This window comes from Butyrivibrio sp. Su6, assembly GCF_900108105.1.
GTDB lineage: Bacteria > Bacillota > Clostridia > Lachnospirales > Lachnospiraceae > Butyrivibrio.
The window spans coordinates 57,672-173,014 of sequence record NZ_FNUR01000008.1; the positions used below are offsets into that span (position 1 = coordinate 57,672).

The following is a 115,343-nucleotide window of genomic DNA, read 5'->3' on the forward strand; positions in this document are numbered from 1 at the left end:
ATATAGCAGAAATGATTACAATTATTTCCGCTATTGCGATTATGGTGATTTACTATCGTGAATTTAAGAAGAGATGAGGATAATATGAGTTCAGAGAAATTCATACTGATAGATGGAAGCTCAATGCTGGTTACCAACTACTATGGTAATCTTCCAAAAGCGCTCCTGTTTGAAAAAGACCCTGAGAAAAAAGAAAAGCTCTTTTCTCAGATAATGCACAATGATGCAGGGCAGTACACCAATGCCATGTACGGTATGATGCGTACTATCCTGAAAATCATTGATGAGCAGAAGCCCACCCATATGATGTTTGCCTTTGATATGACAAGGGATACCTTCAGAAGGGAAAAATACGCTGATTATAAGGGTAACCGCGGCGAGACTCCTGAGCCATTAAAAGAGCAGTTTGAAAACATGGAAAAGCTCCTTGAGGATATGGGCTTTCAGGTTATGTATGATATGAAGTATGAGGCCGATGATATTGTTGGAAGCGTTGTTTCGAAGTTTGAAAAAGAAATCCCGTCATATATTATCACCAAGGATCACGACTATCTTCAGCTTGTAAGTGACTACACAAGAGTATGGCTCATTCAGACTAAGCAGGAGACAGCTGATGAACTGCAGGCTAAATACAGCGCAGAGTATGGCTGGAATAGCAAGATGGTGAAGATTCCGGATAAAGCTTTTGAAGTTACACCACCACTGTGTCTTTCTGAGTACGGTGTGAAGCCTTGTCAGATACCTGACCTTAAGGGAATACAGGGCGATAGCAGTGATAACATCCCAGGAGTTAAGGGGGTTAGCAGCGCTGCTATGCCGCTTCTTGCAGAATATGGCACCGTTGAGGGAATATATGAGGCAATTGATTCCTGCGAGGGTGATGCCAAAAAGCAAAAAGAACTGGGGGCATACTGGAAAGAGGGTCTTGGAATATCTAGAAGCCCTATGAAGGCTCTTATTGAGTACAGGGATCTTGCATTTTTGTCAAAAGACCTTGCAATGATCAGAAGAGATTATGACTTCCAGAAGCAGTTAGACGATTTTAAGATAAACATCAACGTGGATAAAGCCAAGGAACAGTTCGAAAAATACGGCTTTAAATCACTTATGGAAAAACTCAATGCGTAATTTTTACCACACAATACTGATAAATATTCACAGAATAATATATTATGTCGCGAAAGCCCGCATTTGGCTTCTTAATGTAGATGGACATACAGATGAAGAGAGATATGCCCTAGCTAATGAGATGATCACCAAGATGAACAGGTCATCAGGATATGAGACTTTAAGCTTTGGGCAGGAGAATCTACCGGAAGATGGGGGATACATGCTTTATCCCAATCATCAGGGGAAATACGATGTGCTCGGAATCTTTACAAGCCACAAAAAGCCCTGTTCCTTCGTAATGGATGAGAAGAGATCGCACCTTATTCTTGTAGCTGAGTTCTTGGGACTTGTTAAGGGAAAAAGACTTATCCTAAACGACCCCAGACAAACTCTTACAGTTTTCAAAGAGATGGCTGAGGAGCTAAAAAAGGGCAGAAAGTTTATTCTTTTCCCTGAAGGCGGCTACAAAGAGAATAACAGAAATATTGTTGAGGACTTTAAGGCGGGAAGCTTTAAGGTTGCTCAAATGGCAAAGGTTCCCATTGTTCCTGTTGCGCTTGTAGACTCTTATAAGGTCTACAATTCAGATGAGCACATTGGACCAACCAGAACGTTCGTTTATTACCTTGATCCTATTCACTATGATGAATACAAAGATATGAAGACAAAAGATATTGCTGCTATGGTCAGACAGAGGATAGTCGATGCCATCAATCAGCATTTTAGGAACACTACATGCAAGTCATAACAGCGCGAACAACGAAGCTGCCGTTTTCCTGAATGAAACTGGCAACTCCACAATATTTTTCAGCTACAGACCTTATCTGAGCAGTTCCAATTCCACTTGGAACTGCTCTTGTGCTTATAGGCAATCCATCCTCGTCAAAACGCGCATTTACAATGCTGGGATTTTTGCATAAGAGCTTTAACTTTCGACCATCATAAGTGAGCTCGAACTGAATATTTCTTTTGGACGGATCAGGAATTCTCTCCTGAGCTTCTATGGCATTTTCCAGGACATTGGCGACAAGACTTGTAAGGTCAGTAGATTCTACAGGAATCCTTGCCGGGACATTGGCCTTGGCGCGGAGCTTAAAGCCAAGCTTCTGGCATCTTGCGCCGTAAATAGTCAGGAACTCATTGACAATCTGATTGTCACAATAAGATACTACTGTGACGTCGTCGAGCTTAGAATCAAAGTCTTTTAGATAGGCCACTGCATCTTCTATTTTGCCATCATTTATAAGTCCCATCAGGACTCTGTGGTGGTGTCTTATATCGTGCTTGTATTTTCTTATAGTTGTTTCGTTACTTTCATATATGGAGAGCTGTTCCTGAAGCCTTTTGCTGCGGGCGTTCTGATAATAAGCAATCTCTTTGTCAGAAGATTTTTTGTGCATCTGAAACATGGTGAGCTCATATTCCATTACCGCGGCAGCAGCCATTACAACGACGTATATGATCGGAAACCAGTCGATCATGTTTTTTCCATAGGGTTGAAGATAGCCTATGAGAGATGTCTTGAACAGAAGAATACTCAGAAAATGCCCGCTCAAAGCGCTGATAGTTCCAAAAAATACGCCTGCAAGATAGTCTGTGATAAAGGGCATAATAAGGATAAAGAGCCAGAAGGCATCCATTCCAATGGTCCAGTCAGTTTCCATGATAAGATGTATAAAAAGAATTATTGAGAGCATATACGAACCAACGATGGTTATGATGATATGCCGCTGAGTTTTATAAAGAACAATACCAAGAGCAAGAAAAAGTACCGCTATGCTGATATTGGTAACAAGTCCATGTTTGTATTTGGACATATATGCAGGGATGGAGGCAATGAGACTATATAAGATAAAACCGGCAAGCAGTATAATTGTTGTCCTGGTTTTCTCTTTTCTCTGAATAGGATCAGATTCGAACTCGATCACTTCTTTTAGATTATACCTAGGTTTTAAACGTGGAATAATGAACATGATGCCGCTGCCCCTCCCAACAGGTAAAAGATGATAAACACCTAGTATTATTGTATAATATTAGGAGCAGAATTTTAAGAAGAAATTGTTCGGGGGAAGCGTGATGAATAAGTTATTTGCTGTTTTTGCAGCTATTGTTTTTATAGCGGGGGTGGTTTTTTTTACGATAGCAGAACTTAATAGGGACAACGAAGAAGAACCTGAAACATATAAATGGATGAAGATTTTTTCGATAATAATAATCATTCTTGGCGTAGTTCTCGCAATTGCATGCAGAAATAATTGGTAGTATAATCTTGTTTAATACAGAGACAAGCAAAATCATGCATAAATGAATTGATGAGCTTGCTCAAATCAATTCATTTATGCATGATTTTATTTGGCGAGTATCGCCAAATGAGGAATTGTTTACAATTCCGAGTCTTGTCTACAAACTAATATTTCATTTTCTGAAAAGGGGAGGAAAAGAAAAAATGGCAGCTAGTAAAGTAAACACAAAGATTGAACTTCAGTTTGGCGACAAGGCAGTAACAGAGGATCAGCTCGTTTCTGCTGCTAAGAAGGCATATGGTAAGAAGGACATTAAGTCTCTTGATATCTATGTTAAGCCTGAAGAGGGAAGAGCTTATTACGTAGTAAACGGCGACGTAAACGGAAGCTTTGAACTTTAATTTTGTTCACTTGAATTTGTAAACCAGGAACAGGTGGAAGAAGTATATTCTCCCACCTGTTTTTCTCTGTATAATGATAGTGTTCATAGATATATAAAACCACAAGTAATGCGAGGATTATTTAGTATGAAGATTATAGTAGATAAACTAAAAGAAAATAAGAAAGTTATACTGTATAGCTTTTTTCTGACTCTTCTTTTCTTTGGTATAAATTACAAAATAGAGTATGCTACAGATACCTATTATAATTTCATGCAAAAGGGCGCATGGAAAGCATGCCTTGAAAATGGCCGCCCATTTCTTGCATTATGCTTTTATGTGCTTGAATCACTCCCCATATCAGTTGCAATGATATACCATATAATGCAGATACTCGGAATAGTATTTCTTACTGTTACGACAGTTATTCTTACACTTGCTTATAAGAAATATATAGAGAAAGAAGTATTAAGCGTAGTTTTAGCATTTCTCACTATAGCTAATCCACTTATTATTGAATATTTCCTTTTTGAGGAAAAAGGGATATTCATGATGGCTATTTTCTTAAATGTTGTTGCGGCCCTCATTACTGAAAATATGTGGAAAGTGGGCACCACAAACAATTATAAAAGATTAGCGTTTTCCACAATTTTATCTGTGTTATGTATGCTTATAGCGGTGTTTAGCTATCAGACAAGTGTGCAGGTGTATGTCATTGTTTGCTTACCATTTATAGTAATTAGCAGCAAAAATGTAATTGATTTTATCAAAAAGAATATTTATGTCGCTGTGCTTTACGGTGTATCCATGGCAAGCGCTCTCGGAGTGGCTAAATATATCATTCACACTGACAGGGCAAATGTAAGCATGGATTTATTGGAAGGTTTTAGAAGGGCAGCAGGCATCTTACGTACAGTAACATTTGACAGGTTCTTCAATCTTTCATCAGGAATATTTGCATTTTGGTGCGTGCTTATATTGGCAGTGATTGTTATTGCTGTTATAAGAACAAAAGAAAACAAGGCAATTGCTTTGCTTTCATTTATTTATATTATCCTGGGATGTGTATTTACAAGTTTTGTCATTTTTGCCTTGAACAGTTCAGCACTTTCTTCACCAAGAACTGTATATACCTATGGAATGATCTTTGGAATTGTTCTTTTTTACGCTGTATATCTTGGAAAAGACATTTTTGTTTCTTGTCTGTCTCTTGTAGTGGCGGTGATAATTCTGATATATGAATATTTGAATTTTGGCTCAGTTTTTATAGACAGGTATCAGTGTAATGCGGTTGACAGATATTATGCTCAGATCATCAGAGAACAGATCAGACAATATGAAGATGAGACCGGAAATGAAATAGATACTATCTGTTTTTATATTGATGCTGATAGAATGTGGTGGGATGAAGGTTACAGCGATACAGAGCTGATGACCAGAGCCCAGGCCTGCGGATGGAGTGCGCTAAATTCTATTAATCTTTATCTTGGAAGAAACTACACTGAAGGGGAGCAAGATCCTGAAATAGCAGAATATTTCTCTGAACAGAACTGGGGAATGTACTCAGAAGACCAGTTGATATTTAAGGGCAATGAGCTGCATTTATGTGTGTACTAATTTGAAGGGAAGAGTGAAGTGGGAAAAGTATTAGAGTTACTAAGAAAAATGTATGAATGGGTTGTCACCTTGCTTGTGCTTGTGATACTCGTATTTTTGATTTATTTATCAAGCAGAACAACTGCAGTACTTACGCAATCAGAGCATCTTTTGTTTATAAAGGAGACATTCATATTTTTCTTTGCTGTTATTTTAGCTTCAATTTTACTTGTATTCATAAGCGTAAAAAATCAGAAGATCAGTAGAATTATTGCAAAAATAAATTCAGATGATGTCCTATATAGAAAGCTTAGAAAATGGTTAACAATAGGACTTTTTGGAGTATGCCTTTTTTGGGTACTTAATACACAGATGATTGCTAGAGCAGACCAGATTGAAATTCAGGAAGCATCTTTTAGGATACATCTTGGAGATTTTGGGGAACTGCTTCCGGATGGATATATAGGTGCTCATTCCAATCAGATGGGACTTATGCTTTTAAGCTATTGGTTTTCTTTCTTGTTTGGAAGCCAGAATTATCTCGTTTTTCAGATTATCAACTGTATAGCTGTTTCAGTAATTTACCTACAGCTCGCAGGTTTTGGAACAGTGCTTAAAATGAATAATTTTGGAAAACTGCTAGTGCAGGTCAGCGGTTTTTTCTTTTTCCCTATTATATTTTTTACTTCTTTTGTATATGGTAATCTGATTGGTTTGGCGCTGTCACTTTGCGCTATAAATCTTGAATATGCTTTCTTTGAAAAAAAGAATGTGAAATACGGAATATTGTCGGCATTTCTCATCGCTCTTGCAGCCATGGTTAAGCCTAATTTCTCAATTTTTATGATAGGAATGCTTATTTATGGCGCTATAACTATAGCTTTAAATAAATCATACAAGGCAGCCTATTATTTAGTCTTGATACTGTTATTCTTTTGCATTCAGTCATTTGGAACAAGGTTTCTTTTTGAAAAAATGTCAGGGATAGAAATGGGGGATGGAATTAGTCCATATGCCTTTGCCGCAATGGGATTGCAGGAGGGAGGACTAGGTCCCGGTTGGTATGATGGCTATAATGACCTGTCATATGAAATGGTAAAATATAACACTCATGAACAGCGTCAGATGGCCATTTGGAATATTAAGGACAGACTCAGGTTTTTTGCAGATAATAAAGATGAAGCAATCTCATTTTTTACTAGAAAAACAGCTGCTCAATGGGTTGAACCCACATATGAGTCGCTATTTATTCTAAATGAGAAAAGCGATTATGCAGTTAAATACAGCGAATGGGTATGGTTTATCACTACAGTCTATGGTGGAGCGGTATTAACAAGGCTTGGAAAGGTTTTTCAGATCATAGTATTGGCAGGTGCTTTGCTATATCTTATATTAGTTCGCAGGACAGATGAGTATTATAAAAAGCTGACATTGTTTATGTTACTAATTGGTGGATTTGTTTTTCATTTTGTATGGGAAGCAAATGGCCAGTATACAATTTTGTTTTTTATATTGCTAATACCGTATGCGGTATGTGGATATAAATATTTGAGAGCAATAATGCAACAATCAGCAGTCGTTAATATAAAAGAAAATGTAAATATTCCGATGGTAATTGTAGTAGCATTGCTGATCATCTTGTTTTCTGTATTTTATAGTGTGAGAAGTGAATTTCTAACTGCCGATAGTGTTCCTTATTATGATTACGTTGCCCAGAGTAAAAATGAGGTGGTTATTCCTGATGGTAAATACAACATATGCGTTGATTCTGGAAAGAAGCTTACGGCAGTGCCGGATTCTACAAAAGAGTATGCTTTCGATGATGACGATAGATGTATGTATCTTGAACTTGGGAATGAGGGAATCACTGTGCAGATAAAAAATTACCATGGTAGAGTCAGATTTTATATTCCAGAAAAGAACCTTTATCTTCAGCATGATGGTGAGAAAATCAAGGCGGCAGACTATAAGGATACGGTTAAACAACTCTTTATAATAAAAGAAAGCTCTGAACCAGGAAAGTACTATATCATTCCTTGCCAGAAGGGAATTGATACATTTGATGAGAGAAAAAATGTTACTCCAGAACGATGCTTGGGATATGATACTGATGGTAACGTAATAATGATGGATGATGGTGAAAGTCCAGTTAAATGGGAGTTTATAAAATAATATGTATAATCAAAAACCAGACACATCAAAAGTGCCTGGTTTTTCTTTTTATTTTCTATATGCATTAACAACCTTTTTTACAGCTTTTATAACATCATCAACGTCTTCATCTGTCATCATTGGATAAAGTGGAATACTCATGATTCCCTTGTATATATCCTCAGCGACAGGGCAAAGACCCTTCTTGTAGCCTCTCTTCTCATAGAATGGGAAGTAGTAAACAGGAACATAGTGTACCTGAGGCTGAACGTTTTCTGCAGCAAGTGCATCAAAGAACTGTCTTCTGGTGCAGGTGAGTTTATCGAGCTTTAGCTGAATGATATACAAATGTCTTGTTGTGTCGGATTCAGGAATCTCTTTCTGAATAAACAGCTCCGAGATATCCTTAAATGCCTCGTTATATTTATTTACAATCTCTTTTCTGCGTGCAGAGAACTTATCGAGCTTATTAAGCTGGCTGATAAGAAGAGCTGCCTGGAAATCAGTCATTCTATAGTTGAATCCAAGCTCCTGCATCTCGTATACCCAAGGACCTTCTGGTTCCTCGACCATTTCAGCAGGATTTCTAACGATTCCGTGCTGTGAAGCAAGGTGGAGTTTTCTGTAGAGCTCTGGATCATTAGTTGTGATTGCTCCGCCTTCACCTGCTGTAACTGTTTTTACAGGGTGGAAACTGAAACATGTCATGTCTCCAATAGAGCCTTCAGGTCTTCCCTTGTATTTTGTGCCAATAGCATGAGCTGCATCAATAATAAGAGTGAGACCATGTTTATCGCAGATTTCCCTGATCCTATCGTGTTCAACAGCCTGACCTGTGAAATCAACGGCTACAACAGCCTTTGTTTTTTCAGTGATATGAGCCTCAATGCTAGCAGGATCAATGTTGTAAGTCTCGGGATTAACGTCAGCAAAAACAGGTGTAGCACCTACATATACTGCGCAATTTGCTGATGCAGCAAAGGTAAGAGGAGTTGTAATAACCTCATCACCTTCTCCAAGACCTGCTGCAATACACGCACAGTGAAGAGCTGCAGTTCCGTTACAAACAGATACAGCGTATTTTGCACCGGTTACTTCGCAGATTTTTTGCTCAAGAGCTGTAACAGTGGGGCCACATGTAAGGTAATCACCTGTGAGGACCTTTGAGACAGCCTCAACGTCTTTTTCATCAACCCACTGACGCCCATAATATATTTTTTCTTTTCTAACTGGCGTTCCGCCATCTATAGCAAGTTTTTCCACAATTAATTCCCTTCTTTCATATGGTATTAGATTATGTTACTACTTTTGGATGTTTCTATCAAATGCATATACATTGCCACTATTGTTGGCATCAAATAAAAGATAGCCCAGGAGTAGCGTGGCTGATCAACAATCATTGGTGCAAGGAAAATGAATAAAAATGAAAGCCATAATGGAAGGAGTGACAGCCTATACCAACTAAGTCCCTTCCTTTTTAGGAAAAGAGATATGGTAAACATCAAAAATACATAAACGCATAGGTTGTTTAACAGTGCAATTACAGGAAATGTATTGAGCATCCTGTAGAAACTGCATACTGTGATGGCAAAACCTACCATTGAGGTAGGAATATGGAGATTCAAATACTCTTTTAATTCATCTGTTGCTACGGCAAGACCAGTGTTGACATCCTGATTGTAGACGACGTTGTCGAAGTCTGGCATAAAAATGTAGTAGCTCTGATTCCATGTGGCTTCAATGTAGCACAGTGGGCGTTTAAAGAACATTAAAAACCATACTTTTAAGTATCTAAGTATCTGTGAAGTGTTCTCAGCATGGAATTCCTCTTTTACACTATCGGAACACTCGGGGTGGTAATCTGTGTAAAGCCATTCATAGTCAAGTATGTCACCAATAGCTTCGTACTCTTCTTGTGTTAATTCATCGCCATAGTAGTGATAGTATCTGGCGGTTTGCTGAAATGGCAAAGAAAAAGCATCCTTTTGCTTGATTTCTATGGCGCTATAGGAGCTTATAATTGTCTTTTCTATAACTGATGATATAAGAATTGGGGCGATAAGCATTATTAAAAGTGCAAGTGTGAGTCTTGCGTTGGTGTGTTTTTTTATCAGGTTAATTATGAGAATGATCATCCAAACCATAACTGTGACTAAATAAATGTGAAGACCGTTTTTTCTGTAGGAAGACATGAGAAATGCTCCTATAGTCCATAAAAGAATAAGCTTCCCGTCATGTTTGAATGAAAATAGAAATTTCTTTTCTACGACAATTCTAACAAATATAAGTCCCCAAAGTACAAAGCCCACCATATGTGGGTAGTCCTTGATTGCCCAGGCAGCATTTCCTGTAAAGTAAGGTGTAGCAGTATAAAGAAATACCACAATGAGCCTAAACCACTTTGGTGTGTTCCAATTCTTCATAAAAAGAAGAGAGTAGGAAAGAACTGCAGCCATTGAAAGAGCTTGCACAAAACAATATATGAAAAGACCTGAATTGGCACTTCCAAGCACCTTAAGACCAAAGTTTACAAATGCTCCGACAGTCACAGTATGGATAACAGGCTGGTTGGTGCGCATAGGCATAAAACCAAAAAACTGATTGAGCTGGTCATAATTGTCTTCACTTAGAGCTCCTGGATACCTTAATATCAAATGTGGAAGCCACATAAGTGATATGAATATCCACATAAAAAGGAAAGGATGAGAATGATAGAAAGAAAAGCTAATGGAAGGGGATTTGATCTTGTCTTTGTTTTCAAATATTGAGAACGTGATTCTTACAAATGACAAATATAGGTAGTATACCCCCACTAAAATAATAAGCGCTTTTATTATGTTGAACTTAGGTGACCAAATGCTTGAAAGGGAGTCATTATATTCAAAGGCTTTTCCACCGGTGTACATGATGGAAAAGAATAAAGCAAGGAGTTTTTCACCCTTGACACTAGCGAAAGATATTGTTGAAAAAAATGTCCTTCCACCCAGAATGATGCTGTAAGCAAAGAATAAAGTGAGTGTAATGATGAATATTATGAAAGCATTTCCGGCAAAGACTCCTTGAAATTGCTCCAAAAACTCGAAGATAAAGTTTATTAACCTGGATGAAATGTGAGACTCATAGGGCGAAGGAGTTTTAAACTTTATAAAAAAAGAAGTGGCAGTTAAAAATGATGCGATTAGCCATTTAATGTTTTTTTTGAATTCCACGTATTTTTCTCCCTGTGTAAATGAATAATGATTTCTAGACGAGTATATCATAATACCCAAAATAGTTTAAATATAACTATCTGCAATATGGTATACTTCTATAGATATAGTTTGTGTAAATATGGAAAAATGATTAAGATGAGCAATAAAAAGATAATAACTATTCTAGTTGCAGTTTCGATGGTTGCTTTAGCTGCTTTTTTTCTGATTTATAAGGGAGTGACATTTTCCTATAAAGCATGTGTTGCAGATGAGGACGAGCTAGAAGAGATTACTTCTTCCAGGACACCAAGCGACTATATAATGTGTGATGTCTATTTTAACGGAGAGAAGCTTTTTTACGATAAAGTAAATAATGTGTATTACTATTCACTTGTGGAAGGAGATTTTAAGGCCTTTAATCCTGAGGTCATTGTATTGTCTGATTACTCAGATGAGCGAATTGTCTTTAGTGATAATATCACCAGCGAAGGTATTGCTGCGAATAAGACAATTTCCATGATAGTTTATAGTGATAATAGCTACTTTGAGGCGGGACTCAAGTGTACAACGCTTCCAATTATGTCCATTGATACTGTGGAGGAAATATCCCAATCCCCTGAAGTGTCTGTGGGCATGAGTATGACACTTTTTGATAACAGAGTAGGTATCACCAAGAGAGTACAGACTTCTGATGGTATGACTCATGTGAGAGGCGCAACAACGCTTGCTAATCCCAAAAAGAATCTAAGGATTTCTTTGACTACAGGTACAGGGGAAAACGCAAAAAAGAATAAGTTATCACTTCTCGGACTGAGGAAGGATGATGATTATATTCTTAACTCGATGTGTGTTGATCCGGAAGATGTGAGGGATGTTTTTTGTACAAATCTGTGGAAAAAAACTACTTCTACAGATAATTCGTATGATCTGGATTTAGGCGTTGAGTACAAATATGTAGAAGTTATATTAAATGGTGAGTATCATGGTCTCTATGCACTAGGATATCCTATTCAGGGAGGCCAGCTTGGTATCGGCAACAATGACGAGAACGCAGTGATGTTCAGGCAAAGAGTCCCTTACCATGAGGGAACGATTTTACTTGAACCAGATGGGGCACTTTCACAGTTCAGGATAGAGAGCAAACATGATAGCAGTTTTAATTCATGTCTTAGGAATTATCTAATTGAACTAGATGAGTCTCATGATGACCCTATGGCGCTTGCAAGACTTATAGACATGGATAATGCCATAGATTTTTATCTTTATGTGACTATGATCCAGGGATGGGACAATATCTATAAAAATCATAATGTGGTCCTTGAGAAAAATTGGGATTCTTATAAGATGATATATATTCCATGGGACATGGACCTTACTTGGGGACTTGGACCTGGTTATACGTTGTATGAAATAGGGGCAAATGCCTATTATCCATATGACTTTGAAGCTTTGTATATGTTGCTTCAGACGGATACCGATAACACCACGACGCTTATAGGCCAGAAATATCGCGGGTTAAGAAAAAATGAATGGTCAGATAAAAAGATAATTGACCTTCTTGATGCATATGAGGAGCTGATTTTTGATTCTGGGGCATATTTAAGAGATACTCAGAAATGGCCTGAAAATGTATCGGTTGATCCGGTAGAAAAGCTTGTGAATTTCAAGAGCTATGTACTTGAGAGACTGCAAGCTATGGACGAGTTTGTTGAGAATATTGATGATTATCTGGTAGATCCTGAGTATAGTTATGAAAATATATCTTTTGGCAGCGATGTAGTTGTAGACTGCGCAGGGCAGCTTTTTCCTGAAGAGACTGACGAACTGATTCTTATGCAAATATGTAATCAGGAACTTTGGAGTGATGAGTACTATTATGACGTTATGGAGAGATTAGGGATTCCAGACAGTTATATTGATAAAGAAATTACATTTAAAAAAAATATTGAAAAGAAATTTGTTGAATTTACAAAGGAAGATTATGAAGAAGCGAGTATTCAGTTGATAGCGGGCGCAGATCTTGTCGTAAGTAATAACGGAATAGATATTTCCTCATATTCAGGTTTTTTCAATGAACAAAACTCTATTGAGACAGAACTTGGTGAACTGGCTTATTACTTGGGCGAAGATGGATTGTGCGGACTTTACCTTAATGGCAATGAGATATTGACTGAGAATGTCTATGAGAGAGATTTTGATATAAGGCTTATTCATATAGATTGGGAGACACAGGAAGTTACAGATATTGAAGAGTATAATATAGAAGGATGAAATTATGATCAGCAATCTGTATAAAATTGTTATGAAAATCCTTGGAATAGAATATGGCAAGGGCCTTCTTCTAAAGGGAATTCCTGCAATTTTTAACAAAAATGGCGCATCTATTAAGATTGGCGATAATGTGACCATAAAGAGTAGTTTTCTATCCAATCTTGTGGGGCTATATAGCAGAAGTATAATCGTTACAAGAGCTCCCGGAGCAGAGATTGTTATAGGGAATAATGTAGGAATTTCAGGTGCTACAATATATGCTAGAAAAGGCATATATATCGGTGATAATACTTGCATTGGTGGAAACTGTAAGATACTTGATAATGATTTTCATCCGCTTGAAGCAGAGGCAAGGAACAAACTTCTTGCTGATCCTAAAGGCGGAGATTCAGATATTGTGCCAGCAAAAGAAATATATATTGGAAAGGACTGCTTTGTTGGATGCAACACACTTATACTTAAAGGAACAGTACTGGGAGATAGATGTGTTGTAGGTGCAGGGGCGGTTGTAGCTGGAAGGTTTGAAGCAGGAAGCGTAATAGCAGGAAACCCTGCAAGAGTTATAAGAAAGATTGATAAAAAATATGATATTCACGACACTATTTGACAGTTATTATCTTGATAAAGGACTGGCTCTGTACAGGTCTTTGGAAAGAGTGACTGATGATTTTAAATTATACATTTATGCTTTTGATGAGAAGGCACATGAAGTACTGAAGGATATGAAACTTGAGCATGCTGTGATTTTATGCAAGGAAGATTTGGAAGCAGAGTATCCGATTTTGGAAAAACTAAAAAAGGAGCGTTCTAAAGCAGAGTACAGCTGGACTTGCACGCCTGTTAGCATAGAGTATGTTTTGAATAGTTTTGGGGAGGATAATTGTACCTATATTGATGCGGACCTCTTCTTTTTCTCAGATCCTGTAGTTCTTTTAGAGGAGATAAAGGCAGCAGGTGCAGGCATTGTAGTTACGCCCCACAGATTTACGAATAGTTTAAAGGATAAGAGGCTTCTTAAAAGAAGCGGGAAATATTGTGTGGAGTTCAACTACTTTGATAACTCTCCTGAATCAAGGAAGGCCCTTTCATGGTGGAAAGAAAAGTGTTTTGAATGGTGTTATCACATATACGAAAAGGACAGAATGGGAGATCAGAAATATCTGGAAAGATTCCCTGAATTATTTGAAGGGGTCCATGAACTTAAACATCCAGGAGGTGGTGTTGCTCCTTGGAATCTGGCACAGTATGAGGCGACTACAAATAGTGATGGTAAGGAAATCATGCTAGTGGAAAAGAAAAACGGAAAAATATTTCCAATTGTCTTTTACCACTTTCAATCAATGCGCTATATAAGCAAAGATTGGATCATTATAAGATCCGAGACACATTCCAAGAAAACGAAGGATGCTATATATAGGCCTTATTTGATAGAACTTGAATCTATCAGAAAAGAGCTCAAAAGAAAATATGATATTTCATTTTACGTGGCTCAGTCCTATGCAAGTAATCCGGTAATCAAATTTGTGCAGAAATACGTTCTTAGATTTAAGATGAAGAGCTTTTCAGATTTGTATGATTTGAGAAAACTACGCTGATTTAATTAAGTAAAATACGAAAGTTGTGGTAGAACATTGTCAAATGCTAATTATGTTCCTGTTGTGGCCTTTGCATATAATAGGGCGGACAAAATAATAAAGTGCCTTGAGTCTATTGAAAGAAATGAAGAGGCAAAAGAAACAGACCTGATAGTATACTGTGATGGAGCCAAAAGTGAGAAAGGTCTTGTTAAGGTAGAAAAGACGAGAGAAGCCCTTCGTGCTTATAAGGATAGAGCTGGATTTGCTTCTGTTAAAATAGTGGAAGCACCTAAAAACAAGGGCCTTGCGAAGTCTATCATAGAAGGCGTAACAGAAGTAGTTGAACAGTATGGAAGCGTCATTGTGGTGGAAGATGACCTTATTGTTTCTGCGAAATTTTTAGAGTACATGAATGGAGCCTTGGATTTTTATGAGGAAAATTCCAATGTGGGTGCTATAAGTGGATATACATACCCTTTAGATGGTCTTAAGAATTATAAAAAAGATGTCTATCTTATGCATAAAGGAGACTGTTGGGGATGGGCCACCTGGAAAGAAGCATGGGACAAGGCATCATGGGCAGATGTTGATTATGATGCGTATTTTAAAGATGGAGATCTTAGACGAAAGTTTGAAAATACGGAGAATGGCTGGGATCTTTTGATGGTATTGCAGTATCAAGGGAAAATAAGTTCCTGGGCAGTAAGGTGGGTACTTAGTCTTTTAAAAAGAAATTTATGGACAGTATATCCAAAAGAAAGCTATGTAACTAATGCCGGGTTTGACGGAAGTGGAACTCATTCAAATAAATCTGAGGAAGACCATTATTTTACCAAGCTTGTAACTGATGACAAAAAGTGCAGTTTTGAGTTGTTTGAACCGGATAGGTGCTTGGAAAAAGAAGCTGCCAGATTTCCAAGAAAAGGTTTTTGGATGGGAGCAAAATACTATTTAAAAAGGATATATGTGACACTCTTTGATCTTAAAAGAGTTATTTTAAACGGATAACATTCATTGGGAGTGATTTTTCTTGTTATGAAAAAGTTTAATTATAAGTATACTGCAACATTTAGTCTTCTGACAGCCACTATTTTTGAAGTGTTGGTGCTTGTTTATTTTAATATATTTAGAGTAAAAACTGCTGTAGATCAGGATTATGCACAGCTTTTATATCACGCAATGCAGATGGCTGATAACAATAAGCTTCTTTTGACTAATTGGTTTTATTCGACCACTGCAGAACTTGACTGTCCGATGCTTTTGGCGGTTTTATTTTACAAGGCATTTGGGGATATTTATTTTGCTTTTGCACTTTCTAATCTTATCAATATTGCTCTGTGGATATTGACCATTTATGTCCTTATGGAAAATGCCGGTGCTAGCTTAAATAGTAAGCTTGTTGCGATGTGCCTTGTATTTGCAACATATGATTTTAGTATCCTTGCCTATACCAACATGATGTTTATAAGAGGAAGTCAGTACACTATGAAGGTTCTTATCCCTATAATGTTTACAACTGTGCTCACCTTTCCAAGCGATAAACAAAAGTCTGGTATAAGTATCTTTTTAAATGTTATGTTCTATATTCTTGCCTTTATTACAGCATTTTCCAGCGGAATTTATGTTTTTTTGTGTGGCATCTCCCCCATAATAATTTGCATTTTCTTTTTTTATATTTTTAATAAATGCAATAACAAAAGGTTCTATCTGTGCCATGTGGCAGCAGTTACAGGCGTAACATTATTGGGGCTTTTTTTACAAAGCGCTGCCAATCTTACAGATAAATCAGATGGATTTATGGTGAGGAACGATATAGCAATTGTTGAAGCTTTTACCAATTCAATTAGTGATGTGTTCTGGGCTCTTAGAATATTCCCTGACTATCCTGTATCAGTTAATTCATATGAGGCTATAGGAGTAGTTCTTAGATGGATGGTTATTGCGCTTGTATGTTTTGGATTTATTAGTGTGAAAAAAGCGTTTGCCATTGGGCACTTTGGAAAAGAAAACATTGAGGTGAATAATAGGGAATTTGCTACTACTGCACTGATTTCGGTATTTGTCTTTACAGTACTTCTTTTGACGCTGATTCCATCGAGAATAAGGTATCAGCTTATAGGAATAATTCCTCTTATGCTGGTGGCTTCTATGAATATCGAAAACTGGGCAAAGGGGCTGTTGGAGAATTACAGAGCTGTTTTTTACTCAGCGTGTGGAGTGCTACTCATTGCTAACAGTATTTTTAGCTTGAATGTTGATGCGAGGCTATGGCTTAACGGTGAAAAATCTCTTTACCAGGTGAACTATGGCGTTAATGGAGAGATAAAGAGAATTCTTGATGAAAACGATGCAGATGTGGCGTATGTATATGAAAATAATCAATTAAGAGCAGGGCTTACTTTAACTGATCCGGATCGTCACTATAAGACTGTGGTTTCTAGTGGCGAGGTATGGATTGGATGGGATAACTACGTGGACATTGACAGAAGGGGGAATCCGGATTTTGGTAAGAGGAATGCTATTATTTATGATCCTGAAAAGGGTGACAGACCTGAGTATTTTCAGCATTATAGTCTGATTGGGAATGTTGAGCAGTATGAGATTTATTTTTCGGAAGAGAATGGATTTGAATAGTATATGTGAATATCGCACATTCAGATGTAGACCATGCTAAAATGAGCGCAAAATCAATGTATGAACTGTCCTCCGGATGACTTAACACACCCAAATGATTTGGGACATAGTATTTACTTGGAAACTATTACTAAAGTGATAGATGAGCAGGTACAAAATGAAAGAAAGACTTATGATGTTAAGACTTATCAATATGACAATTCAATTTGCTTTAGTAGAGCTGATTTTAGGCGCAACGGTCTGAAAAAATTTGAGATAACATTAAAAGAGCCTGTCACAGCAGGCATTGGTATCGACCGAAGTTATATGCCTGGTGAAAATGGGATAATAATCTATGTTGACGGAAATCTTGTTTATGATGAGTCTTTTGAATGGAATTATGGTTTTGGACAGGAGCATGTTGATAAGGTAGTTGAGGAACCTGTCTATATAGAAAAGAAGATTGTCGTAGAGTTTTCGTCAATAGAACTTGCTAAATATTTTAATGGAATTATGCTCAATTATTGATTGAGGCAGGAAAAGGATAATATGGTGATTATAGTTACCGGAACAATTTCTCCTAGTAAAGATGTAATGAATCTTGTGCTTACAGATTATAAGGATAGGTTTGAACAATATATACTATGTCTAAGGAAGATGATCGAAGCAAAGCCAGCTGCCAAGATAGTTTTTTGCGATAACAGTGGCTTTGGAACTGATGATTTTGCAGAGATTCTGAGACTCGCCAAAGAAAGAAATGTTGAAATGGAGGTCTTGTCATTTGAAGGTGACAGTGCAGCTGTTTTGAAGCATGGTAAAGGCTATGGTGAAGGTGAAATAATGAAATATGTTCTTGAGAATAGTAAATTGGCCGAGAATGACGATTATCTCATTAAAATTACAGGAAGGCTTATAGTGGATAATATAGCCGATATAGTAAAAAAGGTTGATAGAAGAAGAATCTATTTCAATATCCCGAACATACACCGCAAAGATATTTATGATACCAGATTATATGCCATGCCAATTAGTGTTTTTAAGGGATATTTCATTGAAGAGTATTGCAAAGTTGATGATGATAGAGGCTATATTCTTGAATGTGTTTATAGGGATGCTGTTTTAAGCAATAAATTAACATCTCACAATTTTCCATGCTATCCAAGAATTGTCGGACAAAGCGGAAGTGGTGGGGGAAGGTATGAATATACCGAATGGAAAAGCAGAATTAGGGATGCACTTAGCATACTTAATTTTTATGGAAGGGTTTGTAAAAAGTGAATATACAGAAACTATATGAGGCAACATTGAGGCACAAAAATGCAATGATTTCTTCATTACATTACAAAGTGAATAAAGGCATAGTGAACATATTTTATCCAATACTGGGAAATTGTGGGAATGGTATTGATAACGATAGTAATGTAATTATTTCTCTAACTAGCTATCCTGCGAGAATTGATACAGTTCATTTAACAATCACAACACTTCTTAATCAGACATTAAAGCCAAAAAAAGTAATATTATGGCTCGCTGAGGATCAGTTTCCTAACAAAGAAGGTGGTTTGCCAAAAAAGTTGTTGGAACTTAAAAAACATGGGCTTACTATTAAATTTTGCGATGATTTGCGTCCTCACAAAAAGTATTACTATACGATGAAAGAAAACCCTGATTCATATGTTATAACTGTTGATGATGATATTTTCTATCCGGAGAATCTTGTAGAAGCATTGATGGCTACATCAGAGCAATACCCGGATACTGTTGTTTGTACATGGGGACATGAGTTTGTTCCCGATGAAAATGGCGATGTATTTTCTGCTGATAAGTGGGAGCACTCTGAGGATGGAAGATATCCATCATATTATCTTATTCCTACAGGAGTTGGAGGAGTGCTTTATCCACCTCATTGTATTTCTGATGAAGTATTTAACAAAGAGGCTATTATAAAGCTTTGCTTAAATGCTGATGATTTATGGCTTAAGTCTATGGGGCTTTTGAATAACAAAAAAGCTGTTAGAATTAACAAACCTGCAAAGGTTTACTTTTCAATACTTAAGACTCAGAAAACAGGTTTATTCTATTTAAATGCCTTGGAAGATAAAAATTCAGTGGCTTGGAGAAATATTGTGGAAGCATACCCTTTTGTGAGAGAAGGGCTAGTCTGTAAAGATTGCAAATTATAGAGGGAATAATATGGCTAAAAAAGCATTTAAAGTGAAAAATAATCTGTATATATGCAGTTTTGCTATTCCAATTATATGTTTACTACTCACAGGTGTGGTTTGTGGTGTGGGCGTAGGTGATAAAAGTGTCCTTACATGGGATGCTTCGGGACAGTATATTAATTTCTTTTTATATCTGCATAGTATCCTTAATGGTAATTCAAATGAGGTTTTCTGGTCTTTATCAATTACTCCTGGTGCAAATAATATATTGTTAATGGCCTACTATTTGCTAAGCCCATTAAACTTGATTGTTGTATTTTTTGATAAGTATTCATTACCATACGCATTTATGATTATCCAGCTAGTAAAAATAGGTTTGGCCGGACTATTTATGTATATATATCAGATACATACTTATGATGTTGAATCAAACAAGGAAAAAAGAGTATTTTTTCTTATAACTTCAACATGTTATGCACTGTGTGGATTTTCTGTGGTTTATATGTCCGATATTATGTGGCTGGATGCCTTTTTTGCGTTCCCTTTATTAGCAGATGGAATAAGAAAAATAGTCAATAATAGGGGGGCTAATCAGTACTTTTGGCTTCTTTTATATAGTATCTTGTCCAATTTTTATATTGGTTATATGGTTGCTATTTTTAGCTTTTTGCTCTTTATATTTTTTTTCATCAGAAAGGCTTGTGAAGGAGATACTCATATAAAAAAAGTAGAATATTATAGAATAGCCAAAGACTATATATGTTATTCGGTTTTGTCTGTTGGTGCTTCTATGGTATTGTTATTGCCGTTGGTATATCAAATGAGTAGAAGCGCACATGGAGGGGCATATGATCGTTATCATCAATTAACAATAGAGTGCTTGATTTTATTGATTATTCCATGCATTTTTTTGGCGCTTTTTTATATTGATAAAACCATAGATAAAAAGATTAAAACAGCCTGGAATGGAATCGTAAAAATAGTATCTGTAACAGCTATTATCCCATTAGTGTGGAAGATTATACAAAAATTAGCTTACATGGGTTGGCTGGATAAAAGATTGTTAAGCTGGCCTCTTCAATTATTTATTGGAGTATCAGATTATGAAAAAATATTCACATATGAAGTGGCTAACCTATATATGGGTATTCTTCCGGCGGTGTTACTCATTTTTTATGCGATGGATAAAAGAGTTGACAAAAAGAGAAAGTATATTGATTTGACTTTTTTGATAGTATTATTGTGTATTCTTACTTTTTATGATTTGAATTTAGCGATTCATGGGTTAAAGTTTCCCGGTGGTTCACCACATAGATGGGTATTCGTTATTACTTTTTTTGTAATAAGCATAATTTCTGAGTATTATGTAGATTATGGATTTATGCACCTAAAAAAAGAATTGAATTTCACGACATTGGTTGTATGGTGCGCGGTATTTTTGGTGGCAATTAAGATTTATCATGAATATACAATGAATTTTTTACATAAGAATTATATTATTATTTCTTTTATATTTGTGGCTTTATATTTGCTGATTCTTCATTTTAGAGAGGTAAAAAAATGGATTATTTCGTCCGCAGTAGTAGTTTTGATCATTGAAATTTCGCTTAATATGTATGGAATGTTAAGATGTTACTCTTATTTACCTTATAGTGAGTACAAGAATGCAATTGCTGAATTAGAGGAGATTGCTGCAATTATTGATGATCCTGATTGGTTTAGAACAGAGATAAATATTCCGTTAGATAAATATAACTATGCAGTTCCATTCAATACTGTAACGCACTATAGTTCAGCTAACACTGAAGACAACATGGTTTTTATGGCTAAGATGGGATTTGCAGAAGAAAATGACACTTATTTCTTGAATTGCAATTTGCTAGCGAAATCAGAAATAGATAGTTTTTTAGGAATAAGATACATAATAACAGATGACAAACTTAATAAGAAGGGTTACTCACTTTTATACAAAGCGTCGGACAAAGAGTTTTATATATACAAGAATGATAGGTCAATACCCATGGTGTTTCCTGCAAATTCAGATATCGGAGAATCGGATTATTTAATGGGAGTAGACGAAAATGTTATTGAAGATTTAGTTAGTGATCATGTTAATGATAAAAATATAATTAGTAAAAAACCTTTTTCTCATTATAATTCATCAGTTAATAGTGATGAAAAGAATAACTCATTATACTTTCTGATTCCATATGATAAAGGATGGAGAGTCTTTGTTGATGGGGAAAAAGTCTCTATAGAAAAAGCATTTGGCTATTATATGAAAACAGAAAGTATTGAACCAGGAGTTCATGATGTGGAATTTAGGTATGTTCCGCCATACCTTGTAGAAGGAGCAGTCTTATCATGTGCCTTTTTGATAATCTTTTTGATACTTAATAGGTACAATAGGAGAAGATGTCAGTAGTTTTCCAATATAAACTCCGAATACAGGTAATAGTATATTTCTTCCGATGTATCTGGATACGAAAGTGGCTTCAATGATTGTGTATACACCTAGTGATAGTATTAATAGTACTGTCCATAAGTCTTTTTGTTTCCAGCAACACCATAAGAAAACTATTATTAGCAGAGTAATTATGCTACCAGGGATAATGCCGTACCAATAAAAAATACGAACCCATCCCATGTCGAAGTATTCTGTACTGGCACTATTTGAGAATAAACTCCAAGTTTCAAGTGATCCGCTATGCCTGTCGTTGCTGTAATACAGATAATAGATTCTATTGGTGAGGAGATTATCGAGTCTTTTTATCCAGTAGTCACGATCTCCTTCTTTCAAAAAAACTGTAAGATAGCTGTTTTTTGCTGCAAATATTGAACAGGCAACACTAAATATAGGGACAATTAGGCAGCTGATAACATATGGTAAATAATTATTTTTGATATTTGGGAATATATGTAAATAAACAGCAGCTAATATTGTGACTAAACCGATGACCATAGCTGTTCTAGTGGAGGTCAATAAGTATAATCCGATTATACTAAAAAAAACAGCACCAAAATGCCATATTTTGACCTCTTTTCCGTACAACCATATCCATAGAAGAAGAATAACGTAGGCGCTACTAAATAAAGAATTAGGATGGCCAAATCCTAGTACATATCTAAGCTCTTCTGTATTTCCTCTTCCAAAATCTGAAATGATATATATATCACCAAGTACGTTAGTTAGCGAAAGGAGAATTATAGTTGTGTAGCCAATTATACAAACGTAAAATATGTATTTCATAGTTTTTTCTATGTTTACATCCCTAGATGCCATAATAAATGTGGCATATCTAAGTAATTCATTTTTACCTGTCAATTTGTAGCAAACTGCTGTAAATACCCAAGTTAAACATAATATAATCCATTCTTTTTTGCTATGTTTCATTAGTATAACTGCAAGTAAAGTGATGGCAAAGGTGAGCCGAAACACATAACTTTCATATGGAAAACTAATCTCACTTTTTTCTATTAACATTAGAAATAACTCAATGCTAAGTGATAAATAGAAAAGATAGTTTACTAGAATATTAAGTTTAGTATGGGTTCTAGCAATTGCCATTTTAATATGCTCCTTAAATGCGCATTTTAAGTGTTGCTTCTAATATTAACACATTATGTTCTATATGGTAAAATAAATGGTCTGATGACGGCGAGAGAATATACATTGGGGCATATACAATGAAAGGAAAATTTATGAATATTATTGATAAAAAGATTCATAATATTTTAGACAAATATCTGTTTCAGATAGTGGTGGGATTTTGTATTTTAGCGTCTGCACTAATTAGGATTCATTTTTTAAGAAATTATTTAAGTATTGACGCAATATATTGTTTAGAGCCATGGATGCAGTTTTATGAGGACAATGGTATTATAGGTGGACTTAGAGAAGGAATTGGGAATTATTACATTCCATATAACGTTATTTTGGCCTTTTTAAGTAAATTTCCGAGCATTAGAATGATTATTTTAGGCTTGATTTCTTGTATATTTGACTATGGGATCGCTACCGTAGTTTATTTGATTTTAAAGCAGTTAAAAGGTGATGATTATAAGAATAAAGCCATTCTAGTATCTTTAGCGGTCCTTTATCTGCCAATCGTTTTAATGAACGGTTCTTTGTGGAAACAATGTGATTCTATATATTCTTTTTGGATACTGTTAGCTTTGTACTTTTATATAAGAGATAGCAAGAGACTTCCTTTTATTATGCTTGGAGTTGCGTTCATATGGAAAGCGCAGGTTATATATGTAATCCCGTTCTTTTTGCTTATGTATATAGTAAAAAAGAATTATAGCATACTAGAGTTTCTTTGGCTACCACTGATATATATAATTGCAGGTCTTCCTGCAATTATGGCAGGAAGATCCGTGTTAGATGTCTATTCAATATATTTGAAGCAAACGTCTGATATCACAGAGATGAGCTCAGGATTTCCCAATATTTATAAGTTGGGAAATATTAATGGTATGTTGTATTTGTTTGGTATTGTGGCAATATTGTTAACCATGGTTGTATTTGCATTTTCTACTATTGTTACCCAAAAGTATAGATATAATATTTCAGAGGAACTTTATTTGTATATGGCGGCATGGTCCATACAAACTTGCTGTATATTTTTACCTTTTGTCCATGATCGTTATGATTATTTAGCAATAATACTGATGTTCGTTTATGCAATAGCTTTTAATCATCGACTTTTTGCATCTTTAGGTACTATGATTGTGATTTCTGCGTTGTTGTACTGTAAATTCCTGTTTGGATTTGAGGAGATTCCGATGGTTTACTATGCACTCGCATATTGCATATGCTATTTAATTAACACAATTGAGTTGTTTCGCAGGGTGATAAATTGTGAAAAGACTATATAACATATTAGTGATAGTACTTGAGATAATAATATGCATGATTCTTACATCCTTTGTAGTTAAAGGAATAAGAGCGTGGCTTTATTTTATTGATGATGGTGACGGAAAGCTTGTTGTTACTACACCAAGCATAAAGTGGCTTTTTATTGGAGCGTGTGTTTTTACTCTCTATTGTTTGACTGCATTTATGGTTGCTAAAAAATTTGTTCCAAAGCCTGCACATGTTTTTTGGATTATGCTCATTTTAAGTACTTCTTTTACGGTAGCGGTTCAAGGTAATCCCAGAGCGGATGCTAATGCGTGCTTCAAAGTTGCATCTGAGTTTTGTGATGGAATATTTGATCATTTAGATGCAGGGGGATATTTAGATATATATAGAAATCAAGAGGGCCTTATACTGTTTGATTATATCCTTACTAAATTGTTTGGAAATTACAATTATTTGGCTTTTCAGTTATTTAATTCTATTTTGATTTCTCTTGCGAGTAAATATGCCTATCAATTGATATTAGAAATTAACCAAGAATCAAGAGAAGGAGTTGTTCTGTTTGTGTTCTTGATTTTTGGATATGCGCCAATATGGATGTATCCATGTTACTTGTATGGCAATTTACCAGGTATTGCTTTTGCAATTATGGGAATGACATTTCAATTTTGTTATTTCAGAGACAGAAAAGCTAAGTTTGTAGTGCTGTCATGCATTTGTATTGCTTTAGGAATTGTATTTAAAGGAATAGCTCTAATACCATTAATTGCCATGGTACTGATATATATGTATTCAGCAATAGCTGAAAAGAAACATTTGATTTGTGCATTTTTGACAATTCTTGTTGTAATTATGAGTACGAAGGCGGTTGATTATTCTATAAATAAGATTTCAGGCAATCGTCTTAGGGAAGATGGTGGGACCAGCTCATATGCTTGGATTGTGATGGGACTGGATGTCGATGAGTATAAGATAGGTGGATGGTTTACGCACTATAATCCTACGGTGTATTTTGAAAATGATTACAATAAGGAGAAGACAACGGAAGCGAGTAAAGAGACTTTAAAAGAAATTTCATCGGATATAATTAACAATCCTATCAAGTATATTAAAGGTATTTCAAATAAGAACTATTCAATGTGGCTTGAGCCAACATTTGCTATTCTTCAAAAGATTGGAGTAGATCATGAGTTCTCTATATCGAGGCATGCAAGGTGGGTGGATAGCATTATAAGTGATGCTGGTACATTGCATCGTATTCTTATATTCTGGCTAAGAATATTGCAATTATGTATTTATATAGGGGCGATTTTTTTCTTAGTATTTGATAAGGGGGGGCATAAACCGTTTTATTATTTGGGAATAGTTGCTTTTCTTGGAGGATGGATTTTTTATTCATTTTGGGAAGCTAGAACAGAATATGTTTTTATGTTTTTTGTTCTACTGATTCCATATGCGGCAAAAGGTGTAAGGTACTTTGTTAACTGGTTAATGACAGTAATAAAGCTTCCAAAGTCTATGAATAAAAAGAATATGATTCCGATACCCTTTATTTTGTGTTCAGCGCTATTAACTAACAGTTTTTTTTCATTAGCGTATGATGATGAAGCGTATGCTAAGGTGTTGGAGGAAAGAAAATATTTTACTGAAGGAACATATGATTTTTTTTCAGCGGTGGACGATGAATTTGGGTTTGACAACATATATTTGGAATCTGAATTGGTATACGATTATTCATATTGTATTACTTTGACTGTAAGTGAGCAGCGCGGTCATCCTAACATTTTTGTGCCGGAGAATGTGAGTTCAGAGGAAATAGATAAAGTATATTTGCTGGATAATAGCACCATTGGTATAGAAAAATGGGAAAATGCTAATGACGAGAATAGATATCATTGGCGAATAACAACAGTTGATGATGGATATATCATAAGATGGTGGGATGATCAAAATAAAGTATGGACTTTAAATCCGGAGAATGGGGAAATATATCTTTCTGATTATGATAAGGATAATATGAATCAGAGATGGAGGATTGAGTGATATGGATAGTTTGAAGGTTATTCTTAAAATGCTTACGGTACTTATTCTTGCTGTCGTATTCGCTGGATTAGTAATGACAATTCTTTATACAGTTCCCACTGAACGCATGGTGCGGCACGTACTTCAATCGAAGGATATGTATTTAGAAAACAAAATTCCAAATTGGTCTAATAAGCAGGTTTATTCTACAATTGATAATTATTCTGACGCGATTATGCTAAATACAGCTATTTGTTGAGAATATTCATCACCATTAAAGAATGCCATGCTAAATGCACGTATGGAATTTGAAAATATGGAAAAAACAGAGAGCTTGATTGAGTTTATTCAAGGAAATCGTGAAGGATATTACGTTGAGTATGGAAGATTGTGGCATAGGTATTTAGTGTATATGATACTGGCACTATTTATTATGAGTGTTGGTGAGTTGAAAGTGGTATGTATGTTTTTTCAATTCATGCTTTATGGATATTTGCTATATGAATTAGGAAAACTAAGTAATCAGAATGTTAAAGCGGATAAATGTTATAAAGATAATATTATGAGAATAGTTCCAATATCTTTTGTTGGATTATATCCGTTCTTTTGGTTTTTTGCTGTTAGAAATCATTCAATAGTTCATATTTGGATTAGTTATCGGGAATTAGCAATAACGGCATTTGCAGTTTTTGCTTCCATTTATCTAGTCTTTTCCCAAAATAATGCTGAAACTAGAAAATTTGAAGGACGTACAAAAGAATGAAAGCGTATAAAGCAGTCGTAAGAATATCTGAGTTATTTGTGCTAATGATAATTACCTCTTTCATATATAAAGGATGTAGGGCTTGGTTGGTTGTTACAGATGGTCCTATGTTTGTTACTAGTCCAATATACAAGTATTTAGCAGTAGGTATTGTTATTCTGGCTTTAGCTTTATCTATATTATGGTTAATTGTTGGAAAAATTAAATTTACCGGTAATGGAGTATTTTTTCTGTCGTTTTCCGTTTGTTTAGCATTTATACTTGCTATGCAGAGTATACCAAATTCAGATGCTCGAGCTTGCTTTAAAGTAGCAGCAGAATTATATGATCGTATATATACAGCGTTAGAACCAGGTGGTTATATTGATATATATAAAAACAATATAGGATTAATTATATTCGAATACTTATTAATGAAGGTATTTGGAGTATATAACTACCTTGTATTACAGGTAATAAATGCAGTGTTTTTTTCGATGGCGTTTAAACTTACATTTGAGTATTTTGAAGAAAAATGCTGCAAAATCCCCAATTTTTCCAACTTGTTTGTGATTGTTATTATGCTTTATGCCCCACTATGGATGACTGTATGTTATGCATATGGGAATATGATCGGAATGTCTTTGGCTATAATAGCTATGGTACTCCAACTGAAATATCTACATAACGATAATATAAAGTATTTTGTACTATCTTGTATATCAATAGCATTTGGGTGCTTTTTTAAAGGAATAATGCTCATAGTGCTTGTAGCAATGATAATCATATATGTAATTTCAGCCTTTAGGAATAAGCGTGTATTTTATGTGTGTGCAATATGCATGGTTGCGTTAACTTTAATATGTTCTAGAAGCGCAGAATATGTTATGAATAGTATTTCGCATGGCGCATTGAGAGAGAATAGCGGTACAAGCTCGTGGGCTTGGCTTGTTATGGGCCTTCATATAGACGAACAAGGAATTGGAGGGTGGTTTGATGATTATAACCCTCAAGTTTATAAAGATAATAACTTCGATGCAACGGCTACAAAAGAAGAAAGTTTAGCTGACTTAAAAGTCATTCTTAAAGATATGAGAGATAATCCTCTCAAGTATGCTAAAGGAATATCAAATAAGAATTATTCGATGTGGCTAGAACCTACATTTGCTATTTTTCAAAAGCTAACGACAGATAATAGTTTTTCTATTGAAAGGCATGCTAGATATTTGGAAAGTTTTAGCAACGATTCTGGATTTGTTCATAGAGCTCTGCTTTTGTGGGCAAGGCTGTTGCAAATTGCTATATATTTTGGGGTGATCTTATGGATCATGTTAAAAGGAGATGTACAAAAACCATATTGTTACATTGGCCTAATTGCATTTTTGGGGGGATGGATTTTTTATTCTTTTTGGGAAGCCAAATCAGAATATGTTTTGCCTTTTTTTACAATGTTGATTCCATACTCAGTGATGGGCCATTGCACTTTTTTTGATAAAGTATATAAAACGGCTGTAAACATTAAAGGAAAAACATGCGAATTTGGGATAAGTCGCTTTCAGGTGATTGGATCAATACTAGTGTGTATAAGCATGATTTGTTCCAAATTCTTATTTAACATTCCATATACTGACGATGGGTATAATGATTTAATTAAGGAACGTGTATATATAGCGCCGGGAACGTATGATTGCTATTCAAAAGCTGATAATAATAAATTGTTTAGCAATATATATATTGAAACAAGCTTGATTTATGACTATTGGTATATGTATACATTTGTGGACAACAGAAAAAGAACGCATGAAACACTGTTTTTTGCAGACGAAATAGATTCGGATAAATATGATAAAGTAGCTATATATAATGATCATATTGGTATCACAGATTGGAAGATGCTAGGCGATGAAGATTTATACCATTGGAGAATAACTAAGGAAAATGGGGGCTATGTAATCAGATGGTGGTATGATCAGAATAAAGTTTGGACTTATGATAAATCTTTTGGAAAAGTGATACTCACTGATTATGATGCTGGTAACTTGTTCCAAGTATGGGATATAAGGTAATTTATGAAGAAATTTTATGATTATATATTTAGTAAAAAAACTATATTATTAATTACTTTTATTGTTGTTTCTGTCATGAATTTGATATTTGCTTTCAATCATGAGTATTGGCGTGACGAAACACAAGCTTGGTTAATTGCACGTGATTGCTCGCTTTCAGCAGACTCATTGTTTACAGTAACTTCATATGAAGGACATCCTGTTTTATGGTTTCTGATATTGATGCCGTTCGCAAAACTGGGAGTATCTGTAGAAATATTGAAATATCTTACATGGTTTTTTGTTACAGTATCACTATATTTATTCATGTTCAAGACCGATATCCCAGCTTTATTAAGGGTACTTATAGCCCTTACGCCGGCATATGTGTATTTCTATGTGGTACCAGCAAGAAGCTATAGCCTGGCAAGTTTGCTGATAATTTGTATTTCAGTTGTATATGAGAAGCGAAGCAACAAGCCTATTTTATATGGTTTGTTGTTGTCTGGGTTGCTTCAAACCTTGACTATTATGGGGGGATTTGTGACGGCACTTGGATTCTCATGGTTTATAGAAACTATAATTTTTCTTATACAGAAAAAAGATAAAAAAATGCTTGTGAAAAATATTGTTGGCCTATTCATATTGCTTGCAAGTGCATTATTTTTACTTTGGGAATTTAGATATACACCAATTTCAGGTGATAGTCATTCAAAAAAAGAAACCATTATGATGTTATGGGAACAATATCTTTTTGGCTATAAAATTATTTTTGGCAACATTTTTAATAAAATAGCTATTATAACTACGAGTGTAGTTGTTATGTTATTTATGCTTAATAAAAAGTCAAGAATTCCGGTTATTATAACATGCTGCGGTGTTATGTGGCAGGTATACATTTATGCTTTTGTGTATTCTAATGCGAACCATAGAGTTATAACTTGGATATATATGATGTTATTCTGTGTGATAGTTAGTTATATTTATAAGGAAAGCATATATTCCATGAAAAATCTAAGTTTGGTTGTTATCATGTGTGTTATAATTGCTTTTTCATGGAAGTATGAATGGCGAGATTTGATTAAGCAGGATATAAATCCTGATTATTGCTTTTCTTATAGTAAAGAAGTGGCCCAAAAGATTACTGGATTACCAGAGGATTCAATCATTCTATCTTTATCAGCGGATAAAGATTCATCTGTTGTGGCACAGGTAGATAAGAATCATGTGGTGTATGATGTTTTTACCGGGAGGGTAGCTACATTTGCTGATAGAAATCCGGAATGTATAAGAAAGATGACAATAAAGGAACTTTATGATAGGGTAAGTCATAGTTATTCTGGAACAGGTAATATATACGCTATAGTTTCGGCTGACGGATGTGATGTTGAAAACTTCTCTGACTATATTAAAGAAGGGCATGATGAATTAGAGATTATATATGAAAGTAGTCACAAGGGTATTTTTGAAGATTTTTATTTAGTATCATTCAATTTGATAAATAACGGATGATAACAGGAGACTTTTCGATGATTAATAAGAAAATGTTAGTACAAGTAATGGTTATTACATACATCTTAGGAATGTTAGCGTACGGTTACGTGTTCATGAATTTTGTGCCTGCGCACGACGGAATAATGACTGTTTGTACCGATCAATACTGGCAAATGGGACTTGGAAGATGTTTGATGAAATACTATGTTCAGATTAGGGGCGTAGTAGAGGCACCTTGGCTTATTGGTATGCTAACAATGTTTTATGTAGCATTATCAAGTTATATGGTCATAGATCTGCTCGATGTAGGGGATGAACTGTGGAAGATTTTTATTATAACATCGTTGTTTGCTTTGAATCTGACACTTACAAATTCTGCTTTGACATATATATATCTTTTAGACATATACGCGATGGCGCTATTATGTGCTACGGCAGCAGTATATGTTCTAGTAAAATTTGATGGAATAGTAAGCGTTTTAGCTGCCGCGGCTTTGGTTTCAATCTCAATGGGCTTATATCAAAGCTACCTTGCAGTGGCAGTAGGATTGCTCATGATTGTAGGAATAAAAAAATTGGTTGATAATGCTGAAACCAAAGCAATAATTAATTATGTGATTAAGTTAGTTATAGTATTGGTATTGGGAAGTATAGGATATATTATTATGTTGCGAGTGCTCTCACATATAAATAATATTCCTATTGATATGGGCAATGTATCTGGTATTTCTAATATTAATATATCAAATTTATTTCAATTGATCATTGGTACTTATGGGCGAGTATATAAATTCTTTTTTGCAGAGTTTATATATTCCAATAACTCATTTAGATACATAAATATACTAATAATGGTTTGTGGGATTATTGCATATGGCTATATTATTGTGCATGTTCGCGAAGTATGGAGAAAACTTGTCATTGCCGCTGCCATTATTTTGTTTCCAATAGGAACTAATTTTTTATATATATTGACTGCGGGGGGACATTTGCACTATCTCATGATGTTTTCATATCAGCTTCAGTATGTGTTGCTACTTTATCCATTCTTGTGTGGATTTATTAAGAGCAAGATAAAGATACAAAAGTATGCTGTGACTATGGCAATAATTTTGCTATCTGTTCTGGTTATAAGATTTGCCAACGATATCTTTTATTATCAAAAAATGGTGGGTGAAGGAACAAAAGCTTCTATGACTAGTATTCTCTATGATTTGGAGAGAAATTCTGATTTTGATCCTAGTGAGTCTACGATAGTTGTAGTTGGAGAACCCAGGGTTGGACTAGCACAGAATTACATGATGCGTGCGGCTTATCAACAATATGATGGTATTGATATGGGAACAACTGTGACATATAAAGAAGTATTTGAGTGGTATTTTATTTATGTTTTCGGGAGAAATTATATATTTGACTATTCTGATGAAACAGTTGAAGAGTATAGCAAGATGAAAGAAGTTGAGAATATGCCGTTTTATCCTGAAGCCGGTTATATGAAGGAAGTTAATGGAAATATAGTTATAAAATTTGAAGATTGGGAATGAAAATGATTTCTCTGAAGTATAGTAAAATACAAAAATGTGCATATTTTATCTTACTGTGTTTCTTTTTATTGGTTATTATAAGCCAAATTGTATATTTGTTTATTAACCCAAATCCAAAAGAATTAAGGGAAATGTCTTTGGTCAAATATGCCCTTGATTTCTCAAAGGGGATTAATCCATATTCGTTGGATGTTTTGAATGATAAATTGCCACATAATATGGGATGCTATGGATTTATTGTGCCGCTAATTTGCAGCCCATTTGTTGCATTAGCTAGGGATCAGTATGCTTTATTGATATGCGAATTGCTTACTGCAATAATGATAATTATCAGTTCGTGTATAACATATAGAATATTAAAGATGTATGAGATTTTAAGTTTTTGGTCTTTGATTGGAGCTATTTTTGTATTTCTTTTACAGCTTTTATGTGGAGGACTAAGCGAGGTATATATTACTGCTTTTCCAGGGCAATGGGGAGTGTCGGCATCTCTTATTCTTATGTATTTAATAGTAAGAGATGATACTAAAGGGATAGTCCGCCCAGTAATTTACTCACTTGGTGTTGTTTTGCTTTTTTACATAAAACAGTATTTTGTATTTGTTAGCATTCCTATTTTTTTCTATATTCTATTGAGAAATAAAAAAGAAGCTATTAGATTTGGTATTATTGGGCTCATTTTAGGTATCGGTTCTGTTCTTGTTGTAAAGTTCTGTTTTCCGTTATATTTTCCACTTTCAATTGCAAGAGCAAGTATAGATTCAGTTATGAAGCCATATTCTTATGCAGTCGATCAGATATTGTTTTTAATAACATATAAGCGTTTATTACCAGTAGTTTTGGGAATGCTGCTAGCTTTTGCGATGGGATTGTATAAGTTTATAAACAATGCTAAAAGTACTATGAAAAGACAGTATATAAACGTGCCATATGAACTGTTGTGTATTGTATTTTTGCTTCTTCCAACAATGTATTTAGCAAGGAATGCCGGGCAAACTAATGAGTATATTCTTCAGTTATGGATGCCATATATTTGTATTTATGGAGTGAGATGTATACATTATTTAAATAAATCTATTGGTAACGGTAAGATAAGTCTTGTAATCTTAACTGTTCTTTTTTCAAGTAGCTTAATTTGTTCGACTTCATCATTATTTTTATGTTTTAAAAACCCTATGTCTCAGGATGAGTTTAGAACTGTTGAGAATTGGAATAGAGCATATGAGATATTGGAGACTTATTCTGCTAGTTCAAATATACTTGTATCTCCACATTTATCATATTATGTTGTATGCAAAGGATTATACACAGATGATTATGGACAAGGTGAGTATATGACTGCAGAGGCAATAGAAGAGTTGAATGCTAACAAGCTGTATTCAAAGTTATTCCCAGAGTTAGAGAAATTGCTAAATATATCTGTATTGTATAATGAACAAGTAAATAGTTGTGTTGGTAATGGATTCTATGATGTTGTTGCGGTAAAAGAAGGAAGCGGTCCTCACACTACAGACAATATGAATTTAGGAAAAATGTATGATGAGGTTGAGGTAATTGATTTAAAAACAGGAGATCAAGTTTATAAAACCCATTTTTACGTAAGGAAAAATCTATATGAAAAATGATATTACTAAGTTTTTGAATATTATTAGAGAAGTATTTGAGATATTAGACAAAGAAGACAGAAAAAAGTCATATGTGGTGTTGGCAGATATATTGCTGTGTGCTGTTTTGGAAACTATTGGGGTAAGCTTAATCGTTCCGTTTATGACGTTGATTTCATCACCTGAAAGCATTACTGAAAAGAAAGTGATAAACTCTGTAGTTTGTGCATTGAATATAAGCAGTACTCAATTGGTTTTGATTTTTGGATTATTTTTGTGCGCTTTTTATTTGGCTAAGAACTTTTTTTTAATGTATTCATCATATTTGCAAAATAAGTTTAGATATGGACTACACAAGAAATTATCAGTTAGGATGTTGGGCGCATACATGCAACGTCCTTATGAGTTCTTTGTTGAGACAAATAGTTCAGAAATAGTTAGGGGAGTTGGGTCAGATATAGGGTGTGTGAAAGATGCCTTAGGTACACTTTTTGATCTGGTTACGCAAGTGTTAACACTTATTTTGATAGCTATTTTTTTGGCATATACTGATTTAACAATGGCTGCATGTCTTTTGTTTATTTCTCTATTATGTATGTTTTTCCTTGTATATGTGCTCAGAATAAAAATAAGTAATCTTGGAAAAGAACAGCGCGAAGCTGAAACTAAGATAACTAAGTATTTCTTTGAAATGCTTGAAGGGATAAAAGAAATACTTGCTATGAGAAAAGAAAAGAGTTTTATGGCTGTTTATGAGAAAGAATGTGAGGAAAAGGGAAGAGTTGAAGCAAAGTATATGACATATCTTTCTTTTCCCAATAGAGTCATAGAGACTATTTTTATGGTCGGGATAATAGTGATAATTGCAATACGTATACTGCAGGGCGTAGAAGTTTCTAGTTTTGTTCCCCAATTAGCTGCTTTTGCAGTCGGTGGAATAAAAATGTTACCAGCTATGTCTGTGATTTCTAAATCAGTAACAGCAGTTGTATATTTGAAACCTGGAGTAGACGCAGTTTATAGCAATATGGCACTGCTCGATGCGAGCAGTAACATACTTGATCTGAACGAAACTGTATCTAATGAAAAATTTGAGACTTTGGAAATAGATGACATTCATTGGAAATTTAACGGGGCAGATCATGAGACTATAAAAGGCTTGTCATTAAAAATTAACAAAGGAGAATCAGTTGCAATTATTGGTACATCAGGAGCAGGTAAAACAACACTGATAGATATTATTTTAGGATTGTTTACTCCTCAAATTGGAGCTGTAAAAGTTAATGGGAAAGATATATCAAGAGATAAGCATTCTTGGTGTCACATGTTTACATATGTGCAGCAGAATATATTTATCATGGATGATAGTTTGAAAAAAAATATTGCTTTTGGAATTAGTGAAAGTGATATCGACGAGGCGAAAGTATATGATGCCATAAAGCAGGCACAGTTATATGATTTTGTTTCTCAGCTCGATGATGGAATTAATACTATAGTAGGTGAACGAGGTGTGAAGTTTTCTGGCGGACAAAGGCAGAGAGTTGCTATAGCAAGAGCACTTTATTTTGATTCAGATGTAATTATATTTGATGAAGCAACAGCTGCGCTTGATGTTGAGACCGAAAAAGCTCTTATATCGTCAATAGAAGCGTTGCATGGAGAAAAGACTATGATTATAGTTGCGCATAGATTATCCACTGTAGCAAATTGTGACAAAATATACGAGATCAAAGATGGCAGGACTGTAGAAAGAACAAAGGAATCTTTGTTTAAAAGAGATTGATTTTTTTTAGATTTACACTGTGTTATGCGAGGAATCATAAATGAAGGTGATGTTTACTGATGCTTTTGTGGCAGAAGAGCAAACAAAACGAATTCTAAAAGAATTATTTGGAAATTTTGAAATATCAGAGAATCCAGACTTTTTATTTTGCGGAGTGGCATATGAAGCTAATCGATTGAAATACAACTGTGCAAGGATAATGTTAACTGGAGAAAATTATATTCCTGATTTTAATTGTGTCGACTATGCAATAGGATTTCATTATCTTACGTTTGAGGATAGATATTTGAGAGCTCCGTTGTATTTGTTTTATGAAAACGATTACGCGCTTGCATTAGAAAAACATAAGAATTATAAATCAATAAAAAAAGAAGGCTTTTGTAATTTTATATATTCCAATGGGAGAGATGCGATGAAAGAAAGAGATGATTTTTTCTATTCCCTTTCAAAGTATAAAAAGGTGGATTCTGGTGGAAAACATCTCAACAACATTGGTAAAGCAGTTGATGATAAATTAGAATTCCAAAGGAAATACAAATTTTCCATTGCATTTGAAAATGCATCAGTTAATGGCTATACAACTGAAAAGATATTGCAAGCTTTTTCTGCTGGAACTATTCCTATTTACTATGGTGATCCGTTGATATCAAAAGAGTTTAATTCGAAAGCATTTATAAATTGCCATGACTTTGATACATTTGATGACGTCATAGATAGGGTTAGAGAGATAGATAATAATGATAATCTGTTCGAGGAATACTTAAGCCAACCGGTATTCAATGACATTGAACGTGCTAAAGAGCCCTTAAAGATGTACAAAGATTTTATTTATAAAATTTGTAGTCAAGATCCTCAATCTGCAATTCGTAGATGTAATGATTGTTGGGGAGAAAAAATACAAAATGAAATGAGAGATTTTTATAAATTTACTAAAGTAAATGAAGAAAACTCTTTGAAAAGTAAGGCTTTGAGAGTGTTGATAAGATGAATAGAGGGGAAGTAAAAGATAAAATAATAATCAAATTTGGTGGTGGATTAGGGAATCAACTATTTGATTACATATTTTATGAATGGGTAAAAAAGGAATTCATTGATAAAGAGGTACTTGCAGATTTATCTTATTTCAACCTTGAAATACCTCATGATTCATTGGGAATTTGGCAGGTGTTTCCTAATATCAATTTAAAAAAAGCGACTTTTGCGGAATTGTATTCCGTTACTGGTGAAGTTCCTATTTTTTATGGTGGACCATTAAAACATAAAATTAATTCTGCTCGATGTTTATTTAATGATAAATTTTTTAGAAGAAAAGATGACATTATATATAAAAATGATAATGATTGGGTATCACCAGAAGAAGCTAAGCAAGCTATAATTAGTGGAAAAAAATTTTTTGACAGCTATTGGCAGGATTCAGCTTATTTTCAAAAAGTTTTTGATTATGTAGCTGAAAGATTACAATTTCAAGTTTCTGGTGAAATATCACATGAAAAAGAAATGAAAAAGTCTAACGCGGTTTCTGTTCATATTAGGCGTGGAGACTATGTCGGAACTATTTTTGATAAAGAGGTTAATGAGGATTATTATAAACGCGCAGTAGAGTATATTAACAATAAAGTTGATGATCCACATTTTTTTATATTTTCAGACGATTTGGAGTATGTTACTGAAACCTATGATTGGATAGAAAATAAGACAATAGTAAGTGGTCATGACGGAAAAAAATCATATATTGATATGTATTTAATGAGCTTGACACCAAATAGTATTATTGCTAATTCTACTTTTTCACTATGGGCAGCATATTTAAACAAAAATGCTAATCCACTGATTGTTTATCCTGCAGTGGAGTACATGCAACATAAGAAAATGAATGATTGGATTGGATTATGATAGGAATATTATATGAATAAAGCATACGATGTAGCCGTTGTATTATTTATTTTTAAAAGGCTAGAAACAGTACAATTGATAATGGAGCAAATTAAGAAAGTTAAGCCTAAAGTGTTGTATGTTTTTTCTGATGGCCCTCGTTTAGAGATAGAGGATGAGGCCGCTAGAGTTAACAGAGTTAGAAAATATGTAGCGGGGGCAATTGATTGGGAATGTGAAAGGAAACTTTATTTTTGGGAAATTAATAAAGGATGTGATAAAAACATAAGAGAAGGCCTAGACCTAGTGTTTTCTGAACAAAAAATGGCTATTGTTTTTGAAGATGATGCCGTTCCTTGTCAGGATTTTTTTCCTTATTGTGAAGAATTACTTTTTAAGTATAAAGATTGCGATAGTGTTCAATATATAGCTGGTTTTAATGCTATTGGGAAGAATGAAATAATAAAAGAAGACTATACATTTGGGAAAACTGTTCCTATGTCTGGAGCTTTTGCTACTTGGGCTAACAGATGGAATGAGTGTGATTTTGACTTAAAAGATTGGCCCCAAAACAGAGATAGTAATAGATTTGATGATGTTTTTTTCTTTAGAGAAATGAAAAAGCGGTATATAAAGGGCTTTAATGATATCTATTATGGGAAGGTAACTGCATGGGATTCAAAATTTGAACATGATATGTTTAATAAAGATAGAATGGTAGTTGTTCCAAAGAATAATTTGGCTACTAGCTATGGTTTTGCGGATGGTGCTTTTCATCCTCAAGAAAAGAAGGAGGCGGAGAGGCTTTTAAAGATTATGACAGTAACAGATGAATCACTAGAATTCCCGTTGAATGGACCTGAATTTGTAGTTAGAAATGTGAAATATGACAGAGAACGCCAAAAGAAAATGCTAGAAGTGAGAGGTAACTACTTTCAGCGTAGATTTAGAGATGTTTATTTATTTGTAAAAGGAATAGCTTATAGATATTTACCTAAAAATCTTTGGGATAGAATAAAGTGTATGGTGAAATCGAAGTAAGGGACAAAAATGGATATTAATAAAATAGAATGGCTTTTTTACGAGAAAAGATATAAATTCAGGGATTATTATTTAAATAGAGTAATCAGTCGTCATATTACTATGCCGCTTTTGGGCAAAGAACCTCACATATTTTATTATGGGGGCAAGATATTGCATAGTGCTGATTGGGCGAATAACAGAATTATTGATTTTATAAATGGTGATAAGCCTTTTATGGCGTCTAGGTTTGGAAATACTGAATTAAATAATTTGAATGCATATATGCAAAAAGTAATATTGGGAGAATCAGAAGATAATTATACTTTTGCTACTGAATGGTGGGAGAATTTGTACAATTTATCAGGTTTTTTTCCGAAGGATATATCTTTACAGAAAAGGTTTGCTGAATTGATTTATAGTAGTTCGGCAGAAACAGACTTGCTTGGTGTTTGGAATCGACCGATGGAAGACTATTATTTAAAAACTAATATGAACAATGCGCAGATAACTGCATTACGCTGGATGGAACCGTGGTACGGAAGTGTACCATGGACTTCAGCGTTGAAAGGAAAGAAAGTATTAGTTATTCACCCATTTGAGGAATCAATAAAAAAGCAATATGAGAATAGGAAAAAAATCTTTAAGGATGAGAGATTGTTACCAGACTTTAACTTATATACACTTAAGGCTGTTCAGACGTTAGGTAATGTAAGTGATAAGCGTTTTGAAACTTGGTTTGATGCATTGGATTATATGTATCAAGAGGCTATGAAAAGAGATTTTGATGTGGCAATTATTGGATGCGGTGCATATGGAATGCCTTTGGCAGCTATGATAAAAAAAGCTGGGAGAAAGGCAATTCATATGGGCGGAGTTACGCAATGCTTATTCGGTATTAAAGGAAAAAGATGGATAAATAGTCCGATTGATAAAAAGATACCAATAAATGAAAATTGGATATTTCCAAGTGAAAATGAAACGCCAGAAGGCGCTAGGAACGTGGAAGATGCTTGTTATTGGAAATAAGCAACTAAAAGTTTAGATTTTGATAGAGGGGCATTGATAACTACAATGGAGATGATAATAAATAAAAAAATTGATTCTATACAAGCTTTGAGGGCGTTGGCTTTTTTGGGAGTGTTTTTTGTTCATTCGGGGCTTAAAAATGTGTATGGGGCAGGCGAATGGGGAGTTTCTGTTTTTTTAATTATGTCAGGCTTTTTGTGTGTAAATAGATATTATCCGAAAATGAACGGAATGCAAGTTGATTTTAAAAGCAATCTTGTATTTGCCATTAAAAGGATTAGTGGTATTTATTGGCTACATTTTGCTCTTACATTTGGATTTTTGCCATTTTATTTTTTAGGAACAAATACAGAGCATTTCTTATCAGTTTTGTTTAAGTATGTGATTAATTTTTTATTGCTTCAAGCGTGGTTTGTAATTCCTTATATGTCAATCAATAGAGTGTCATGGTATTTAAGTGCAATTCTTTTTTGCTATTTTCTTTTTCCATGGATGTTAAAAATTATTGATAAGTTTAGCAAGAAAAAAGTAATATGTGCTATTGTTTTCTTGTACTTGTTTGAATTACTATCGGCAATCGTTGCAGCGTTTTTAGATTGTGCGGATGTTTCATTTTATAATTGCTATGCTGGATGGGTAATCTATTATCATCCTGTTTTTAGATCAATAGATTTCATGATAGGATGCCTTGTTGGAAAGCTATATATTAGTGAGTCGGACGATGTAAGAAAAAAATGGAAAAAGATGAATAATTATACTTCACTGTGTATAATTGGTCTAATATTAGTGCTTCATGGAATATACAATCATTTTAATACAATTCAGATACAGACATTTGGTTCAGTACTAATAATTAAAATCATAAGTGTAGCAGGTTTTTCAATTACTTCGTGCATGCTAGTTTATTTGTTTGCTAAAAATGATACAAAGATTGTTTATATAATGACTAACAAGTTTTTGATTTTTGTAGGTGATATGTCAAAATACATGTATTTGATCCATTTTTTTGTCTTTGAGTACATTGGAAGGGTATTATGGAGGGTAGGAGGAGAAAACTTTTACAAAAAATATGGTGTAATAGCTAAGCTAACTATTGGCCTTATCATTACGATTGTTTTATCAATGATTTGGCAGAAGTTTGCTAGAATTATTAAAAATCGTAGATATGAGAAACAAAGTCTCAGCTGATATCTGTAGCTTTTATGGAAGTTGCAGGTGATATGATATGAAAAAAATATACTATGATAAATAAAAAGCATTTGAACATTGCATACGTGAGTTTTGAAATTGAGAAACTGAAAAAGTTTGTAAAAATGCCATTTGACTTGAAAATAGAAATGGTTAAGGGAAAGATAAAAGAATGTTAGGTAATGAAATTAATATTGTCCATATAAGTGAAAGCATTAAGAAAAGTTCTGTGCCATATAGGCAAATGATTGCTTTCGAAAAAAAAGGTATGTACTCTGAAATATTGACGCAGAATACAAGAGTTAACGATAAACGTATTCATGTAGCCAAGAAATCATTCCTGTCCAGGTTGCTTAGAAAAATTGACTCAGCATTGATAAAAATACAAGAACATAAATATCCCGATAGAATGCAGAATACTCCTTTTTCATATTTCCATGTGGGACTTAATATTGCTAAAGAAAAGATAGTTAAAAAAGCGGATATCATAGTGATTCATTGGATTGGAGCTTCTTTTTTATCTCCACGTGGTTTTAGGAAAATTTTGGAGTTAGGTAAACCAGTTGTTTTGGTTTGCCATGATAATGGAAATTTTACAGGTGGATGTCATGTCCGCATGGGATGTGAGAATTATCAAGATAGCTGTGGAAAGTGTCCTTTTCTAAAATCAGAAAAAGACAAAGATTTATCTTACAAATTATTAAGGGCAAAGAAAAAGGCTTATTATCGCAATAATATGGTGGTGGTATCTCCTAGCAAGTGGATGGATGAAAATGTAGCTAAAAGTGCAGTTTTAAAAGGAAAAGAGCATTTTATAATTCCTAATCCAATTGATACCGAAGTGTTTAAGCCATTAGATAAAAAAGCAGTACGTGAGAAATATGGGATAAATAATGAGCATTTGATTATAGTATTTGGGGGCGTGGATGTTTCATCTTCACCATCTAAAGGATATAAGGAACTATTTGAATGCTTGGATTATTTTTCTAAAAAGTACTCATATGTAAAAAAGATAGATGCATATATATTTGGAAGTGCTGGTGATCCGAAGCAATATAATGAAAAAATTAGTTTGAACTATCTAGGATATCTTGATGAGAATGAAATGGTAGAAGTATATAACCTTGCGGATATTTATGTTGTATCCTCATTAGAAGATAGCTTCAATAATACGGTTGCAGAGGCATTAGCTACAGAAACACCGGTCGTTTCATTTGCAGTTGGTGGAATACTCGACATAATTGATCATAAAGAGAATGGGTATTTAGCAAAGGCTTTTGACCCAGAAGATTTGGCCGATGGTATCTATTGGATATTGAATAATAATGTGAATAATAAGCTGGGGATTAATGGGCGTAAAAAAATAATTGATAATTTTACTTATGATAAGGTTGCTGAAAAGTATAAAGAATTATTCACTATGTTAGAGAGAAATTAGTAATTAAATAGAAATAGAATATAAGAATGAATAATAAGACTACTAAAACTATAGTTTTTTCAGAAATTATTTATCTGCTCTACTTTACTGTTATGTTTGGAGCAAGGGCAGCAGGATTATGCGAGGGAATGTTGCTATATAACATCACCCTCGTTATTGGTATACTCTTGTTTACAATAAAAGTAGCGATGACAGAGCATACAATATTTGAGTATATAGTTATGGCCTTATTGTTGGGAATGAGTGCATTGGTCTATAAGAACACCGGAGAAAAAGGGCTTCTTTTATATATGACCATGGTGTTGGGAATGAAAGGCGTGTCTCTACAAAGAATTGAAAAAGTGGGATTGACAATCCTAGGAGTGTGTTTTCCAGTGCTTGCGTTCTTGTCAGTGACAGGGATTATTTCTGACATCGCATATCCAGCAGATGGAAGATTACTTCCGGGACAGATGCTTAGGCGCTCTTTGGGCTACCCCTATTTCAACACTATGTTTACAACTTATGTGGTTTTGGTTGTTCTGATCATGCTTGTTTGTGGATACCAGGAGAAAAAGCAGCTGATTTTATCCAGCATTTTCTTTTTTATTGTCGGAGTTTATCTTTATATTTATTCTTGTTCCAATACAGGAATGATTGTGCTTACCGTATTTTTGGTGATGAATATTGTTATGCAGAGTATGGAAATAAGTGTCATCAAACGAAGCAGAGTTAGAAATAGCAAAGATAGCCATAGAGGACAAAGCAGTCTTGTTAGGATTTTGCTAATGTCAGTATATCCGCTGGGTATGGTGATTTCAATTCTTTGCCCGCTGCTCATAGGTGGTGAGAACTTTGAAATTCTTGATAAGCTCTTACATAATAGATTTAATTATGCCAATTATTACCTGACTCACGAACCTGTGACTCTTTTCGGAACAAGGTTTGCTCAGGCGCCCAATGACAATTATCTCATTGACAGCTCTTTTCTATATTCGTTTTTGCAGATTGGAGTAGTGCCTTGTATTGTATTAACAACTTTAATGATGGCAACGATCTGGAAGCTTATAAAAGAGAACAGAAGAATTGAGCTTGCTGTTGTTGTTAGCTTCTGTGTCCTGGGGCTCTCGGATCCGTTTTTCTACAATTTGTCTTATAAGAACATTATGATGCTGTTTGCCGGGGAAACGCTTTGGGTATGGTTGGCAGAAATTGAAGATACATTGATTAAGGGAACAGAACCTAGCAAATTTTCGTTAAATAAACAAGTAGTAAAAGCTTTAAGCACGAAGATTTTTTTATTAAAATCAGGTAGGAAAGAATATTATTACACAAATTGCCATATGTACAAATCATGGGCTGCAATTGGCGAATTTTTGAAATCAATATTTGCCATCAAAGGGATAAGAAAACTTGTTATTATGATTGGGGTTTCGATAATCATTTTTGCTTTTGCTTATTATTCAGGGTGCGCTAATGTTGAAGGTATAGTTGATACCATACCGGAGTGGGAGTTTTTCCGCAGTGCAATGAGCCGCGGACTGTGGAGCGGAATAACTGTTATGCTGATAGTGAATTCTAGGCAGAATGTGTTATAATGGCACGTAAAATGACAAGCATGGAAAGGAACACCACGTAAGGAGACATTACATGGCAAGTCCATTGTTTACAGTGATCACTGTCTGTTATAACAGTGAAAAGACAATAGAAAGAACTCTGCAGAGTGTGCTCAATCAGACTGAGCAGGATTATGAGTACCTCATAATTGACGGAGCGTCTACGGATGGCACTCTTGATGTAGTGAGGCGTTATGAACCTAAATTTCGGGGTAGGCTTCATATATTTTCTGAAAAAGATAATGGAATATATGATGCCATGAATAAGGGAATAGCCAAGGCTTCAGGAGAACTGATAGGCCTTGTTAATAGCGATGACTACTATGAGTTTGATGCGCTGGAAAATATGAAAAAGGCCTATCTGGGTTTGATTTCCAGTAATGAAGCACATGATCATGTCATTCTCTACGGCATGCAGAGACGTCTTAGAAACAGTGAGGAAATAGAGATAGAATTTGTGAACCATAGAATCCTTGGGGAAGGAATGATATGTCATCCTACATGCTTTGTGAGCAGAGCGGTTTACAATGATTTCGGCGTTTATGATACGAGCTATAAGAGTGCAGCGGATCTGGATTTTCTTTTAAGAATTAAGAATACGACAGATACTCAGTTTGCTCCTGTATATCACATTATATCCAACTTTGAGCTTGGCGGAATGTCAGCATCAGGACGCGGAGCAAGAGAGGCTGCCAGAGTAAGATGCAAGTACGGAGTGTACTCAAAGGTCAGGATGAACTACGTGATTTTTCAAAGCAGAATCATTGATTTTGTGCATTGGGTGAAGAGGTTATGAATAAAAGCTTTACGAACAGAATATTGGGGACAGATGTAGCCGTCACGAATCTGGAAGATGCAGTTGAACTCGTAGTTTATCAGGTTGACGGGCTGGAAAAAGATAAAGAGAAGTCGCAGCGTTATATCAAACTGGTTTCAGTTAAGGATTTACTCGATGCTCAAGCTGACCGGGCAAAGCGTCAGGAATTAGATAATGCAGAAATGTTGATTCCTGTAAGTGAGCCGATTGCCTGGATTCAGAGGCTTCGCGGTTTTAAGACTGCAGAAGCTGTCAGGGGAAAAAAATTAAATGATTCACTAAAAAGTGTTTTGGACAATAGATTTAATGAGATTAAGTGGTGCTATGACAGCGACTTTTTAAATGAGGATTGTGAGCGCACATTAATAATTGTATATCCTGAGAAAACAACAACCACGGCGGTATTTAAGTTTTTGATCAACTCAATTCCTGATGCTTTCAAATGGCAGAGAAAAAGGCCTGGTGATAAAAAAGACCTGCTTATTTATGCCCACTATTATTACCCGGATGTGGCATCCACAGGTCAGATACTGACAGAACTTGCAGAAGGACTAAACGATACCTTTCACACTACAGTTATCTGCACAGTGCCAAGCTACACTGGAAAGATAGATAAAGAATATAAAAAGCACAAGTACTATTACGAGAATATAAATGGCGTAGACGTCCTTAGAATCAGGGTTCCTGAATTTAGAAAGAACTTCTCACCAAGCAGAATCATCAATATTGTATCTTATTTCATAAGTGCGATTTTTGCTACAGCCCGTGTGGGACATCAGGATTATGTTTATACAATCTCACAGCCTCCGGTACTTGGAGGTCTTCTTGGTGTGTTTGGCAAGATAATAAAGAGAGCAAAATTTATATATAATATTCAGGATTTCAACCCGGAACAGGTTATGGCAGTTTCTTTTACTAGCAATAAATTTGTGCTGGGAACCATGATGTGGCTTGATAAGTTAAGTTGCAGATTTGCAGATAAGGTCATTGTGGTTGGTCGTGATATGGTGGAAACCTTGAAAAAGAGATTTCCTGAGAATACGCCTGATTATGTACATATAAATAACTGGATTAATGAAAAAGAGATCGTGCCACTTCAGGATGACAATGCAAAGGTCGTGGCTTTTAAAAAAAAATATGGTATTAATGACAAGTTTGTCATAATGTATTCAGGAAACATAGGCCTTTACTATGATCTGTTAGAAATTGAGAAAATTATAAAAGAGTTTGACAAGCCGGATTACAGCGATGTTGTTTTTGCTTTTGTTGGTCAGGGAACTGTTCTTGAGGAGATGAAAGCATATCAGGAAAAAGAGAAACTAAAGAACATTGTCTTTATTCCATATCAAAACAAAGAAGATCTTGTTTATAGTTTGAATGCCGGAGATGTACACTTTGTCGTTAATGCTAAAGGAATCAAGGGTGTGTCTGTTCCTAGTAAGCTATACGGAGTTATGGCGGCAGGAAAACCTGTCCTTGGAATATTAGAAGAAGGATCTGAGGCACGGCTTATCGTTGAAGAGGCACAGTGTGGCGTAGTTGCTGATCCTGGAGATTATGATGCGATAAGAAAAGTCATCAGATATTTCATTGATAACCGAGTACAAGAAGCTGCTGATCAAAAGACTAGTGCGAATGACAATCTTTATGAAATGGGTATGCTAGGACGCAGATTTCTAGATGAGCACCTGACAAGGGATGTTTCCATACAGAAATATGCAGATGAAATCCTGAAAATCAGATAGGAGCAAGCGCTGAAATAAAATAAGTGGCTGCTAGAACGAATTCCAATAAATAACAATATATACAATAAGGCAGAAAGGAATACGCTTTGTCAATTTTCTTATTCATAAAACAATTTGTTGATATGCTATACGAGTGGCAGTGGCTGGATATAGCTATGGTTCTGTTGGCACTTTGTATGCTTGGCTATCAGTACCTTTTGGTTAGGCCTGACTTGAAAAAAGAGTTTAGGACAGCGGATGCGGTAGTAGCGGCGCTAGCAGTTCTTTCTACGGTTAGCTTTTTAAGGGATATCAGCGCATATCAGGCATATATTAAGGTTATGTCAGCATTCCTATTGTACTTCATGGGAAGGCTCTACTACGACAGAGTCCTTGAGTGTGACGATGCACTGTCGTTATCCTCATATCTGATCGTTTATATCAACTTTATCCACAGAATTGTGACCTTTGGAAGTCGCTTTTTTCAGGTAAAAAATGCAGAGGGAGATTTTTACTTCTACGACACAGATATGGCTTACGCTATAGTTTTGGCATTTATTTTTATAGCCATGTTTGCAAGGAATTCTATTTTTAAGTATGTAACACTTTTTCTGGTTTGCCCATACATGGTGATATGCTCAGATGCAGGCATACAGACGATTCTTCTTGCAGTTATCGCTGTAGTTCTTTTAATGTATGTGCTGGAAGTAGCACTTAAGAAAAAGAAACTTGCCATGGCAGGGCTTGGATTGTTGATACTTGGGTTGATGATGGCAGTTGCGCTTATCTATATTCCTCTTTTGACGGATGATACTAGCGGGACATGGGCAATATTTGGTGGTAATACTGTTTTGGATGTTGCAAATATGGAGTCCAGATATGCACAGTGGCAACAGGTCTATGCAATAAGAAAGCCGGAGACTATCCTTGAAATTATGTTCGGAATAAGCTTCAACACGCACCTTCCACTAATGAGTTTTTATCTGAAACTTCTCTATACCGTGGGAGTTGCAGGGGCGTTGCTTGTGCTGGTGCTTATGCTTCAGGTCTTCAAAGCAGCCTATAAGGGGGAGGACAGAAAGAGTTTTTATATAACTGTAATGTTGGCAATCTTGATGTTGGGGAGTGGCGTTACATTCAACACTATGGAAAGCTTGCAGATGAGTTGGTTTATGATGCTTTTCGCCGGTATGGTCATTTCAGCGGAAGGGCGCGAGTAATTTCTTAGATATAATGCTTTCGAAGAATATGTGATTATGTTATGGTTAATATTGTTAATAGAAATGCAGTTAACAATTGCAAAATAGGTAAAGAGTAAACAGAACAGCTTTGGGAAAGGAGATTTTTATGGCAGAAAACAAATGGAGATGCAGAGCAGAGGATTTGAAGGGAACTGAGACAGAGAAGAACTTGCAGGCAGCTTTTGCAGGTGAGTCAGAGGCAAGAAACAAGTATACATTCTTTGCATCAAAGGCTAAAAAAGAGGGCTATGTTCAGATCTCAAATATCTTTGCAGAGACAGCAGCTAATGAAAAAGAGCATGCTGAAATCTGGTATAAGATTCTTACAGGCATCGGAAGCACAATAGATTGCCTTAAGGAAGCAGCTGAAGGCGAGTCATATGAGTGGAAGGAAATGTATCCTTCTTTTGCCAAGAAAGCAAGAGAAGAGGGATTTGATGAAATTGCTGAGCTGTTTGAAGGTGTTGCTGCAATAGAGAAAGAGCACGAAGAGCGCTACAAGAAACTTCTCAAAAATGTTGAAGATAAGTTAGTGTTCTCAAGAGATGGCGATTGCGTATGGCAGTGCAGCAACTGTGGACATATTGTAATTGGAAAGGAAGCTCCGGAAGTTTGCCCTGTTTGTAACCATCCAAGGGATTACTTCCAGCTTAAAGCAGAGAATTATTAAATATTAAAAAATCAAAGGCAGCTCATGGATCTGTGAGCTGCCTTTAAAATTATAGATTAGCGAATTATCTTCTCAAAATCATCCTTGCCATGCTTACAGATGGGACATATAAAATCATCGGGCATGTCTTCGCCAACGTATTCATAGCCGCAGATAAGGCATTTCCAAATGGTTTCGCCCTTTGGAGTTGTACCGACTTTTTCAGGTTTTGGCTTAATATCACTTTGATAGAATTCATATGTGCAGGATGGAACGTCTGACAGCACTGTCATAAAAGTTGGTTCACAGATGAAAAGTGTGTGTGAACCAAGATCTACCTCTTTTTCAACCTTCAGCGAGAAATATGCGTTGGTTCCTGTCAAGATGTAAGGAATACCATTATCCGCAGTTTCATATGATGAAGTTGGGAAAGAGTCGTCAAATTTATCCACATCTTTTCCTGACTGGAAACCAAAGTGCTTGAATAAATCAAAAGAAGCATCTTTGCTAATGACAGAGATGTTGCAAAGCCCAGTGTCTTTTATCATGTCGTGGGTGTAATTTGCCTTGTTTACTGCAATTGAAATTCTGTTAGGATCTGATGCAATCTGAACAGCAGTATTAATGATGCATCCATTTTTCTTTTCACCTCTTACTGCGGTGCAGACGAAAAGACCATAAGATAGTTTGTACATTGCTTTGTTGTTGAATTCTGCCATAGTGGGGACTCCTTTCTCGTTAGTGGTAGAAATGGTGTTGGTTTTCAATATTGGTGCTTGGATTTTATTGGCTGATTTTTGAAGTTCTTTTCTCTTATTCCTATACTCTATAATTGGCAGATCAGCTGCAACCAGCATTTCCTTCATGGGAATATCACTTTTCTTGGGAAGTTGTGTTTCAACAATTCTTTTATCCTGCCTTTCGACCACTTTATTGGCGCGACTTCCAAGCCAGGCAATAGCCTTGTCGATAGGTTTTAATCCGGTTATTTTATTGTAAAAGCGAAGCGCTATGATCGAATGCTCTTCATCAACCGGGATAAAGAAAGCCAAAATCAGTATTTTATCCGTGACATGGTTGAGCCACATATTAGGATATTTAAAGGTTAGATTCGTGCTCTTGATCAGGCTGTCTGCGGATGATTTGGGTAATTGCCCGCTGTCAACTTCGTTATTGGCACTGGTTTGCAGGGTATTGTCATCAAGCCATACCACCTTCGGACCGTTGCACAAAGTTTTATTGCCACGACCAATTGTGGTACGGTGAACAAAGGCAAGATGGGATACGTCCAGCTGGTTTTCAATAACTCTGGAGTACTGTACGTTCCATGTATCTTCGATATGATCATAAGAATAGTTTGTATCAGTGATAACATCGAAGTAGTCAGGATCATGAGTTGGCATACCGTTGCCGTACCAGGCAAATACTATTCCACCAATCTCTTTTACCATATAATGCTTGAGGTCGAACCGGGAGAAATCTTGAGCTGAGGTCCTGCCTTCTGACGGTATATGCACGCATTTGCCATTGGAATCATACTCAATTCCGTGAAAGGGGCATTTGATATTTCCGTCTTGGACGCAGCCTTTTTCAAGAGATGCACCTCGATGAGCGCAAAGGCTACTTACAAGGCTGAGTTCGCCGTTTTCATTCCTAAAAAAGACGAGGTTTTCACCAAAACGCCTAGCTCCGATATCATTGCCTTTTTTAACAGAGTTAGAAGATAGAACAGCATACCACTGATTTTTGATCATAAATAAAACCTCCGGATTTGTAGAAAAAACGGCGGGCTACAATACAATTATACTATAAACGATATGCCGTTAACCACCGGCGATTATAAATTCTTTTAAATAATATAGAAGAAAGCTATATACATATATGATAGAATGTATTTATGAACGAAATAGTGAGAAAGTAGATGCGCTGGTAATGATCTTAGTTGATATGTTGTATAACAATCGCATTTACTGAAGGTTGGAGCATGAAAGGAGAAACTGATTATGAAGTATGTATGTAATACTTGTGGCTATGTTTACGACGAGGCAGCAGGTGATCCTGATAACGGAATAGCACCTGGAACGAAGTGGGATGATCTTCCGGCTGATTTTGTTTGTCCATTGTGCGGAGTTGGAAAGGAAGACTTTTCAGTCGAGGCATAAGAAAAAGAAATATAGCTGCAAAAGACAGCCGATAGCAAATAATTGATAAGTAAGCGAAGGCAGGTACATCCAATAGGTGTGTCTGCCTTATCTTCAAGTGCGCCTAGCGGCGCACGTTTCTAACGGGTTAAAGTCCCGAATCCGCCCGGTAGTGGGAAGGATATAGCCGAAAGCAAGGGTGTCCGTTTTGAGGCGGAATCTGAAGGAAGCTGGATGTGAGGAACATACTAACTCATGGGCAAAACTCTGGTCTGACGTACAGAAATCTCATACGAGGTTATGCATGAGGGTAAGGCTGCTTGACAAGTCGAAGCCCAATAACTACACGGAATCATGCGTGATAAATGAGGCGGATGGATGGAGAGGAAGAAACGTGTGGTACCTAGGGAGGTCTGCGTGAAACGCTCCGAAAGGAGTAACCACCGTACAAGGAAACGAGGCGGTGCTGAACACGCAGAAGTCAGCAGAGGTCATAGTAGGGATAATGACATGGAAACATGGACATGCTAACCGAAGGACCGAATCAGTAGGAGTCTTAAGTACGACCGAGAAAGGAGGAATGACCGTTAATGGCAGAAAACATTGATAATAATGGCTGTTCGCAAAGAGATAGTGCGGAACATGAAGGGTATGCGAAAGCGCTTAGGTCATTCAATCGGATATGGAAAGAAAGAGACAGTGCACAGCCGAAGCTCTTGGAATCAATACTGTATAAGGATAACTTTAACAGAGCGTATAAGAGAGTTAAGGCTAACAAGGGAGCGCCAGGTATTGATGGTATGACCATTGAAGAGGCACTTCCGTACCTTAAGGAACATCAGCAGGAGTTAACTGACCGCATATACAGCGGTAAGTACACCCCATCGCCAGTCAGGCGAGTTGAGATTCCAAAACCAGATGGTGGTGTGCGCAAGCTTGGCATACCCACCGTGATAGACCGAACACTCCAACAGGCAATAACTCAACAGTTAGTGCCAATCTATGAACCATTGTTTGCGGACGGAAGCTACGGCTATCGCCCAAACAGAAGCGCAAAGGACGCTATACAGAAGGTAAAAGAATACGCAGAACAAGGTTACACTTTTGCAGTAGTCTTGGATTTATCAAAGTATTTCGACACCTTGAACCATGAAATCCTTATCAATCTCCTCAGAAGGAATGTGAAGGATGAACGGGTAGTTCAACTAATAAAGCGTTATCTGAAAAGTGGGGTAATGGAAAATGGTGTGGTCATTGATACAGAAGAAGGTTCACCGCAAGGTGGGAATTTATCTCCACTTCTTGCGAATATCTACCTCAATGAGTTCGACCAAGAGTTTCTGAAAAGAGGTGTGCCCTGTATAAGATATGCAGATGACATCGTTCTTCTAGCGAAAAGCAAAAGAGCATCAGAGAGACTCTTGGAAAGCAGTACAAAATATCTCGAAGAGAAACTGAAGTTAACAGTAAATCGAGAGAAAAGTCGTACGGTCAGCGTGTTTGCAATCCGAAATTTTAAATTCCTTGGCTTTGCATTGGGAAGGAACGGATGTGGCGTTTTCGTCAGGGTTCATCCAAAGTCATTGAAGAAGTTCAAGTCAAAGCTGAGAGATTTATCTTCCCGTAAGTCTGTGCAGTCCATCAAGCCTAGTCTTGGGAAAATCAAGGTATATGCGAGAGGATGGCTTAACTACTACGGTATAGCAAGCATGAAGAACAACATAGACGATATCAATGGGTGGCTCTATCACAGAATACGTATGTGCATATGGAAACAATGGAAGAAACCTAAAACAAAGGTACGAAACTTGATTAAGATGGGTGTACCTGAGGATTTGGCATGGCAGGCTGGTAATAGTCGAAGAGGCCATTGGTTCACAACGCGCACAGTTGCAGTAAGTCTGGCAATGACAAAAGAAAGACTGATAAACAGTGGCTTTTATGATTTAGCCACAGCCTATCAGTCTGTGCACGTCAACTATTGAAAGCGCCGTATACCGAACGGTACGTACGGTGCTGGTGTGCCATGCAAGGCACACAGAAGATGAAGGTAGGTCCTTCGACAGGAATTGAGCAGGCAAATCTGTCAAATCACTCTAGTGCTGCTGTAGTCAAGCCTATGGTAGTAAGCGATTAGAGAAAAGGCTACAAGTAGTAGTCAGATAGGATACATGAAGATGAACGAAAGTGAATCACTGATGAAGTGTCGAAAGCGTAAATTTTCTGCAAAATCTGCTTCTCACCACTAAGCAGAGATAAAGGATAATGGATACCTGTAAAGCTGATTATCTGTGGGACGGCATTAAGGTGACATGAGCATGTATCAGGCTTCTGTGTGAAACATGGGAACCTGCAGAATAATGAAAATCGAAAAGGTTCAAATCACAGAAAGATGAGACTGAAAGTAGAGAAGTATTCTGCAGGGGCGGAGTCATCCGTAGTAGTTTTGAAGTTTCTGTAATGGAAATGGAGCAAAGGGATGACATCATTTAGCTTGAATCGGATAACAACTAGGAAACTAGGAGGATTTGATGAACGAGAGCAAACAATATGATATACCCAAAAGGGCTGTAATTGAAGCGTATAAAAGAGTTAAAGCAAACAAAGGAAGTGCCGGAATAGATGGCGTTGATTTCGAGCTATTTGAAAAGAGACTGAATAATAATCTCTATAAAATATGGAATCGAATGAGTTCTGGAAGCTATTTCCCGTTGCCAGTAAAGGCTGTTGAAATACCAAAGAAAACTGGAGGTGTCAGACGCCTTGGGATACCAACTATAACAGACAGGGTGGCACAGATGGTAGCACGAATGTATGTCGAGCGAGCGGTAGAACCAATGTTTTGTGATGACTCATATGGCTACAGACCAAACAAGTCGGCGCTAGATGCGATAGAGATGACTAGGAAAAGATGTTGGAAGTATGACTATGTAATCGAATTAGATGTAAAAGGTCTTTTTGACAACATTGACCACGAGTTATTGATGAGAGTGGTACGCCGACACGTGGATGAACCTTGGATATGTATGTATGTGGAAAGATGGCTTAAAACTCCTTTTGTGTTACAAAATGGAGAAGTGGTTGAGCGAAAAGCAGGGACACCCCAAGGCGGAGTCATTAGTCCTGTGTTAGCTAACATGTTCTTGCACTATGTATTTGACATGTGGATGAGCAGATATTTTCCAGATGCACCATTTGAGAGATATGCAGATGATGGTGTAGTTCACTGCAAAACAAAGGAGGAGGCTCTTTATATAAAAGAGAGTCTGGGCAAAAGATTCGCGGAATGCAAACTTGAATTACATCCCACTAAAACTAGGATTGTGTACTGCAAAGATAAGGATAGGACGAGAAATGAAGACTTAACAGAGTTCGATTTTCTTGGCTACACTTTCAAAGCGGTACATATCATGTGTAAAGATGGAAAAATGCGGTATAACTTTATTGCATCAGTCAGTAAGGCGTCTGCTAAGACATTCAGAGACAAGGTCAAAGCATTAGAAATCCATAAGAGAACGGGCTGTAAAATCAACATGATTGCGGAACTTCTTAACCCCATGCTAAGAGGCTGGACTAATTACTTTGGGAAGTTTAATCCCTCAGCTATGAAATATACGTTACAATGCGTAGAGCGTAGATTGGTTAAATGGGCAATGTGCAAATATAAGAATTTCCGTGGGCATAGACGTAGAGCTGAAAAATGGCTCTCGTCTGTGAGAAAACGAGAGCCTAGGTTATTTGCTCATTGGAGCTATATGTATTCGTATTGTTAAATGATAAGAGCCGTATGAAGGGAGATCTTCACGTACGGTTCCGTGAGAAGTTTGGGGTGAAACTCCCCTTACTTACTCGACTGAGAGGACGGCGGTTAGTCACCGCCTCCTACTCGATTAGTGACAGAGGGAGTTATATGCACAGATTATACGAAACTGATGATATTTCAGTGTTTTGGAATTCGGATAAATGCAGGCATGCCAGGAAATGCGTGACAGGTTGCCCTGAAGTTTTTGATTTTAAAAGAAAGCCTTGGATTGATCTAAGTCAGGATGAGACACAAAGAATATGGAAGACTGTAAAACAGTGTCCTTCTGGAGCTTTGGATATTATATATAATCATGAAGTGATGGTAAAACTGGATAATGACAATAATAGGAGCATTGCTGTGGATAAAGATGGGCAGATCATCGGTGAATGTGATTTCCAAGAAAGCGCCGACATAATCACCATCTATCACACAGAAGTGAAGCCTGAATACGGTGGGAATGGAATAGCAAAGAGGCTGGTATATAAGGTTTTTGAAGAAGCGGACCGGGAGTGCAAAAAGATAGTACCTACTTGCTCATATGCGGCAAAATTGCTTAGCAATTAAAGCATTATAATTACTGCTCCTCTTCAAAATCAAATTCTTTGAATAGGAACTTCCTGCAGAACAGAAGAACAGCGATAGCCAGGACTCTGATAAGAACATATAAAGCTTCTTCATGTCCTGCCACAAGGCCTCTCGCAATGGCAAAAATAAGCACTTCAATTATTGTATTCATTGAATGCTTTACGAGCATTCTCTCAAACTCAATTACAATGATCACGCTGAATGCAGATTCTAGAAGCTTCTCAATGTACTCCAAAGCATCAATATCTGCAGCATTATTTGTAAAAGAAAATGCATCCAGAACAAGATGGAAACCACCATAAATTACACCTATAAGCAGTATGGCTGCTACAAGCTTCTCAAGGTAGTTAGGCAACTTCATTATTAACTTGTGGAAAAAGGTATCTTTTTTGTTCATGTGGATACTCCTGTTAATCGGAAATTTGTAATAATTTTACTATATTTTGAATTGGATTGTTAGTGATAAATCGCAGAGCAATTATGTAAGTAAGGAAAAAACTTGATGCTTTTGTTGGATAATCAAACTTTTGGAGGGTTTGCCAAGCGTTTTGAGGGTCTGACTTTGAGGGTCAGGCCCTTTTAGTAGTGCGCCTAGCGGCGCACGTTTCTAACGGGTTTAAGTCCCGAATCCGCCCGGTAGTGGGAAGGATATAGCTGAAAGCAAGGGCGTCCGCCGCGAGACGGAATCTGAAGGAAGCTGGATGCGGGGAACATACTAACCCACGGGCAAATCTCCGGTCTGACGTACAGAAATCTCATACGAGGTTATGCATGAGGGTAAGGATGCTATACAAGTCGAAGCCCGATAACTACACGGAATCATGCATGATAAATGAGGCAGATGGATGGAGAGGAAGAAACGTGTGGTACCTAGGGAGGTCTGCGCGAAACGCTCTGAAAGGAGCAACCACCGTCCAAGGAAACGAGGCGGTGCTGAACACGCAGAAGTCAGCAGAGGTCATAGTAGGGATATGGACATGGAAACATGGACATGCTAACTGAAGGACCGAAATCAGTAGGAGTCTTAAGTATGACCGAGAAAGGAGGAATGACCGTTAATGGCAGAAAACATTGATAATGGCTGTTCGCAAAGAGATAGTGCGGAACACAAAGGGTATGCGAAAGCGCTTAGGTCATTCAATCGGATATGGAAAGAAAGAGACAGTGCACAGCCGAAGCTCTTGGAAGCGATACTGTATAAGGACAACTTTAACAGAGCGTATAAAAGAGTTAAGGCAAACAAGGGAGCGCCAGGTATTGACGGTATGACCATTGAAGAGGCACTTCCGTACCTTAAGGAACATCAGCAGGAGTTAACTGACCGCATATACCGCGGCAAGTATACCCCATCGCCAGTCAGGCGAGTTGAGATTCCAAAAACAGATGGTGGTGTGCGCAAGCTTGGCATATCTACCGTGATAGACCGAAAGAAGGCAACTGCATGTAGCCTGAGAAATAAGCTTGCAGAGATGACATGCTCACTGGCATATTTTCACCTATATGCTTCTGTCCGTGAAAAACTTAGCGACTTGTTATATAAAGGTGAAGTCGCTTAAAATTGAATTGACACCCTATTGAATAGGGAGTATATTAAAGGTAACAGGAGGAACTATGACAAGAACATTTGTACAGACACCGGAGTTTTCCCGCAACTGGGACAACTTAGGATTTGATGATGACGACTTACGGCTGCTTGAAATTGATATCATGGAGCATCCCGATAAATATCCAGTAATGAAAGGCACAGGTGGTCTTCACAAGGCTAGGATTGCCTTGGGTGATAACAATAAAGGGAAAAGTGGTGGAGCCAGAGTTTGCTTTGTTGATTTTGTGTTTGCAGAGACAGTGTATCTTATCACTGTTTATCCTAAGAAAGCAAAGGATAATCTTTCAAAGGAAGAGCGCAACGAAATCAAGAAAGTCATTGAAATACTTAAGAAGAGCCTTGGAGGTGAATAATATGAGTAATAACGTATATGAAAGCATTATGACAGGTCTTAATGAAGCATTGGAAGATGCCAAGAGTGCTAAGAAGGTACTTAAAAGGCATAAGGTAACAGTTGAGCCTGTTAAAGTGTATGAAGCAGATGAGGTAAAGAAAATTAGAAATTCAACTGGAATGTCGCAGAAGATATTTGCAAGTTATATGGGCGTTTCAGACAAGACAGTTGAAGCATGGGAAGCAGGAACAAATCATCCATCAGGAACTGCAAGCAGACTTCTCAGCATGATTGAGAAGGATAAGGAACTAATTATTAAGTTTCCTTTTGTGACAAATGCAATGGCAAAATAAATAGCATAACAAAACTTTCTACTAAGAACATTTTTGCAAAGGAAGTGTTGCTACGAAGAGAATATTTCGTATAGGCAGAAAAAGTAAAATGGTGTGTTATAATTAAAATTGTTATACAGATATGTAGTAATCAGAATGGTGAAGGTGTGGGTAATGTCTAAACTTATTTTGTTGCTAGGTAATGGATTCACAATTGACCTGATTTCTAAATTAGGGAAAAGTGAAGTAATTAATACTAAAAATCTTTTTTGCAAAGGAGATTTAGTAGAGTGGCCTGATGGGCAAGGCAAGAAGGGTTTTTTGTCATATAAAAATTGTAGAAACTTATGGAATTTAGGTGCACGTCCACATATGAATGAGAGGGACGCGCAAGAGATGATTGAGGATATTATTTCGTGCGCTAATACTTTGACGAGAACAATGTTAGATTTGTCAGAATCTGAAAATATTTATAGATCTGCGTATTATGAGCTAATAGCTTATTTGAAACATCTATTTATTATGTATAATGACCTGGTGCTTGATAGTGAACTGATGAGTGAAAAAATAAATGAATGGGGATGGTATAGGTTAATTAATGGAGCAAATAATTCTGATTTAATTGATGAGATTAATATCATAACGTATAATTATGATATTTTTTTAGAGAGAGTGTTAAAATTACACAATATTGGATTTAATATAGTTGGTCTAACAGATAACGATGAAAAAATCAAAATATTTAAGCCTCATGGTTCAATAAGCTTTTGTCATCAAAATAGTGGTGAAAAGTCATCATATAGTATAAGAAAAGATCCCGATATGTATGAAGCAAAGTTAACAAATTTTATAGTGAGGTATGACAAATTGGATGAAAATTATTATATTGATGCTATGATTCCACCATCAGGAGATTCATCTCGGATGACATTTCAGTGGGCAAAGGAAATAAGGGACGAGATAGAAACAATGGTTAATCATATGACTTCAGAAGATAAGATGGTTATTTCCGGATTATCATATTGGCATGTTGATCGCAGAGAAATTGATGACATATTAGTTAATACACCTAAAAATGTTGAAATTTCTATGGTTAACCCAAATCCACCAAAATCGTTAGAGGCTGTGATTTCATCTATTTTTGATAATTATGTTCTCTTTTCGGATTCAAGTAGTATAGGGGGGCTTTATGAATAATATTGTAATTTTAAAACGAAATTCTACAAGTATTACTATATCAGAATTTTATGAACGATATAAAATGGAAAAATATAATTTTGATCCTGCATATCAAAGACGAGGCGATGTTTGGAATGAAGATAAGCAAGGATTTTTGATCGACACGATATTAAAGAATTACCCGATGCCTCCGATCTTTTTGCATCAAAAAATAGATGAGGTGACTGGGACCACAAAATATGATGTCATTGATGGAAAACAGAGGTTGACTGCTATTATTAAATTTATTGAGGGTGATTTGGAATTACCTCAAGATTTTGATGAGGGGGCATATGGTGATTCAAGGTTAAATGGATTAAAAATTGATGACTTAGAAGGAAAACTGCTTGATTACAAAAAACAGTTATGGAGATATTCGATTTCTGTTGAATACATTGATACAGATAAAAATGATGTAGTAGATGCTATTTTTGATAGATTAAATAGGAATGGAGAACAGTTAGAAGAACAAGAATTAAGAAAAGCAAAATATCATGATACGTTGATAATGAGTTTGGTTGAAAGAGTAACCGATATGATAAATTGGGATGATATTGGTAAAATGAAAGTAAGCCGTATGCAAGATCAAGAGTATGCGTCTGAACTTTTGTTCTATTTGTTGAATGATGATGCATCGGATGGTAATGCGAAGGAAACACTTGATAATGAATACAAAAAATGGAATGAGAAGTTAACTGATGGGCAGATAGATAGTATAGAAATGCGGTTCAAAAAAATACTAGAATACATTGAAGAATTAGATATTAATTTTGATCAATACAAATTAAAAGGCGTTAGTCATTTCTATGCTATTTTTGCATTCAGCAAGGTTATGATTGAAAAGAACATTAATCCTTCAGCTATAAGAGGAAAACTTGATGAGTTTTATTTGAAAATGCGAGATAAATCGTATGATTACCCAGGAGTTCAGAAATATCTGGATAGCATGCAATCTAATACACGATCAAAGAGTCAGCGGTTAAAAAGAATAAATGCGCTAATTGAATCGTGTGATGTTTAAATATTGGGAACAAAGTAATAGTATGTTATAAGCATTTAGCGGAATATAATCGAAAATTATAACGAGAAAAGTTTTGATAATTAAAGTTCTTTAGGGTATAGCTTTATGGTTGAACTAAAAATAATGTCAATGGTGTAAAAGATGACTTGGCAAGGATGATTACAGGTGATAAGGTTAGATGTGAAACTAAAGAATATGCGGCAACATCAATGAATCTTAAGACCAGAGATGAGATACTTTCTGCCATGGTAGTTTATGGTTTTTTAAGCTATGCAGATGGTTTTGTAATGATTCCCAATCAGAAACTATTGGGACAGTTTGCGGATATGCTTGAAAAAGAGGAATCATTGGGATATGTTCATAGATTAGCTTTAGAGTCTGAAAAGGTGCTTGAGGCTACTTTAAACGGAGAAGAGGATACGATAGCCCGGATTCTTGAGCAGTTTCATGATACAGAGGCACCAATCCTTATGTACAATAATGAGTCCGATTTATCTGCAATTGTCAATTTGGCATATTTGTCTGCGAGAGATCGGTATGATGTTCAGCGTGAGAATAAAAGTGGAAAAGGATTTGTTGACTTCATTTTTTACCCAAGGAGAAAAGAAGAGCCAGGTATTATCTTGGAATTGAAAGTTGATGATTCAGCAGACAATGCACTAAAACAAATTAAAGATAAGAACTATGTTCAGAGATTTAAAGGAAAAGTAGCTGAAAAACAAGAAGTAAAAGAAGTTATTTTGGTCGGAATTAGCTATGATAAGGTTAATAAGAAGCACACATGTAGGATCGAAATGGAGTACGTGTAAAAGACAATGTTGTTTTTTGACTAATCCCCCAACATGTGTTAATCTACTAGCAAACAAAAACTAGCGATGTTACATTAACATCGCTGTTTTCACGTTAAGAAAAAAAACTATGATATTAAAAAGTAGTATAAAGGTAGTAAAAAAACCTGAAGATAGCAGTAGCAGGAACTGGATATGTAGGACTTTCGCTTGCAGTACTTCTTTCACAACATAATGAAGTCACTGCAGTAGATGTTGTACCTGAGAAGGTAGACATGATCAACAAGTGGCAGTCACCTATCCAGGATCTGTACTTGATGATGTACAAGATAAAGTGTACACAAGAGATTTATTTAGGAGAGATTAAAACGCAAATAGCATTGATAAGTAGAAAATAATGGTCGTATAAGTTCACCATAAACGAGGTAGCAGAAGTGCCGCAGGCACTTTTTTATTATTGAATTCCCAAATTCAATATCAGCATATTTTATTTTGATGATGAGATGTGTTTTACAGCGTTGCGCAACCTATATGTCAAGAAGAGTAGATACCTTGATATCTTGCATTTGGTTTTATGAGCAAGCGATAAAGGAAAGAAAGTTTTAATGCATAAAGATTTAAAGAGAAGAAAAAGAATCAAAAGAGTCAGAAAAGTCAGAAGAGTCAGGAGAGTTAAAAGAAGAAAAAGCATCCTGAGGCTGAGAATAGAAGAAATACTCTACGACAAATTAAGGATTGACAGAATCGATTTTGACAAATTAAACGAGATTACTCAGGTTTTGTATGAAATTGCGTTTTGCATGATTTTGTATGATAGAATTGCGTCTTTTTCAAAAGCAGAATTTCCGCTGTCTGGAAGTATATTCTCTATTGCTTACTATGCTTTGCCTTTTATTGCTATGGCCAGACTTTTTATATGCTATAGACCTAAAGAGGCTGCCATTAAAGGAGGAATGGCGTTATTTTTGTGTCTGCTGATTTCTCATTTTAACTCCGGGAGAGTGGTAAAGGTTTTCTTTTTGCTTGCCCTTGGAAGTGTAGAGATAGATTATAGAAGACTACTCAAACATATATCTATATTCTCATTTGTATTATTGTTTCTTGAATATATAGCCTCATTTGCCGGACTTATTTACAATACAGGAGTCGTATCTTCTAGAAGAATTACAGCCATTCTGGGTACGATAAATTCTTCGGATGCTGCCAGCTGGATACTGTTTGCAGCTATAGCGCTCTTTGTAGCCGGAGGCGTGCCGACATACGTTAGCTTTGCTGTGTTGCTTATTTGTCATTTGCTTTCGAAGTTCTATATTTCATCAGATACTTCAACATACGCATCTTTAGTTTTGATGTTATTGATACTGTATGGCTTTTTAGAGGAAAAGTTTTCTGATAATAATCCGGTATTCAAGGTGATAAAAAAAATCATAAATTTTGTTGCTATTGTTTTGACTCCTGTGTTGACTGCTTTTATAGTTACATTTGTAGTTCTGTACAACAAGGGAAATGCGTTTGCATATAAAATTGACGATTTGATTCATCACAGGCTGGTCTATGCTGCTGCAATTTATAACGAAAGTGGAATCGGTTTGTGGGGGACATGGGGGTATAACGTATATGGAGAGGAGTTTACTACAGACCTTACGTATACCTACCTTGATGATTCGTATATCAATCTTTTAGTGAATTACGGAATTATCTTTACGGTAATAGTCCTCTCATGTTGGATATATATGATAGTCAAGGCAATCAAGACTGATAATAGAAGGCTTGTTTTTGCTACAATTGCGCTTTCACTCCATTCTTTTGAAGAAGGGCATTTTCTTGATGATTTTTTCTCAAATTACCTGGTGTTGATTCCTTTTTATTCAGCTTGGATTGTTCCAGACCAACTCTTAAATTTCAAGAAGCCGGTAGTTAATATTAAATTTATAAAGAAGGCTGCCCTAATAATAGGATCAATTATAGTATATTTATTGCTTTTTACACCTGCTGTATCGCGCAGCAGAACTTTTATGGAAATCAGCGGATTAGATGATGAATATGCTTTTTCCTTTCCTGTAATGCTTGCTATAGGCCTTGTTTTTGGATTTGCTTTCATTTTTACATATATCTGCTACAAGCTTCTTGATAAGAATAAAGATAGGATAGTTATCGTATTGTGCGCGGCTTATGTGCTGGCAGTATTTGCGGTATATGTTATTACCGGGAGCATAATCAAAAACTATTCGGAACAGTACAAAGAAAGACTTTTGACGGATGCACAGGCTATAAACCTGATTACTGAAGCGGCTGTAGAGCCTGTTTACGCGGATGTTTTGCCTGAAATATACTACAACGAGTTTGAAGGTATAAAGAGATCTTTATATTCGGGACATGATCTTGCAAGGACCGGAACATCCACAATTATAGTGGATTCAACTGATGCAAGGCAGATGACGATAATGCGAAGAGGCTGGCTTTATGCCCAGTTGACAGACACCACGTCGGTTTACACCAATGATAAGAGTGTGGAAACAGCCCTTGTTGATGCTGGCTATCATCTTGCCGGATATTATTATACAGAAAATGAAGTTAATGTTTCGGAGAAGTATTTCGCTCAGGTTAACATTGATAAAGATAAAGTCACTTTTTCAGGAACGATAAAACTAAAAGGTGATAAAAAGCCGTGGGCTGACAGAATATGTGTCATCAATGCTTCCACTGAAGATGGAAGCCTGGGAAGCGTAAATATTTCTGCAAAAGATCTTGATGAAAATAATGAAATTGACTTTGTAGCTACTTTTGTGACAAATGGGAAGCAATTTGACCTTTCAATCACCGGTGATAACAGCTACAATTTTGAAATTGTTTCTTACGAGCTGACGGACGACACTCAGGTGACATTTGAGAAAACATATTCTACAGATGATTTTTATTCTTATTCAGTAAATGGCGGGCTGACGCTTACTCTGCGGACAAATGGTCTTAAAAACGAATCTTTGACCGGAGCTGGCTCACTTGGAAAACTTGTTGTTACAAACGGAGGCAAGACGGTGTATGAAGGCAATATATATCCTGATCAATTAATGGAGCTTTCAGATGCATCAAATTTTGATAGCATGGAATATGATGTATCGTATAAAGGTACGGGTACCTATGCTGCAAGTATAACCCTTGCCCAGGATATTGATATGGATATAACGATGATGACTTATCACTCCTATCCAAACATAGATGAGCACAATTTTTACAATGATGTTTATCAGATTGTCAGAACCGAATATTTTGATCTTGATGGAAACAAAACAGCAAATACCTCCGGGCAATATGCGACAGAGTTTGAATATGACAAAAATGAAAATGTCACTGATATGAGATATTACGGCGAAGATTATGAACTCATGCTCATATCTCAGGGTTATGCTGAAGTAAAGAGAGTCTACAATGACTTGAACTACATTATAGAAGAGAGCTACTATGGTTTGGATGGAGAACCTGTGCTTTGCACAAATGGATATGCTTCACTAAGACAAGAGGTTGATGTGGAAGGAAATCCCACTCACATATGGTACTATGACACTGAAGGAAATCCTATTATTACTGCAAGTGGCTATGCAGAACTTGTCCGTGAATACAACTCTGATAATAAAGCAGCCTATGAAGCCTATTATGACATTGAAGGAAATCGCATTGATATGGCTCAGGGCTATAGCGGTTGCCGCTATGACTACGACGATTCCGGACGCATAAATGTCATCATATATCTTGATGAAGAAGACTCTCCTGTTATGACTACCTATGGCTACTCGGAAGTACATAGGGAGTATGACGAAAGAGGAAGAGTCACAGTAGAAACCTATTATGGTACGGCCGGTGAAATCATGGAAATTGAGGCAGGATATGCTACTGTAGTAAAAGAATATGATGATGATGGCAACAACATTTCGATAAGGTATTTTGGCATCGAAACCAGTGAAGGATATACAGAAGTCAACAGAAAATTTGACAGTCAGGGGCGCGTTATTTATGAAGAAAAGAGAGACAGCGATGGAAATCTCATCATCCTGTCAGGAGCATATTGCGCATATAGTAGAGAGTATGATGAAAATGGCAATGTTAGTGTTGTAATCTATTATGGTGAAGATGGCAATCCTATTCTCATAGGCGGAGAGTATGCAGAAGTACATTACAGATACGATGACAATAAACGAGTCAACTTTGAGGCATTCTATGATGGCTATGGCAATAAAGTAACCAGAGGCGCTGGTTATCATGCTTTGGGTTATGAATATGATGAGGCAGGGGACAGAAGCGTTATAAGATACTATGACGTTGATGAAAATCTCATGCTGATAAGTGATCAGTACTGCGAAGTCCACAGAACCTATGACAGTTTAAAAAGAGTTGCTACTGAGAGCTACTATGGATTGTCAAGTGAAAAGATAACTCTTAGTGCCGGATATCATATGGTAGAATATGAATACGATGAGGCCAATAATATAAGCGTTCTTAAATATTACGACGAAGCAGGAAATCCTACTCTCATAAATTCCGGAATATTTGAGATTAAAAGAACCTTCAAAGAAAACAAAAAGATAATTCGTGAAGAGTATTATGGGCTGGACGGAAACCCTATAGAAAATACTGCAGGTGTTGCATATATTGAACGGGAGTATTATGATGACGGAAGTGTAAGTGGAGAGTTCAAGTATGATATAAATGGTAATCTGATAGTGCAATAATTAAAAGTATGGTAAAACAATTTGCTTTTTTTACTGTGGCATTCATTGAAATGTTTACTTTTTGTGCTATTACTGGGCAGTTTAGATAGGCTTTTGGATTGTTCCATCTAAACAGATACAATTGTTTGAATAGAAAAAGAAATATCAGAAAGATTCAGCTTTGACAGTACTTTAATTCAGAAAAGTTCTTGGCTGTGAAATGGGGAAACTGTTCTAGCGAATAGATCATGCTTTTTTTATTGAATGAATAATAATCAAAGTGAGGGCACTTCAATGAACTGTGACGAAAAATATAAAGAATTATACAATCACTATCCGGACTATCATGCCTTTTGTGGTTACAGAGTAGCACCTTTGGGAGCGCATGTAGACCACAATGGCGGACGAATTCTGGGATGTGCCATAGATAAAGGAATCCATATAGCATATGGGAAAAAGGAAAATGGTGTTATAGAACTTCAAAGCTTACAATTTCCAAAGCGTGCGCAATTCCATGTTAGAGAAATACCAGAGAACAAAATTGGAGATTGGGCAGACCATTGCCGTGCTGCTGCAAAAGAATTAAATGAGAAGTATCCGTTAAGATATGGTGTAAGCGCTGTAATTGAAGGAAAACTTCCTATTGGAGGATTATCTTCCTCTGCATCGGTTATTATTGCATTTTTGACAGCGCTTGCTTCTGTAAATAATATAAAACTTGGTGATTGGGAAACCATTATGATGGCCAAAGCTGCAGAGAACAACTATGTTGGTGTTAACTGTGGGAAATTGGATCAGAGCTGCGAAGTACTTGGCAGAAAAAACTCTTGGTTATATCTTGATTGTCTTGATGATTCAAATGCAATTATTAAGACACCTGATAATATGAAACCATACAAAATAGCAATCTTTTTTTCCGGTCTCGAAAGGTCTCTAGCGGACAGCGCATATAACCTTCGACAGGATGAGTGCAAGGCAGCAGCCTACAACCTTTTGGCTTATGCAGGAATGACTTATGGTAAATTTAAGGACACTGTTCTTCGAGATGTTCCATATAATGTATATGAAGAATATAAAGATAGATTACCTATTAATTTCCGTAAACGTGCTGAACACTTTTATAGTGAGAATGAAAGAGTGATTGCTGGAGTAGATGCATGGAAACAAGGTGATCTGAAAAGGTTTGGGCAGCTTGTTTTTGAAAGCGGTAAAAGCTCAATTGAGAATTACGAATGTGGATGTCCAGAGCTTATCTCTCTGTATAATATAATGACTGAAACAGATGGAATCTATGGTGGAAGATTTTCGGGAGCCGGATTCAAGGGGTGTTGCATGGCAATTATAGATCCGGATAAATCAGAAGAAATTATGGCAAGAGTAAAAGAAAAATATCTTTCCATCTACCCTGAATTAAAAGAAAAATATACAGCGACCATTTGTTCACTTGCAGATGGGATAGGAGTGAATTTATGAAATGCGTGATCTTAGCAGCAGGATATGCTACAAGACTTTATCCGTTAACAGAAAATTTTCCTAAGCCTTTATTGGATGTAGGTTGTAAGCCCATTCTTGACTGGCTCATCGATGATATATCATCAGAAGTTAATCAGTTCTTGGTTGTTACAAATCACAAATTTGCAGACCACTTTGAAAAATGGGCAAAAGAAAGAAAAGAAAATATTATCATTATTGACGATGGAACATCCACTAATGAGACACGACTTGGCGCAGTAAAAGACCTTGAACTTGCTGTTTCATTAGGTAGAGAAGATGATGATTATCTTGTTATGGCTGGTGACAATATGCTTGACTTTAGCTTGAAGGATTTCATAAGCTACCAGAAAACTGTAGATACATCCTGCGTGATGTGTCATGAAGAAAATGAACTCAAAAAGCTTCAGAAAACAGCTGTTATAACTGTAAATGATGACAAGATGGTAACCTCTTATGAAGAAAAGCCAGAAATTCCAAAAGGTTATCTTGCTGTGCCACCTTTTTACATTTACACATCAAAAGATATACACAGAATCAAGGAAGCGCTTGATGATGGATGCGGGTATGATGCTCCGGGTTCTTTTGCAGCGTGGCTAAGCCATAAGACAGCAATGCATGCCTGGAATATGACAGGACATAGATATGATATAGGGGATATTGATTCTTATGAGAGAGTGAAGAAGTTGTTCAAATAAAAGACACACATTTTTGACTATTTGTTCAAAATATGATAATCTATGGAAACAGTAAAGTATGGCGGTGTTATGATAACATCGCCATTTTAGTGTATGTAATAAATTGATATACTAATAATATAAAATAATAGGTTAAAGAGGAAGATTGATGACAAGCAGCGGTTCACACCAGACAATTCCAAACACTTCAAGGAAGAATGGTAAATACATTTTTAGATATTTTTGTATGATAATGCTGGCGGTGATAGCCACTGCAATATTTTTGTACAATTGGATTGGATTTATAAACAGACTTGGTCAGGATGGAATGCTACGACCTGGATCGCAGTCGCTTCGTGGTGTAGGTAACATCGGTATGTCTGTAGGTATATATTTTATTTTATATCTTACAATCGGTACTTGGCTACATGCATTTAAGATTGGAGTAGAGAGAAAAGCTAATATATTGGCAGCGCAGGTTTTGACATTGATTACAACGGCCTTTTTTGAAATATTTGTTTCATGTGCGGTTTCTGGACAGTTTAGGTATGTTTTTGAATTCATTAAAATGTATTTAATAATGTTTGGTATTCAGGCTATTATCTGTTGTCTGGTATGTGTTCCAATGATTGATATATATAGAAGGGCATTCCCTCCACTTCGCATTATCGAGATATATGGTGAGTACACAAACAATCTTGTATCCAAGATAAACGCCGTTGAGTACAAATACAATGTTGTCGATAGAATTTCCTGCCATGAGGATGAAGCAGTAATTAGGGAGCGTATCAGAGCTTACGATGCAGTTCTTTTAAATGATCTCCCGGCTCATGAAGAGAACAGGGGACTCAAAATTTGTTTTGAAGCTCATAAAAGAGTGTACTTTGTTCCTAAAATTGCTGACATTTTGGTTAAGAATTCAGAGGAACTTAATCTAATTGATGCGCCTCTTTTTTTTAATAGAAATAATGGCATTGGACCTATTCAGAGATTTGTAAAAAGAGCTTTTGACATTTTTCTTAGTCTTTTTACCCTAATAGTTTTCAGTCCTGCATTTATTATTGTTTCAGTAGCAATTCATCTTGAAGATGGGGGCCCAGTATTCTTCAAACAAGAGAGAGTGACAATTGGCGGCAAAAGATTTATGATTCTTAAGTTCCGCTCAATGATTGTGGATGCAGAAAAAGATGGTCGACCTCATCCTGCCGGAGAGAAGGATGACAGGATAACAAAGGTAGGCAGACTTATAAGAGCTTGCAGAGTAGATGAGCTTCCGCAGCTTATAAATATCTTAAAAGGCGATATGTCAATTGTTGGACCGCGTCCTGAAAGATGGGAACACGTTGAAAAGTATAGCGAGGATATTCCAGAATTCAATTTCCGCCATTCTGTTAAAGGTGGCCTTACAGGTTATGCTCAGGTTTATGGAAAATACAACACTACAGCATTAGATAAGCTCAAACTTGATCTTCTTTATATAACAAATTTCTCAATCCTTCTAGATCTTCAGATTATATTTGAAACGGTTAAGATTCTCGTTCAGAAGGAAAGTACGGAAGGATTTACAGAGGATAAGCAAGCGGAAATGCACGATTCTGTGAAGAATGGATAATTATTTGATGTTAAAAGATAAATGTGATAGTATCTTAAAGCTATTTTAAAAAGAAAGAAGAAAAGAATGATGTATGATTTTTTAAAAGATATTCGATTTAAAGATTTAAAGAAAATAGAAAATCAAAAGATATTTCTAGCTTCTCCAACAATGCATGGCGAAGAGGAAAAATTTGTTCACGAAGCTTTTGAGACTGGTTGGGTTACAACTGCTGGCCAGAATATTAATGAAGTTGAGAAGTCAGTAGCCGAATATGTTGGAGTTAAGTATGCAGTTGGTCTTAGTGCAGGAACTGCTGCACTTCATCTTGCAACAAAACTTGCAGGCGAAAAATTATATGGGCAGGCAAAACCGAATGTCGGTACTCTTGCAAGTCACAAGGTGTTTTGTTCTGATGTTACCTTTGATGCATCGATAAATCCTGTTGCTTACGAAGATGGAGAGGCAGTATTTATTGATACAGAATATGATACTTGGAACATGAGCCCAGAAGCTCTTGAGAAAGCTTTTGAGATTTATCCCGAAGTAAAGTTGGTAGTAGTAGCGCACCTCTATGGTACTCCGGGTAAGATGGAAGAAATTCGAAGAATATGTGATAAGCATGGAGCATTGATAGTTGAGGATGCAGCTGAGTCACTAGGTGCCAAGTACAAGCTTGGTGATGATTGGTTGGAGACAGGTGCTCTTGGAAACTACAACGCTATAAGTTTTAATGGGAATAAGATTATTACTGGAAGTAGCGGTGGCATGTTCCTTACAGATTCCAAAGAGGATGCTGATAAGGTAAGGAAATGGAGCACTCAGAGTCGAGAAGCTGCTCCTTGGTATCAACATGAGGAGATTGGTTACAATTACAGGATGAGCAACATTGTTGCTGGTGTTATCCGTGGTCAGCTTCCTTACTTGAAAGAGCATATTGAATTGAAGAAAAAGATATATGACAGATACAAAGAAGGATTAAGTGGACTTCCTGTTTCTATGAATCCTTTTGACGCAGATAAGTCAGTTCCGAACTTTTGGTTATCATGTATGATAATAGATTCTGATGCGATGGCTCCTATGGTTAGAGGAGAATCAGACTACATGTGGAGTTATGAAGTAGGTAAGTCAAGTCCACAGGAAATACTTGATGCGTTAGCAGCATTTGGGGCAGAGGGACGACCTATCTGGAAGCCTATGCATTTGCAACCTATTTACAGAACTCATCCATTTATTACTATAGAAGGAAATGGAAGGGGCAAGACCAATGCATATATTGAGGGCTCCTGCATAGATGTTGGAGCAGATATATTCCGCAGAGGCTTATGTTTGCCATCAGATGTTAAAATGACTGAAGAACAGCAGAATTATGTAATTAGTATTATTAAAAGGTGCTTTGAATAATGACTAGATTTTTTGATATTTTATTTTCATTATTAGCTATTATAATTCTCCTACCATTTATGATTCCTATCATGATAGGACTTAAGCTTACCGGAGAACATGATATTTTTTACGGCCAGGAGCGAATAGGTAAAGGTGGAAAACCTTTTAAGGTACTTAAATTTGCTACAATGCTTAGAAATAGTCCCAATATGGCTGGAGGACTATATACTGAAGCAAATGATCCAAGAATACTTCCTATGGGAAGATTCCTTAGGAAAACTAAGATAAATGAGCTTCCTCAGCTACTTAATATTCTATCAGGTCAGATGAGTATCATAGGTTACAGACCATTAGTGGTAAAAGAGTATTCTAGGTATTCAGAAGATGTAAAAAAAGAGCTCGCTAAGTCTAAGCCTGGACTTTCAGGAATTGGTTCCATTGTGTTCAGAAATGAAGAAGAGCTTCTACAGACCTTTGAAACTCATGAAGAAAAGGATGAGTTCTATTTCAGAGTTATTCTTCCTTATAAGGGAAAACTTGAGGCGTGGTATGTTGAGCATAAGGGCATTGTTATGTATTGGAAGCTTATCTTTATGACTATTGAGGCAGTGCTTAAGGGAAGTTGTAACTGGAAAGTGCTGAAGGAAATACCTGAAGTTCCTGATGAGTTAGAAGAACATATATAAAAGTATCTATTTAGATATTAGAGGAGCATTATAACAATTGGAAAAATATAGTGTACTGATGTCTTTATATAAAAAAGAGCATCCTGAATATTTAAAGCTTGCATTAGATTCAATGATAAATCAGACTGTTTCACCGGATGAAATAGTACTTGTAGAGGACGGCCCATTAACTGACGAGTTGTATGCGATAGTTGATGAATACAAGTGGCATCTTCATATAGTAAAAAATCCAAGGAATTTAGGCTTGGGATTGGCACTTAATGAAGGGCTTAAAGTCTGCAGAAATGAACTTGTTGCCAGAATGGATACAGATGATATCAGTAAGCCAGATAGGTGCGAAAAACAATTAAAGCGTTTCGATGAAAAGCCAGAGCTATCAATAGTTGGTTCTCACATAGATGAATTTGTTGGCAGTATAGATAATATAATCTCACAGAGAAAAGTACCTACAAACTCAAATTCAATATATAACTTTGCAAAGAAAAGATCTGCATTTAATCACCCTGCGGTTATGTACAAGAAGTCAGCAGTATTAGCAGAGGGGGGGTATGCAGATTTAAAACGTAATCAAGATGTGGATCTTTTTGGGCGTATGCTTTTTAAGGGCTATAAAGCAGAGAACATTGATGAAGCGTTACTTTGGTTTAGAAGTTCAGATGAACTAGCGGTAAGAAGGAAATCATGGGAAAATACTTGGAGCTATATAGCAACAATTAGGAAGTTTTGGAAGATGGGATATAGTACTTTTAGCGATTATCTTATCGTTTTTATAGCGCAGACTGGGATGTATTTAATGCCTGTTAAAATTCAGAATTGGGTTTATAAGAAATTTTTGAGGTAGAAATGATTATTCGGATATTTGACAAGGTACTAAGAGAATTGTATAGGTTTTTTCATCCAAGTTTATGGGGGAAAAAAATACAGATAAATGGTATACCGAAAATATATTGCATAAAGCGGCTAAAAATAGGAAGTAACGTTTCAATTAATTCTGGATGTGTATTGCAATGTTATGGAGGGCTTGAGATAGGAAATAATGTAACTATTTCTGATGGGGCTAAAATTCTTACGAGGCAGTTAGATACAAATAATTATTGTGATAACGCAAAAAATATAGAGCGAAAACATTGTGACTATCGGACTGTAATATGTGAAGGAACGTGGATAGCTACTAATGCTCTTATTTTGCCTGGGGCTACTGTCCCTTCAAATTGCATTATTGCCGCAGGGGCTGTAGTTAATAAAAACTTGGAAGAAGAAAATTGTTTGTATGCTGGGGTGCCAGCAAAAAAGATAAGATTATTAGGAAGAAAATAATAATGAGATTATTGCATATAACAGCGACACATTTAAATTCTGTCGGAGGAATTCCAGTAGTTTTACGCGATTTGGTCAATGCACAAAATCAAATTGACGGATTTGAGGCGCGAGTTTTATCGTTAAAGGCTAATATTACAGAAATTAATTCTGTTTTTTTTGATAAATTAGACGGTTCTTTTAAGAAATATATTGATTCATATCAACCGGATGTTGTTATATTCCATAGTCATTACTATTTTGAGTATCTTTATTGCTATAATTATTTATTGAAAAAGCATATTCCATATTTTATTGAACCGCATGGGTCTTTTTCTATAGAGGGATTAAAAAAGTCAAAATTTAAAAAGTTGATTTCGAATAACATTTTATTAAGAAGATATATGAATAGAGCAAAGGGATATGTCTTTTTGAGTAATAGTGAATTGGATAATTCAAGGTTCAGAACGTCATCTGATATAATTATTCCCAATGGTATAACATATGAAGAATATGATAAGACTTTTCGAGATAATTCATTTAATACATTTTATTATATCGGAAGATATGATATTAAGGAAAAAGGATTAAATAGTCTTTTTGATGCGCTAGATATTTTAGAAAAGGAAGGGTGTCATATACGCTTTAATCTGTATGGAAAAGGAAGTAAAAGAGAAAAGAAATATATTTCGTCAAGAATAAAAAGGTATGAGGTGGTAGAGGTAATTGAAAGAGGCCCCATTTATGGAGATGAGCAGAGACGAGAATTAGAGCAGTATGGAATTATGATTCTGACTTCTCGTCATGAAGGATTTCCAATGACTGTTTTGGAAGCATGGAAATATGGTAATCCTTGTCTATTATCACCTGGAACAAACGTTGCGAATGAAGCTGTGAAAAACTGTGTTGGATGGAAAACGGAATTGAATAGCGAAGATATTGCTGCTTCAATAAAAAAAGCTGCTAAGGATTATATGGAAAGGCGAAATGAGTATATTGTAAGTTGTAAGAGGTATGTTAGGAAAAATTATTGTTGGTACAAAATTGCAACTGAATCATATGATACAATTATGAAATCGCTAGAGAAGTGATTATTTAGATATTGGTGATATTATTAATAAAAAGGTAGGTTTGTATGAGAATTCTAGTATATATTTCTACAATAGATATGAATTCGGATGTATATATGGGAGTCGCTAAAAAAATAAAAATGCAGTGTGAAGCATTTGAAAAGCTTGGCTTTCAAGTGAAGAATTTAAGCAATAGTGTCAATAATCCTATTGAAAAGTTGAAAAAAGTATTCCCAAGTTATTATGCTACTTCTTATAGAGTAATAAAGAAAAGAATTTGTTCAATAAATAAAATAGATGTTTGCTATATTAGATACCAAGGTGCATCCAGAGGATTGGTGGATGTTTTAAAAACTGTAAGGAATTATCATCCGGATTGTAAAATTATTTTGGAAATGCCAACATACCCATATGAACAAGAATTAAAGTCATTGTTGGATAAGCCTCTGTATTTTAGAGATGTTCTTTATAGAGGAAAATTAAAAAATTATGTAAATCTTATTACAACTTTTTCAGATTTCAAAGAGATATATGGTATTCCGGTTATAGAGATTACTAACGGTATTGACTTAGATGTGATTAAGCCACGAAAGGCAAAGGAGTTTAATCCTGATTCACTTGTAATAATTGGAGTGGCGGGAATGCAAATTTGGCATGGATTTGATCGAATAATTGAGGGATTGAGTCTGTATTATAAAAAGGAGGTTGAGAAGCCTAGAATAACTTTCATAGGAATTGGAGAAGGACCATATAAAGAAAAATGGATACAGTTGGCAGAAAATCATGGTGTATCTGAATATGTTAAATTTTTAGGGGCAAAAAGTGGAGATGAATTAGAAAAACTATATAATGATGCGGATTTGGGAATCGGAAGTTTGGGAATATATCACGTGATGGACTTCCAAAGAGTTTCGATACTTAAAACAAGAGAATATTGTGCAAAGGGTCTACCATTTATTACTACTCAGAAGGATTATATGTTTAGTAATGATAGGTTTAAATATAGCCTTGTTGTTAAAGATAATAATAGTGCTATAGATATGTATGAAGTAGTTGAATTTTTGAATAATATTAACAAAGAAAGAAATGAATGCGTAATTAGTGACATGAGAGATTATGCTACTAATAATATTCAATGGTGTGAAATCCTTAAGCCTCTAGTTGAGTAATGGATTCAATATCTAGCAAAATTGATTTGAAAATGAGTTTCTAAGTGATTGAAAAACAGCTGATATGTTATATGATTCATTTTATTAGCAAGGCTTAATGCAGAATGATAGAGGGTTGCAAGTAATGATCCAGAGAGAAAAAAGTGCTTATAAATACAGAGTAGAAGCTAAAGTTATTATAGTTGGATACTTTGTTTATTTAATTTTGTTATTTGTGCTCGCATTATTTATATGGCCTCAATATAAGTGTGTAGAATTTACAACGTATAAGTATGTAGTAAGTATTAATATTCCTAAGCTTCTTTTTTCATTGATATTATCGTTGATTATTTGGTATATATTCATCCGGAGATACTATATAGTGCTAGATTTTTCAGGACAAGTACTTCAGTTGCTTGTGTTATTGTATTATATGCCAGGTATTGTCATTGCAGGAGCTTTGAATTTTGAGTGGATTTATATACTTAAGTATTTTGCTTATTTTTTAGTTATGATTATCGCAGATAATATCATTCGATTTCCGAAACGCCCTTTATTTATTATAAAAGTCGATGGTTTGTTTTATTTAAAGAGATTCGTTGTAATTTGTAGTTTTATACTCCCACTTTTTTTGACATTATATTTTAGTAGGTCATTTTCGGCCTCGACATTTATTTCTATGGTAAAAAATCCATATGGAGTACGTATTGCGGCAAGGGGATTAAATACAAGATGGGCTATTTTGGCACTGGAATACTGGGGGGCATATTTCAGTTGTTTTATGGTTACCTATAGTTTGAAGAAAAGAAAATGGGGGCTTGCAGTAGCGTATTTTGTATTTATTTTGTTTTATTTCACTTTACAAGGTAATAGAATATTTGTCTTTTACTTAGGAATGGCAGTTATTTTGGGATTTTATGAAATAAATAGTTTAAAGCTTTGTATGTGCTACATGTTTTTATTAGTGGCACAAGTTTTGGAATTTAGATTATTTGACATTAATAATACAGTTGGGATTATTACAAACATTTTTAGGAGATATAGTATCGTTCCTAATATAATAGCGTCTCAATACTATGATTTCTTTAAAACGCACCCATCAGATTGGTTAACTGATGTATATGTTGATTTATTAAGTATATTTGATATCCATTCTCAGTATAATAATATTGGATTTGTTATAGGAAAGACATATTATGGATGGGAAATGAGTGCAAATAATGGTTTATTTGGAGGAGCTATTTATGAATTTGGCATGCTTGGTATTATCATCGACCCGATAATGTTTGTGCTGATTTTAAGGCTTATAGAAAAACTATTATTTAGACTAGGTAAAGAGCTGAAATTTATAGTTGCTGTTATATATGCTTCACAAGCAATAAATCAGACAACAATCTGGACTGGTATGCTAAGATTAACTCCCATGTTACTATTTATACTCTCTGTTATGCCATTTGATAAAAACAGTATTTTAAGTAATAAAAATAAAGAGAGTGTAAAATTATTAGTAGTATGATGTTGGGGATTTTTGAATATGAGTATTAAACAAGAGGTTTCTAGACTTAGAAATAAAGGCTTTTTCGATATATTAATAGGTGGTACTTCTTCAAAGATGATAGCTTTTTTATCATCTATAGTTATTGTGCGTTTGGTAAGTAAAAGTGACTATGCTGTTTTGGGGTATGCGGATAATATATACAGTTATATTGTCCTTTTTTCTGGAGCAGGAATGTCATCAGCTGTTCTAAAGTATTCTGTGCAGAATGATGAATCAAAAAATGCTGCATTTTATAGATTTGCATTTAAGTGGGGGACTCTTTTTCAGATAATTGTTTTGACAGTGTTGTTAATAATTACGAAGTATATTAAATTTCCATTCGATGGAACAGAAAAGATAATGTATTCTTTATTGCCATATGGTTTTTTATACTATTGGGTACACCTTTTTCAAAGTTTTTTGAGATCGAGATTTGAGAATCGAAAATATGCGATATCAAGTTTTGTTCAAGTTTTGCTGACATTTGTTTTGAGTGTAATAACTGCTCTAACAATTGGTGTTATTGGTGTGCCGATTTCAAGGGGGATTGCAATGATAATTTCTATTGCAGTATTTCTTCCTACGTTAATTAGTTATTATTCAGATCATAAGCATTGTTCTGTTTTATCTGGTCAAGATATTAAATCATTTATCGCATTAGCAATATCTATGCTTGTTAGTAATGTCTTTTCAATGATTATGCCTAATAATGAGATGTTTCTTATAAATAATATTTTGAAAAATGAAATTATAACTGCTAATTATAAAGTGGCTTCCCTTATACCTAGTCAGTTACCTTTTGTGACTAGTACGTTAGTTATATATTTTTTTCCACTTGTTGCCCAAAAAAGTGCAAATGTTGAAACGTGGAGTTATTTAAAAAGAATAGGGTTTGGTACGTTTATTATAAATCTTCTAATTACTATTGTGGGGTGTGTATTAACCCCTTTTATTATTAGTATTGCATATGGTGATGAATATTCTGATATTATGTTTCTAAGTATAATAATATGGTGGAGTTTTTTCTTTAATGCAGGATTTCGTATGCTTCCGATGAATATACTACCAGCACTAGGATATGTAAGATTTAACGTTGTAGTCGCAGCATTGTCTGCATTGATATTGTTTGCCCTTGATTATATTATGCTTAAGACAGTAGGATTGTACGGAGTAGTTATTATCAGGATGATTGTTAACTTTGCTTCAGGAACGCTATATTGGGGTTATCTTTATAAAAAGTGTATTGAGAATAAGTAAAGAATATGTTAGGAGTACTATAATATGTTAGGAACTTTTGCGGTTATAACCAATAGAAATAATAGAATTGCTACTGAAAAAATAAAAGAAATAGTTATCAATAATAATAATGAAAGTAGTTGCCATGTTGTGGAATCTGAGAATTATTATATTGCACGTAATGAAAAGGGAAGATTTTGCAATGATCAAGTCTTATATAGTGATGTGCATGTTTGTATTTCATTAGAAGGCGTAATACTTAATTCAAAGCAATTGTTTAAAAAATATGAAGTTGACAATATGACGCAATTGTTTTTGAGTTGTGTAAATAATAACAATTTAAAAATGCTATTATCTGAATTGAGGGGGAGCTTTTGTGGGATAGTTGTTGCTGGAGAAAGGACATATATATTTTCAGATCAATTTGCTACAAAACAATTTTTTTATGCACATGTTGGTAATAGCTTAATTGTATCTTCAGAAGTCAATGCTATTGTTGACTATTTTCGTATTGAAGATTTCAATTATTCTGTAGATGAGATTGGTATATACTCATTGTTATCATATGCTTTTATGTATCAAGATCATACATTAGTGAAGGAAATTAAGCGACTCAGGGAAGGCGAGTTATTACAATATGAGGGTGATAAGATTTATAAAGATTCTTATTATCGAATACATCAAGAAGAAGTACGGATAAAACTTGATGATGCAATTGAAAGAATAGATGAACTATTTACAGAAGCTGTAAAGTTGCAAATAAATAAAAATAATGAATATTGTTATGACAACGCTATTCCGCTAAGTGCTGGAATGGATTGTCGTATGACTGCTTTTGTAGCAAATAAGATTGCTGATGTTCCAATACTAAATTTTTCCTATTCTGAATACGGACAGGAGGATTGCGTTACACCGGGGTTGATGGCAAGAAAACTTGGAAATAAGTGGTTATTTAAAAGCTTGGATAATGGATTAGATATGTTGAATATTCAGGAATCCATTGATATCGCAGATGGGTTGATATACTATTTGTGGCCTGCACAACTTAATGATTTTTTGAGGTATGTTAATACTAATAATTGGGGTATTGTTCACACGGGTGTTATTGGTGATGTGGTTTTGGGATGTTGGCATAACAAAAAAGATGGACCATATAGCTTGGGAGATGGAGCAGTTTCGTCTAAACTTATACCGAAATTAGCGGAATATCTAACAGAGACTGAAAAAAATGCGCCATCATATGAAATTGGTATGTTCCAAAATAGAGCAATTAATGGAGCGTGTATGGGGTATTCTACAACGTTTAGGCGTTATTGTATTGATATGTCTCCATTTATGAATGTAGATTTTTTTGATTTTTGTTTATCACTTCCATTCAAGTATAGAAAAGATCATTATATTTATTATGAATGGGTAAAGAAAAAGTACCCAGATGCTGCAAAATTTAAACATAATGGTATAACTATAAATGGTGAACATTATATAAATATTAAAGGAAATAGGGTACGAATTGCAGCTATAAAAGATCTTGTTTTACGCGAATTAAAGAGGACGCAGCGTGATTTACTTAAGGTGGATTATGGAATGAATCCTCAAGAAGCATGGATTAATACTAATGCTGAATTAAGAAAAACAATGGACAGATTCTTCAATGAGAACAAGCACAGCTTGTCAAAGTGGCCTGAAATTTATGAAGATGCCTGCCATCTATATAATAACGGTAATGCAATTGAAAAAAGCATGGCTATAAGTGCAGTAGGTTCTGTCGGAAGACTGATTTAGAGTAAGAAAGGATATTATATGAAAATATTAACGGTAGTTGGTGCTCGCCCACAGTTTATAAAAGCTGCGCCTGTTTCTAGGCAAATAAGAAAAAAGCATCAAGAAGTGCTTTTACATACAGGACAACACTTTGATGATAATATGTCAGATGTGTTTTTTCGTGAAATGGGGATACCAAAACCCGATTATAATCTTGGAATGTCGGGGGGAACCCATGCTCAAATGACTGGAAAGATGATGATTGGGATAGAAGAAGTTCTTGAGGCAGAGAAACCGGATTGGTTACTTGTATATGGAGATACAAATTCAACTCTTGCAGCTGCATTGGCAGCTGCAAAGTTACATGTACCAATATGCCATGTAGAAGCTGGATGTAGAACACATAGAATGACTAATCCAGAAGAGATTAATCGTGTTTGTACGGATCATATTTCATCGTTATTGCTTATGAGTACTAGAGGAGCTATAGAGGAATTAGAAAAAGAGGGGTTAAAGGAAAAGTCAGTTTTCGTGGGCGATCCGATGTATGATGCATTTATTGAATATAAAGATTGTTTATCTGTAAGCGATTTGGAAGTACGTGGATTGGATGGGAAAAAAGAGACCATTCCGAGTAGTTTTAACTATTTGACTTGTCACAGGGAAGAAAATACTTTTGATGATTCCGCGCTTAATGAAATATTTAAAGCTATGGACGTTCAAGATATTCCGACAATATATCCAGTGCATCCGCGAAATAAGGAACGAGCATTAAGATTAGTTAAAAAAAATAATTATAGGAATATAATACTTATTGAGCCAGTAGGGTATCTTGAGAGTATTTGCCTTGTTTCTAATTCGAACAAAGTGGTAACTGATTCTGGTGGTGTTCAGCGAGAAGCATTTTTTGCTGGAAAAAAATGTGTAACAGTTCTTGATTTTGTATCGTGGCCAGAAACGATGGTTTGTGGAAGGAATACACTATCAAAGCCTTATGCATCTGACATTGAACAAAAACTAAAAATTCAACAAAAAGTAGATTCTTCATACATGCCATTTGGAGATGGAAAATCTGCTGAGAGGATTGTAAAGGAGTTAGAAACACATTCAAATGAAATTTACTTATGAAGAGTACCAAAATTTAATCGAAAAATTAAAGAAAAGCGAATATTCCTTTGCTAATTATTATAACTGGAACGCATTTTCGAAGTGCGTGATACTTCGGCATGATATAGATTATGATATTGATAAAGCTGTTGCTTTGGCTCTTCTAGAGAAGAACATAGGCGTTCATAGTACATATTTTGTGTTGATATCATCTGATTTTTATAATGTCTTTTCTAGAAAAATACAAGAAGAATTACAGAAAATCATTGATTGTGGACACGAAATAGGAATTCACTTTGATGAAGTAAAATACCCAGAGGCTGAAGGTAATGTAGAGAGACTCTCAGAACTTATTCAAAATGAAGCACACATATTAGGACAAGCCTTAGGGCGAAAAATAAATGTAGTATCTATGCATAGACCTAGTAAGGGGGTGCTAGATTCAAATTTGCAAATACCTGGAATGATAAATAGCTATTGCCAAACATTTTTTAAGGAGTTTAAGTACTTGTCTGATAGCAGAAGGCAATGGAGAGAACCTGTAGATGAAATTATAACTAGTAATGAATATGACAAAATTCATCTTCTTACACACGCGTTTTGGTACAATGATGAAGAATGCAATATACATGATTCTATAAGTCAGTTTATTAATGGCGGAAATAACTTTAGATTCAAATGTCTTCTTGAAAATATTACGGATTTGGAATCAATTATGAGTAGAGACGAAATTAAGTAAGAGGTGTGAGGAGATGAAAATAAAAGATATATTGGAATTTCTTGATAATTATGGAATGAAATACAATTTTGTTGGTAATATCAATGATAACATAATAGGTTTTTCCTCATTATCTAATTACAAACTTGGTTCAATTACATGGATTAAGAAGGAAGATGGGTATGACAGTATAGGTCGACCTAAGGATATTAGTTTGGCAATAGTCCAAGATGGAATTAACGTAGACTTTAATAATATTATATATACTGAATCATCTAAAGAGGTATTTTTTTCAATTATCCGTCATTTTTGGGGAAAAGAAAAAAAAGTTGGTATTGGTAAAGGAACTATCATTTCGGAAAATGTTAAGATGAGTGATACAGTTACTATAGGGTGTAACTGCACGATTGTAGGGAATATAAGTATTGGAGAAAACACCGTTATTGAGCATAACGTAGTGATTCAAGGTAAAGTAGAGATTGGAGATAATTGCCACATACAGTCAGGGGTTGTTATAGGTATTGATGGGTATGGCTATACACAAAACTCTGAATCAAAGAAGAAAACAATGATTGAGCATTTTGGTGGTGTTCATATAGGTAACAATGTATTTATTGGAAGTCATACGAATATAGCAAGAGGAACTATTGACGATACATTGATTGATGATGGAGTAAAAATAGCCCCGTCAACACATATTGGTCATAATAATAAAATTGGAAAAGATGCAGCAATTATTTGTTCAACATTATACGGGAGTTCGATAACTGGAGATAGGTCATATATTACGTCAAGTACTATAGCTAATCAAATTACAATTGGTGAGGATACGGTAATTGGAATGGGATCTGTTGTATCCAAACCTATAGAGTCTGGAGTTATAGCATATGGCATACCTGCTGTGACAAAACGAGTAAATGATAGTGATTTATAAAAAAGGGGATAAGTATGCATTTAGAAATTGGTATGAAAGGCTCGATATCTAAGACTATTTCAGAAAGTGATGTATATACATTTGCGGGAATAAGCGGGGACTTTAACCCTATTCACATAGATAAGATTAAAGCTGAAAGAAGTATTTTTGGAAAGCAGATAGCCCATGGAATCTTGGTGAGCGGATTGATTTCAAATGTGATAGGCACTAAGCTTCCTGGAGAAGGAAGCATTTATTTAGAGCAAAATCTCAAGTTTATGAACCCAGTATATATTGGTGACACTTGTACTGCAGAAGTTGTTATAATCGAAGTGATAAAAGAAGAAAAAGGTATTTACAAGCTTGATACATATGTCAGAAATCAAAATGATGAAATTGTGATTAGTGGATATGCTATTGTCAAATATAAGGAGGAAATGAATTAATGAAATACGCACTAATTGGATGTGGCAGAATAAGCCCTAACCACATAGCAGCAGCGAAAGCGAATAATCTAGAATTTGTAGGTATTTGTGATATTAATCCTGAGAATATGCATGATAAAATTTTAAAATTTGAATTAGATCCTATACATACATATACGGATTATAAACACATGCTTGAAGCTGAGAAACCTGAACTAGTAGCAGTATGTACGGAGTCAGGAAAACATGCTCAGATTGCGCTTGATTGTATAGATGCTGGATGTAATGTGATTATAGAAAAACCTATAGCTCTTTCACTTAAAGATGCTGATGAAATCATAAGACGAGCAAAAGAGAACGGGGTAAAGGTTTGTGCTAATCATCAAAACAGGTTTAACAAGTCTATTCAAAAGATTCGTGATGCTGTTGATAAAGGCAGATTTGGAAGAATGTTTTATGGAACAGCACACATACGTTGGTGTCGTGATTGGAACTATTATTCTAGAGCTGATTGGCGTGGTACTTGGGAGCAAGATGGTGGTGCTTTAATGAATCAGTGTATCCATAATACCGATCTTCTAAGGTGGATGATGGGAGATGAGATTGATACAGTAATGGGGATGACAGATAAACTTAATCATGATTACATAGAAGCTGAGGATTTAGGAATTGCTTTAATTAAGTTTAAGAACGGATCTTATGGTATTCTAGAAGGTACTACAGATATATATCCTAAAAATCTTGAAGAAACTTTGTATTTATTTGGAGAAAAGGGAACTGTTAAGGCTGGTGGAACGAGTGTGAATCGCATTGAGGAATGGAGATTTTCAGATCAGTTAGATGACTCTGAAGAGGTAATTGCACAGTTCAACGAGAATCCGCCGAATGTTTATGGTTTTGGTCATACTCCATTATATAAAGATGTAATCGATGCCATTAAGAACGACAGGGAGCCTTATGTAACAGCTGAAGATGGAAGAAGGGCATTAGAGTTAGTTCTTGCAGTATACAAATCTGCTGCCGAAGGACAGCCGGTAAAACTTCCTCTTAAGGATTGTAGTACTATGGACTTTGTTGGACGATTTGGTGAAAGAAAAGTTATGAGATAAGGCGGTATAAGACTAATGGAACTTTACAATAAATTAGTTGCAAATGAGGAATCAATTGCGTTAGTAGGACTTGGATATGTTGGGATGCCAATAGCACATGCTTTTGCGAAAAAGGGTATCAACGTTATTGGATTTGATTTAAATAAAGAAAAAATCGAGTTGTATAAATCGGGTGTAGATCCTACAAATGAGGTAGGGAATGAGGAGATTAAAAATACAAAGATTCAATTTACATCAGATGAATCTGACCTAAAAAATGCTAAGTTCATAATTGTTGCCGTTCCCACACCTGTAAATACAGACCATACACCAGACCTTACTCCCGTCATTGGAGCATCAGAAATAGTTGGAAGGAATCTGCAGAAAGAATCTATTGTTGTATATGAGTCAACAGTTTATCCAGGATGTACTGAAGATGTTTGTATTCCAATCTTAGAAAAAGAGTCAGGACTTAAGTGTGGTGAAGACTTTAAGGTGGGATATAGTCCAGAACGAATCAACCCCGGTGATAAGATTCATCGTCTTGAGAATATTAGAAAGATTGTATCAGGAATTGATCAAGAGTCCCTTAATACCATTAAAGCAGTTTATGATATTGTTATTGAAGTTGGAACGTATCCAGTATCAAATCTGAGAACAGCAGAGGCGGTTAAAGTTGTAGAAAATTCCCAGAGGGATATTAATATAGCATTCATGAATGAATTAGCAATGGTGTTTGACCGTATGAGTATCGATACTAATGAAGTTGTCGATGGTATGAATACCAAATGGAATGCACTTGGTTTTAGGCCTGGACTGGTGGGGGGGCATTGCATAGGTGTAGATCCATATTACTTCACATATGAAGCAGAAAAGCTGGGGTATCACAGTCAGATTATTCTTAATGGGCGTATTGTTAATGATCATATGGGAGCGTATGTCGCAGATGCTGCAATACGTAAAATGATTAAAGCTGGTCAAGCACCTAAGAAGAGCAAAGTTGTTATTCTAGGATTAACATTTAAAGAGAATTGTCCAGATACTAGAAATAGTAAAGTGAATGATATAATCAATGAGCTTGGCAGATTCAGAATTAAGCCTATAGTTGTTGATCCTTGGGCAAATGAGAGAGATGCTATGAATGAGTATGGCGTGAAACTTACTAAGCTGGAGGATGTTCATGATGTGGATTGTGTCATTGTGGCTGTGGCTCATGATGAATTCAAAAAAATGAGTATTAATGATATTAAGAAGCTTTATAGTAATGATATAGCGGATAATGAGAAGGTTATTGTTGATGTAAAAGGGCTGTATGAAATCGAAGATTTGAAGGCATCAGGACTTCAGTGGTGGCGTTTGTAAGATGCCACCATTAGATTGATTTGGTATTTGTAAATTTGTCTACAGTATAAAAAATCAACAAATGTATTATGAATAGTTATTCATCGGACTATTCGTATTGTGCATGATAGTCAATAAAGCATGGAGACAAGATGAATATTCTAAAAAGAATAAAAAGAAGAATATTAGGTTACACAAGTAAAGAAGTGATTAATGAATTGGTAAATGGAGGAGCAAGAATTGGCAAAGGTGTTGTCTTTTTTGATATCAATGCTACTGTAATTGATAAAACCCGTCCGTGGCTATTGAGTATTGGGGACTATACGAAAATAACACGTGGTTGCGTGATTTTAACGCATGATTACTCATTGTCTGTATTAAGAAGGAAATATGGTGTATGGATTGGTGAAGGCGCAGAAACAAGTATAGGAAAGAATTGTTTTATTGGAATGAACAGCATTATACTTATGGGCACGCAAATAGGCGATAATGTTATTGTTGGTGCGGGTAGTGTTGTACATGGAATTATACCTAGTAATGTTGTTGTGGCAGGAAATCCGGCACGAATTATTTATACACTTGATGAGTACTATAAGAAGAGAACTGCAAGAACAGTAAATGAAGCGAAAGAATGCGCAAAGATATACTATAAGAGATTTGGAGAGTTCCCTTCTCCGGAGTGTATGAGCAGATTTAAATTCATATTGTTTGAAAGAGATAGAAGATTTCTAGAAGATAATAATATATCATTTTCGTGTAATGGTGACGAGTCTGAGGAAGTTGAACGGAAGTTTTATAGCACAGAACCATTGTGGAAAAACTATAATGAATTTTTAGATGATGTAAAAAAAGAGATGGATATCGTTGATTGAGATATTTTTTGATGCTAAAGAAGTATGTTTTGTATTTATATTTTAAAAAGTAGTTTAAGTATGATGAAATATGATTCTTTTGGTGTGTCACATTTATGCAGCATAGAAAAATTGAAATGGGAAAAGTAAAAGTATGGAAAAGGACTTTAGTACCAATGATAAATATATGAATGTGTCAATTGCTGTCTTTATATTCATTGCAGTGCTAAGTTTTGTTAGGCTTTATTATGGAACAGAACTTACAGATGAGGCATATGCTGTTGCAGAAGGATGGATAGTTGCAGAGGGAGGTATTCCTTTCATAAATGTATGGTCACAGATACCGGGAGGCGCATTTTCAATTGCGCTATTTTGTTGGATATATTTTAAGATAATGGGAACTACTAAGGGAATGTTTTTGTTTGGGAGATATTCGTCATTTGTTCTCACTTTATTGTTTGTATTTATAGGATATAAGATTTTAAAAAAAATTAGAATAAAGCAGGAAGCATTGTTTTTATATCTTGCTGCTTACATTATTCCTTTTTGGCATGGTTTAACTGTATTTAGAGCTGACAGGCCAGCTTTGTTTTTTTCGTGGATATCAAGTTTGTTGGCGGTTTGCGCTTGTAGTCCTGAGAGTTCTGCTGATAATAGTAAAAAGATGATTTTCTTTTCTGGCGTATGTTCTGCACTAAGTGTTTTAATGTATTCTCAAATGGTGGTTTATTGCTTACTGCTATTTATATATATAATTTATTATTCTATTAAGTCTAAGAAAATATTGGCATTGATGTATATATATGGAGGTATCATTACTGCAGTTATAATCACTGGATATTTGGTAGCACGAGGGGGCTTTGATGGATTAATTAATGGATTGAACTTTTTAATAAAGGATGTAGCCTATTTTAGACTTCCTCGAGAGAATAATAGTGGGATAATGGTTTTTATACAGGATGTCTTTGAAAACTTCTTATTTTCTTATATTATTTTTGGGGTAATGGCTAAATTAGGATGTTATCTCATCAAAAGCCTAAGTAAGTATTCAAGAAATATATGTAATCTAATTGCTCTTATAGCTGGAATTTCAACTATTCTATGGAAAAATCTACGAGTAAATTTGATGAGTGTTACATTTTATCTGTTTTTGCTTTTATTCCTTGTTACTCCTACATGGATTATACAGATTCGGAAGCGACAAGATCTGTTCAAGTCTATGTTTTTTACTATGTGGATACCATCTGGCGCTCTTATGGTGGTTGCGTCATTGTCTACTTATGCTAATCCAATTTCTAGGACGTTGTTGCTAGGTAATGGAGCGTTGCTGTTTTTATTAGTAGCATGTTATGCCTTGGAGTATGAAGATGACAAAAGTATAAATGAGGTTTTTCGTATATCATATTCAATTGTTTCTATTTTGGTATGCGTGAGTATGATTTTAAATGTATATTGTTATATATATCGTGATGGTGAATTATTTACACTGAATACAAGAGTGGATTCTGGTGCGTATAAAGGAGTATATACTACAAGCGCGAGAGCAGAGGCACTTATTGAAATCGAGGAAATAATTAGGACATATACAGACCGTGATGATTATCTATTGGCTATGGAATGTGTCCCGTTTGTATATCTAATGTCTGATGCGCATCCTTGTACACCATCGTCTTGGGATCAGTCTATGTACTGGCATGGATTTAATGAAGATAATATATATATGGATTATTTTGCTATGGTAGGAAGAGAACCAAGCAAGATAATATATGTTATAAGTGAAATTCATAGCAGAGTAAGTATTGATGAAGAGGGATATTTGTTTAATGATTTTGTAAATGAAAATTATGAAATACTTTATGAGAATAGAGAAATACAATATCCAATAGTAATTTATTCAAAGAAAAATATGTAATGAGTGTTATTTGATAAAGAGAGAAAGTGTGATTTGAGTGAATAGAATTGATCAAGCTATAATCTTTGCTGGAGGGATGGGAGTACGTCTAAGGCCTTTTACTGAAAAAAAACCAAAACCTATGTATTGTTTTAATAATATGCCTTTTTTGGAGTATTTAATCTTGCAGATAAAGGGGTGGGGAATTACTGATATTATTATTTTGGTTGGATACTTATCTGAAATTATTACAGAATATTTTGGAGACGGTTCAAGGTGGGGAATTACAATTCGATATGTTAAAACACCTGTGGAATATGACACTGGATTAAGGTTGAAAGCTGCTGAGAATATTCTTCATGATATGTTTCTTATGATGTATTGTGATAACATCTGTCCTATAGATTTTAAACGGTTAACAAGGGAATATAATGAGAATAATGCACTAATTCAAGTTTCAGCATATTCAAATGATGATTTGTACACTAGGGATAATATGATTATTTCTGAGAATGGTATGGTAAAGTTATATGATAAACAAAGAACATCAAAAGGTTTGCGAGGGGTTGATATTGGTTATGCATTGATTTCAAAGAAGGTATTGTCACTGATTGATTCAGAAAATTGTAATTTTGAAAGTATAGTTTATCCAAAACTTGTTAAGGAACAAAAACTATATGCTACAGTAACTAAGCATAGATACTATTCGATAGGTTCGTTTGAAAGAATAGAGCTGACAAGGAGATTTTTATCTGGACAGAAGTATATTTTTTTAGACAGGGATGGTGTTATTAATGAAAGGCCTCCAAAAGCGAATTATGTTTGTAAACCTGAAGATTTTAAGTGGATTGCAGGTGCAAAAAAGGCACTAAAAAAACTGCAAGAAGAAGGATTTTTTATAATAATAGTATCAAATCAAGCAGGAATAGCAAGAGGGGCGATGACAGAACATGATTTTGAACTTGTTCAGGCTAAAATGGAATCTGATCTTGAAGAAGTCGGTGTAACTATTGGAGCTGTCTATCATTGCCCACATGGATGGGACGAAAATTGTGAGTGTAGGAAACCAAAACCAGGGATGCTTTATATGGCGCAGAAGGATTACTCTATTAATCTTACGGAATGTGTTTTGATTGGCGATGACGAAAGAGACATTATTACTGCTCATAATGCGAACATGAAAGGAATTTTGGTCACAGATGATTATTCTCTAGAAGACGCGGTAAATGACATAATTAAGGGGATAATAAGAGATTACGAGGTAAATGAATTATGATAATATCAAAGACTCCACTTAGAGCATCATTATTTGGTGGGGGAAGCGACTTTGAGACTTATTTTTCAACGAGTAGATTTGGATATGGTAGTGTTCTTAGTGCTGGGTTAGATATGCACGTCTACATAACGGTAAATAAAAAATTTGATGATAAGATAAGAGTGGTATATAACGGAAATGAAAATGTAGATTCATTGGACGAGGTTAAGCACAATATAATAAGAGAGGCTTTACGATTAGTTGGTATAGAAAAGGGAATTGAAGTGATTTATATGGCTGATCTTCCGATGAGTAGTGCAGGAGTAGGCCTAGCATCTTCAAGTGCGTTAGCGGTTGGGGTACTTAATGCTTTACATGCATACAAGGGAGAATTTGTAACGCCAAGTCAGTTAGCGAAAGAAGCGTGCTATATCGAAATAGATAGACTAGGCCAAATGATAGGGATTCAGGATCAATATGCTGTAGCACATGGTGGATTTAATCGGTATAGATTTATGAGTGATGGTTCCGTTTCAGTAACTCCAGGGATAATAAATCACCAAATTAGGCAGCTACTTACGCAAAAATTAATGCTGTTTTACACAGGTAATACTAGAGATTCAAGAAAAATTCTTTCTGAACAATCAGCAGCAATTGAAGAAAAAAGAAAAAGACTGGATGATCTAGTCATGACAGTAGATAGAGTCTGTGCTAATTTGTCAAACGGCGACTTAGATTTTGTTGGGATGGAACTTGATAGGACTTGGAATATTAAGAAACAACTTGCTGGTGGAATTTCCAATCACGATATTGATAGTATGTATAAGTGCGCTCGGGATAATGGTGCTATGGGTGGAAAAATACTAGGGGCTGGAGGTGGAGGATTTATGCTTTTGTATGTTCCGGAGAATAAGCAGGAATCAGTCAGGAAAGGCCTTAAGGATTTCAAAGAAGTTGATTTTTCTGTGGATTATCAGGGAAGTAGAATAATATTTGCTGATTAGGTTAGTTGAGGGTGGTATATATGGATTTTTCTAAACAGATAAGAGATTATATTGAACTTGAAGTAGCTATATTAGGCAAATTAGATCAAGGTGAGATAAACAGAGCAATGAATCTACTCGAAGAAACGCGTAAAAAGGGGAGTCGAGTGTATGTTTTTGGTAATGGTGGAAGCGCAGCAACAGCATCACATATGGAAAATGATTTTAATAAGGGAGTGTCAGAAAAACTTGAAAAAAAATATCGTTTTCAATGCATAAATGCAAACATGGCAACAATCATGGCAATAGCTAATGATAACGGATATGATAGAGTTTTTATCCAGCAATTAGAAAATAGACTTGAAACAGATGATGTTATAGTAGCTATTTCTGGAAGCGGCAATTCTGAAAATGTAGTAAAAGCAGTAAGATATGCTAAAAAGCAAGGATGCCAAATAATAGGTATGACAGGTTATTCTGGTGGAGTAATAGATGAGCTATGCGATGTATCTCTTCATGTTCCAATAGAAAATATGCAGATTACTGAAGATGTTCACCTTATAATAAATCATCTTATGATGTATGTATTATGTGGAGAGTTAACTGGATATCCAGTACATTAAGATGAGGGAAAAATGAGCAGAATTTTGATAACGGGAGCAGCAGGTTTTATAGGTTCACAATTAGCTTACAGATTGTGGAAAAATGGGGATGAATTATCACTTATTGATAATTTTTCCTATGGTTCAGAGGATAATTTAGTATTCCCTGAACACGATTTTAGAGATGAAATATATCATAATGATATACGAGATCAAGATTTTTTAAATTCTCTTTTTAATAATAAACATTTTGATATAGTTTATCATATGGCAGGAATTACACCTTTGCCAGATTGTCAGAATAATCCAGTTGAAGCAGTTGATGTGAATGTAAGAGGAACAGTAATAATTCTTGACCTAGTCAGAAAGTATGGCATTAAGAAGCTTATATTTGCTAGTACTTCTGCAGTATATGAGAATAATACTGATTTTCCGTCAATTGAAAACTGCGTAGAAAAACCAAGTCTAGTATATCCAAGTACAAAATATTCATCTGAACAGTTTTGCAAAGCATTTTCTGATGCTTATAGTATTCCTGTTGTATGTTTACGATTTGCGAATGTGTATGGACCACATATAGACTGTTTAAGAAAACAACCACCTGTAATGGGGTACATTATTAGAGAGTTATATAAGGGAAATATTCCTGTTTTACACTCTACTGGTGAGCAAAAGAGAGATTTTGTTTATGTAGATGACTTGATAGACTTAGCAATTAGGGTACAGAAATGTAACCATTTTGATGTAGTAAATGTTTCCACTGGTATTACAGTTTCTATAAATGATATATATAAGATAATAGCTGATTATATGGGGAATAGTAATCAAAAACCTAGATATGAAAGAACAGATCATTTTTGGGAAAACTATCCGGAATTGTATTCTGAGCCATATCCAATATCGGCTAAAATAATGGAACACGAGGTTTTGAAATATACTTGTTTATCCAATGAACATGCATTTAGGGAATATGGATGGAGACCGCAAACATCTTTGGAGGAAGGAATAAAGAAAACTGTCGAGTTTTCATGTGAGATTTTGAGGAAGGCTTAGTTATATATGGATAAAATATCGATTATTATTCCTTGCTATAATGAAGAGGATTCTATTCCATATCTTAAGGAAGAACTTTGTTATATTATGTCAAAATTTGACCAGGTGTGTTTTGAAGTCATAATGGTTGATAATTGTTCAGAAGATAGATCACTAGATATTATGCAAGAAATCCATGCTGTTGATAATAGGTTTCAGTACATATCTTTATCGCGAAATTTTGGCAAGGATTCCTCTATGTATGCAGGGTTGAAAGCAAGTACGGGCGATTATGTTACTGTGATGGATGCAGATTTGCAGGATCCACCAGAGTTGTTGATGGATATGTATAGAGTATTAAAATACGAATGCTATGATTGTGCAGCAGCTTATAGAATGAACAGGAATGGAGAACCATGGCTTAGGTCTGTTCTTGCAGATTTATTCTATAAGTTTATGAGAATAATTTCTGATGCTGATATGGTCAATGGAGCTAGAGACTTCCGGCTCATGACAAGGCAGATGGTAAATGCGGTTCTTAGTCTTGAAGAAAGTCAAAGATTTACCAAAGGCATTTTTGCATGGGTGGGATTTAGAACGAAATGGATACCGTTTGAAAATAGAGAAAGAATTGCTGGAAGCACAAAGCTTCCGATGAAAAATGCTTTTTCATATGCAATACGCGGTATAATAGCTTTTTCTACAGTGCCATTAGTGCTGACTTCAATAATTGGAGTGCTAATATGCATTGTAGCGTTAGCATTTACTTTATATGTGCTGGTGCAACAGTTAATATTAAAAAATGCTGTTCCCGGGTACCCTTCACTTATGTGTATCATGCTTTTTGGATTTGGCATCATGTTTATGGTATTGGGAATAATTGGACAGTATATTGCTCAGATTTATTTGGAAATAAAGCATCGTCCCAAATATATAGTAAGAGAGAGCAGTATAAGAGAATTATGTGATGTGGATAAAAAATTGTAAATTAGGGTAAAGTGAATAAATGGATTTGAAATTTTTAAGTAGAGATCATTTTAAAAATATGCAGCCTGAGGGGTATGAAAAAGGGTGGTTGATTAGTGGTACTACAAAATGTGATATTCTGCAGGATGATATATTTTCGACTAGTATAGAAAATACATCTTGGTCAACAGAGATTGAAGCAATTCATGAGGTACCAACAAAAAATGGCTGGATAGATGTATATGAAAGGAAAAGGGTATTACAAACAGCTCAAAAGATAATATCGAATAGAGCTAACAGCCTTATAATGGAGTTTGGAGCAAGCTCTGGTTATATGATAGAGGAAATGCAAGAGATGTTTCCTAATAATGTTTTTATTGCCACTGATTTGATGAATGAAGGTTTGAAACAGTCATTCAAAAAAGCACCTAATATTCTACACTTAAGATGTGACATTTTAGATGCGCCATTTACTGATAGCAGTATAGATTTTATTTATTCACTTAATGTATTAGAACATATTGATAATGATAAAAAGGCTATTAGCGAATGTTATCGTTGTGTAAAACCAGGCGGATATTGCCTTTTTGTGGTTCCAAGAGGAGATAGCCTTTATGACTATTTTGACGAAATGCTGTTTCATAAAAGACGTTATGCAAAAGAAGAATTAAAGAAAAAGTGTATTGACTCAGGCTTTACAATTAAAGAAGATTTTCACTATGCATGGTTATGTTATCCGCTATTTTGGTTGAAGAAAAAATGGAATAAATTTGTGGGTAAGAGATTATCTCAAGAAGAAAAAATTGAACGAGTGAAGGCTGACATCGATGCGGGAATGTCATCAAGATTAGCGATTGGAATGATGTATATTGAAAATTTATTATCCAAACATTTATCGCCTTCTTTTGGAGTAAGAGAATTTATATTATGTTTAAAGGAATAAGTTTAATAAATCTGATTATGTAAGCGAATGGATAAAAGCAATAAATTTATGAATATGCTTTTCTCATTTATATTTATTCCTATTATTGAATAGAAGATAGGGATGAGAATTATATAATTGAAATTAAGAAAACTTCAAGAATTATGTATGACTACAAATTCTTATAACATTGATTATTGTATTATACGCAAATTTTAATAAAAGGGTTAATAATATGGGTAACTATTTTAAACACGAAACAGCAATAATAGATAATAACGTAGTAATAGGTGATAATTGTAAAATTTGGCATTTTAGTCATATACAGTCAGGTGCCGTAATCGGAGAATCATGTTCTCTTGGTCAGAATGTGAACATATCAAATAACGTAACACTAGGTGATGGCGTCAAGGTTCAGAATAACGTATCCATTTATGAGGGTGTAACGATTGAAGATTTTGTATTCTGTGGTCCTTCTTGTGTATTTACAAATGATCTAACTCCACGTGCTCGTTATCCCAAAAATCATCAATATATACAAACAATAATACGTCACGATGCAACGCTAGGAGCTAATTGTACTGTTGTTTGCGGGCATGAAATTGGTCATCATGCAACAATTGCAGCAGGCGCAGTAGTAGTTAGCAATGTAAAGCCATATGCTCTTATGGCAGGTGTCCCTGCTAAACAAATTGGATGGGTTTGTGAGTGTGGTCAAGTGCTTGATAAAGGCGCGGATGTATTTGAATGTAAAGATTGTGGAAGAAAATATAATATCATTGATGGTGAACTAAAAGAAATACTTTAAAGATTTACTATTTAATTAAATATGTTTGTGCTAAGAAGGAGAAATAAGGTAAATGGAAATAGAATTTAGAGATCTTAAGAGGCAATATAAGTATATTAAAGAGGCAGTCGATGAAAATATTGCTAATGTATTAGCTGATTCACATTTTATTTCAGGGCCAGAAGTAAAAGAATTGGAGAAAATATTATCGGATTATACAGGGCGTAAGCATTGTATTTCCTGTGCTAATGGAACTGATGCAATATCAATAGCTCTTTTTGCTGCGGGAGTAGGAAGTGGAGATGCAGTATTTGTACCTGATTTCACATTCTTTTCAAGTGGTGAATGTCCGGCAACCTGTGGAGCTACACCGATATTTGTTGATGTTAATCTGGATACTTACAATATTTCAACTGTCTCTCTGGAAAAAGCAATTGAGAAAGTCTTGGTAGAAGGTAAGCTTAAACCTAAAGCCGTTGTTGCTGTAGATTTGTTTGGACAGCCTTTTGATTATGGAAATGTGAAGGCTATTTGTGATAAGTATAATCTTCTTTTACTTGAGGATGCTGCTCAAGGATTTGGCGGAAGCTATACACTTTCAAATGGTGAAAAGAAGATGGCAGGTTCATTGGGCGATATATCAACTACCAGTTTCTTCCCTGCAAAACCACTTGGCTGTTATGGAGACGGCGGTGCGATATTTACGGATGACGATAATCTGGCAACTATGTGCCGTTCAATTGCTGTGCATGGTAAAGATATGCAGCATCCGGATGATTCAAATGCAAAATATAACAACGCTCGTCTCGGTATGAATAGCAGACTAGATACGCTTCAGGCAGGAATATTACTTGCAAAGTTCCCTGTATTTAAGGATTCAGAACTTGATAAAGTTAATCATGTGGCAGAAAGATATACAGAATTATTATCAGATATAAAGGGAATAACATTGCCTTTAATTGCTGATAAGTATTATAGTTCATGGGCTCAGTATACTATACAGCTTCCCAAGGGGGCTGATAGGGCGGCTATTCAGAAAGAATTGAAAGAGCAGGGCATTCCGACAAATATTTATTATCCTAAGCCGATGCACACCCAGGGAGCATTTAGTGGAACAAGATCAGCTGAAGCTGAGTGCCCGAATACAGAACAGTTATGCGGTACTGTGCTTTGCTTACCGATTCACCCTTATCTGGAAGATGAGGAGACTGAATTTATCGTTGAGAGATTCAAAAGAGCATTGAAATAAACATTGCTACCTGTCACCAATGTGGTACAACTTTTGTCAACTTAACGTGAATAAGTATACCGTTTTAAGGTAAAACCAATTACCTGTCAGTTGATTGTTTCATATTTTTAAAGCATCATAATTTACTTTTTGTATTTTTGCATAGCAAACAGAACTGAGCTGCATCAGGCCTGATGAACCATCTTCTATGGAGTATCAGTTAATAGTTTTCAGGTTAGGAAAGTGTTTTCGACAGACGAGTTTTCTGGTTTTTCTTCATAATTTTCTGCCAGGCACTACCTGGGGTTCATGGTGCCTGTCACGGTGTACAGAATCTGTTGGAGTCATCAAGAATGAGTTGGATTACGATAATGCCAAGCTTGATAAGTTTGCAGAGACCATTGCTGCTATGCGTTCTAAGGGAACATGGAATAGAGGTGAACTCATAGATTTGTTTAACTGGATGATTCCTAACTTTGATCACAAGGAGACTGGAAAGTTTTTGGATGGCAGAATGTAATGATTTTGGATAGATTAAGCTACGCTTCGAAATAAATGATAAATGAAATGGTGCATTCTGAGGAAGGATTAGGCGTTTGAAAGAGATTAAATATCATAAAGGCTTTTCAAAGACATATCCTGTTGATAAAAAAGTCATTTGCAGAACATTCACATATGCAGAAACCATATGTGAACGCTGATGGATATTACGCATATTGTCCTCACTGTGAAAATCCTGTAAAGCTTTTGGGCTTATTAAAACCATTGAAAAGGCATGGTCCACATGGTAGACATGCAAAATATGATGTTTCAGGAATAAATTCTTTTAATAAAATAAAGTATGAAAACTGCCCTTATCACCGAAAACACGCTAATTATATTACAGAGCCTCATTTGGGAGAAGAAACTGATGAGGATTTGAGAATCTATAACATGGTGAGAGAACATTTTGATCACATTATTTATTTGCTAAAGCAATCGCTCCCAATAGTTATCACCTCATCTATGGCTGAACGACTTCTGCAGAATTACATAACGCATAGAGGATGGATGTTTAGAGACGCAGATTTAAATAATATTCCTTGGGTATTTATAAATGCAATGCATGGCATTGACCTATTCGGTGCATTAATAAAAAAGATTCAGAACTTGCGAGATTTTTAAAGAAAAGAAATGAAGTAATGAAGCCGTTTTTTTCAATAATTACTGTCTGTTACAATAGTGAAAAGACAATTGAACGAACCTTAAAGAGTATTCTGAATCAAAGTGTGAATGACTATGAGTACCTGATAATAGATGGAGCATCTACTGATGGAACACTTGATATTGTAAAGAAATATGAGCCTGAGTTTGGCGAAAGATTAAAGCTCTTTTCCGAAAAAGACGAGGGTATTTACGATGCCATGAATAAGGGTATTGCAAAGGCAGAAGGTACTCTTATTGGTATGGTTAACAGCGATGATTACTACGAGCCGGATGCCCTTGAGAATATGCAAAAGAAATTTGAACAGCTTCCGGAATCAGACAGGAAGCATACGGCCCTTTATGGTATGCAGAGACAGCTTCGTAATGGAGAAGAAATAGAGATAGAGTTCGTAAATGACAGGATACTTGGTGAAGGAATGATATGTTATCCTACATGTTTTATTACTAAGGCTTTGTACAGTGACTTTGGCGCTTATGACACTCTATATAAGAGTGCGGCAGACCTTGATTTCCTTGTTAAACTGAAGAAGACAACAGATACTCATTTTGTGCCTGTTTATAATATTATTTCCAATTTTGAGTTGGGCGGGATGTCTGCATCAGGAAGGGGAGCCAGAGAGGCTGCAAGAGTCAGGTACAAGTACGGGGTGTATTCCAAAACGAGAATGTATTATGTTATCCTGCAGAGCAGAATAATTGATTTTGTACACTTTTTGAAAAGAAAATAATCAAGCTTGTGAATAAAAATATTGGGTAGGAAAAAGTTTTGGCAAAAGATAATAAAAGAAAATTGGATTTAAAGTATTACTGCAGAATAGGAATGATCTTGTTGGCGGATGCGCTTAGCGTTGTGGCAGCGCATCTGCTTTCTTTGCTTGTCAGATTTGATTTCAGGGTATATGACATTCCGCAGATTTATGTAGACAACATTGTATACATGCTTCCGATTGCTATAGTTACGACGCTTGCGGTGTACTATATTTTCAGACTTTATCACAGTATTTGGAGATTTGCTTCCTTAACGGAAGTTTACAGGATAATCGGAGCTTACTTTGTAATTGCAGTTCTTCTTTTTGCTGAGAACGGAATCGAGCGATTCAATCTTCCCCGTAGCTGCATGTTCATGGGAATTATTCTAAATGTGATTTTCTGCATGGGAATAAGGTTTTCTTACAGGATTCTGCGAGGCAGCTTCTTTAGGATTACTCCTATGGATAAAGAGCTGATAGAGCGCGTCAATATCATGATCATTGGCGCAGGTTCTGCGGGAAGAGAACTGATTTCTGATCTTAAATTTAGTAGAAAATATAATGTAAGAGTGATTATTGATGATAATAAGACTACCTGGGGAAGGTATCTTAGCGGCATCCGGATTGGTGGAGGCAGAGATAGAATTGTTAAACTATGCCAAAAGTATGATATTGACAGGATAATATTTGCGATTCCTTCTGCATCGGACAAGGACAGGAGAGACATTCTTAACATATGTAAGGAAACGGGATGTAAGCTTCAGACTGTTCCGGGACTATCTCAGATAGTATCAGAAGAGGTCAGCATAAAGCAGGTTCGCGATGTCAATATCGAGGATCTTCTTGAGAGGGATGAAGTAAGAGTTAATAATAATGAAATCTTTGAAGCAATAAAGGGTAGAACTGTTATGGTAACAGGAGGCGGAGGTTCCATTGGCTCAGAGCTTTGCAGGCAGATTGCAGCTGCATCACCAAAGAGGCTTATTATTTTTGATATCTATGAGAACAATGCCTATGCCATAGAACAGGAACTAAAACGAAAATATCCTGAATTGGAAGTTGAGGCACTTATTGGTTCTGTGCGAAATACTGACAGAATAAATGGGGTTATCGAAGAATATAGACCGGATATTATATATCACGCAGCGGCACATAAACATGTACCTCTAATGGAAAAGAGTCCAAATGAAGCTATAAAGAATAATGTATTTGGAACATATAAGACAGCTGTTGCAGCTGCAAGGTATGGTGTAAAGAGATTTGTGCTGATTTCAACGGATAAGGCTGTAAATCCTACATCTTTGATGGGGGCTTCAAAACGCATCTGTGAGATGATAATACAGATGATGTCAAGGAAAGGTAGTGAAACCTGTTTTTCTGCGGTGAGATTTGGAAATGTTCTTGGATCAAACGGTTCTGTGATTCCGCTTTTTAAGCAGCAAATAGCTGAGGGAGGCCCTGTTACAGTTACAGACAAGGATATAGTTAGATTTTTTATGACAATTCCTGAGGCCGTTTCATTGGTCCTTCAGGCGTCATTTTATGCCACAGGAGGAGAAATCTTTATTCTTGATATGGGCAAACCTGTCAGGATTGATGATATGGCAAGAAATCTCATAAAACTTTCGGGTTATAGGCCGGATGAGGATATTAAAATTGTTTATACCGGTCTTCGTCCCGGAGAAAAATTATATGAAGAACTTCTCATGGACGAGGAAGGCAAGGAAAAGACTGACAATAATATGATATTTGTTGGACATCCTATTAAGATGGATGACAGGATATTTGAGGATAAACTTTCAGATTTGAAAACTGCTGCGGAAAATGACAGCCCTGACATAAAAAAAATTGTGGCTGATATTGTTGAAAACTATCATCCTTAATTTGGGCGATTTAACGGATAATTTAATATATGGTGATTAAAGGTTAACAAAGATAATATTGGAGGAAATTATGGCAGATAATATTCTTGGTATGGTCGGAAGAACTAGACCATTATTTGAAGAAGATATAAGAAATAGAGAGGAAGAGCTTACAGATATAATCAAAAACTCTAGATTTTTGGTCATTGGCGGTGCAGGTACAATTGGCTCAGCTATTTGTAGAGAGCTTTTTGCACGCGATCCAAAGGTATTACATGTTGTTGATATTAGTGAGAACAACATGGTTGAGCTTGTTCGTGATATCAGATCATCTAAAGGCTATGGTACTGGCGAGTTTGCGACATTTGCTCTTGATTGTGGAAGTGATATTTTTAAAGCATTTATTGAAGAGCAGAAAAAACGTATTGGTGGATATGATTATATCTTTAACACATCAGCTCTCAAGCATGTGCGTTCGGAAAAGGATCCATACACACTTATGCGTATGATTGATACTAATATTTTTAACACTGATACTACAATGCTTATGGCACAGGAAATGGGAGCTAAAAAATACTTCTGTGTTTCCACAGATAAGGCTGCCAATCCGGTTAATATGATGGGTGCTTCCAAGCGAATCATGGAGATGTTCTTAAATCGTAGGAGTGAGACAATGCCTGTTTCAACAGCTAGATTTGCTAATGTGGCATTTTCTGATGGTAGTCTGCTCTACGGTTTTAACAGACGTCTTGAGAAAAACCAGCCAATTTCAGCACCTTGTGACGTTCGTCGCTATTTTGTAACACCAAAGGAGTCAGGCGAGTTGTGTCTTTTATCATGTCTTACAGGTGAAAATAGGGATATATACTTTCCAAAACTTGATGAGGAACTCAATCTTGTTACTTTTTCAAGTATTGCTGAAAAATATCTTGAGAACCTGGGGTATGAACCTGTAAAGTGTGCGACAGAGGACGAAGCCAGGGCAAGAGTAGCTGAACTTAAGGCGCTTCATAAATATCCTGTTTATTTCTTTAATAGTGATACTACGGGAGAGAAGGATTTCGAAGAATTCTATACAGATAAGGAAGTCCTTGATATGACCCGTTTTGAATCTGTTGGAGTCATCAAGAATGAGTTGGATTACGATAATGCCAAGCTTGATAAGTTTGCAGAGACCATTGCTGCTATGCGTTCTAAGGGAACATGGAATAGAGGTGAACTTATAGATTTGTTTAACTGGATGATTCCTAACTTTGATCACAAGGAGACCGGAAAGTTTTTGGATGGCAGAATGTAATTCTGCCATCTTTGTATTATCAGCAGTATTCTGTTACAATAGGACTGCCCAAATTTTAAAATATTAAGGAGAGTCTTATTGATGAACATCAAAAATGTACTTGTTGCACAGTCGGGGGGACCAACTTCTGCAATCAATGCCAGTCTTGCGGGAGTTTTGAAAGCTACTATTGATTCTGGGAACTATGACAGGTGTTATGGGGCAATAAACGGCATTTTAGGTGTCCTGTCGGAAAATTATCTTGATTTAACAGATAAAGCTAAAAAAGATTCTGATTTTATAAAACTCTTAACTCATACACCAGCAATGTATTTGGGAAGCTGTAGACATAAGCTTCCTGAATACAGGGATGATGATTCTTCATATTCTTTTATTGTTTCACAGTTTAAAAAACTCAATATTGGAGCATTTTTCTATATTGGTGGAAATGACAGCATGGATACTGTGCTGAAGCTATCAAATTATGCCAGAGAGATTGGTGCTGATGTAAGAATAATTGGTGTGCCCAAGACAATAGATAATGATCTATGCCACACTGATCATACTCCGGGCTTTGGATCTGCGGCTAAATATATAGCAAGTTCAATTTTGGAAATTGCGCACGACACCTTTATCTATGCAGTTAAGTCAGTGACAATTGTTGAAATCATGGGACGAGACGCAGGGTGGCTCACGGCGGCAGCAGCTCTTGCGAGAAATAATTATTCTTCTGCCCCACACCTGATTTATCTTCCAGAGGTGGCTTTTGATAAGGAACAGTTTTTAGCAGATGTAAGAAATGAATTGTCAAAGCGCGATAATGTTATCATTGCTGTTTCTGAGGGCATAAGGGATAAGGAGGGTAATTACATTACATCTAGCAAGGCAATGGCGGATACATTTGGACATCAACAGCTTTCGGGTGCAGGAAAAGCACTTGAGTTTTTAGTTAAGGAAAACATAGATGTGAAGGTTCGCTCTGTTGAAATCAATGTTCTTCAGAGATGCGCTGCTCATATGGCAAGTAAAACTGATCTTTATGAGTCTTTTGCTCAGGGAGAGAAGGCAGTTCACCTGTCAGAAGAAGACCAGACAGGTTGCATGGTTGTTTTAAATCGTATAAGCAATTCTCCTTACACTGTTGAATACAGCCATGCACAGATAAAAGATATAGCTAATGAGGCAAAATCTGTTCCTATAGAGTGGATTAACAAAGAAGGAAATGATATTACTGCTGAGCTAATAGATTATTTGAAACCTCTTATCCAAGGAGAAATTGAACAGGATTACGAAAATGGACTTCCTAAGTATTTGGATATTTCGCATCTGAATCATTGCTGAAATGGTGCGGTATGATGTATAATGTTAATTTGAATTATAATGCATTGTTTATGCTGATAAACTTGGAGGTTGTATGAATTATAGAGATGAACGTGAGATTGATTTAATTGATCTTTGCCGTCAGATTCTTAAGAAATGGAAATTGATAATAGCTTTTGCTCTTATTGGATTAGTAATTGGAAGTGCGGTTGGTTACGCGAAGTCAGCCAAGGTGGTTGAAGTTGAGACCGGAGAGACGGTTGTAGATGAAGCTGCTATCACATCAAATATTGAATCTCTTAAAGAAAAACTTTCTGATAGAGAGATTACAGAAGTTGATATGGCAGTAAACGCTTATAATTACTATAAAAAACTTTACGCCAATAAAGAAAAATATATTAATAGTTCAATTCGTATGCAACTTGATGCCGATAAGGTTCCTACAATGGTGGCATCTTATCGAATAAGTAACTATTATAAAGTTTCCTATCCTGAAATTTCAGAAGTTAATGATATAAACAATATAGCTGCTGTTTATTACAAGGCTTTGAATGACGAGAAGGTTATTGCTAAGGTAGCAAGAACTCTTGGAGATGGCATAGCTGAAAACTATGTTAAAGAGCTGTATGGTGTTGGCCTTGAAGCAAACAGTATTTTAAATATAACAGTTACAGCAAGAAATGAAGAAGAGTGCAAGAAGGTTCTTGATGTGTTAATGCAAGAACTTGAAACTCAGATTCCTACAGCTACGAGTCTTTATGAGCATGATATCGAATACCTTGATACGTATTTTTCTGTAAATGTTAATACAGGTATTCTTTCAGAACAACAGACGCAGGTTGATGCATTAAAGAATCTCCAAAACGTTATGCTGACTGTGGGAAATGCACTTACAGCTGACCAGAAGGCTTTGTACACAAAGCTTATTGATGGCGATACAAGTGATGAAACAGAAGTAATTGAAGTTGAAGCTCAGCCGGAAGAAACTGAAGTTGTTGAATCTGAGAAAACTGTTGCGAGAAGTTTTGACATAAAATATGCAATGCTTGGTCTTTTTGCAGGAGCTTTCATTGTTATTATGTGGATTTGCCTTAAGTATGTATTATCACAGACAATTAAGACAAAAGATGAAATATCTGAGCTCTTTAAAGTACCTGTTCTTGGAATCATGAAAGATGGTGAGTATGGTGAGCTTGGCATGATAACGGCAGGAGTTGGTCTTGGGGCTCAGAAGACTGAACTTAAAAAACTTTATGCGGTGAGTACCAGTGATGATGTGCTCGTATCTGCTATTACAAATAAGGTAGTAGAAACTGTAAATCAGAACTATAGTGAGATTAATGTCGAGTGTGGAAAATCAGTTCTTTCAGATCCATCATCACTTGCAAAACTTGCTGAATCTGACGGTGCTATCATGGTTGAAAGATTAAGAATATCAAAGTACGAAGATATCGCTAAGGAGCTCGAACTGGCCAAAAGTTATGGCGTAAAAGTTCTTGGATGTGTTGTCGTTGATTGACATTTAATATAATTATTCTATTGATATATTTATTGCTAGGAGGCTTATAAATGCTTACAAATAAGACCATTTTGGTCACAGGAGGAACGGGTTCTTTTGGAAACACTTTTGTGCCTATGACTCTTGCGAAATACAATCCTAAAAAGATTATCATCTATTCACGTGATGAGATGAAACAGTGGAATATGGCTAAGAAGTTCCAGGGAGATAAAAGGGTTAGATTCTTTATCGGTGATGTAAGGGATAAAGACAGACTCTATAGAGCCCTAAATGGTGTGGACTATGTTGTGCATGCTGCTGCGACTAAGATTGTTCCAACTGCAGAATACAACCCATTTGAATGTATTAAGACTAATGTGAATGGCGCAATGAACCTTATTGATGCATGTATTGATACAGGTGTGAAGAGACTGGTTGCCCTTTCAACTGATAAAGCAAGTTCACCGGTTAATCTCTATGGTGCAACTAAGCTTTGTTCGGATAAGCTTTTTATTGCAGGCAATTCATATACTGGTGGTAAGACCAAGTTTGCAGTAGTGCGTTATGGAAATGTTATGGGATCTCGAGGGTCAGTTATTCCGTATTTCATGGAAACTGCACAGTCGGGAAAGCTTACTATTACTGATAAGCGTATGACAAGGTTCATGATTTCTCTTGAGCAGGGAGTAGAACTAGTATGGCATGCTTTTGATGACATGGAAGGCGGAGAGATTTATGTTAAAAAGATTCCGTCTATGAATATCTGTGACATTGCTACTGCGGTTGATGCAAATGCTGAACAGGTTGAAATCGGTATCAGACCGGGTGAGAAACTTCATGAGCAGATGATAGGTGTGGAAGATTCGCACTTTACATATGAATATCCTGAGCACTACAAAATTTTACCTCAGATTTGTGAATGGGGTAACTTTGAGGACATGATCAAAGGTGGAGTCAAGGTACCTGAAGGCTTTAGTTATACATCTGATAACAATAAAGAGTGGATGACTATTCCCCAGCTTCAGCAGTGGATAGAACAAAACAGACACAAGATTGGCAGTATCTGAAGCGCCAGCGGAGGGTATAAGAAGAATACGCATGGCAAATTATAACAGGAGAGGTCCTGGAAAATATCAGAATAATATAATACATCAAAAGACTTTTATAATAGATGAGTTATCTATTATCTTGGCATTTATTTCTGCGGTGGCAATTAGATACAAGGCTATTATCAACTGGGTTGATTTTAGTCTTGGAATTTACTTGTCAATGATTATTACCGTTATTTTATTTGAGATAATAGTATACTTTAGTTATGATGCGAAAAGGTGTCCAATAGTTGAAATGGATCCTATAGAGAATATGCTAAAGCTTATTAGAAGCAGATTTTTGCTTATTGTTTTGTCTGTAGCATATCTTTTTGCTACTCAGAAATCAGTTTTAGCATCAAGAAGGGTCGTGATTTATTTCATGACCTTTAGTGTCGTTTATGGATATGTCTTAAGAATGTTGTATAGACGTAGCTATATCCGAAAGTGGGGCGTGCCTGGGGAAATAAGAGCACTTGTTGTTGATAATGTAAATGAGGGTATTGAAAATATAATAGATAGTTATAAAAATGGTGATTACGAATGCGTTGTAATTTGTGCTGCAGCACTAACGGAAAAGAAATCGTATTCTTTGATGCATGCATTGGAAGAAAATGGAATAAGAACATATCTTACAATGGAAAGTTTGGGATATACGGTAAAGCCTGGGATTGTAATTGATGTTGATGGATTCGCAACAATTCCAGCCTTTGTCAGAGGTGAACGCTTTGATGTATTTGGGGTTAAATATGCAGTGGCAAGAGTTGAAGAGGCTGTACTTCATGTAATCCGTCATTTAGATGAGCTTAAAGGGAAATATATTTGTTTTTCTAATGTACATACAACTGTAATGGCAATGGAAGATAAAGGTTATGCGGATATATTAAATGGAGCGGCATTTGTCTTTCCTGACGGAACACCTATAGCTAGAAGGCAAAAAAGAAGCGGTATTATTGGAGCAGAAAGAGTTGCTGGTCCGGATTTTATGAGAAACATGTTTAAGAATACTCAGGATGGAAAAGTATCTCATTATTTTTATGGCTCGACCGAGAAAACTCTTAGTGCTTTGAAAGAAAAACTTGAACTCGAATATCCTGGAATCAACATAAAGGGCATGTATTCACCACCATTTAGGAAACTTACTGATGAAGAAGACGCAGAAGTTGTAAATATGATCAATGAATCCGGAGCAGATATTGTGTGGATTGGCCTCGGTGCCCCTAAGCAGGAAAAATGGATGAAAGCTCATGAAGGGAAAATTAATGGTGTTATGATGGGAGTTGGAGCAGGATTTGATTTTCATGCCGGAACTGCCAGAAGGGCACCGATTTGGGTTCAGAAAATTGGGCTTGAATGGTTGTTTAGATTGTTTGTTGATCCAAAAAGACTATTTAAGCGTTATTTGGTCACAAATTCAAAATTTGTTTGGTATTCTTTCAACGAGATGATAAAGAATAAGGGAAGAAAGAATTGAAAGTCTTTGGGGAAAGTTCATGAGTGCAAAGTACAGAACATTGCAATCATATTTCTTGTGGGCAGTAGACATGGTCTGCATAGTTATCAGCTATATGATTGCAAGCTTTTGGAGATATAATTCTAAAGCAGATTATGGAGATAAGACGCTGCACTATTTGGTGTGTGTTGTCATTTTGCTTGTTGGAACAGTATATACGTTTTTAGCGGATTGGGATAGAGACTTTCTTATCAGAGGGTGGTTTCAAGAATTCTTATTTGTTATCAGGTTCGTAGCAACTATTTCTTTTGGCACTTTGTTTGTGGTGTTTTTTCTAAAATGGTATGAGATACTTTCGCGACTGGTGATCATTAACTTTGTCTGGATTGTAATTATTCTTACCTACATTGCAAGGGTTATATTTAAAGAGTTTTATAGAAAGCATTTATCTTCAGATAATAATATTATAAATGTTGTTGTTGTGGCTGAAAAATCGCTGATTGAAGAGACTATAGATAAGCTTATGAAACGGAGTGATTCTTTTGGCTATAAGGTTGTCAGGGCTTATGCAGTTGATCCTGAGGTAAAGTCTAGTGATGATTTAAAAGATTTCTCTTCGGTGGACAATGGAACCTGTAGTGCAAGGGCACAGGGTGATGATACGAAGACTTGGTATATTGGCGACGTGCATGTACATGAAGGAATTCATAACCTTACAGAGAGGCTTTTGACAGATCCTTTTGATGAGGTATTTATTAATACACCTAACATTCCCCAGAATAGTATGGAGAAGATTATTTTAGGATTTGAGGAGATGGGTATTACAACTCATTATAATCTTGAACTTCCGGGAATCAGCAAGGCTCATACGCAGTTTGATGATTATCTTGGATATTCTGTTATAACTTATTGCATGAATCGCAGCAGTTATAAGAGATTATCCATTAAGAGATTTATGGATATTATTGGCGGTTTTGTAGGATTAGTCCTTACTGGAATTATCACTCTTTTCCTTGCTCCCGCAATTAAACTTGATTCTCCCGGACCTGTTTTCTTTTCACAGACTCGTATTGGAAAAAACGGCCGTAGATTTAAAATCTATAAGTTTAGATCTATGTATATTGATGCTGAGGAGAGGTTAAAGGACCTTCAGGATCAGAATGAGATGAGTGGGCTCATGTTCAAAATGGAGAATGACCCGCGTATTACAAAGGTGGGAGCATTTATCAGAAAGACCAGTCTTGATGAGTTTCCACAGTTTTTGAATGTACTAAAAGGTGATATGTCTTTGGTTGGTACAAGACCACCGACAGAGGCTGAGTTTGAGCAGTACAATGAGCATTACAGAAGACGCCTTTCTATGACTCCTGGTCTTACCGGGCTCTGGCAGATAAGTGGCAGAAGTGATATTCAGGATTTTGATGAGGTCGTGAAGCTTGACCTTCAGTATATCGATAACTGGAGCCTTACCGAGGACATCAAGATATTGCTCAAGACTGTTTATGTTGTGCTTTTTGGTAAGGGTGCTAAGTGATTGGAGATATTTAGAAGTGTTAGAGAAAAACATTGATTTAAATGGAAAACGAATATTGGTAACAGGTGCAGCAGGATTTATTGGCGCCAACCTATGTAAGGAACTATTTAGGTCATATGAGAATATTCATATTTATGGTATTGATAATATGAATGATTACTATGACCCAAAGATTAAGAATGATAGATTACGTGAGATCTATGATTTAGGTGGTAATTTTGATTTTGCCCGCGGAAGCATTGCAGACAAGGAACTTGTGAATTCTGTATTTGAAGAGTTTAAGCCGGAAGTTGTTGTGAATCTCGCAGCTCAGGCCGGAGTTCGTTATTCAATAGAGAATCCTGATGCGTATATAGAGTCTAATATTATTGGATTTTACAATATTCTTGAGGCATGCAGACATTCATATGATGCTAAAAGTGTGGATGAACACTATGCAGGCGTTCTGCATTTAGTATATGCATCCAGTTCAAGCGTATATGGTTCTAACAAAAAGATACCATACAGCGTAGAGGATAAGGTTGATAATCCGGTATCCTTATATGCGGCAACTAAGAAGTCTAATGAGTTGTTGGCTCATTCATATTCTAAGCTCTATGGAATTCCATCTACAGGACTTCGTTTCTTTACTGTTTATGGTCCTGCAGGACGCCCGGATATGGCTTACTTTGGATTCACCAATAAACTTGTTAATGGTGAAAAGATTAAGATATTCAACTATGGTAATTGCAAACGTGACTTTACTTATGTTGACGACATAGTTAAGGGTGTTGTAAATGTTATGCAGGTTGCTCCTTTTGAGAATGAGAATGGAGTAAAATACAAGGTTTACAATATTGGAAATAATGATCCTGTAAATCTTCTTGATTTTGTGGATATTCTTCAGCAGGAACTTATTAGTGCAGGAGTTCTTCCTGAAGACTATGATTTTGAGTCTCACAAGGAGCTTGTTCCTATGCAGCCCGGTGATGTAGAGATTACTTACGCTGATGTATCAGCACTGCAGGAAGATTTTGGATTTAAGCCTTCTACACCTCTTCGCGAGGGACTTAGGTCTTTTGCTAAGTGGTACAAGGAGTATTATTGCTGATGTTTAGTTACAAGACACCAAAGATAAACATAAAACTAAATACAAGAAAACTAAGCATTGCTTTTACTGCTGTTTATGTGCTGAGTCTGATACCGATGCTGGCTTTAGGATTTTATGATTTTCCTTCAGCTGACGATTTTTCGATGGCTCTTGAGACAAGGCAGTATTTTGCAGCCAATGGTGATTTCTTTGGAACAGTCATTGCTTCACTTCAGAAATCATGGGTGGTGTACAGCCAGTATGAAGGATATTTCTTTTCAATTATTCTGACTTGTATCTGTCCAAGCGTTTTTGGAGAGGGCTTTTATTTCCTGACACCTTTCCTTGTTGTGGGAATGTTGACATTTGGTGTGTGCTACTTTTTTGATGCTCTTTTTGTGATGGCGCTGCACCTTGATAAGGACCTTACAAATCTTGTCAGGATGCTGACTTTGTTCATGATGGTTCAGTGCCTTAATGGTTCAGGTACTAGAGTTGAGGCTTTTTACTGGTATAGCGGAGCCATTAACTATACTTTTACATTTGGTATGGCTTTCTTTTGGCTTGGACTTCTTATCAGATCAGTTTATGAAAGTGATGAAAAGGCAAGGCTCAGGAAACTGATATGGGCTTCAATATGGGCATTCTTCATGGGAGGCGCAAACTATTTGTCAGCTTTGGAACTTGCCATTTGCTCAGTACTATTGTTATATGTTTTTGTGATGGTTAAGCTTGGAAAGTTTGATATTCAAGGGATAGATGATGAACAAAGGAAGTCCTTTAGTAATATTTGGATTCCGCTTGTTATCAATCTAATTGGTTTTTCTTTTTCATGTTTTGGTCCCGGCAATTCAAACAGGTTTGCCGAGACTACGCAGATGAGTCCTGTGAAGGCTGTATTTGTATCTTTGTATGATACCTTTGATATGCTCTTTAATGACATGACCAGATGGGAAGTGTTGGTTATACTTTTTTTGCTGGTTCCTGTATTTTGGAAGATGGCGGGAAAGCTAAAGGTAAGACTTGAACATCCTATTTTATTTGTTTTGTTTGCGTTTTTATTAGTGTCATCAAATATGACTCCTCCAATATTTGCTACGGCAAATATTGATGCCGGCAGGCTTCGTGCACTTGCATTTATGGAATACGTGTTCATGTTGGTGCTGGTGGAGTTTTATCTGGTAGCTGTTGCAAGACAGTATTTTGATACGAAATATTTGAGTGGTGTTACTAAGGACGAGTCGGATGATAGTAATACATTTTCATCTGTGCTTTCAATGATTATTGCATGTTGCGTTCTCATTTTTGCTATTGGTTCAGCCCTTTCAATAAAGCCTGAACCTGACTATTATTCGTGTACATCTGCTCTTTATGATATTGTTAGTGGAAGGGCAGCAACCTATAGACAGGAAAATGATGAAAGATTGAGTATTCTCCGTGATGATACCATAAAGAATGCTGAACTTAGAGAGTATTCTGTTCATCCTGAAATGCTATTCTATATGGATGTTACGCCCGACAGTAGTGAGTGGATAAATCAGGCGACGGCTATATATTATGATAAAGAAACGACAGTTCTTTTGCCTAGGGAATAAGAAATGGTGTATATGCATATTAGCGTAGTTGCAGGAAGGATTAGACGAAGAAGAAATGAGAGAAATTAAAGAAAATTACAAAGTCTTAGAATTTAAGGAATATGGTGATGAAAGAGGAAATCTCGTAGTCGCAGAAGGTTCCGGATTTGATATTCCATTTGATATCAGAAGAGTCTTCTATATGTCAGGATCTGATCCGGATATAAGGAGAGGAAACCATGCTAACCGCTATACTCAGTTTGTGCTTATAAATGTGAGCGGTAGCAGCAAAGTTCTTGTTGATGATGGTAAGAAGAAAGAAATTGTTGTTCTTGATAAGCCAAGGATGGGGTTGTATCTTGCACCGATGGTTTGGAAGGAAATGTATGATTTCTCACCGGATTCAGTTCTTTTAGTACTTGCGAGTGAGCATTATATTGATAGTGAATATATAAGGGATTATGACGCATTTCTTGCGGAAGTTAATAGAGAAAATTGATAACTGAACAGACTTATTAGTCGGTTATTGAAATAAAAAGCAGGTTAAAGAGGAAAATGTCTAAAATTTCTATTGTTGTTCCTGTGTATTATAATTCAGATACATTGGAACTTTTATATGATGATATGAAGGAGAAAATCCTTGGAAAGCTTGGAGACTACGAGATTGTGTTCGTAGACGACGGTTCCGGAGATAATTCCTGGGAAGTGATACAAAAAATTGCAGCCAAGGATCCTAATGTAGTTTGCACAAAGCTTTCAAGAAACTTTGGTGAGCATGCAGCTATTTTGGCAGGACTTTCTGTATGCACAGGGGACTGCGCTGTTACCAAGCAGGCAGATCTTCAGGAAGATTCAACTCTGATTCTTGATATGTATGAGAGCTGGAAACGTGGGAATAAGGTTGTTCTAGCTATTCGTGAATCGAGAGATGAGAGTGCTGTTAAAAAGTTTTTTGCAGGATGCTACTACTGGCTTGTCAGAAAGACTATCAATAAGGACATGCCGCAAGGCGGATGTGATTGCTACCTTGTTGATAGGAAAGCAATTGAAGTCTTGAAGCTTATGGATGAGAAAAACTCATCTCTTACACTTCAGGTTATGTGGGTTGGATTTAAGACTGAAAAGATTTATTTTCACAGAAAAGATAGGGAAATTGGTGAATCCAGGTGGACTCTTGGGAAAAAGATCAAGCTCGTTGTGGATTCAATGATGAGCTTTTCATATTTTCCAATTAGATGCATGGCAACTTTGGGAATGCTTTTTGCGTTTTGTTCAATAATTGGTATTATTATGGTGTTACATGAGAAACTCACTGTAGGAACTCCAATTTTAGGTTATGCTTCACTTATGTCGGTTGTTCTTTTTGGATTTGGAGCCATTTTTTTGATGCTATCTGTGTTGGGAGAGTACATTTGGAGAGCACTTGAAGAAGCAAGGAAGAGACCTCCATTTATCATTGATGAAGTGAAAAAACATGATGACAAGTGATATAAAAATCGCTTGCATTAGATTAGAGGAAAAGATATGGAAAAGATAATGCAGGGCCGAATGGACAGAGGCTTTGAAAGATATCAAAAGGAATATGAGGAGAAGACTCTTGAGGTACTTCGCTCAGGCTGGTATATCCTTGGAAAAGAAGTTGAAAACTTTGAAACAGAGTTTGCTGAGTATGTTGGAACCAAATATTCTGTTGGACTTGCAAGTGGCTTGGATGCGCTCTGGTTGGCCTTTAGAGTTCTAGGAATCGGTAAGGGCGATGAAGTAATTGTTCAAGGCAATACTTACATTGCAAGCGTTATGGGCATTACAATCAATGACGCTACTCCTGTTTTTGTTGAACCGGATGAGCATTATCAGATTGATGCTGATAAGATAGAAGAGAAGATCACTGATAAGACAAAGGCAATTTTGGTAGTTCATCTCTATGGCCAGGCAGCTAATATGACTAAGATTGTGGATATCTGTAGGAGACATAATCTTAAGCTTGTTGAAGACTGTGCTCAGTCCCATGGTGCATGCCATAATGGACAGATGACAGGAAGCTTTGGTGATTTTGGATGCTTTTCTTTCTATCCATCCAAGAACATGGGAGCCTATGGTGATGCAGGTGCTATTACAACCAATGATCCTGAGCTTGCAAGGCTCATGAAGATATATAGAAACTATGGCAGTGAGAAGAGATACCACAACATGGTAGTTGGTGCTAATTCTCGTCTTGATGAGCTTCAGGCGGGACTCTTGCGAGTTAAGCTGACTCACATGGAAGATATCACTAACGAAAGATATGATCTGGGTCGTCGCTATGCAGAGGGAATTAGTAATCAACTTGTGATCAAGCCAACTGTAGCCGAAGGCTCAACCTGCGTATGGCATCAGTATGTTCTGAGAGTTCCTGATAAGGATGGCGAGGAGCAGTGCAAGGCTCGTGATGAGTTCAGACAGTATCTTGAGGAAAATGGAATCATGACACTTATCCACTATCCGATTCCGCCACACAGGTCACAAGCTTATGAGTATTTGGGACTTCCTGAGGGTAGCCTTCCTATTACCGAAAAATATGCTAATGAGGTAGTGTCACTTCCTATCTACACAGGTATGACAGAGGAAGAACAGCAGAGAGTCATCGATTGTGTTAATGCATGGAGAAGATAAGACTCTCAATGGGAATAATGATTACTAATTTTAGATTTAGGGGTTTTTATGAATATAGTTTTATTATCAGGTGGCAGCGGAAAGAGATTATGGCCACTTTCAAATGACGTGAGATCAAAGCAGTTTATTAAGATCTTTCACCCGGAGAATGATTCAAATAATGAGCTTGAATCAATGGTTCAGCGTGTATATAGTCAGATAAAGAAGATTGATTCTGATGCAAATATTACAATAGCAACCAGCAAGACTCAGGTTTCATCTATCCATAACCAGCTTGGTGATAAGGTTTCAGTCTGCGTTGAACCAACAAGACGTGATACATTCCCAGCTATTGCACTTGCTGCCAGCTATCTTTCAGATAAACTTGGTGTGGACAGAGATGATGCAGTTATTATCTGTCCTGTTGATCCATACGTTGACGATAGTTATTTTGAGTGTTTTAAAGAGCTTGATGAGATGGTTAAGTCAGAGGATTATAACCTTAATCTCATGGGTGTTGAGCCAACATATCCAAGTGAAAAGTACGGCTACATTCAGCCGGAGACAAAAGAACACATTAGCAAGGTTTCAGCATTTAAGGAAAAACCGGACGTGGAGACTGCTCAGAAATATATTGATGAGGGTGCTCTTTGGAACTGCGGAGTATTTGCATTTAAGCTTGGCTACATTTTAGACAGAGCTCATGAGCTTATTGATTTTAAGGATTATCAGGATCTTTTTGACCACTATGGTGATTGCAAGAAGATCAGTTTTGACTATGCTGTAGGTGAGCATGAAAAGTCTATTGGTGTTGTTAGGTTCTCAGGTGCCTGGAAGGATATCGGTTCATGGAACACCTTTGCTGAGGAGATGCATGAGAAGATTATTGGAAAGGCTCAGATGGATGACGCCTGTGAAAATAGCAACATTGTTAATGAGTTAAATGTACCTATTATCGCAATGGGACTTAAGAACATGATAGTTGCAGCCTCTAATGATGGAATTTTGGTTGCAGACAAGACTCAGTCAAGTTACATCAAACCTTTCGTTGAAAAACTTGATAATCAGGTTCGCTACGCTGAAAAGTCCTGGGGAAGCTTTACTATTGTGGATATTCAGGACAAGGCTCTTGTAATCAGGATTGTTCTTTTACCTGAGCACAAGCTCCACTATCACAGCCATGACCATAGAGATGAGGTATGGACAGTGATGAGCGGTGAGGGAACTGTTATTCTTGATGGTGAGAAGATTGATATAAAGCCTGGCTCAGTTGTTTCAATAAAGGCTGGACAGAGACACACCGTTATTGCTAAAACTGAACTTGTTATCAATGAGGTTCAGATTGGTGATGAGATAAGTGTTGAGGATAAGACAAAGTATGAGTTTCCTGAAGCGTAAGCGGAACCTTCAAGAAATATTTGATGCTTGTGAAGTTTGAATAAATAGGGAGAAAGCATGAAAAAAGAGTTGGCAATTGATAGATTCCTGAAAAACATAATAAATAAGTATATGTATGAAATCTGTTTATGCCTTCTTTTATTGGCAGCGGTTTTTATAAGAGTTAAGTTTGCACCGGAAACCACACTGTCTCCTGATTATAACGACTACTACAAGGTGTGGGTGGATTATTACAGAGAAAATGGCATCATTAAGGGGCTTGGAAATGCTATTGGCGACTATTATGTTCCACTTAATGTGATGTATGCTCTGTGCTCACTTCTTCCTGTGGAACCTTGGCTTCCACTTAGCATAGTAGCGTTTGTCTGTGAGCTTGTATCAGCAGTTTTTATCTTCAAGATTTTTTATCTGTTAACAGGGAGAAAGCATCATTCAATGTTTGCAGGAATTGCAACGCTATTCCTTCCATTTGTTGCATTTAATGGAGCGCTGTGGAAGCAGGTTGACGCCTTGTACACATGCTTTTTGATGATCTCTTTATACAAATTGTTAAAGCAGGAATATCGCGCATCCTTTATATGGTATGGCGTTGCCTTCGCTGTAAAGCTGCAGTCAATTATTTTTTTACCGATTTATTTGATTCTGTATATTACAGAAGGATTTCATAGCTATGACAGGGTTCTTAAGGACTCCGGCAAAAGAAATACCTTTAGTGTTTTAGAGTTTTTGTGGATCCCTGCTGTTTATTTTATAGCAGGACTGCCAGAGGTAATCTGTCAGAACGGACTTAAGAGAACATATCTTTCATATCTTTATCAGACTCAGGAGCTGGATTCTGAAGGTTATGGAATGGTTTCATTTTTCCCTAATCTGTATAATCTTGGCTTCGACAATTTCGATAAGCTTTTGTCTGGTGCTGCTATAATGGTTCTTTTTGTAGTTTTAGTTATCATTGCTTTCTTCTGCTATAGAAGAAAGGACAACATCGACAGAAAACTTGTAGTATACCTCGCTATATTCACGGCATGGACCTGCGTAGTATTGCTTCCGGGAATGCATGAGAGATATGACTATGCGATGCTTCTGTTGCTGACTCCATTTGCGGTGTTACTTAGAAAAAACATTGTATGGCCTATGTTTATAGCAAACGTATGCTCACTATCAACATATGCCTATGCTCTTTTTGGAGCCAGAGATATCGTCAATATGACTGTGGTTTCTCTTTTTTACGTGGGTGCATATCTTTATACTTTGATTGATGTTGTGAAGCTGTTGAATGATGAGACTCATCAGGTGAGCTGAGGAATAAATGATTGTTTAAGATAAAAAAAGCATTTAATTTAATAATAGTTTTCTGTCTTTTATTGGCTGCAGTTTTAGTTTTGGGAACCAGCATAGTAACTACAATTTACTATGATTACGGTTATGAAAATGATTGGCCTCACTATGGAAGAGAGAATATATTACTACTCCTGCTTTTATGTGCAGGAGTAGTTTTTGTGTTTATGGTTTTAAAAAAAAGTGGTGTGCTTAAGCACAATAGAGTACCACTTTTGTTTGGACTTATTTTTTGTGCTGTATATTGTCTAATGCTGATTTTTTCAATAAGACCGCTACCGGTTAATGATTCCAAGACATTGGATGATATTATTAATTCCTTTATGGCGGGAGATTATTCATCGCTGACAGATAAAGAAGGATATCTTTATATCTGGCCATTTCAGCTAGGATATGTTGCATTTGGACAGATGATGTGCACTGCATTTGGAATTGGTAACTACATAGCCTGGGACTTGGTGCAGCTTTTATCTATTCTTATTACTGTTTATATTTTATACCAGATGACATGGGAGTTTTTTTGTGATAGAGAAGTTTGCAGTATTATGGCTGTTTTTTCAACAGGGATGCTATTCTTTTATAATTATGTGACATATATCTATGGAGATATTCTGAGCATGGCGCCCCAGACTATAGCTCTTTTCCTGGAAATTCTGTATATGAAGAGGAAAAAGGTGAGCTATGGGATTGGAGCAGGAGTGGCAATTGCTATTGCAATTATGTTAAAGACTAACTGTGAGATTGCACTGATTGCGCTGGTAATGATGCTTATACTGAATCTGATACAGAAGAAAAATAATTCTGAAAGTGAGTATGCAGTTAATGTTAGTAATAAAGGCGCTAGAATTTGGAAGACTA

At 35.8% G+C, this 115,343-nt stretch carries 98 protein-coding genes and 3 pseudogenes (2 of these 101 cut by a window edge); 94 read left to right on the forward strand and 7 right to left on the reverse strand.

The annotated features are described in order from the left end of the window. The 3 genes in view from C4S54_RS09875 to C4S54_RS09885 are tightly spaced (at most 7 nt apart) and all read left to right on the forward strand, a layout consistent with a single transcriptional unit that may run on beyond the window. A protein-coding gene (locus C4S54_RS09875) for a hypothetical protein (RefSeq protein WP_103869386.1) crosses the window boundary here: on the forward strand, positions 1-77 show its final stretch. 2,203 nt of this gene lie to the left of the window's left edge; the window shows 77 of its 2,280 coding nt (coding positions 2,204-2,280); its start codon lies off the left edge, out of view; the stop codon is at positions 75-77. 7 nt (positions 78-84) lie between these two features. Beyond that, on the forward strand, positions 85-1,128 hold the full coding sequence (locus C4S54_RS09880) for a 5'-3' exonuclease (protein ID WP_103869387.1): 1,044 nt from the start codon (positions 85-87) through the stop codon (positions 1,126-1,128). After that, entirely contained in the window at positions 1,121-1,858 is a 738-nt protein-coding gene (locus tag C4S54_RS09885; protein WP_103869388.1) for a lysophospholipid acyltransferase family protein, read from the forward strand. The genes C4S54_RS09880 and C4S54_RS09885 overlap by 8 nt, the downstream gene beginning before the upstream one ends. Here the strand turns inward: C4S54_RS09885 and C4S54_RS09890 are convergent. Next, positions 1,842-3,083 carry a sensor histidine kinase gene (locus C4S54_RS09890; RefSeq protein ID WP_103869389.1) on the reverse strand — a complete coding sequence of 414 codons (1,242 nt, stop codon included), beginning with the start codon at positions 3,081-3,083 and terminating at the stop codon, positions 1,842-1,844. The genes C4S54_RS09885 and C4S54_RS09890 overlap by 17 nt on opposite strands. Before the next feature lie 103 nt (positions 3,084-3,186). On the opposite strand from C4S54_RS09890, the gene C4S54_RS09895 reads away from it, so the two are divergent. The 4 genes from C4S54_RS09895 (at position 3,187) to C4S54_RS09910 (ending at position 7,501) form a co-directional block, all read left to right on the forward strand. After that, the gene (locus C4S54_RS09895) at positions 3,187-3,372 is read left to right on the forward strand and encodes a hypothetical protein (RefSeq protein WP_103869390.1); all 186 of its coding nucleotides are present in this window, start codon (positions 3,187-3,189) and stop codon (positions 3,370-3,372) included. Positions 3,373-3,556: 184 nt separating this feature from the next. After that, positions 3,557-3,754, forward strand: coding sequence for a DUF6465 family protein (locus C4S54_RS09900; RefSeq protein ID WP_103869391.1), 198 nt, complete (start codon positions 3,557-3,559; stop codon positions 3,752-3,754). Between the two features lie 126 nt (positions 3,755-3,880). Then, positions 3,881-5,350, forward strand: a complete 1,470-nt coding sequence (locus tag C4S54_RS09905; RefSeq protein ID WP_160110744.1) for a glucosyltransferase domain-containing protein — start codon at positions 3,881-3,883, stop codon at positions 5,348-5,350. 18 nt (positions 5,351-5,368) lie between these two features. Beyond that, a complete protein-coding gene (locus C4S54_RS09910) occupies positions 5,369-7,501 on the forward strand; it encodes a hypothetical protein (protein WP_146059981.1) in 2,133 nt (710 codons plus the stop codon). A gap of 48 nt (positions 7,502-7,549) precedes the next feature. On the opposite strand, the gene pseC is transcribed toward C4S54_RS09910, so the two are convergent. Beyond that, a complete protein-coding gene (gene pseC / locus C4S54_RS09915) occupies positions 7,550-8,743 on the reverse strand; it encodes a UDP-4-amino-4,6-dideoxy-N-acetyl-beta-L-altrosamine transaminase (protein WP_103869394.1) in 1,194 nt (397 codons plus the stop codon). A 26-nt stretch (positions 8,744-8,769) separates the two neighbouring features. Further along, positions 8,770-10,272: a DUF6020 family protein gene (locus C4S54_RS09920; RefSeq protein WP_207655254.1), complete on the reverse strand. Its 1,503-nt coding sequence runs from the start codon at positions 10,270-10,272 to the stop codon at positions 8,770-8,772. A gap of 555 nt (positions 10,273-10,827) precedes the next feature. Between C4S54_RS09920 and C4S54_RS09925 the strand changes: the two genes are divergently transcribed. The 9 genes from C4S54_RS09925 (at position 10,828) to C4S54_RS09965 (ending at position 21,722) form a co-directional block, all read left to right on the forward strand. Continuing rightward, positions 10,828-12,942, forward strand: a complete 2,115-nt coding sequence (locus tag C4S54_RS09925; protein ID WP_160110745.1) for a CotH kinase family protein — start codon at positions 10,828-10,830, stop codon at positions 12,940-12,942. A gap of 4 nt (positions 12,943-12,946) precedes the next feature. Continuing rightward, positions 12,947-13,549: an acyltransferase gene (locus tag C4S54_RS09930; RefSeq protein WP_103869397.1), complete on the forward strand. Its 603-nt coding sequence runs from the start codon at positions 12,947-12,949 to the stop codon at positions 13,547-13,549. Next, positions 13,527-14,537, forward strand: coding sequence for a glycosyl transferase (locus tag C4S54_RS09935; RefSeq protein WP_146059983.1), 1,011 nt, complete (start codon positions 13,527-13,529; stop codon positions 14,535-14,537). Before C4S54_RS09930 ends, C4S54_RS09935 begins: the two co-directional genes overlap by 23 nt. A 36-nt stretch (positions 14,538-14,573) precedes the next feature. Further along, complete coding sequence (locus C4S54_RS09940; protein WP_103869399.1) at positions 14,574-15,527, forward strand: glycosyltransferase; 954 nt, start codon at positions 14,574-14,576, stop codon at positions 15,525-15,527. Positions 15,528-15,554: 27 nt separating this feature from the next. Further along, a complete protein-coding gene (locus C4S54_RS09945) occupies positions 15,555-17,153 on the forward strand; it encodes a hypothetical protein (protein ID WP_103869400.1) in 1,599 nt (532 codons plus the stop codon). A 117-nt stretch (positions 17,154-17,270) separates the two neighbouring features. After that, a complete protein-coding gene (locus tag C4S54_RS09950) occupies positions 17,271-17,660 on the forward strand; it encodes a hypothetical protein (RefSeq protein ID WP_146059984.1) in 390 nt (129 codons plus the stop codon). Positions 17,661-17,681: 21 nt separating this feature from the next. Continuing rightward, a complete protein-coding gene (locus C4S54_RS09955; RefSeq protein WP_103869402.1) occupies positions 17,682-18,410 on the forward strand; it encodes a hypothetical protein in 729 nt (242 codons plus the stop codon). Next, positions 18,407-19,315, forward strand: a complete 909-nt coding sequence (locus C4S54_RS09960) for a hypothetical protein (RefSeq protein WP_146059985.1) — start codon at positions 18,407-18,409, stop codon at positions 19,313-19,315. The genes C4S54_RS09955 and C4S54_RS09960 overlap by 4 nt, the downstream gene beginning before the upstream one ends. Before the next feature lie 10 nt (positions 19,316-19,325). After that, on the forward strand, positions 19,326-21,722 hold the full coding sequence (locus tag C4S54_RS09965; protein ID WP_103869404.1) for a YfhO family protein: 2,397 nt from the start codon (positions 19,326-19,328) through the stop codon (positions 21,720-21,722). On the opposite strand, the gene C4S54_RS09970 is transcribed toward C4S54_RS09965, so the two are convergent. After that, positions 21,660-22,865: a hypothetical protein gene (locus C4S54_RS09970; RefSeq protein WP_103869405.1), complete on the reverse strand. Its 1,206-nt coding sequence runs from the start codon at positions 22,863-22,865 to the stop codon at positions 21,660-21,662. The genes C4S54_RS09965 and C4S54_RS09970 overlap by 63 nt on opposite strands. A 119-nt stretch (positions 22,866-22,984) precedes the next feature. Here C4S54_RS09970 and C4S54_RS09975 point away from each other — a divergent pair, with 119 nt between their 5' ends. From C4S54_RS09975 to rbr, 20 genes are all read left to right on the forward strand, one after another. Next, positions 22,985-24,178, forward strand: a complete 1,194-nt coding sequence (locus C4S54_RS09975) for a hypothetical protein (protein WP_103869406.1) — start codon at positions 22,985-22,987, stop codon at positions 24,176-24,178. A 34-nt stretch (positions 24,179-24,212) separates the two neighbouring features. Beyond that, complete coding sequence (locus C4S54_RS09980) at positions 24,213-26,204, forward strand: hypothetical protein (protein WP_103869407.1); 1,992 nt, start codon at positions 24,213-24,215, stop codon at positions 26,202-26,204. 1 nt (position 26,205) lies between these two features. Continuing rightward, the gene (locus C4S54_RS09985) at positions 26,206-26,442 is read left to right on the forward strand and encodes a hypothetical protein (RefSeq protein ID WP_103869408.1); all 237 of its coding nucleotides are present in this window, start codon (positions 26,206-26,208) and stop codon (positions 26,440-26,442) included. Between the two features lie 57 nt (positions 26,443-26,499). Beyond that, complete coding sequence (locus tag C4S54_RS09990; protein WP_146059986.1) at positions 26,500-26,946, forward strand: hypothetical protein; 447 nt, start codon at positions 26,500-26,502, stop codon at positions 26,944-26,946. Then, positions 26,943-28,991 carry a hypothetical protein gene (locus C4S54_RS09995; RefSeq protein ID WP_103869410.1) on the forward strand — a complete coding sequence of 683 codons (2,049 nt, stop codon included), beginning with the start codon at positions 26,943-26,945 and terminating at the stop codon, positions 28,989-28,991. Before C4S54_RS09990 ends, C4S54_RS09995 begins: the two co-directional genes overlap by 4 nt. 3 nt (positions 28,992-28,994) lie before the next feature. Continuing rightward, entirely contained in the window at positions 28,995-30,482 is a 1,488-nt protein-coding gene (locus C4S54_RS10000; RefSeq protein ID WP_103869411.1) for a hypothetical protein, read from the forward strand. 17 nt (positions 30,483-30,499) lie between these two features. Continuing rightward, on the forward strand, positions 30,500-32,008 hold the full coding sequence (locus C4S54_RS10005; protein WP_160110746.1) for a glucosyltransferase domain-containing protein: 1,509 nt from the start codon (positions 30,500-30,502) through the stop codon (positions 32,006-32,008). After that, positions 32,005-33,633 carry a hypothetical protein gene (locus C4S54_RS10010; RefSeq protein ID WP_103869413.1) on the forward strand — a complete coding sequence of 543 codons (1,629 nt, stop codon included), beginning with the start codon at positions 32,005-32,007 and terminating at the stop codon, positions 33,631-33,633. Before C4S54_RS10005 ends, C4S54_RS10010 begins: the two co-directional genes overlap by 4 nt. After that, positions 33,623-35,395: an ABC transporter ATP-binding protein gene (locus C4S54_RS10015; protein ID WP_103869414.1), complete on the forward strand. Its 1,773-nt coding sequence runs from the start codon at positions 33,623-33,625 to the stop codon at positions 35,393-35,395. Before C4S54_RS10010 ends, C4S54_RS10015 begins: the two co-directional genes overlap by 11 nt. A gap of 40 nt (positions 35,396-35,435) precedes the next feature. After that, positions 35,436-36,383 (forward strand): glycosyltransferase family 10 domain-containing protein, encoded by a 948-nt coding sequence (locus tag C4S54_RS10020; RefSeq protein ID WP_103869415.1) that lies wholly within the window; start codon positions 35,436-35,438, stop codon positions 36,381-36,383. Next, positions 36,380-37,288 carry an alpha-1,2-fucosyltransferase gene (locus C4S54_RS10025; protein ID WP_103869416.1) on the forward strand — a complete coding sequence of 303 codons (909 nt, stop codon included), beginning with the start codon at positions 36,380-36,382 and terminating at the stop codon, positions 37,286-37,288. Before C4S54_RS10020 ends, C4S54_RS10025 begins: the two co-directional genes overlap by 4 nt. Positions 37,289-37,300: 12 nt before the next feature. Beyond that, complete coding sequence (locus C4S54_RS10030) at positions 37,301-38,308, forward strand: hypothetical protein (RefSeq protein WP_103869417.1); 1,008 nt, start codon at positions 37,301-37,303, stop codon at positions 38,306-38,308. Between the two features lie 9 nt (positions 38,309-38,317). Next, positions 38,318-39,316, forward strand: coding sequence for a hypothetical protein (locus C4S54_RS10035; protein ID WP_103869418.1), 999 nt, complete (start codon positions 38,318-38,320; stop codon positions 39,314-39,316). Between the two features lie 45 nt (positions 39,317-39,361). Further along, complete coding sequence (locus C4S54_RS10040; RefSeq protein ID WP_103869419.1) at positions 39,362-40,504, forward strand: acyltransferase family protein; 1,143 nt, start codon at positions 39,362-39,364, stop codon at positions 40,502-40,504. A gap of 172 nt (positions 40,505-40,676) precedes the next feature. Next, positions 40,677-41,942 carry a glycosyltransferase gene (locus C4S54_RS10045; RefSeq protein ID WP_103869420.1) on the forward strand — a complete coding sequence of 422 codons (1,266 nt, stop codon included), beginning with the start codon at positions 40,677-40,679 and terminating at the stop codon, positions 41,940-41,942. A 26-nt stretch (positions 41,943-41,968) separates the two neighbouring features. Further along, positions 41,969-43,519, forward strand: a complete 1,551-nt coding sequence (locus C4S54_RS10050) for a hypothetical protein (protein ID WP_103869421.1) — start codon at positions 41,969-41,971, stop codon at positions 43,517-43,519. 52 nt (positions 43,520-43,571) lie between these two features. Next, positions 43,572-44,333, forward strand: a complete 762-nt coding sequence (locus tag C4S54_RS10055; RefSeq protein WP_103869422.1) for a glycosyltransferase family 2 protein — start codon at positions 43,572-43,574, stop codon at positions 44,331-44,333. Beyond that, a complete protein-coding gene (locus C4S54_RS10060; protein ID WP_242973780.1) occupies positions 44,330-46,099 on the forward strand; it encodes a glycosyltransferase family 4 protein in 1,770 nt (589 codons plus the stop codon). Before C4S54_RS10055 ends, C4S54_RS10060 begins: the two co-directional genes overlap by 4 nt. 86 nt (positions 46,100-46,185) lie before the next feature. After that, entirely contained in the window at positions 46,186-47,298 is a 1,113-nt protein-coding gene (locus C4S54_RS10065) for a hypothetical protein (RefSeq protein ID WP_146059987.1), read from the forward strand. 127 nt (positions 47,299-47,425) lie between these two features. After that, on the forward strand, positions 47,426-47,989 hold the full coding sequence (rbr, locus tag C4S54_RS10070) for a rubrerythrin (protein ID WP_103869424.1): 564 nt from the start codon (positions 47,426-47,428) through the stop codon (positions 47,987-47,989). 56 nt (positions 47,990-48,045) lie between these two features. Here the strand turns inward: rbr and C4S54_RS16435 are convergent, their stop codons facing one another. After that, complete coding sequence (locus C4S54_RS16435; protein WP_103869479.1) at positions 48,046-48,687, reverse strand: flavin reductase family protein; 642 nt, start codon at positions 48,685-48,687, stop codon at positions 48,046-48,048. Positions 48,688-48,780: 93 nt separating this feature from the next. Then, a pseudogene (locus C4S54_RS16440) lies at positions 48,781-49,722 on the reverse strand (Rieske 2Fe-2S domain-containing protein); the annotation flags it as partial. A 249-nt stretch (positions 49,723-49,971) separates the two neighbouring features. On the opposite strand from C4S54_RS16440, the gene rd reads away from it, so the two are divergent. The 4 genes from rd to C4S54_RS15865 all read left to right on the forward strand — a co-directional run bounded on the left by rd (position 49,972) and on the right by C4S54_RS15865 (position 54,478). After that, on the forward strand, positions 49,972-50,130 hold the full coding sequence (gene rd / locus C4S54_RS10085; RefSeq protein WP_103869425.1) for a rubredoxin: 159 nt from the start codon (positions 49,972-49,974) through the stop codon (positions 50,128-50,130). Between the two features lie 569 nt (positions 50,131-50,699). Beyond that, a complete protein-coding gene (gene ltrA / locus C4S54_RS10095; RefSeq protein ID WP_103869427.1) occupies positions 50,700-52,094 on the forward strand; it encodes a group II intron reverse transcriptase/maturase in 1,395 nt (464 codons plus the stop codon). Between the two features lie 546 nt (positions 52,095-52,640). Beyond that, positions 52,641-53,882: a group II intron reverse transcriptase/maturase gene (ltrA, locus tag C4S54_RS10100; protein ID WP_103869428.1), complete on the forward strand. Its 1,242-nt coding sequence runs from the start codon at positions 52,641-52,643 to the stop codon at positions 53,880-53,882. Positions 53,883-54,019: 137 nt separating this feature from the next. Further along, on the forward strand, positions 54,020-54,478 hold the full coding sequence (locus C4S54_RS15865) for a GNAT family N-acetyltransferase (protein ID WP_160110747.1): 459 nt from the start codon (positions 54,020-54,022) through the stop codon (positions 54,476-54,478). A gap of 10 nt (positions 54,479-54,488) precedes the next feature. On the opposite strand, the gene C4S54_RS10115 is transcribed toward C4S54_RS15865, so the two are convergent. Beyond that, the gene (locus tag C4S54_RS10115) at positions 54,489-54,896 is read right to left on the reverse strand and encodes a hypothetical protein (protein ID WP_103869429.1); all 408 of its coding nucleotides are present in this window, start codon (positions 54,894-54,896) and stop codon (positions 54,489-54,491) included. Positions 54,897-55,557: 661 nt separating this feature from the next. Between C4S54_RS10115 and C4S54_RS10125 the strand changes: the two are divergent. The 54 genes and pseudogenes from C4S54_RS10125 to C4S54_RS10385 all read left to right on the forward strand — a co-directional run. Further along, positions 55,558-55,926: pseudogene (locus C4S54_RS10125) on the forward strand (group II intron reverse transcriptase/maturase); the annotation flags it as partial. A 184-nt stretch (positions 55,927-56,110) separates the two neighbouring features. Next, complete coding sequence (locus C4S54_RS10130) at positions 56,111-56,458, forward strand: type II toxin-antitoxin system RelE/ParE family toxin (protein WP_103869430.1); 348 nt, start codon at positions 56,111-56,113, stop codon at positions 56,456-56,458. A gap of 1 nt (position 56,459) precedes the next feature. Beyond that, on the forward strand, positions 56,460-56,792 hold the full coding sequence (locus tag C4S54_RS10135) for a helix-turn-helix domain-containing protein (RefSeq protein WP_103869431.1): 333 nt from the start codon (positions 56,460-56,462) through the stop codon (positions 56,790-56,792). Between the two features lie 153 nt (positions 56,793-56,945). After that, positions 56,946-57,968, forward strand: a complete 1,023-nt coding sequence (locus tag C4S54_RS10140; RefSeq protein ID WP_103869432.1) for an SIR2 family protein — start codon at positions 56,946-56,948, stop codon at positions 57,966-57,968. Next, positions 57,961-59,010, forward strand: coding sequence for a GmrSD restriction endonuclease domain-containing protein (locus tag C4S54_RS10145; RefSeq protein WP_103869433.1), 1,050 nt, complete (start codon positions 57,961-57,963; stop codon positions 59,008-59,010). Before C4S54_RS10140 ends, C4S54_RS10145 begins: the two co-directional genes overlap by 8 nt. A 155-nt stretch (positions 59,011-59,165) precedes the next feature. After that, positions 59,166-59,819: a PD-(D/E)XK nuclease domain-containing protein gene (locus C4S54_RS10150; protein ID WP_103869434.1), complete on the forward strand. Its 654-nt coding sequence runs from the start codon at positions 59,166-59,168 to the stop codon at positions 59,817-59,819. A 146-nt stretch (positions 59,820-59,965) separates the two neighbouring features. Continuing rightward, positions 59,966-60,133, forward strand: a pseudogene (locus tag C4S54_RS16320) (UDP-glucose 6-dehydrogenase); the annotation flags it as partial. 270 nt (positions 60,134-60,403) lie between these two features. Beyond that, positions 60,404-64,522, forward strand: a complete 4,119-nt coding sequence (locus tag C4S54_RS10160; protein WP_103869435.1) for an RHS repeat domain-containing protein — start codon at positions 60,404-60,406, stop codon at positions 64,520-64,522. A gap of 273 nt (positions 64,523-64,795) precedes the next feature. Then, positions 64,796-65,974, forward strand: a complete 1,179-nt coding sequence (galK, locus tag C4S54_RS10165; protein ID WP_103869436.1) for a galactokinase — start codon at positions 64,796-64,798, stop codon at positions 65,972-65,974. Continuing rightward, on the forward strand, positions 65,971-66,690 hold the full coding sequence (locus tag C4S54_RS10170; protein WP_103869437.1) for a sugar phosphate nucleotidyltransferase: 720 nt from the start codon (positions 65,971-65,973) through the stop codon (positions 66,688-66,690). The genes galK and C4S54_RS10170 overlap by 4 nt, the downstream gene beginning before the upstream one ends. Positions 66,691-66,838: 148 nt before the next feature. Next, a complete protein-coding gene (locus C4S54_RS10175) occupies positions 66,839-68,281 on the forward strand; it encodes a sugar transferase (RefSeq protein WP_103869438.1) in 1,443 nt (480 codons plus the stop codon). Between the two features lie 66 nt (positions 68,282-68,347). Continuing rightward, on the forward strand, positions 68,348-69,664 hold the full coding sequence (locus C4S54_RS10180) for a DegT/DnrJ/EryC1/StrS family aminotransferase (protein WP_242973782.1): 1,317 nt from the start codon (positions 68,348-68,350) through the stop codon (positions 69,662-69,664). Then, on the forward strand, positions 69,664-70,332 hold the full coding sequence (locus C4S54_RS10185; RefSeq protein WP_103869439.1) for a sugar transferase: 669 nt from the start codon (positions 69,664-69,666) through the stop codon (positions 70,330-70,332). The genes C4S54_RS10180 and C4S54_RS10185 overlap by 1 nt, the downstream gene beginning before the upstream one ends. A 37-nt stretch (positions 70,333-70,369) precedes the next feature. Then, entirely contained in the window at positions 70,370-71,173 is an 804-nt protein-coding gene (locus C4S54_RS10190; RefSeq protein WP_103869440.1) for a glycosyltransferase, read from the forward strand. A gap of 2 nt (positions 71,174-71,175) precedes the next feature. Next, complete coding sequence (locus C4S54_RS10195; protein ID WP_103869441.1) at positions 71,176-71,649, forward strand: acyltransferase; 474 nt, start codon at positions 71,176-71,178, stop codon at positions 71,647-71,649. Between the two features lie 2 nt (positions 71,650-71,651). Beyond that, entirely contained in the window at positions 71,652-72,719 is a 1,068-nt protein-coding gene (locus tag C4S54_RS10200; protein WP_103869442.1) for a glycosyltransferase, read from the forward strand. A 44-nt stretch (positions 72,720-72,763) separates the two neighbouring features. Next, positions 72,764-73,867: a glycosyltransferase gene (locus C4S54_RS10205; protein WP_103869443.1), complete on the forward strand. Its 1,104-nt coding sequence runs from the start codon at positions 72,764-72,766 to the stop codon at positions 73,865-73,867. Between the two features lie 124 nt (positions 73,868-73,991). Next, positions 73,992-75,362, forward strand: a complete 1,371-nt coding sequence (locus tag C4S54_RS10210) for an O-antigen polymerase (RefSeq protein ID WP_103869444.1) — start codon at positions 73,992-73,994, stop codon at positions 75,360-75,362. 18 nt (positions 75,363-75,380) lie between these two features. Beyond that, a complete protein-coding gene (locus C4S54_RS10215; protein WP_103869445.1) occupies positions 75,381-76,640 on the forward strand; it encodes an oligosaccharide flippase family protein in 1,260 nt (419 codons plus the stop codon). Positions 76,641-76,664: 24 nt separating this feature from the next. After that, on the forward strand, positions 76,665-78,401 hold the full coding sequence (locus tag C4S54_RS10220; RefSeq protein ID WP_103869446.1) for a hypothetical protein: 1,737 nt from the start codon (positions 76,665-76,667) through the stop codon (positions 78,399-78,401). A gap of 18 nt (positions 78,402-78,419) precedes the next feature. After that, positions 78,420-79,508: a non-hydrolyzing UDP-N-acetylglucosamine 2-epimerase gene (gene wecB, locus C4S54_RS10225; protein WP_103869447.1), complete on the forward strand. Its 1,089-nt coding sequence runs from the start codon at positions 78,420-78,422 to the stop codon at positions 79,506-79,508. Continuing rightward, on the forward strand, positions 79,492-80,226 hold the full coding sequence (locus tag C4S54_RS10230; protein WP_200821064.1) for a hypothetical protein: 735 nt from the start codon (positions 79,492-79,494) through the stop codon (positions 80,224-80,226). Before wecB ends, C4S54_RS10230 begins: the two co-directional genes overlap by 17 nt. Positions 80,227-80,239: 13 nt before the next feature. Then, complete coding sequence (locus C4S54_RS10235) at positions 80,240-81,139, forward strand: DapH/DapD/GlmU-related protein (RefSeq protein WP_103869448.1); 900 nt, start codon at positions 80,240-80,242, stop codon at positions 81,137-81,139. A gap of 14 nt (positions 81,140-81,153) precedes the next feature. After that, the gene (locus tag C4S54_RS10240) at positions 81,154-81,564 is read left to right on the forward strand and encodes a MaoC family dehydratase (protein ID WP_103869449.1); all 411 of its coding nucleotides are present in this window, start codon (positions 81,154-81,156) and stop codon (positions 81,562-81,564) included. Beyond that, a complete protein-coding gene (locus tag C4S54_RS10245) occupies positions 81,564-82,652 on the forward strand; it encodes a Gfo/Idh/MocA family protein (protein ID WP_103869450.1) in 1,089 nt (362 codons plus the stop codon). Before C4S54_RS10240 ends, C4S54_RS10245 begins: the two co-directional genes overlap by 1 nt. Before the next feature lie 15 nt (positions 82,653-82,667). Continuing rightward, on the forward strand, positions 82,668-83,993 hold the full coding sequence (locus tag C4S54_RS10250) for a nucleotide sugar dehydrogenase (protein WP_103869451.1): 1,326 nt from the start codon (positions 82,668-82,670) through the stop codon (positions 83,991-83,993). Between the two features lie 131 nt (positions 83,994-84,124). Continuing rightward, complete coding sequence (locus tag C4S54_RS10255; protein ID WP_103869452.1) at positions 84,125-84,844, forward strand: acyltransferase; 720 nt, start codon at positions 84,125-84,127, stop codon at positions 84,842-84,844. A 133-nt stretch (positions 84,845-84,977) separates the two neighbouring features. Continuing rightward, positions 84,978-86,735 carry a hypothetical protein gene (locus C4S54_RS10260; RefSeq protein WP_103869453.1) on the forward strand — a complete coding sequence of 586 codons (1,758 nt, stop codon included), beginning with the start codon at positions 84,978-84,980 and terminating at the stop codon, positions 86,733-86,735. Between the two features lie 37 nt (positions 86,736-86,772). Beyond that, the gene (locus C4S54_RS10265) at positions 86,773-87,990 is read left to right on the forward strand and encodes an HAD-IIIA family hydrolase (protein WP_242973783.1); all 1,218 of its coding nucleotides are present in this window, start codon (positions 86,773-86,775) and stop codon (positions 87,988-87,990) included. Continuing rightward, a complete protein-coding gene (locus tag C4S54_RS10270; protein ID WP_103869455.1) occupies positions 87,987-88,973 on the forward strand; it encodes a GHMP family kinase ATP-binding protein in 987 nt (328 codons plus the stop codon). The genes C4S54_RS10265 and C4S54_RS10270 overlap by 4 nt, the downstream gene beginning before the upstream one ends. Before the next feature lie 20 nt (positions 88,974-88,993). Then, positions 88,994-89,575 carry an SIS domain-containing protein gene (locus tag C4S54_RS10275; protein ID WP_103869456.1) on the forward strand — a complete coding sequence of 194 codons (582 nt, stop codon included), beginning with the start codon at positions 88,994-88,996 and terminating at the stop codon, positions 89,573-89,575. Between the two features lie 12 nt (positions 89,576-89,587). Then, positions 89,588-90,607, forward strand: coding sequence for an NAD-dependent epimerase/dehydratase family protein (locus tag C4S54_RS10280; RefSeq protein WP_103869457.1), 1,020 nt, complete (start codon positions 89,588-89,590; stop codon positions 90,605-90,607). 6 nt (positions 90,608-90,613) lie between these two features. After that, positions 90,614-91,573, forward strand: a complete 960-nt coding sequence (locus tag C4S54_RS10285) for a glycosyltransferase family 2 protein (protein WP_103869458.1) — start codon at positions 90,614-90,616, stop codon at positions 91,571-91,573. Between the two features lie 19 nt (positions 91,574-91,592). Further along, the gene (locus tag C4S54_RS10290) at positions 91,593-92,495 is read left to right on the forward strand and encodes a class I SAM-dependent methyltransferase (RefSeq protein WP_103869459.1); all 903 of its coding nucleotides are present in this window, start codon (positions 91,593-91,595) and stop codon (positions 92,493-92,495) included. 214 nt (positions 92,496-92,709) lie between these two features. Beyond that, positions 92,710-93,282 carry an acyltransferase gene (locus C4S54_RS10295; RefSeq protein ID WP_103869460.1) on the forward strand — a complete coding sequence of 191 codons (573 nt, stop codon included), beginning with the start codon at positions 92,710-92,712 and terminating at the stop codon, positions 93,280-93,282. Between the two features lie 52 nt (positions 93,283-93,334). Further along, entirely contained in the window at positions 93,335-94,510 is a 1,176-nt protein-coding gene (locus C4S54_RS10300) for a DegT/DnrJ/EryC1/StrS family aminotransferase (protein WP_330405650.1), read from the forward strand. Between the two features lie 337 nt (positions 94,511-94,847). Then, positions 94,848-95,009, forward strand: coding sequence for a hypothetical protein (locus C4S54_RS16015; RefSeq protein WP_160110748.1), 162 nt, complete (start codon positions 94,848-94,850; stop codon positions 95,007-95,009). 155 nt (positions 95,010-95,164) lie between these two features. After that, on the forward strand, positions 95,165-95,653 hold the full coding sequence (locus tag C4S54_RS10305; protein WP_103869461.1) for a hypothetical protein: 489 nt from the start codon (positions 95,165-95,167) through the stop codon (positions 95,651-95,653). A gap of 17 nt (positions 95,654-95,670) precedes the next feature. After that, positions 95,671-96,423 (forward strand): glycosyltransferase family 2 protein, encoded by a 753-nt coding sequence (locus C4S54_RS10310; protein WP_103869462.1) that lies wholly within the window; start codon positions 95,671-95,673, stop codon positions 96,421-96,423. 38 nt (positions 96,424-96,461) lie between these two features. Beyond that, positions 96,462-98,327, forward strand: a complete 1,866-nt coding sequence (locus tag C4S54_RS10315; protein ID WP_330405651.1) for a polysaccharide biosynthesis protein — start codon at positions 96,462-96,464, stop codon at positions 98,325-98,327. A 70-nt stretch (positions 98,328-98,397) separates the two neighbouring features. Next, positions 98,398-99,603: a UDP-N-acetylglucosamine 4,6-dehydratase gene (locus C4S54_RS10320; RefSeq protein WP_103869463.1), complete on the forward strand. Its 1,206-nt coding sequence runs from the start codon at positions 98,398-98,400 to the stop codon at positions 99,601-99,603. An 81-nt stretch (positions 99,604-99,684) separates the two neighbouring features. After that, entirely contained in the window at positions 99,685-100,923 is a 1,239-nt protein-coding gene (locus C4S54_RS10325) for a 6-phosphofructokinase (protein ID WP_103869464.1), read from the forward strand. A gap of 73 nt (positions 100,924-100,996) precedes the next feature. Continuing rightward, positions 100,997-102,421, forward strand: a complete 1,425-nt coding sequence (locus C4S54_RS10330) for a hypothetical protein (protein WP_103869465.1) — start codon at positions 100,997-100,999, stop codon at positions 102,419-102,421. A gap of 50 nt (positions 102,422-102,471) precedes the next feature. After that, positions 102,472-103,467 carry a UDP-N-acetylglucosamine 4,6-dehydratase (inverting) gene (pseB, locus tag C4S54_RS10335; protein ID WP_103869466.1) on the forward strand — a complete coding sequence of 332 codons (996 nt, stop codon included), beginning with the start codon at positions 102,472-102,474 and terminating at the stop codon, positions 103,465-103,467. A 31-nt stretch (positions 103,468-103,498) separates the two neighbouring features. Next, positions 103,499-104,962, forward strand: coding sequence for a WecB/TagA/CpsF family glycosyltransferase (locus C4S54_RS16235; RefSeq protein WP_242973784.1), 1,464 nt, complete (start codon positions 103,499-103,501; stop codon positions 104,960-104,962). A 19-nt stretch (positions 104,963-104,981) separates the two neighbouring features. Next, positions 104,982-106,475, forward strand: coding sequence for a sugar transferase (locus tag C4S54_RS10345; protein WP_103869467.1), 1,494 nt, complete (start codon positions 104,982-104,984; stop codon positions 106,473-106,475). 16 nt (positions 106,476-106,491) lie between these two features. Then, positions 106,492-107,565, forward strand: a complete 1,074-nt coding sequence (locus tag C4S54_RS10350) for a GDP-mannose 4,6-dehydratase (protein ID WP_242973785.1) — start codon at positions 106,492-106,494, stop codon at positions 107,563-107,565. Continuing rightward, a complete protein-coding gene (locus tag C4S54_RS10355; RefSeq protein ID WP_103869469.1) occupies positions 107,565-109,139 on the forward strand; it encodes a DUF6056 family protein in 1,575 nt (524 codons plus the stop codon). The genes C4S54_RS10350 and C4S54_RS10355 overlap by 1 nt, the downstream gene beginning before the upstream one ends. A gap of 55 nt (positions 109,140-109,194) precedes the next feature. Continuing rightward, complete coding sequence (locus tag C4S54_RS10360; protein WP_103869470.1) at positions 109,195-109,617, forward strand: sugar 3,4-ketoisomerase; 423 nt, start codon at positions 109,195-109,197, stop codon at positions 109,615-109,617. A gap of 56 nt (positions 109,618-109,673) precedes the next feature. Further along, a complete protein-coding gene (locus C4S54_RS10365; RefSeq protein WP_103869471.1) occupies positions 109,674-110,606 on the forward strand; it encodes a glycosyltransferase family 2 protein in 933 nt (310 codons plus the stop codon). 36 nt (positions 110,607-110,642) lie between these two features. After that, positions 110,643-111,770: a DegT/DnrJ/EryC1/StrS family aminotransferase gene (locus tag C4S54_RS10370; RefSeq protein WP_103869472.1), complete on the forward strand. Its 1,128-nt coding sequence runs from the start codon at positions 110,643-110,645 to the stop codon at positions 111,768-111,770. 48 nt (positions 111,771-111,818) lie between these two features. Further along, positions 111,819-113,147 (forward strand): sugar phosphate nucleotidyltransferase, encoded by a 1,329-nt coding sequence (locus tag C4S54_RS10375; RefSeq protein WP_103869473.1) that lies wholly within the window; start codon positions 111,819-111,821, stop codon positions 113,145-113,147. Positions 113,148-113,204: 57 nt separating this feature from the next. Further along, the gene (locus tag C4S54_RS10380) at positions 113,205-114,449 is read left to right on the forward strand and encodes a glycosyltransferase 87 family protein (RefSeq protein WP_103869474.1); all 1,245 of its coding nucleotides are present in this window, start codon (positions 113,205-113,207) and stop codon (positions 114,447-114,449) included. A gap of 203 nt (positions 114,450-114,652) precedes the next feature. After that, positions 114,653-115,343, forward strand: the start of a protein-coding gene (locus C4S54_RS10385) for a glycosyltransferase family 39 protein (protein ID WP_146059989.1). It continues 701 nt past the right edge of the window; 691 of the gene's 1,392 nt are visible here — the first part of the coding sequence; it begins with the start codon at positions 114,653-114,655; its stop codon lies off the right edge, out of view.

What these genes read in the sequence shown, in the direction of transcription:
- C4S54_RS09880 (WP_103869387.1), top strand. Translation starts at nt 85, where the DNA reads ATGAGTTCAGAGAAATTCATACTGATAGATGGAAGCTCAATGCTGGTT.
- C4S54_RS09885 (WP_103869388.1), top strand. Translation starts at nt 1,121, where the DNA reads ATGCGTAATTTTTACCACACAATACTGATAAATATTCACAGAATAATA.
- C4S54_RS09890 (WP_103869389.1), bottom strand. Translation starts at nt 3,083, where the DNA reads ATGTTCATTATTCCACGTTTAAAACCTAGGTATAATCTAAAAGAAGTG.
- C4S54_RS09895 (WP_103869390.1), top strand. Translation starts at nt 3,187, where the DNA reads ATGAATAAGTTATTTGCTGTTTTTGCAGCTATTGTTTTTATAGCGGGG.
- C4S54_RS09900 (WP_103869391.1), top strand. Translation starts at nt 3,557, where the DNA reads ATGGCAGCTAGTAAAGTAAACACAAAGATTGAACTTCAGTTTGGCGAC.
- C4S54_RS09905 (WP_160110744.1), top strand. Translation starts at nt 3,881, where the DNA reads ATGAAGATTATAGTAGATAAACTAAAAGAAAATAAGAAAGTTATACTG.
- C4S54_RS09925 (WP_160110745.1), top strand. Translation starts at nt 10,828, where the DNA reads ATGAGCAATAAAAAGATAATAACTATTCTAGTTGCAGTTTCGATGGTT.
- C4S54_RS09930 (WP_103869397.1), top strand. Translation starts at nt 12,947, where the DNA reads ATGATCAGCAATCTGTATAAAATTGTTATGAAAATCCTTGGAATAGAA.
- C4S54_RS09935 (WP_146059983.1), top strand. Translation starts at nt 13,527, where the DNA reads ATGATATTCACGACACTATTTGACAGTTATTATCTTGATAAAGGACTG.
- C4S54_RS09945 (WP_103869400.1), top strand. Translation starts at nt 15,555, where the DNA reads ATGAAAAAGTTTAATTATAAGTATACTGCAACATTTAGTCTTCTGACA.
- C4S54_RS09955 (WP_103869402.1), top strand. Translation starts at nt 17,682, where the DNA reads ATGGTGATTATAGTTACCGGAACAATTTCTCCTAGTAAAGATGTAATG.
- C4S54_RS09965 (WP_103869404.1), top strand. Translation starts at nt 19,326, where the DNA reads ATGGCTAAAAAAGCATTTAAAGTGAAAAATAATCTGTATATATGCAGT.
- C4S54_RS09970 (WP_103869405.1), bottom strand. Translation starts at nt 22,865, where the DNA reads ATGGCAATTGCTAGAACCCATACTAAACTTAATATTCTAGTAAACTAT.
- C4S54_RS09975 (WP_103869406.1), top strand. Translation starts at nt 22,985, where the DNA reads ATGAAAGGAAAATTTATGAATATTATTGATAAAAAGATTCATAATATT.
- C4S54_RS09980 (WP_103869407.1), top strand. Translation starts at nt 24,213, where the DNA reads ATGATTCTTACATCCTTTGTAGTTAAAGGAATAAGAGCGTGGCTTTAT.
- C4S54_RS09985 (WP_103869408.1), top strand. Translation starts at nt 26,206, where the DNA reads ATGGATAGTTTGAAGGTTATTCTTAAAATGCTTACGGTACTTATTCTT.
- C4S54_RS09990 (WP_146059986.1), top strand. Translation starts at nt 26,500, where the DNA reads ATGGAAAAAACAGAGAGCTTGATTGAGTTTATTCAAGGAAATCGTGAA.
- C4S54_RS09995 (WP_103869410.1), top strand. Translation starts at nt 26,943, where the DNA reads ATGAAAGCGTATAAAGCAGTCGTAAGAATATCTGAGTTATTTGTGCTA.
- C4S54_RS10000 (WP_103869411.1), top strand. Translation starts at nt 28,995, where the DNA reads ATGAAGAAATTTTATGATTATATATTTAGTAAAAAAACTATATTATTA.
- C4S54_RS10005 (WP_160110746.1), top strand. Translation starts at nt 30,500, where the DNA reads ATGATTAATAAGAAAATGTTAGTACAAGTAATGGTTATTACATACATC.
- C4S54_RS10010 (WP_103869413.1), top strand. Translation starts at nt 32,005, where the DNA reads ATGAAAATGATTTCTCTGAAGTATAGTAAAATACAAAAATGTGCATAT.
- C4S54_RS10015 (WP_103869414.1), top strand. Translation starts at nt 33,623, where the DNA reads ATGAAAAATGATATTACTAAGTTTTTGAATATTATTAGAGAAGTATTT.
- C4S54_RS10020 (WP_103869415.1), top strand. Translation starts at nt 35,436, where the DNA reads ATGAAGGTGATGTTTACTGATGCTTTTGTGGCAGAAGAGCAAACAAAA.
- C4S54_RS10025 (WP_103869416.1), top strand. Translation starts at nt 36,380, where the DNA reads ATGAATAGAGGGGAAGTAAAAGATAAAATAATAATCAAATTTGGTGGT.
- C4S54_RS10030 (WP_103869417.1), top strand. Translation starts at nt 37,301, where the DNA reads ATGAATAAAGCATACGATGTAGCCGTTGTATTATTTATTTTTAAAAGG.
- C4S54_RS10035 (WP_103869418.1), top strand. Translation starts at nt 38,318, where the DNA reads ATGGATATTAATAAAATAGAATGGCTTTTTTACGAGAAAAGATATAAA.
- C4S54_RS10040 (WP_103869419.1), top strand. Translation starts at nt 39,362, where the DNA reads ATGGAGATGATAATAAATAAAAAAATTGATTCTATACAAGCTTTGAGG.
- C4S54_RS10045 (WP_103869420.1), top strand. Translation starts at nt 40,677, where the DNA reads ATGTTAGGTAATGAAATTAATATTGTCCATATAAGTGAAAGCATTAAG.
- C4S54_RS10050 (WP_103869421.1), top strand. Translation starts at nt 41,969, where the DNA reads ATGAATAATAAGACTACTAAAACTATAGTTTTTTCAGAAATTATTTAT.
- C4S54_RS10055 (WP_103869422.1), top strand. Translation starts at nt 43,572, where the DNA reads ATGGCAAGTCCATTGTTTACAGTGATCACTGTCTGTTATAACAGTGAA.
- C4S54_RS10060 (WP_242973780.1), top strand. Translation starts at nt 44,330, where the DNA reads ATGAATAAAAGCTTTACGAACAGAATATTGGGGACAGATGTAGCCGTC.
- rbr (WP_103869424.1), top strand. Translation starts at nt 47,426, where the DNA reads ATGGCAGAAAACAAATGGAGATGCAGAGCAGAGGATTTGAAGGGAACT.
- C4S54_RS16435 (WP_103869479.1), bottom strand. Translation starts at nt 48,687, where the DNA reads ATGGCAGAATTCAACAACAAAGCAATGTACAAACTATCTTATGGTCTT.
- rd (WP_103869425.1), top strand. Translation starts at nt 49,972, where the DNA reads ATGAAGTATGTATGTAATACTTGTGGCTATGTTTACGACGAGGCAGCA.
- ltrA (WP_103869427.1), top strand. Translation starts at nt 50,700, where the DNA reads ATGGCAGAAAACATTGATAATAATGGCTGTTCGCAAAGAGATAGTGCG.
- ltrA (WP_103869428.1), top strand. Translation starts at nt 52,641, where the DNA reads ATGAACGAGAGCAAACAATATGATATACCCAAAAGGGCTGTAATTGAA.
- C4S54_RS15865 (WP_160110747.1), top strand. Translation starts at nt 54,020, where the DNA reads ATGCACAGATTATACGAAACTGATGATATTTCAGTGTTTTGGAATTCG.
- C4S54_RS10115 (WP_103869429.1), bottom strand. Translation starts at nt 54,896, where the DNA reads ATGAACAAAAAAGATACCTTTTTCCACAAGTTAATAATGAAGTTGCCT.
- C4S54_RS10130 (WP_103869430.1), top strand. Translation starts at nt 56,111, where the DNA reads ATGACAAGAACATTTGTACAGACACCGGAGTTTTCCCGCAACTGGGAC.
- C4S54_RS10135 (WP_103869431.1), top strand. Translation starts at nt 56,460, where the DNA reads ATGAGTAATAACGTATATGAAAGCATTATGACAGGTCTTAATGAAGCA.
- C4S54_RS10140 (WP_103869432.1), top strand. Translation starts at nt 56,946, where the DNA reads ATGTCTAAACTTATTTTGTTGCTAGGTAATGGATTCACAATTGACCTG.
- C4S54_RS10145 (WP_103869433.1), top strand. Translation starts at nt 57,961, where the DNA reads ATGAATAATATTGTAATTTTAAAACGAAATTCTACAAGTATTACTATA.
- C4S54_RS10150 (WP_103869434.1), top strand. Translation starts at nt 59,166, where the DNA reads ATGATTACAGGTGATAAGGTTAGATGTGAAACTAAAGAATATGCGGCA.
- C4S54_RS10160 (WP_103869435.1), top strand. Translation starts at nt 60,404, where the DNA reads ATGCATAAAGATTTAAAGAGAAGAAAAAGAATCAAAAGAGTCAGAAAA.
- galK (WP_103869436.1), top strand. Translation starts at nt 64,796, where the DNA reads ATGAACTGTGACGAAAAATATAAAGAATTATACAATCACTATCCGGAC.
- C4S54_RS10170 (WP_103869437.1), top strand. Translation starts at nt 65,971, where the DNA reads ATGAAATGCGTGATCTTAGCAGCAGGATATGCTACAAGACTTTATCCG.
- C4S54_RS10175 (WP_103869438.1), top strand. Translation starts at nt 66,839, where the DNA reads ATGACAAGCAGCGGTTCACACCAGACAATTCCAAACACTTCAAGGAAG.
- C4S54_RS10180 (WP_242973782.1), top strand. Translation starts at nt 68,348, where the DNA reads ATGATGTATGATTTTTTAAAAGATATTCGATTTAAAGATTTAAAGAAA.
- C4S54_RS10185 (WP_103869439.1), top strand. Translation starts at nt 69,664, where the DNA reads ATGACTAGATTTTTTGATATTTTATTTTCATTATTAGCTATTATAATT.
- C4S54_RS10195 (WP_103869441.1), top strand. Translation starts at nt 71,176, where the DNA reads ATGATTATTCGGATATTTGACAAGGTACTAAGAGAATTGTATAGGTTT.
- C4S54_RS10200 (WP_103869442.1), top strand. Translation starts at nt 71,652, where the DNA reads ATGAGATTATTGCATATAACAGCGACACATTTAAATTCTGTCGGAGGA.
- C4S54_RS10205 (WP_103869443.1), top strand. Translation starts at nt 72,764, where the DNA reads ATGAGAATTCTAGTATATATTTCTACAATAGATATGAATTCGGATGTA.
- C4S54_RS10210 (WP_103869444.1), top strand. Translation starts at nt 73,992, where the DNA reads ATGATCCAGAGAGAAAAAAGTGCTTATAAATACAGAGTAGAAGCTAAA.
- C4S54_RS10215 (WP_103869445.1), top strand. Translation starts at nt 75,381, where the DNA reads ATGAGTATTAAACAAGAGGTTTCTAGACTTAGAAATAAAGGCTTTTTC.
- C4S54_RS10220 (WP_103869446.1), top strand. Translation starts at nt 76,665, where the DNA reads ATGTTAGGAACTTTTGCGGTTATAACCAATAGAAATAATAGAATTGCT.
- wecB (WP_103869447.1), top strand. Translation starts at nt 78,420, where the DNA reads ATGAAAATATTAACGGTAGTTGGTGCTCGCCCACAGTTTATAAAAGCT.
- C4S54_RS10230 (WP_200821064.1), top strand. Translation starts at nt 79,492, where the DNA reads ATGAAATTTACTTATGAAGAGTACCAAAATTTAATCGAAAAATTAAAG.
- C4S54_RS10235 (WP_103869448.1), top strand. Translation starts at nt 80,240, where the DNA reads ATGAAAATAAAAGATATATTGGAATTTCTTGATAATTATGGAATGAAA.
- C4S54_RS10240 (WP_103869449.1), top strand. Translation starts at nt 81,154, where the DNA reads ATGCATTTAGAAATTGGTATGAAAGGCTCGATATCTAAGACTATTTCA.
- C4S54_RS10245 (WP_103869450.1), top strand. Translation starts at nt 81,564, where the DNA reads ATGAAATACGCACTAATTGGATGTGGCAGAATAAGCCCTAACCACATA.
- C4S54_RS10250 (WP_103869451.1), top strand. Translation starts at nt 82,668, where the DNA reads ATGGAACTTTACAATAAATTAGTTGCAAATGAGGAATCAATTGCGTTA.
- C4S54_RS10255 (WP_103869452.1), top strand. Translation starts at nt 84,125, where the DNA reads ATGAATATTCTAAAAAGAATAAAAAGAAGAATATTAGGTTACACAAGT.
- C4S54_RS10260 (WP_103869453.1), top strand. Translation starts at nt 84,978, where the DNA reads ATGGAAAAGGACTTTAGTACCAATGATAAATATATGAATGTGTCAATT.
- C4S54_RS10270 (WP_103869455.1), top strand. Translation starts at nt 87,987, where the DNA reads ATGATAATATCAAAGACTCCACTTAGAGCATCATTATTTGGTGGGGGA.
- C4S54_RS10275 (WP_103869456.1), top strand. Translation starts at nt 88,994, where the DNA reads ATGGATTTTTCTAAACAGATAAGAGATTATATTGAACTTGAAGTAGCT.
- C4S54_RS10280 (WP_103869457.1), top strand. Translation starts at nt 89,588, where the DNA reads ATGAGCAGAATTTTGATAACGGGAGCAGCAGGTTTTATAGGTTCACAA.
- C4S54_RS10285 (WP_103869458.1), top strand. Translation starts at nt 90,614, where the DNA reads ATGGATAAAATATCGATTATTATTCCTTGCTATAATGAAGAGGATTCT.
- C4S54_RS10290 (WP_103869459.1), top strand. Translation starts at nt 91,593, where the DNA reads ATGGATTTGAAATTTTTAAGTAGAGATCATTTTAAAAATATGCAGCCT.
- C4S54_RS10295 (WP_103869460.1), top strand. Translation starts at nt 92,710, where the DNA reads ATGGGTAACTATTTTAAACACGAAACAGCAATAATAGATAATAACGTA.
- C4S54_RS10300 (WP_330405650.1), top strand. Translation starts at nt 93,335, where the DNA reads ATGGAAATAGAATTTAGAGATCTTAAGAGGCAATATAAGTATATTAAA.
- C4S54_RS10305 (WP_103869461.1), top strand. Translation starts at nt 95,165, where the DNA reads ATGCAGAAACCATATGTGAACGCTGATGGATATTACGCATATTGTCCT.
- C4S54_RS10310 (WP_103869462.1), top strand. Translation starts at nt 95,671, where the DNA reads ATGAAGCCGTTTTTTTCAATAATTACTGTCTGTTACAATAGTGAAAAG.
- C4S54_RS10320 (WP_103869463.1), top strand. Translation starts at nt 98,398, where the DNA reads ATGGCAGATAATATTCTTGGTATGGTCGGAAGAACTAGACCATTATTT.
- C4S54_RS10325 (WP_103869464.1), top strand. Translation starts at nt 99,685, where the DNA reads ATGAACATCAAAAATGTACTTGTTGCACAGTCGGGGGGACCAACTTCT.
- C4S54_RS10330 (WP_103869465.1), top strand. Translation starts at nt 100,997, where the DNA reads ATGAATTATAGAGATGAACGTGAGATTGATTTAATTGATCTTTGCCGT.
- pseB (WP_103869466.1), top strand. Translation starts at nt 102,472, where the DNA reads ATGCTTACAAATAAGACCATTTTGGTCACAGGAGGAACGGGTTCTTTT.
- C4S54_RS16235 (WP_242973784.1), top strand. Translation starts at nt 103,499, where the DNA reads ATGGCAAATTATAACAGGAGAGGTCCTGGAAAATATCAGAATAATATA.
- C4S54_RS10345 (WP_103869467.1), top strand. Translation starts at nt 104,982, where the DNA reads ATGAGTGCAAAGTACAGAACATTGCAATCATATTTCTTGTGGGCAGTA.
- C4S54_RS10355 (WP_103869469.1), top strand. Translation starts at nt 107,565, where the DNA reads ATGTTTAGTTACAAGACACCAAAGATAAACATAAAACTAAATACAAGA.
- C4S54_RS10360 (WP_103869470.1), top strand. Translation starts at nt 109,195, where the DNA reads ATGAGAGAAATTAAAGAAAATTACAAAGTCTTAGAATTTAAGGAATAT.
- C4S54_RS10365 (WP_103869471.1), top strand. Translation starts at nt 109,674, where the DNA reads ATGTCTAAAATTTCTATTGTTGTTCCTGTGTATTATAATTCAGATACA.
- C4S54_RS10370 (WP_103869472.1), top strand. Translation starts at nt 110,643, where the DNA reads ATGGAAAAGATAATGCAGGGCCGAATGGACAGAGGCTTTGAAAGATAT.
- C4S54_RS10375 (WP_103869473.1), top strand. Translation starts at nt 111,819, where the DNA reads ATGAATATAGTTTTATTATCAGGTGGCAGCGGAAAGAGATTATGGCCA.
- C4S54_RS10380 (WP_103869474.1), top strand. Translation starts at nt 113,205, where the DNA reads ATGAAAAAAGAGTTGGCAATTGATAGATTCCTGAAAAACATAATAAAT.